Annotated in this window: 105 protein-coding genes, 2 tRNA genes, 10 pseudogenes and 1 riboswitch; of the genes and pseudogenes, 53 read left to right on the top strand and 64 right to left on the bottom strand. The window is 59.4% G+C overall.

Translation table 11 applies throughout. The annotated features are described in order from the left end of the window. Positions 1-142: 142 nt before the first annotated feature. Positions 143-832 (top strand): aquaporin Z, encoded by a 690-nt coding sequence (gene aqpZ, locus PSH91_RS07355; RefSeq protein WP_173407238.1) that lies wholly within the window; start codon positions 143-145, stop codon positions 830-832. A 16-nt stretch (positions 833-848) separates the two neighbouring features. On the opposite strand, the gene PSH91_RS07350 is transcribed toward aqpZ, so the two are convergent. From PSH91_RS07350 to aceK, 7 genes are all read right to left on the bottom strand, one after another. Next, positions 849-1973: a GNAT family N-acetyltransferase gene (locus tag PSH91_RS07350; protein ID WP_305467726.1), complete on the bottom strand. Its 1125-nt coding sequence runs from the start codon at positions 1971-1973 to the stop codon at positions 849-851. Positions 1974-2116: 143 nt separating this feature from the next. Then, complete coding sequence (locus tag PSH91_RS07345; RefSeq protein ID WP_047227923.1) at positions 2117-3427, bottom strand: OprO/OprP family phosphate-selective porin; 1311 nt, start codon at positions 3425-3427, stop codon at positions 2117-2119. Positions 3428-3711: 284 nt separating this feature from the next. Further along, the gene (locus PSH91_RS07340) at positions 3712-3948 is read right to left on the bottom strand and encodes an anti-sigma factor (protein WP_047227924.1); all 237 of its coding nucleotides are present in this window, start codon (positions 3946-3948) and stop codon (positions 3712-3714) included. After that, positions 3942-4553, bottom strand: coding sequence for an RNA polymerase sigma factor (locus tag PSH91_RS07335; RefSeq protein WP_305467724.1), 612 nt, complete (start codon positions 4551-4553; stop codon positions 3942-3944). The genes PSH91_RS07340 and PSH91_RS07335 overlap by 7 nt, the downstream gene beginning before the upstream one ends. Before the next feature lie 163 nt (positions 4554-4716). After that, entirely contained in the window at positions 4717-5838 is a 1122-nt protein-coding gene (locus PSH91_RS07330; protein ID WP_047227926.1) for a beta-ketoacyl-ACP synthase III, read from the bottom strand. Positions 5839-6162: 324 nt separating this feature from the next. Then, positions 6163-10074: an ATP-dependent RNA helicase HrpA gene (gene hrpA, locus PSH91_RS07325; protein ID WP_305467723.1), complete on the bottom strand. Its 3912-nt coding sequence runs from the start codon at positions 10072-10074 to the stop codon at positions 6163-6165. A 207-nt stretch (positions 10075-10281) separates the two neighbouring features. After that, positions 10282-12003 (bottom strand): bifunctional isocitrate dehydrogenase kinase/phosphatase, encoded by a 1722-nt coding sequence (aceK, locus tag PSH91_RS07320; RefSeq protein WP_047227927.1) that lies wholly within the window; start codon positions 12001-12003, stop codon positions 10282-10284. Positions 12004-12133: 130 nt separating this feature from the next. On the opposite strand from aceK, the gene PSH91_RS07315 reads away from it, so the two are divergent. Beyond that, positions 12134-13051: a DMT family transporter gene (locus tag PSH91_RS07315; RefSeq protein ID WP_047227928.1), complete on the top strand. Its 918-nt coding sequence runs from the start codon at positions 12134-12136 to the stop codon at positions 13049-13051. Positions 13052-13219: 168 nt separating this feature from the next. Here the strand turns inward: PSH91_RS07315 and cysK are convergent, their stop codons facing one another. After that, complete coding sequence (cysK, locus tag PSH91_RS07310; protein WP_107322095.1) at positions 13220-14194, bottom strand: cysteine synthase A; 975 nt, start codon at positions 14192-14194, stop codon at positions 13220-13222. 129 nt (positions 14195-14323) lie between these two features. Here cysK and PSH91_RS07305 point away from each other — a divergent pair, with 129 nt between their 5' ends. The 3 genes from PSH91_RS07305 (at position 14324) to PSH91_RS07295 (ending at position 17602) form a co-directional block, all read left to right on the top strand. Beyond that, on the top strand, positions 14324-15400 hold the full coding sequence (locus PSH91_RS07305; RefSeq protein ID WP_047227930.1) for a DUF748 domain-containing protein: 1077 nt from the start codon (positions 14324-14326) through the stop codon (positions 15398-15400). Between the two features lie 141 nt (positions 15401-15541). Further along, positions 15542-16387 (top strand): MoxR family ATPase, encoded by an 846-nt coding sequence (locus PSH91_RS07300; protein WP_003184225.1) that lies wholly within the window; start codon positions 15542-15544, stop codon positions 16385-16387. Positions 16388-16423: 36 nt separating this feature from the next. Continuing rightward, positions 16424-17602 carry a VWA domain-containing protein gene (locus PSH91_RS07295; RefSeq protein ID WP_305467722.1) on the top strand — a complete coding sequence of 393 codons (1179 nt, stop codon included), beginning with the start codon at positions 16424-16426 and terminating at the stop codon, positions 17600-17602. 109 nt (positions 17603-17711) lie between these two features. On the opposite strand, the gene PSH91_RS07290 is transcribed toward PSH91_RS07295, so the two are convergent. Genes PSH91_RS07290 through PSH91_RS07280 form a run of 3 tightly spaced genes read right to left on the bottom strand, consistent with a single transcriptional unit; the run spans position 17712 to position 19575 of the window. Further along, a complete protein-coding gene (locus PSH91_RS07290) occupies positions 17712-18254 on the bottom strand; it encodes a DUF2937 family protein (RefSeq protein ID WP_047227932.1) in 543 nt (180 codons plus the stop codon). 13 nt (positions 18255-18267) lie between these two features. Further along, positions 18268-19044, bottom strand: a complete 777-nt coding sequence (locus tag PSH91_RS07285; RefSeq protein WP_047227933.1) for a class II glutamine amidotransferase — start codon at positions 19042-19044, stop codon at positions 18268-18270. A gap of 33 nt (positions 19045-19077) precedes the next feature. Then, the gene (locus PSH91_RS07280; protein ID WP_305467721.1) at positions 19078-19575 is read right to left on the bottom strand and encodes an MFS transporter; all 498 of its coding nucleotides are present in this window, start codon (positions 19573-19575) and stop codon (positions 19078-19080) included. A gap of 179 nt (positions 19576-19754) precedes the next feature. Between PSH91_RS07280 and PSH91_RS07275 the strand changes: the two genes are divergently transcribed. Continuing rightward, on the top strand, positions 19755-21809 hold the full coding sequence (locus tag PSH91_RS07275) for a S9 family peptidase (protein WP_305467719.1): 2055 nt from the start codon (positions 19755-19757) through the stop codon (positions 21807-21809). Positions 21810-21959: 150 nt separating this feature from the next. Continuing rightward, complete coding sequence (locus PSH91_RS07270) at positions 21960-22433, top strand: cyclic nucleotide-binding domain-containing protein (RefSeq protein WP_047228036.1); 474 nt, start codon at positions 21960-21962, stop codon at positions 22431-22433. A gap of 160 nt (positions 22434-22593) precedes the next feature. Here the strand turns inward: PSH91_RS07270 and PSH91_RS07265 are convergent, their stop codons facing one another. Beyond that, complete coding sequence (locus tag PSH91_RS07265) at positions 22594-22878, bottom strand: hypothetical protein (RefSeq protein WP_076385928.1); 285 nt, start codon at positions 22876-22878, stop codon at positions 22594-22596. Positions 22879-22956: 78 nt separating this feature from the next. Here PSH91_RS07265 and PSH91_RS07260 point away from each other — a divergent pair, with 78 nt between their 5' ends. From PSH91_RS07260 to PSH91_RS07245, 4 genes are all read left to right on the top strand, one after another. Then, the gene (locus tag PSH91_RS07260; RefSeq protein ID WP_047227938.1) at positions 22957-23643 is read left to right on the top strand and encodes a spermidine synthase; all 687 of its coding nucleotides are present in this window, start codon (positions 22957-22959) and stop codon (positions 23641-23643) included. A 48-nt stretch (positions 23644-23691) separates the two neighbouring features. Then, a complete protein-coding gene (locus PSH91_RS07255) occupies positions 23692-24066 on the top strand; it encodes a YajD family HNH nuclease (protein ID WP_003184246.1) in 375 nt (124 codons plus the stop codon). A 253-nt stretch (positions 24067-24319) separates the two neighbouring features. After that, positions 24320-24790 carry an RNA methyltransferase gene (locus tag PSH91_RS07250; RefSeq protein WP_003198862.1) on the top strand — a complete coding sequence of 157 codons (471 nt, stop codon included), beginning with the start codon at positions 24320-24322 and terminating at the stop codon, positions 24788-24790. A gap of 76 nt (positions 24791-24866) precedes the next feature. Next, positions 24867-25244 carry a DUF2892 domain-containing protein gene (locus tag PSH91_RS07245; protein WP_047227940.1) on the top strand — a complete coding sequence of 126 codons (378 nt, stop codon included), beginning with the start codon at positions 24867-24869 and terminating at the stop codon, positions 25242-25244. A gap of 98 nt (positions 25245-25342) precedes the next feature. Here PSH91_RS07245 and PSH91_RS07240 read toward each other — a convergent pair whose 3' ends face one another. From PSH91_RS07240 to PSH91_RS07205, 8 genes are all read right to left on the bottom strand, one after another. Beyond that, positions 25343-26572: a hypothetical protein gene (locus PSH91_RS07240; protein ID WP_305467717.1), complete on the bottom strand. Its 1230-nt coding sequence runs from the start codon at positions 26570-26572 to the stop codon at positions 25343-25345. A 31-nt stretch (positions 26573-26603) separates the two neighbouring features. Beyond that, the gene (locus tag PSH91_RS07235; RefSeq protein WP_047227942.1) at positions 26604-27053 is read right to left on the bottom strand and encodes a YcgN family cysteine cluster protein; all 450 of its coding nucleotides are present in this window, start codon (positions 27051-27053) and stop codon (positions 26604-26606) included. Between the two features lie 262 nt (positions 27054-27315). Next, positions 27316-28248, bottom strand: coding sequence for a D-2-hydroxyacid dehydrogenase (locus PSH91_RS07230; protein WP_047227943.1), 933 nt, complete (start codon positions 28246-28248; stop codon positions 27316-27318). Between the two features lie 123 nt (positions 28249-28371). Next, a complete protein-coding gene (locus PSH91_RS07225; RefSeq protein ID WP_047227944.1) occupies positions 28372-28665 on the bottom strand; it encodes a YcgL domain-containing protein in 294 nt (97 codons plus the stop codon). After that, complete coding sequence (gene rnd, locus PSH91_RS07220) at positions 28662-29795, bottom strand: ribonuclease D (protein ID WP_076385932.1); 1134 nt, start codon at positions 29793-29795, stop codon at positions 28662-28664. Before rnd ends, PSH91_RS07225 begins: the two co-directional genes overlap by 4 nt. A gap of 121 nt (positions 29796-29916) precedes the next feature. Further along, the gene (locus PSH91_RS07215; protein WP_173407244.1) at positions 29917-30558 is read right to left on the bottom strand and encodes a class I SAM-dependent methyltransferase; all 642 of its coding nucleotides are present in this window, start codon (positions 30556-30558) and stop codon (positions 29917-29919) included. A gap of 70 nt (positions 30559-30628) precedes the next feature. Next, positions 30629-32278: a phosphoethanolamine transferase gene (locus PSH91_RS07210; RefSeq protein ID WP_305467714.1), complete on the bottom strand. Its 1650-nt coding sequence runs from the start codon at positions 32276-32278 to the stop codon at positions 30629-30631. Positions 32279-32468: 190 nt separating this feature from the next. Then, positions 32469-33851 (bottom strand): glutamine synthetase family protein, encoded by a 1383-nt coding sequence (locus tag PSH91_RS07205; RefSeq protein WP_305467712.1) that lies wholly within the window; start codon positions 33849-33851, stop codon positions 32469-32471. Positions 33852-34372: 521 nt separating this feature from the next. Between PSH91_RS07205 and PSH91_RS07200 the strand changes: the two are divergent. Beyond that, positions 34373-34675 (top strand): annotated as a pseudogene (locus tag PSH91_RS07200) (LysR family transcriptional regulator); the annotation flags it as partial. A gap of 106 nt (positions 34676-34781) precedes the next feature. On the opposite strand, the gene PSH91_RS07195 reads toward PSH91_RS07200, so the two are convergent. Then, on the bottom strand, positions 34782-35147 hold the full coding sequence (locus PSH91_RS07195) for a 5-carboxymethyl-2-hydroxymuconate Delta-isomerase (protein WP_047227950.1): 366 nt from the start codon (positions 35145-35147) through the stop codon (positions 34782-34784). On the opposite strand from PSH91_RS07195, the gene PSH91_RS07190 reads away from it, so the two are divergent. Beyond that, positions 35146-35352 (top strand): hypothetical protein, encoded by a 207-nt coding sequence (locus PSH91_RS07190; protein WP_188252105.1) that lies wholly within the window; start codon positions 35146-35148, stop codon positions 35350-35352. The two genes, PSH91_RS07195 and PSH91_RS07190, sit on opposite strands and share 2 nt — an antisense overlap. 21 nt (positions 35353-35373) lie before the next feature. Here the strand turns inward: PSH91_RS07190 and PSH91_RS07185 are convergent, their stop codons facing one another. From PSH91_RS07185 to PSH91_RS07170, 4 genes and pseudogenes are all read right to left on the bottom strand, one after another. Further along, the gene (locus PSH91_RS07185) at positions 35374-37458 is read right to left on the bottom strand and encodes a DUF6311 domain-containing protein (protein ID WP_305467709.1); all 2085 of its coding nucleotides are present in this window, start codon (positions 37456-37458) and stop codon (positions 35374-35376) included. Next, complete coding sequence (locus tag PSH91_RS07180) at positions 37455-37838, bottom strand: GtrA family protein (protein ID WP_076385942.1); 384 nt, start codon at positions 37836-37838, stop codon at positions 37455-37457. Before PSH91_RS07180 ends, PSH91_RS07185 begins: the two co-directional genes overlap by 4 nt. Then, complete coding sequence (locus PSH91_RS07175) at positions 37835-38542, bottom strand: bifunctional 2-polyprenyl-6-hydroxyphenol methylase/3-demethylubiquinol 3-O-methyltransferase UbiG (protein WP_305467708.1); 708 nt, start codon at positions 38540-38542, stop codon at positions 37835-37837. Before PSH91_RS07175 ends, PSH91_RS07180 begins: the two co-directional genes overlap by 4 nt. A gap of 2 nt (positions 38543-38544) precedes the next feature. Next, positions 38545-39514, bottom strand: a pseudogene (locus tag PSH91_RS07170) (glycosyltransferase family 2 protein). A 336-nt stretch (positions 39515-39850) separates the two neighbouring features. Between PSH91_RS07170 and PSH91_RS07165 the strand changes: the two are divergent. The 3 genes and pseudogenes from PSH91_RS07165 to PSH91_RS07155 all read left to right on the top strand — a co-directional run bounded on the left by PSH91_RS07165 (position 39851) and on the right by PSH91_RS07155 (position 41468). Beyond that, positions 39851-40042: a DUF1508 domain-containing protein gene (locus PSH91_RS07165; protein WP_047227955.1), complete on the top strand. Its 192-nt coding sequence runs from the start codon at positions 39851-39853 to the stop codon at positions 40040-40042. 144 nt (positions 40043-40186) lie between these two features. Further along, a pseudogene (locus PSH91_RS07160) lies at positions 40187-40994 on the top strand (AraC family ligand binding domain-containing protein). A gap of 102 nt (positions 40995-41096) precedes the next feature. Continuing rightward, positions 41097-41468: a cupin domain-containing protein gene (locus tag PSH91_RS07155; protein ID WP_076385948.1), complete on the top strand. Its 372-nt coding sequence runs from the start codon at positions 41097-41099 to the stop codon at positions 41466-41468. A gap of 32 nt (positions 41469-41500) precedes the next feature. Here the strand turns inward: PSH91_RS07155 and PSH91_RS07150 are convergent, their stop codons facing one another. From PSH91_RS07150 to dapA, 9 genes and pseudogenes are all read right to left on the bottom strand, one after another. Beyond that, positions 41501-42274 carry a phytanoyl-CoA dioxygenase family protein gene (locus tag PSH91_RS07150; protein ID WP_305467706.1) on the bottom strand — a complete coding sequence of 258 codons (774 nt, stop codon included), beginning with the start codon at positions 42272-42274 and terminating at the stop codon, positions 41501-41503. An 11-nt stretch (positions 42275-42285) separates the two neighbouring features. After that, positions 42286-42885: pseudogene (locus tag PSH91_RS26695) on the bottom strand (methyl-accepting chemotaxis protein); the annotation flags it as partial. A gap of 306 nt (positions 42886-43191) precedes the next feature. Next, a pseudogene (locus PSH91_RS26690) lies at positions 43192-43824 on the bottom strand (MCP four helix bundle domain-containing protein); the annotation flags it as partial. 301 nt (positions 43825-44125) lie between these two features. After that, the gene (locus PSH91_RS07140) at positions 44126-45718 is read right to left on the bottom strand and encodes an Ig-like domain-containing protein (RefSeq protein WP_305467703.1); all 1593 of its coding nucleotides are present in this window, start codon (positions 45716-45718) and stop codon (positions 44126-44128) included. 347 nt (positions 45719-46065) lie between these two features. Further along, a tRNA-Ser gene (locus PSH91_RS07135) sits at positions 46066-46155 on the bottom strand. 83 nt (positions 46156-46238) lie between these two features. Beyond that, positions 46239-46952: a phosphoribosylaminoimidazolesuccinocarboxamide synthase gene (purC, locus tag PSH91_RS07130; RefSeq protein ID WP_025212375.1), complete on the bottom strand. Its 714-nt coding sequence runs from the start codon at positions 46950-46952 to the stop codon at positions 46239-46241. Positions 46953-46980: 28 nt separating this feature from the next. Further along, positions 46981-47739 (bottom strand): MBL fold metallo-hydrolase, encoded by a 759-nt coding sequence (locus PSH91_RS07125; RefSeq protein WP_047227962.1) that lies wholly within the window; start codon positions 47737-47739, stop codon positions 46981-46983. Between the two features lie 4 nt (positions 47740-47743). After that, on the bottom strand, positions 47744-48859 hold the full coding sequence (gene bamC, locus PSH91_RS07120; protein WP_305467700.1) for an outer membrane protein assembly factor BamC: 1116 nt from the start codon (positions 48857-48859) through the stop codon (positions 47744-47746). A gap of 17 nt (positions 48860-48876) precedes the next feature. Continuing rightward, positions 48877-49755: a 4-hydroxy-tetrahydrodipicolinate synthase gene (gene dapA / locus PSH91_RS07115; RefSeq protein WP_047227964.1), complete on the bottom strand. Its 879-nt coding sequence runs from the start codon at positions 49753-49755 to the stop codon at positions 48877-48879. 316 nt (positions 49756-50071) lie between these two features. On the opposite strand from dapA, the gene PSH91_RS07110 reads away from it, so the two are divergent. Then, positions 50072-50632 (top strand): glycine cleavage system protein R, encoded by a 561-nt coding sequence (locus tag PSH91_RS07110; protein ID WP_305467698.1) that lies wholly within the window; start codon positions 50072-50074, stop codon positions 50630-50632. A 10-nt stretch (positions 50633-50642) separates the two neighbouring features. Continuing rightward, a complete protein-coding gene (locus PSH91_RS07105; RefSeq protein WP_305467697.1) occupies positions 50643-51116 on the top strand; it encodes a peroxiredoxin in 474 nt (157 codons plus the stop codon). Between the two features lie 128 nt (positions 51117-51244). Here the strand turns inward: PSH91_RS07105 and PSH91_RS07100 are convergent, their stop codons facing one another. After that, positions 51245-52315, bottom strand: a complete 1071-nt coding sequence (locus PSH91_RS07100) for an AI-2E family transporter (protein ID WP_274090342.1) — start codon at positions 52313-52315, stop codon at positions 51245-51247. A 29-nt stretch (positions 52316-52344) separates the two neighbouring features. Then, positions 52345-52584: a sulfurtransferase TusA family protein gene (locus PSH91_RS07095; RefSeq protein ID WP_047227968.1), complete on the bottom strand. Its 240-nt coding sequence runs from the start codon at positions 52582-52584 to the stop codon at positions 52345-52347. 98 nt (positions 52585-52682) lie between these two features. Here PSH91_RS07095 and PSH91_RS07090 point away from each other — a divergent pair, with 98 nt between their 5' ends. Beyond that, positions 52683-54116 (top strand): M48 family metalloprotease, encoded by a 1434-nt coding sequence (locus tag PSH91_RS07090; RefSeq protein ID WP_076385958.1) that lies wholly within the window; start codon positions 52683-52685, stop codon positions 54114-54116. Between the two features lie 63 nt (positions 54117-54179). Here the strand turns inward: PSH91_RS07090 and PSH91_RS07085 are convergent, their stop codons facing one another. The 4 genes from PSH91_RS07085 to rpoE form a co-directional block, all read right to left on the bottom strand. Next, a complete protein-coding gene (locus tag PSH91_RS07085; protein WP_047227970.1) occupies positions 54180-55607 on the bottom strand; it encodes a DegQ family serine endoprotease in 1428 nt (475 codons plus the stop codon). 226 nt (positions 55608-55833) lie between these two features. Continuing rightward, positions 55834-56781 (bottom strand): MucB/RseB C-terminal domain-containing protein, encoded by a 948-nt coding sequence (locus PSH91_RS07080; RefSeq protein ID WP_305467694.1) that lies wholly within the window; start codon positions 56779-56781, stop codon positions 55834-55836. 8 nt (positions 56782-56789) lie between these two features. Further along, entirely contained in the window at positions 56790-57377 is a 588-nt protein-coding gene (locus tag PSH91_RS07075; RefSeq protein WP_047227972.1) for a sigma-E factor negative regulatory protein, read from the bottom strand. 30 nt (positions 57378-57407) lie between these two features. Further along, on the bottom strand, positions 57408-57989 hold the full coding sequence (rpoE, locus tag PSH91_RS07070) for an RNA polymerase sigma factor RpoE (RefSeq protein ID WP_003172477.1): 582 nt from the start codon (positions 57987-57989) through the stop codon (positions 57408-57410). A gap of 555 nt (positions 57990-58544) precedes the next feature. Between rpoE and nadB the strand changes: the two genes are divergently transcribed. Then, positions 58545-60161 carry an L-aspartate oxidase gene (gene nadB / locus PSH91_RS07065; protein ID WP_160891830.1) on the top strand — a complete coding sequence of 539 codons (1617 nt, stop codon included), beginning with the start codon at positions 58545-58547 and terminating at the stop codon, positions 60159-60161. Here nadB and PSH91_RS07060 read toward each other — a convergent pair. Further along, positions 60130-60582, bottom strand: a complete 453-nt coding sequence (locus tag PSH91_RS07060) for a protein YgfX (RefSeq protein WP_305467692.1) — start codon at positions 60580-60582, stop codon at positions 60130-60132. The two genes, nadB and PSH91_RS07060, sit on opposite strands and share 32 nt — an antisense overlap. Continuing rightward, positions 60566-60820: a succinate dehydrogenase assembly factor 2 gene (locus tag PSH91_RS07055; protein ID WP_007930227.1), complete on the bottom strand. Its 255-nt coding sequence runs from the start codon at positions 60818-60820 to the stop codon at positions 60566-60568. Before PSH91_RS07055 ends, PSH91_RS07060 begins: the two co-directional genes overlap by 17 nt. A 149-nt stretch (positions 60821-60969) precedes the next feature. On the opposite strand from PSH91_RS07055, the gene PSH91_RS07050 reads away from it, so the two are divergent. Together PSH91_RS07050 and PSH91_RS07045 are read left to right on the top strand one after the other, a co-directional pair. Then, positions 60970-61911 (top strand): folate-binding protein YgfZ, encoded by a 942-nt coding sequence (locus PSH91_RS07050; RefSeq protein ID WP_160891826.1) that lies wholly within the window; start codon positions 60970-60972, stop codon positions 61909-61911. A gap of 36 nt (positions 61912-61947) precedes the next feature. Beyond that, positions 61948-62769 carry an HDOD domain-containing protein gene (locus tag PSH91_RS07045; RefSeq protein WP_047227976.1) on the top strand — a complete coding sequence of 274 codons (822 nt, stop codon included), beginning with the start codon at positions 61948-61950 and terminating at the stop codon, positions 62767-62769. Positions 62770-62952: 183 nt separating this feature from the next. Here PSH91_RS07045 and PSH91_RS07040 read toward each other — a convergent pair whose 3' ends face one another. Continuing rightward, complete coding sequence (locus PSH91_RS07040) at positions 62953-64344, bottom strand: sensor histidine kinase (RefSeq protein ID WP_047227977.1); 1392 nt, start codon at positions 64342-64344, stop codon at positions 62953-62955. Then, positions 64337-65008 carry a response regulator gene (locus PSH91_RS07035; protein WP_047227978.1) on the bottom strand — a complete coding sequence of 224 codons (672 nt, stop codon included), beginning with the start codon at positions 65006-65008 and terminating at the stop codon, positions 64337-64339. Before PSH91_RS07035 ends, PSH91_RS07040 begins: the two co-directional genes overlap by 8 nt. A gap of 235 nt (positions 65009-65243) precedes the next feature. On the opposite strand from PSH91_RS07035, the gene PSH91_RS07030 reads away from it, so the two are divergent. From PSH91_RS07030 to PSH91_RS07010, 5 genes are all read left to right on the top strand, one after another. After that, the gene (locus tag PSH91_RS07030) at positions 65244-65369 is read left to right on the top strand and encodes a hypothetical protein (protein WP_256676726.1); all 126 of its coding nucleotides are present in this window, start codon (positions 65244-65246) and stop codon (positions 65367-65369) included. A gap of 91 nt (positions 65370-65460) precedes the next feature. Continuing rightward, the gene (locus tag PSH91_RS07025; RefSeq protein ID WP_047227979.1) at positions 65461-66438 is read left to right on the top strand and encodes a tripartite tricarboxylate transporter substrate binding protein; all 978 of its coding nucleotides are present in this window, start codon (positions 65461-65463) and stop codon (positions 66436-66438) included. Between the two features lie 57 nt (positions 66439-66495). Next, entirely contained in the window at positions 66496-66954 is a 459-nt protein-coding gene (locus tag PSH91_RS07020) for a tripartite tricarboxylate transporter TctB family protein (RefSeq protein ID WP_092397315.1), read from the top strand. A gap of 1 nt (position 66955) precedes the next feature. Beyond that, positions 66956-68470: a tripartite tricarboxylate transporter permease gene (locus PSH91_RS07015; protein WP_047227981.1), complete on the top strand. Its 1515-nt coding sequence runs from the start codon at positions 66956-66958 to the stop codon at positions 68468-68470. Next, the gene (locus tag PSH91_RS07010) at positions 68463-69500 is read left to right on the top strand and encodes an AbrB family transcriptional regulator (RefSeq protein WP_107322083.1); all 1038 of its coding nucleotides are present in this window, start codon (positions 68463-68465) and stop codon (positions 69498-69500) included. The genes PSH91_RS07015 and PSH91_RS07010 overlap by 8 nt, the downstream gene beginning before the upstream one ends. Before the next feature lie 111 nt (positions 69501-69611). Here the strand turns inward: PSH91_RS07010 and ung are convergent, their stop codons facing one another. Continuing rightward, positions 69612-70304, bottom strand: a complete 693-nt coding sequence (gene ung / locus PSH91_RS07005) for a uracil-DNA glycosylase (protein WP_047227983.1) — start codon at positions 70302-70304, stop codon at positions 69612-69614. Positions 70305-70435: 131 nt separating this feature from the next. Between ung and PSH91_RS07000 the strand changes: the two genes are divergently transcribed. Then, positions 70436-71548 (top strand): enoyl-CoA hydratase/isomerase family protein, encoded by a 1113-nt coding sequence (locus PSH91_RS07000; RefSeq protein ID WP_047227984.1) that lies wholly within the window; start codon positions 70436-70438, stop codon positions 71546-71548. A gap of 197 nt (positions 71549-71745) precedes the next feature. Here the strand turns inward: PSH91_RS07000 and PSH91_RS06995 are convergent, their stop codons facing one another. Continuing rightward, complete coding sequence (locus PSH91_RS06995; protein WP_107322081.1) at positions 71746-72150, bottom strand: hypothetical protein; 405 nt, start codon at positions 72148-72150, stop codon at positions 71746-71748. 306 nt (positions 72151-72456) lie between these two features. Beyond that, positions 72457-72558: riboswitch (guanidine-I (ykkC/yxkD leader) on the top strand. 60 nt (positions 72559-72618) lie between these two features. Here PSH91_RS06995 and PSH91_RS06990 point away from each other — a divergent pair. The 13 genes and pseudogenes from PSH91_RS06990 (at position 72619) to PSH91_RS06930 (ending at position 87734) form a co-directional block, all read left to right on the top strand. Further along, positions 72619-73686: a putative urea ABC transporter substrate-binding protein gene (locus PSH91_RS06990; RefSeq protein WP_139050921.1), complete on the top strand. Its 1068-nt coding sequence runs from the start codon at positions 72619-72621 to the stop codon at positions 73684-73686. A 15-nt stretch (positions 73687-73701) separates the two neighbouring features. After that, complete coding sequence (locus tag PSH91_RS06985; RefSeq protein WP_047227986.1) at positions 73702-74517, top strand: ABC transporter permease; 816 nt, start codon at positions 73702-73704, stop codon at positions 74515-74517. Next, entirely contained in the window at positions 74514-75302 is a 789-nt protein-coding gene (locus tag PSH91_RS06980) for an ABC transporter ATP-binding protein (RefSeq protein WP_047227987.1), read from the top strand. The genes PSH91_RS06985 and PSH91_RS06980 overlap by 4 nt, the downstream gene beginning before the upstream one ends. A 12-nt stretch (positions 75303-75314) precedes the next feature. After that, the gene (locus tag PSH91_RS06975) at positions 75315-76040 is read left to right on the top strand and encodes an urea amidolyase associated protein UAAP1 (RefSeq protein WP_107322079.1); all 726 of its coding nucleotides are present in this window, start codon (positions 75315-75317) and stop codon (positions 76038-76040) included. An 11-nt stretch (positions 76041-76051) separates the two neighbouring features. Then, positions 76052-76693, top strand: coding sequence for an urea amidolyase associated protein UAAP2 (locus tag PSH91_RS06970; RefSeq protein WP_047227989.1), 642 nt, complete (start codon positions 76052-76054; stop codon positions 76691-76693). 302 nt (positions 76694-76995) lie between these two features. Then, complete coding sequence (gene uca / locus PSH91_RS06965) at positions 76996-80625, top strand: urea carboxylase (protein ID WP_305467686.1); 3630 nt, start codon at positions 76996-76998, stop codon at positions 80623-80625. A 22-nt stretch (positions 80626-80647) separates the two neighbouring features. Then, positions 80648-82432 carry an allophanate hydrolase gene (atzF, locus tag PSH91_RS06960; RefSeq protein WP_305467684.1) on the top strand — a complete coding sequence of 595 codons (1785 nt, stop codon included), beginning with the start codon at positions 80648-80650 and terminating at the stop codon, positions 82430-82432. A gap of 307 nt (positions 82433-82739) precedes the next feature. Next, positions 82740-83345 (top strand): annotated as a pseudogene (locus tag PSH91_RS06955) (GGDEF domain-containing protein); the annotation flags it as partial. Next, a complete protein-coding gene (locus PSH91_RS06950; protein WP_047227993.1) occupies positions 83338-83556 on the top strand; it encodes a cysteine-rich CWC family protein in 219 nt (72 codons plus the stop codon). The pseudogene PSH91_RS06955 and the gene PSH91_RS06950, both read left to right, overlap by 8 nt. Positions 83557-83592: 36 nt before the next feature. Further along, positions 83593-84285: a pseudouridine synthase gene (locus PSH91_RS06945; RefSeq protein WP_305467682.1), complete on the top strand. Its 693-nt coding sequence runs from the start codon at positions 83593-83595 to the stop codon at positions 84283-84285. A gap of 309 nt (positions 84286-84594) precedes the next feature. Then, positions 84595-85479 carry an alpha/beta fold hydrolase gene (locus PSH91_RS06940; protein ID WP_305467680.1) on the top strand — a complete coding sequence of 295 codons (885 nt, stop codon included), beginning with the start codon at positions 84595-84597 and terminating at the stop codon, positions 85477-85479. Positions 85480-85737: 258 nt separating this feature from the next. Further along, a tRNA-Gly gene (locus PSH91_RS06935) sits at positions 85738-85811 on the top strand. 432 nt (positions 85812-86243) lie between these two features. Then, positions 86244-87734: a Shedu immune nuclease family protein gene (locus PSH91_RS06930; RefSeq protein ID WP_305467679.1), complete on the top strand. Its 1491-nt coding sequence runs from the start codon at positions 86244-86246 to the stop codon at positions 87732-87734. A 35-nt stretch (positions 87735-87769) separates the two neighbouring features. Here PSH91_RS06930 and PSH91_RS06925 read toward each other — a convergent pair whose 3' ends face one another. Then, positions 87770-88267 carry a hypothetical protein gene (locus PSH91_RS06925; protein WP_160891812.1) on the bottom strand — a complete coding sequence of 166 codons (498 nt, stop codon included), beginning with the start codon at positions 88265-88267 and terminating at the stop codon, positions 87770-87772. A 112-nt stretch (positions 88268-88379) separates the two neighbouring features. Next, on the bottom strand, positions 88380-89414 hold the full coding sequence (locus tag PSH91_RS06920) for a DUF6685 family protein (protein WP_256676720.1): 1035 nt from the start codon (positions 89412-89414) through the stop codon (positions 88380-88382). A gap of 145 nt (positions 89415-89559) precedes the next feature. Here PSH91_RS06920 and PSH91_RS06915 point away from each other — a divergent pair, with 145 nt between their 5' ends. Both PSH91_RS06915 and PSH91_RS06910 read left to right on the top strand, forming a co-directional pair. Further along, the gene (locus PSH91_RS06915) at positions 89560-91857 is read left to right on the top strand and encodes an AAA family ATPase (RefSeq protein WP_160891810.1); all 2298 of its coding nucleotides are present in this window, start codon (positions 89560-89562) and stop codon (positions 91855-91857) included. Then, positions 91854-93725: a UvrD-helicase domain-containing protein gene (locus PSH91_RS06910; protein ID WP_160891808.1), complete on the top strand. Its 1872-nt coding sequence runs from the start codon at positions 91854-91856 to the stop codon at positions 93723-93725. Before PSH91_RS06915 ends, PSH91_RS06910 begins: the two co-directional genes overlap by 4 nt. Before the next feature lie 61 nt (positions 93726-93786). On the opposite strand, the pseudogene PSH91_RS06905 reads toward PSH91_RS06910, so the two are convergent. Continuing rightward, positions 93787-94002: pseudogene (locus PSH91_RS06905) on the bottom strand (IS3 family transposase); the annotation flags it as partial. 753 nt (positions 94003-94755) lie between these two features. Here PSH91_RS06905 and PSH91_RS06900 point away from each other — a divergent pair. Further along, positions 94756-95118, top strand: coding sequence for a DUF6124 family protein (locus tag PSH91_RS06900; RefSeq protein ID WP_173407270.1), 363 nt, complete (start codon positions 94756-94758; stop codon positions 95116-95118). Positions 95119-95163: 45 nt separating this feature from the next. Here the strand turns inward: PSH91_RS06900 and PSH91_RS06895 are convergent, their stop codons facing one another. Together PSH91_RS06895 and PSH91_RS06890 are read right to left on the bottom strand one after the other, a co-directional pair. Further along, the gene (locus PSH91_RS06895) at positions 95164-95610 is read right to left on the bottom strand and encodes an NUDIX hydrolase (RefSeq protein WP_160891804.1); all 447 of its coding nucleotides are present in this window, start codon (positions 95608-95610) and stop codon (positions 95164-95166) included. 503 nt (positions 95611-96113) lie between these two features. Next, the gene (locus PSH91_RS06890; protein ID WP_305467674.1) at positions 96114-96527 is read right to left on the bottom strand and encodes a hypothetical protein; all 414 of its coding nucleotides are present in this window, start codon (positions 96525-96527) and stop codon (positions 96114-96116) included. A 238-nt stretch (positions 96528-96765) separates the two neighbouring features. Here PSH91_RS06890 and PSH91_RS06885 point away from each other — a divergent pair, with 238 nt between their 5' ends. Continuing rightward, on the top strand, positions 96766-97179 hold the full coding sequence (locus PSH91_RS06885; RefSeq protein ID WP_370695176.1) for a GNAT family N-acetyltransferase: 414 nt from the start codon (positions 96766-96768) through the stop codon (positions 97177-97179). A gap of 105 nt (positions 97180-97284) precedes the next feature. Here the strand turns inward: PSH91_RS06885 and PSH91_RS06880 are convergent, their stop codons facing one another. Beyond that, positions 97285-97707 (bottom strand): hypothetical protein, encoded by a 423-nt coding sequence (locus PSH91_RS06880; protein ID WP_218575616.1) that lies wholly within the window; start codon positions 97705-97707, stop codon positions 97285-97287. 179 nt (positions 97708-97886) lie between these two features. Here PSH91_RS06880 and PSH91_RS06875 point away from each other — a divergent pair, with 179 nt between their 5' ends. Further along, positions 97887-98879, top strand: a complete 993-nt coding sequence (locus PSH91_RS06875) for a TerC family protein (protein ID WP_139050932.1) — start codon at positions 97887-97889, stop codon at positions 98877-98879. Positions 98880-98991: 112 nt separating this feature from the next. Here PSH91_RS06875 and PSH91_RS06870 read toward each other — a convergent pair whose 3' ends face one another. From PSH91_RS06870 to PSH91_RS06860, 3 genes and pseudogenes are all read right to left on the bottom strand, one after another. Continuing rightward, positions 98992-100203: a hypothetical protein gene (locus tag PSH91_RS06870; RefSeq protein ID WP_047228000.1), complete on the bottom strand. Its 1212-nt coding sequence runs from the start codon at positions 100201-100203 to the stop codon at positions 98992-98994. A 676-nt stretch (positions 100204-100879) separates the two neighbouring features. Beyond that, a pseudogene (locus tag PSH91_RS06865) lies at positions 100880-101101 on the bottom strand (hypothetical protein); the annotation flags it as partial. 6 nt (positions 101102-101107) lie between these two features. After that, positions 101108-101587 carry an Lrp/AsnC family transcriptional regulator gene (locus PSH91_RS06860; RefSeq protein WP_047228001.1) on the bottom strand — a complete coding sequence of 160 codons (480 nt, stop codon included), beginning with the start codon at positions 101585-101587 and terminating at the stop codon, positions 101108-101110. Between the two features lie 146 nt (positions 101588-101733). Between PSH91_RS06860 and PSH91_RS06855 the strand changes: the two genes are divergently transcribed. The 3 genes from PSH91_RS06855 (at position 101734) to PSH91_RS06845 (ending at position 103274) form a co-directional block, all read left to right on the top strand. After that, positions 101734-102363 carry a LysE family translocator gene (locus tag PSH91_RS06855; protein WP_305467670.1) on the top strand — a complete coding sequence of 210 codons (630 nt, stop codon included), beginning with the start codon at positions 101734-101736 and terminating at the stop codon, positions 102361-102363. Positions 102364-102646: 283 nt separating this feature from the next. Further along, on the top strand, positions 102647-102862 hold the full coding sequence (locus tag PSH91_RS06850; protein ID WP_305467669.1) for a type II toxin-antitoxin system HicA family toxin: 216 nt from the start codon (positions 102647-102649) through the stop codon (positions 102860-102862). Between the two features lies 1 nt (position 102863). Beyond that, positions 102864-103274, top strand: a complete 411-nt coding sequence (locus tag PSH91_RS06845) for a type II toxin-antitoxin system HicB family antitoxin (RefSeq protein WP_047228002.1) — start codon at positions 102864-102866, stop codon at positions 103272-103274. Positions 103275-103410: 136 nt separating this feature from the next. Here PSH91_RS06845 and PSH91_RS06840 read toward each other — a convergent pair whose 3' ends face one another. After that, entirely contained in the window at positions 103411-103557 is a 147-nt protein-coding gene (locus PSH91_RS06840; RefSeq protein WP_171061408.1) for a hypothetical protein, read from the bottom strand. A gap of 166 nt (positions 103558-103723) precedes the next feature. On the opposite strand from PSH91_RS06840, the gene PSH91_RS06835 reads away from it, so the two are divergent. Next, positions 103724-104137: a low affinity iron permease family protein gene (locus PSH91_RS06835; protein ID WP_047228003.1), complete on the top strand. Its 414-nt coding sequence runs from the start codon at positions 103724-103726 to the stop codon at positions 104135-104137. Positions 104138-104184: 47 nt separating this feature from the next. On the opposite strand, the gene PSH91_RS06830 is transcribed toward PSH91_RS06835, so the two are convergent. The 5 genes and pseudogenes from PSH91_RS06830 to PSH91_RS06810 form a co-directional block, all read right to left on the bottom strand. Then, positions 104185-105093, bottom strand: coding sequence for an SDR family oxidoreductase (locus PSH91_RS06830; RefSeq protein WP_160891798.1), 909 nt, complete (start codon positions 105091-105093; stop codon positions 104185-104187). 76 nt (positions 105094-105169) lie between these two features. Next, entirely contained in the window at positions 105170-105673 is a 504-nt protein-coding gene (locus tag PSH91_RS06825; protein WP_047228005.1) for a DUF4142 domain-containing protein, read from the bottom strand. Between the two features lie 289 nt (positions 105674-105962). Then, the gene (locus PSH91_RS06820) at positions 105963-107312 is read right to left on the bottom strand and encodes a diguanylate cyclase domain-containing protein (protein WP_139050936.1); all 1350 of its coding nucleotides are present in this window, start codon (positions 107310-107312) and stop codon (positions 105963-105965) included. Positions 107313-107397: 85 nt separating this feature from the next. Further along, positions 107398-107517, bottom strand: a pseudogene (locus PSH91_RS06815) (LysE family translocator); the annotation flags it as partial. A 13-nt stretch (positions 107518-107530) separates the two neighbouring features. Beyond that, on the bottom strand, positions 107531-107947 hold the full coding sequence (locus tag PSH91_RS06810; RefSeq protein WP_047228006.1) for a VOC family protein: 417 nt from the start codon (positions 107945-107947) through the stop codon (positions 107531-107533). A gap of 267 nt (positions 107948-108214) precedes the next feature. Here PSH91_RS06810 and PSH91_RS06805 point away from each other — a divergent pair. Beyond that, a pseudogene (locus tag PSH91_RS06805) lies at positions 108215-109448 on the top strand (aminotransferase class I/II-fold pyridoxal phosphate-dependent enzyme). Positions 109449-109460: 12 nt separating this feature from the next. Further along, positions 109461-110624: an MFS transporter gene (locus PSH91_RS06800; RefSeq protein WP_076386001.1), complete on the top strand. Its 1164-nt coding sequence runs from the start codon at positions 109461-109463 to the stop codon at positions 110622-110624. Here the strand turns inward: PSH91_RS06800 and yiaY are convergent. Then, positions 110621-111769: an L-threonine dehydrogenase gene (yiaY, locus tag PSH91_RS06795; RefSeq protein WP_047228009.1), complete on the bottom strand. Its 1149-nt coding sequence runs from the start codon at positions 111767-111769 to the stop codon at positions 110621-110623. The two genes, PSH91_RS06800 and yiaY, sit on opposite strands and share 4 nt — an antisense overlap. Before the next feature lie 140 nt (positions 111770-111909). On the opposite strand from yiaY, the gene PSH91_RS06790 reads away from it, so the two are divergent. After that, entirely contained in the window at positions 111910-112929 is a 1020-nt protein-coding gene (locus PSH91_RS06790) for a DUF4917 family protein (protein ID WP_047228010.1), read from the top strand. A gap of 96 nt (positions 112930-113025) precedes the next feature. Here the strand turns inward: PSH91_RS06790 and PSH91_RS06785 are convergent, their stop codons facing one another. Together PSH91_RS06785 and PSH91_RS06780 are read right to left on the bottom strand one after the other, a co-directional pair. After that, complete coding sequence (locus PSH91_RS06785; protein WP_047228011.1) at positions 113026-113370, bottom strand: YegP family protein; 345 nt, start codon at positions 113368-113370, stop codon at positions 113026-113028. A gap of 68 nt (positions 113371-113438) precedes the next feature. Further along, the gene (locus PSH91_RS06780) at positions 113439-114020 is read right to left on the bottom strand and encodes a DJ-1/PfpI family protein (protein WP_305467667.1); all 582 of its coding nucleotides are present in this window, start codon (positions 114018-114020) and stop codon (positions 113439-113441) included. Positions 114021-114090 lie beyond the last annotated feature (70 nt).

The following is a 114090-nucleotide window of genomic DNA, read 5'->3' as shown; positions in this document are numbered from 1 at the left end:
AGTCCATGACTCTGGCGGTTTTTTAATGCCGCTGGATTTGTCGCAAAAATTTGCTGTACTCAGCCCAGGTTCTGGAGATGAACCTGTCGTAATTCTGCTGGATGCATAACCGATTATCACGACTGTTTTATCAAGGATGCTTATGTCTTTACTCAAACGTTCAACGACTGAGTTGTTGGGTACGTTCTGGCTGGTGTTGGGCGGCTGTGGCAGCGCTGTATTGGCCGCTTCCGGGATTGGCGTGCTGGGTGTTGCCCTGGCATTCGGCCTGACGGTGTTGACCATGGCGTTCGCCATCGGCCATATCTCAGGTTGCCACCTGAACCCGGCCGTCTCGGTGGGCTTGTACGTGGGCGGGCGGTTTCCGGCCAAGGAACTGCCTGCCTACATCATTGCCCAGGTCATTGGTGGGGTGCTCGCCGCCGCATTGATCTACTTCATCGCCAGCGGCAAGGAAGGCTTCGACCTGGCCGCTTCCGGCCTGGCAGCGAACGGTTACGGCGAACATTCGCCCGGTCAGTACTCCATGGTGGCCGGCTTTGTGACTGAGCTGGTCATGACGGCAATGTTCATCCTGATCATCCTCGGCGCCACCGACAAACGTGCGCCAGCCGGCCTGGCACCGATTGCCATCGGCCTGGCCCTGACGCTCATCCACCTGATCTCGATTCCGGTCACCAACACCTCCGTCAACCCGGCCCGCAGTACCGGTCCGGCACTGATCGTCGGCGGTTGGGCCATCGAACAATTGTGGCTGTTCTGGGTGGCACCGCTGCTGGGCGCCATCGTCGGCGGTGTTGCTTACCGCTGGCTGGGCAAGGAAAACAGCTGAGTCACGCCGGCGAAGATCAGCATTGCCGATAAGGCAGTGCGGTCTTCGCCTCTTCGGCATACGCCAACACGCCCTCCTGCTCCCGGACCAGAAAGTCTGCAACCGCCGCCTTCAGGCCAGGATGGCGCAAGTAGTGCCAGGAACGGGTGATCACCGGCTCGAAACCACGAATCAGTTTGTGCTCGCCCTGGGCACCGGCATCGAAACGCTGCAAGCCGTGGGCAATGGCGTAATCCATGCCCTGATAAAAACAGGTCTCGAAGTGCAAACGGTCGAATTCCGCCAGGCAACCCCAGTAACGCCCATAAAAACTGTCACCGCCCACCAGGCTGAACGCCATCGCCACCGGCCGTGAACCTTGTTTGGCCAATACCACGCGAATGGCCTCGGGCATGCGCTCGGCCAGCAGACTGAAAAACGTCCGGGTCAGGTACGGCGCTTGCCGACGCACCGCGTAAGTATTGGCGTAACAGGCGTAGACAAAATCCCATTGGGCCTGGTCCAGTTGATGACCTTCCAGCCATTGGAACTCGATGCCCTGCCCCGCCACTTGCTCACGTTCCTTGCGCATCTGCTTGCGTTTGCGGGAACTGAGCGCGTCGAGAAAATCCTGGAAGTCCCGATACCCGCGATTGCGCCAGTGGTACTGGCAACCAATCCGCTGCAGCCAGCCCTCCTGCCCGGCCAACGCTGCGTCGGTGAAGGCATCGGTGAAGTTGATGTGGGCACTGGAGAGCGATTCGATTTCCAGATAACCCGGCAGGCTGGCAAGCAACTCCAACCCGTCTTCCCCACTTGCCGCCAGCAGCCGCGGGCCACTGACCGGGCTGAACGGCACCGCCGTCAACAGCTTGGGGTAATAGTCGATCCCGGCCCGGGCGCAGGCGTCGGCCCAGGCGTGATCGAACACGTATTCGCCGTAGGAATGCCACTTGCGATAACTGGGCAGAGCCGCCAGCAAACGACCGTCTTCAATATGCAGCAGATGCTCGGCCTGCCAGCCTGATTGCGGGCCCAGGCTGCCACTGTCTTGCAGGGCCGTGAGGAAAGCGTGGCGCAGGAAAAGTTGATTGACGGGCACCAGCGCGTCCCACTCTTGCGGCGCGATGGCGGACAGGCTGTCCAGAACGTGTAGCGGCATGCGGCTCCCCGATATCCAGAATGCGGATGGGGCGAGTATCGCCGATCCTGAGCGGACGGACGTAAAAAAAAACCCCGCCAGAGGCGGGGTTCAAAGGAGCTATAACGGATGAAACATGAAGCGTTGAATCAAATCAGCACGACTTAGAACACGTACTGGGCGCGCATGACAAAACCGTCACCATCGTCGTCGCCGTTGGCATTGGTCACGTTGTCGGCCTTGGCCTTGACGTAGGCAGCGGAGATTTTCACCGCTTCGTTGGCGTACCAGTTCACACCCAGGTTGTGCACCTTGGCTTCGGCATCGCCCACGTCACGGGTCGCGGAGGCAGTGGTGATGTTGTCGTCTTCGACGGTCATGCTGTCGTAGCGATAGAACACTTCCCAGGCGCCGATGGATTTGTTCTGGGGTTTGATCGCGTCAAACTTGCCGACTTTATAGCCACGGGACTCGCCAGTGATGGTATAGGCACCCTGGACGTAGAAGCCGTGGCCTTTGATGTCTTCGAAGGCATCGCTGTCAGCCTTGGTTTTACGCGAGATGTACTCACCCTGGATCGACGCAGGACCCATGGCGAAAGCGGCTTCCAGGCCGAACGCCGTGTCGGTGTCGTACGAACCGGCCGGCGAGTTGTTCGCGCCACCCAGCAACGGACGGTTGCCGTTAGGGCCGGCATCGTTGCCACCCAGCGTTTCGACGCCACGCATGCCCAGGCGGGAACGATAACGTGCATCGAATACGGTGTCGGAGACGTCACGGGAGGCGACGTTCACACCGAAGTGCAGAACGTTGCCGGAGTCGTGCATCGGCGCGAATACGAAGCGACCGTTGACCTGCTTGACGCTGTCGCCGTCGGTGTCGTTGTTGTCCTTGGCGAATACGCCAGCGGAGGCATAGAACGAATCGGCGAAGGTGCTGGACGCTTGCAGACCCAGACCGTTCTGGTGGCCGTTGGCCCAGTCGATCAGATCGTAAGCAGCGTTACGCTCCGGCGCGGTCACCCACTTGGAACTGGTGGCTTTTTCCAGGCCGAAATCCGGGTCGAAACGACCGAATTTGATCGAGACCGGCTTGAAGCCGTTGTAGGCCATGGACGCTTCGTCAAAGTAACCGTCGTCTGAACTGCCGGCGTTATGCGAGAAGTCGTAGCTGATGGTGTAGGCCCAGTCCGTGTACAGCACGCCGGACAGTTCCAGGAAAGCGCGACGAAAGTAAGCGGCGTCGGCCGAATTGCCATTATCGGTGTAGAGACCGTCGAACTGGCTGTAGTCAGCCTGCAAACGACCGCCAAGCTTGAAGCTGAACTCTTTGTCGGTGGTAGCGACCTCAAGGCCGCCCTTGGTTTTGACCACGATATCGGCGCCATCGGTGGTGACGGTGCCGGCGAAAGCCTGGGCGGTTACTGCCATTGCCAGTGCGCTGGCGGCAACACCTGCGAAGTGCTTACGGATCATCGAAGAATTCCCCTGTTGGTAGTCTATGCCGTTAGAAAACACGCGGAACTGAGCCCGCTGGTGTTGGAGGGGATCTTGGCGATGGGTTGTGTCAGCGCAGTTGCTGTCAGATAAAGATTTTATGACAGGGGAACTTTTTACTTCGAAAGGGAATAACTGCTGCACCAATACCAGTGGGAGCGAGCCTGCTCGAGATAGCGGTCAATCAGCCGGCATTGATGTCGAATGAAACAATGCCATCGCGAGCAGGCTCGCTCCCACAGGGGCGTAGGGGTGTCTGGGACTCAGCGAATATTTTTACGGCGCTCGGCCGCGAGTTTTTCAGCCAACTGATCCAGATTGGGAACCGGCGATTCAGGCAGCTTTCTGAGCGTGGCCTGCATCAGGCGCATCTGGCGAATGAAACGCCGGCACGTGGCACAGAACATCAGATGATGGCGCATCATCAGGCGCTCACGAAAACTCAGTTGGCCGTCGAGAAAATCGCTGGAGCGCGCCACTTGTTCCTTGCAGGTCAGCATTCGCCGGTTTCCTCGAAATGTTCTACGGTCGCAAAGACCTTCAGCCGTGCCCGATGCAACAGCACACGTACGTTGGAGAGCGAGATGTCCAGAAGATTACAGATGTCTTCCAGTTCCAGGCCCTGACGTTCGCGCAGGGTCAAGACACTGCTTTGCAGTTGCGACAGACTGAGCAGCGTGTGCTCGAGGCATTCGCGCAGCTCACTCATCGTGAGCAGCGCCTCCGGTGTGTCCTGATGCCAGGCGAACGGTGCTAGCAGCCAATGGCCATCCGCGGCGAAACGATCATCGCCCAGGGTGCCGTGGGGCGACGCCAGATCATCGAGCAACACCTCCCGACGGTTCTGCTTGTAGCGGCCCTTGGCGGCGTTGGCGGTGATGGTCAGCAGCCAGGTCTTGAGACTGGAGCGGCCCTGGAAGCCATTGAGGTTGCGCACCACTGACAACCAGGCGTCCTGCACCACTTCATCGGCATGCCGACTGCCCACGATGGCGTAGGCCACGGCGCGCATCGGGCTCTGGTAGGTGCTGACCAGCTCTTTGAAGGCCTGCTGCTCACCGGCCAGGAGGCGTTGGAGCAGTTGTGTGTCGTCGGTGACGGTCATTCAACGCCCATTGCTGAATAGATCGCGGCTGTGGCGAGGGGGCTGATGTGGGAGCAAGGCTTGCCCGCGATGCGGTCCTTCATAAACCGCGCTGCCTGTTTCGTGAGCAAGCTTTGCTCCCACATGACCTTGCTTCCACAAAAAATTCGTCGCCGCCAGAGGATCAATGCTTACGCAGAATCACGCTGCCAATCGAATAGCCGGCGCCGAACGAGCTGAGTACGGCGACCGAACCGCTGGGCAAATCATCCTGGTAGGAGTGGAACGCAATCACCGAACCCGCCGAGCTGGTGTTGGCGTAGCGGTCGAGGATCACCGGCGCTTCTTCTTCGGTGGCTTCGCGACCCAGCAGCTTGCGCACGATCAGGTGGTTCATGCTCAGGTTGGCCTGGTGCAGCCAGAAACGCTTCACTTCACCGACGCTCAGCTGATTTTCTTCCAGGTGCACGCCAATCAGTTCGGCCACCATCGGGCAGACATCGCGGAAGACTTTACGACCTTCCTGGACAAACAACTTGTCACGGCTGCCGATCCCCTCTTCCCCGGCGCGGTTGAGGAAGCCGAAGTTGTTGCGGATGTTGTTGGAGAATTTGGTGAGCAGCTTGGTGCTGACCACGTCGAACTGATACGGCGAGGTCGCCAGGTCCGCCCGTTCGATGATCACCGCGGTGGCCGCGTCGCCGAAGATGAAGTGGCTGTCGCGGTCGCGGAAATTCAGGTGGCCGGTGCACACCTCAGGGTTGACCATCAGGATCGCCCGGGCCTGGCCCAGTTGTACGCTGTTGGCCGCGGCCTGGATGCCGAACGTCGCCGAGGAACAGGCCACGTTGATGTCATAACCAAAGCCTTCGATGCCCAGCGCTTCCTGGACTTCAATGGCGATGGCCGGGTACGGACGCTGCAGGTTGGAACAGGCGACGATCACGCCATCGATGTCGGCGGCGGTGCGGCCGGCGCGTTCCAGGGCCTGTTTCGCGGCACCGACGGCCATTTCACACAGCACCGACCACTCGTCGTTGGAGCGCTCGGGCAGGCGCGGGGTCATGCGTTGCGGGTCGAGGATGCCATCCTTGTCCATGACAAAGCGGCTCTTGATGCCAGAAGCTTTTTCGATGAACGCCGCGCTGGATTCGGTCAACGCCTCGACTTCTCCCCGCTCGATGGCTTGGGCATTGTCGGCGTTGAATTGCGCGACGTAGGTATTGAAAGACTGCACCAGCTCTTCATTGGAGATGCTGTTGGCCGGGGTGTACAGGCCGGTGCCGCTGATGACGACGTTATGCATGGTCGTGTCTCTGATCTGTTCAGGCAGAAAGCGTTGGCACCGACGTACCAACACACAAGGGGTCTTTTCCCATCCAGGGGAAGCAGACCTGGCAGCGCTTTATTCCGATCCGCCCGTGATCATCGACGCTAAAAACCACGGGACCGGCATTTATAGGCGCGAAGTTTGCCATAAACGCTGGCGTTTGGCCCATTCTCAGTGAATTACAAAACCAAACCCTGTGGGAGCGAGCCTGCTCGCGATAGCGCTGGATCAGCCAGCATCAATGTTGACTGACCCACCGCTATCGCGAGCAGGCTCGCTCCCACAGGTCTTGCGCCGGGGTCAGGGCTCCACCTGCCCCCACTGCTTGCTCAAGCGCTTATCCGAAATCGGCACCTTGGTGCCCAGTTGCTGGGCGAACAGCGACACCCGGTACTCCTCCAGCCACCAGCGGTACAGCTCCAGTTGCGGGTCGCGCTTGCCTTCCTGGGCGTGTTTGCTGGCGCGGGTCTGGTACTGGACCCAGAGGTTCGACAGTTCACCGCTCCAGACCCGGTCCTTCTGCACCTGGCTGCCGAGTTTCTCCAAGCGCTGCTCGATGGCCTTGAGGTAGCGTGGCAGCTCCTTGAGCCACTGATGCGGGGTTTCGCGCACAAATCCCGGGTACACCAGATGGCTGAGTTGCTGTTTGATGTCGTTCAGGGCCACGGCCTGGGCCAGGTCGATCTTGCCCTTGAAGCGTTTTTGCAGGCCGTGCCAGAGTTTGAGGATCTCCAGGGTCAGCTTCGCCAGGCGTTCGGCATGTTCGGTCCAGCCGCCGCGTTTGCGCTCGGCCAGGGATGCCAGCGCGGCGCCATCACGGGGCAGGCTCGCCTCGCCTTCCAGCACGCAACTGTCGAGACTGACCAGCAGGATGTCTTCCACCAGGCTGTCGATGCGTCCCAGTTCGCGGTACAGCAGGCCAAGTTCCGTCAACCCGGGCAGTTTGCCGCGCAGGAACTTGGCCGATTCTGCCAATTGCTGCATCAGCAACCGCTGCAAGGCGCGACGGTGCTGGAACTCGGCTTCAGCCGGGGTCGGGAAGCGGCCTTCCTTGACCACACCGCCCTCTTCCACCAGCGCCGGGTACACCGTCATCGACAGCCCGGCGATCTTCTGTTGGGTTTTCTCGGCCACCGGGGCGAAGATTTTCGCTTCCACCGGCGCCTGGCTTTTCGCCGTCTGCGGCACGGCCAAGGCGGCCTGGCTGGCTTCGGCAAAGCGTGCCGTCAACTCGGCCAGGTCGCGGCCTTCACCGAGAAACTTGCCCTGGCCATCGACGATTTCCAGATTCATGCGCAGATGGCTTTCCACCTGCTGCGCAGCTTCCGCCCAGGCTTCGTCGCTGACCCGCGCGCCGGTCATGCGCAGCAGTTCGCGGCCCAGGGATTGCGGCAACGAACCCTCAGCAAAGGTGATGCGTTGCAGCGCGGCCTTGACGAAATCCGGCACGGGCACGAAGTTTTTGCGCAGGGCCTTGGGCAGGTTGCGCACCAGGGCGATGCACTTGGCTTCGATCATCCCGGGCACCAGCCATTCCAGACGCTCCGGCGGCAGCATCGGCAGCAGCGGTGCCGGCACGCGCAAGGTCACGCCGTCGCGGGGATGGTTGGGTTCAAAATGGTAGCTCAGCGGCAAGGTCAGCTCACCGACGCGCAACGTGTCGGGGTAATACGCGGCAGTGACTTCACTGGCCTCGCGGGCCAGCACGTCTTCTTCGCGCATGATCAGCAGTTGCGGGTCTTTCTGGCTGTTGATCCGGTACCAGCTGTCGAAGGTCGCGGTCTGGTGGATCTCGGCCGGCAAGCGCGCATCGTAGAAGGCGAACAGGGTTTCCTCGTCCGCCAGGATGTCGCGACGGCGGGCCTTGGCTTCCAGTTCGTCGAGTTGCTCCAGCAGTTGGGTATTGGCACTCAGGCACTTGGCCCGGGACTGGATCTCGCCGCGCACCAGCGCCTCGCGGATGAACAGTTCCCGCGACACCACCGGGTCCACCGGCCCGTAATGCACCGGCCGGCGACCGACCACGATCAGCCCGAACAGGGTGATCTGCTCATACGCCACCACCTGCCCGCGCTTTTTCTCCCAATGGGGTTCGAAGTGGTTTTTCTTGATCAGGTGGCCGGCCAGCGGTTCGATCCAATCCGGCTCGATCTTGGCCACCATGCGCGCGTAGAGCTTGGTGGTTTCCACCAGTTCGGCGGTCATCAGCCATTGCGGACGCTTCTTGCCCAAGCCTGACGAGGGGTGAACCCAGAACCGTCGTTGGCGGGCACCGAGGTAGTCGCCGTCTTCGGTTTTCTGACCGATCTGGCTCAGCAGGCCGGAAAGTACCGCCTTGTGCAGTTTCGGGAAATCAGCCGGCTCTTTATTGAGGCTCAACTGCATGTCGCGACAGATCAAGCTCAACTGGCGATGGGAATCGCGCCACTCGCGCAGGCGCAGGTAGTTGAGGAAATTCTTGCGGCACCAGTTGCGCAGCGGGCTGGCGGTCAGGGCCTGGCGCTGCTCTTCGAAACCGCGCCACAGATTGACCAGCCCGGCGAAGTCCGAGTCGGGGTCTTTCCACTGGGCGTGGGCCTGGTCAGCCGCCTGCTGACGCTCCGGTGGACGCTCGCGCGGGTCCTGGATCGACATGGCGCTGGCGACGATCAGCACTTCCTGCAAGCTGCCCAGTTTCGCCGCTTCCAGCAGCATACGGCCCATGCGCGGGTCCACCGGCAAGCGCGCCAACTGGCGGCCCAGCGGGGTCAACTGACTGTTGCGGTCCACCGCCGACAGCTCTTGCAGCAAGTTGAAGCCGTCGGTGATGGCCTTGCCGTCCGGCGGTTCGATGAACGGGAAATCGGTAATCTCCCCCAAGCGCAAGTGCAACATCTGCAGGATGACCGCCGCCAGGTTGGTGCGCAGGATCTCGGGGTCGGTGAATTCCGGCCGGCCGAGGAAATCCTCCTCGCTGTACAACCGCACGCAGATCCCCGGCTCGACCCGCCCGCAGCGGCCCTTGCGCTGATTGGCGCTGGCCTGGGAAATGGCTTCGATGGGCAGGCGCTGGACCTTGGCGCGATAGCTGTAGCGACTGATGCGCGCGGTGCCGCTGTCAATCACGTAGCGGATGCCCGGCACGGTCAGCGACGTTTCAGCGACGTTGGTCGCCAGCACCACGCGACGGCCAGGGTGGGACTGGAAGATCCGCTGCTGTTCGGCTGGCGACAGCCGCGCATACAACGGCAGGATTTCGGTGTGTTTGAGCTGGGCCTTGCGCAGCATTTCCGCCGCGTCGCGAATCTCCCGCTCGCCCGGCAGGAACACCAGCACATCACCGGGGCTGCGGCGTTCGCTACGCTCATAGGCGGCGATTTCATCGAGGGTGGCGAGGATCGCCTGGTCGACGGTCAAGTCATCCTCGACGCGGTTGCCCTCCTCGTCCTGCTCCAGGGTCAACGGGCGATACCAGGTGTCCACCGGGAAGGTGCGACCCGAGACTTCCACGATCGGCGCGTCATCGAAGTGCTTGGAAAAACGCTCCAGGTCGATGGTCGCCGAGGTGATGATGACTTTAAGGTCCGGGCGACGCGGCAGCAGGGTCTTGAGGTAGCCGAGCAAAAAATCGATGTTCAGGCTGCGCTCGTGGGCTTCGTCGACGATGATCGTGTCGTAGCGTTCCAGGTAACGGTCGTTCTGGGTCTCGGCCAGCAGGATGCCGTCGGTCATCAACTTGATCAGAGTGTTGGCGTCGCTCTGGTCTTCGAACCGCACCTGGTAACCGACCAGCGCCCCCAGCGGCGTGGCCAGCTCTTCGGCGACCCGGCTCGCCACGCTACGCGCGGCGATCCGCCGCGGCTGGGTATGGCCGATCAAACCGTGCTGGCCGCGACCGATTTCCAGGCAGATTTTCGGCAGTTGCGTGGTTTTGCCCGAGCCGGTTTCGCCAGCGATGATCAGCACCTGATGCTTGAGCAGCGCGTCCTTGATTTCGTCGCGCTTGGCGGCGATCGGCAAGCTGTCGTCGTAACGAATGACCGGCAGGCTGGCCTTGCGCGCCAACACCTGATCACACGACGCCTGCATGCGCGTCACCCACTGGGCCAGCTTGGCCTCGTCGGGTTTCTTGCGCAGCTCGAGCAACTGACGCCGCAACCGGTGACGGTCGGCGAGCATGGCGTGGTCGAGGTTTTTCAGCAGTTTGTCGATAGCGGGGGCTTGGTCAGTCATCAGGTACGCAAGGGTCGTCGGTTTGTGCAGGGGGCCGATTGTCGCAGATTTGCGCAGGCTGCGCCGACCCATGGCAGCCTGCCCGCTGTTCCCTTGTGGGAGCGAGCCTGCTCGCGATAGCGGTGTGTCAGTCGACATTAATGCTGGCTGATCCACCGCTATCGCGAGCAGGCTCGCTCCCACAGAGGTTTTGCGCTGACTTCGGGGTTATTCGCTGTCCAGATCTTTACGCCGATAGGGAAACACGTCGATCACCTTGCCCGCCCGAATCGCCTCTTGCAGGCCCTTCCAGTAATCGGCGTTGTACAACTCGCCGTGCAGTTGATCGAACAGTTTGCGTTGCCCCGCGTCGGCGAACAGGAAAGGGGGGAACTCTTCGGGAAAAACGTCCAGCGGCCCGATGGAATACCACGGCTCGGAGGCCATTTCGTCTTCCGGGGTCCGCGGCTGGGGAATGTGACGGAAGTTGGCTTCGGTGAGAAAGCAGATTTCGTCGTAGTCGTAGAACACCACGCGGCCGTGGCGGGTCACGCCGAAGTTCTTGAGCAGCATGTCGCCAGGGAAGATGTTGGCCGCCGCCAGTTGTTTGATCGCCAGGCCGTAGTCTTCCAGCGCCTCGCGCACCTGGTCCTGGTTGGCGTTTTCCAGGTAGAGGTTCAGTGGCGTCATGCGCCGTTCGGTCCAGCAGTGACGAATCAATACCGTGTCGCCTTCCACCGACACCGTGGACGGCGCCACGTCCAGCAGTTCCTCCAGGCACGCCGGTTCGAACTTGCTCAGGGGAAAGCGGAAATCGGCGAATTCCTGGGTATCGGCCATGCGCCCGACCCGGTCGACGCTTTTCACCAGCCGGTACTTTTCGATCACGGTCGCGCGGTCGACGTTCTTCGACGGCGAGAAACGATCCTTGATGATCTTGAATACGGTGTTGAAGCCCGGCAGGGTGAATACGCTCATGACCATGCCACGTACACCAGGGGCCATGATGAACTGGTCGTCGGTATTCGCCAGATGGTTGATCAGCGCCCGGTAGAACTCGGATTTGCCGTGTTTGTAGAAACCGATGGAGGTGTACAGCTCGGCGATGTGCTTGCCCGGCAGGATGCGCTTGAGAAAGCCGATGAATTCCGCCGGGACCGGCACGTCCACCATGAAGTAAGAACGGGTGAACGAGAAAATGATCGACACCTGCGCCTCGTCGGTAATCAGCGCATCGATCTGGATGCCCCGGCCTTCGCGGTGCAGCAGCGGGATCACCAACGGCCATTGGTCGTCCTGCGTATAGATCCGGCCCACCAGGTAGGCGCCCTTGTTGCGATAGAGCACCGACGAAAACAATTCCACCGTCAGTTGCGGGTCCTTGCAGACCCAGTCGGGCAGGTTCTCCCGCAATTGGGCTTCAAGGCGCTGCAAATCGCCCGGCAAGTCGGCGTAATCCTCGCTGAAACGGTAATCGGCGAAAATCGCCGCCAGCATCCGGTCCAACTGGCCCTCAGGTTTGTAGGTACGAGTCTGGGCGGCTCGGGCGCGGCGCAGGCTGGGCCGGGTGGTATGGATGAACATGGTGCCGTCGCTGATCAGGTCATGGCTGAACAGCCCGCAGAAGATCGAGTTGTACCAGGTCTCGGACAGCTCATCGTCGAAACGCAGGTCGATCAGGCTGATGTAGGCGCTTTTGACCAGCGGCCAGCAACTGACGTCCATCAGGGCCTCGGCTGCGAAAGCCTTGCGCAAGCGGGCGACGGTTTCGAAGACCTTTTCTTCATACAAGTTGATCCGCGCCGCAGACGCCTCTTGCGCCTCCTGCCAACGGGCCTGCTCGAACCGGGCGCGGGCGCCATCGGTGATCTGCCGGAAATGCTCACGGTAATCGTCAAAGCCTTCGAGGATCGAACGGGCGATATCGGCGGCGGGCCATGGCTGCGGCATAGGGTAAACCTCGGCGGGTCATGCTTGTTATTGGCGACTGAGCTTAGAGGCCAATCGCGCGGCAACGCAACCATTGCCATCGGTCTTGAGCGAGGCGACACTTGCGACCCGATCAAGGAAGGAATGCGCTGTGAACCCCGTTGATATCCTGCGTTTGCTGTCATTGGCCGCCATCTGGGGAGCCAGTTTCCTGTTCATGCGCATTATCGCCCCTGTCATTGGCACAATCCCCACTGCATTTTTTCGCGTGTCCATCGCTTTTGTCGGCTTGCTGGTGATCCTGGCGTTGATGCGTATCGACTGGAATTTTCGCGGCAAGCTGAAAATCGTGATGGTGCTGGGCCTGATCAACTCGGGCATTCCGGCGACGTTTTATTCGCTGGCGGCCCAGGTGCTGCCGGCCGGTTACTCGGCAATCTTCAACGCCACCACACCCTTGATGGGGGTGTTGATCGGCGCGCTGTTCTTCAGCGAAAAACTCACCATGACCAAGGTCAGCGGTGTGTTCCTGGGATTGTTCGGCGTCGGCATCCTGACCGGCGCGGGGCCGGTGGCCTTCGACCTGCAATTGCTGATGGGCGCCCTCTCCTGCCTGCTCGCCACCACCTGCTACGGTTTCGCCGGGTTCCTTGCCCGCCGCTGGCTTGATCATCAAGGCGGGCTGGACAGCCGTCTCGCGGCCCTGGGCAGCATGTTCGGCGCCACGGTGTTGCTGTTGCCATTGTTTGGCTACAGCGTCATCAGTCACCCTCCGGCCAGTTGGGGTGGCTGGAGCGTCTGGTTGTCGCTGCTGGGGTTGGGCCTGGTGTGTACAGCGCTGGCGTACATTCTTTATTTCCGCCTGCTCAGTTCCATTGGCCCGGTCAAATCCATGACCGTGACCTTCCTGATCCCGCCGTTTGGCGTGTTATGGGGGGCGTTGCTGCTGGATGAGCCGTTGGGGATGGCGCACCTGTATGGCGGGGTGCTGATTGCGGCGGCGCTGTGGCTGGTATTGAAACCAGCGGCGAGCGCGACCAAGGAGCCGCTCCCAGGCCAGCGCAACTGAACATCCCCCACCCTTGTGGCGAGGGGATTTATCCCCGCTGGGTTGCGAAGCGACCCCATAACTGACACCTCGAGGTGACTGAGCTGTTCTGGGGACTGCTGCGCAGTCCAACGGGGATAAATCCCCTCGCCACAATAACCTTCGCTCACCAGTCGCTGGGGGGCACGATTACTGCTGAGTCTCCTGCTCAGTGAACAGATCACTGAACAACATGCTCGACAGGTAGCGCTCACCCGAATCCGGCAGGATCACGACAATGGTCTTGCCTTGCATTTCCGGCTTTTCCGCCAGGCGCACGGCTACAGCCATCGCCGCGCCACAGGAAATGCCGCACAGGATTCCCTCCTCCTGCATCAGGCGCAGGGCCATGGTCTTGGACTCCTCATCCGTAACCCGCTCGACCTGATCGACGATCGACAGATCGAGGTTTTTCGGCACGAACCCGGCACCGATCCCCTGGATCTTGTGGGGGCTGGGCTTGATCTCGTCCCCCGCCATCGCCTGGGTGATCACCGGCGAAACCACAGGCTCCACCGCCACCGACAGAATCGGTTTGCCGCAGGTGTTCTTGATGTATCGCGAAACCCCGGTAATGGTCCCGCCGGTGCCGACGCCCGCCACCAGCACATCCACAGCGCCGTCGGTGTCGTTCCAGATCTCCGGGCCGGTGGTTTTTTCATGAATGGCCGGGTTGGCCGGGTTATCGAACTGCTGCGGCATGAAGTATTTGGCGGGGTCGCTGGCGAGGATTTCGGCCGCTTTCTCGATGGCACCCTTCATGCCCTTGGCCGGATCGGTGAGCACCAGCTCCGCGCCCAAGGCCTTGAGTACCTTGCGCCGCTCGATGCTCATGGAGGCCGGCATGGTCAACATCAGCTTATAGCCGCGGGCGGCGGCTACGAACGCCAGACCGATCCCGGTGTTGCCGGAAGTCGGCTCGACGATGGTCATGCCGGACTTGAGCTTGCCCGAGCTTTCGGCGTCCCAGATCATGCTGGCGCCGATCCGGCACTTGACCGAGTAACCTGGGTTGCGCCCTTCGATCTTGGCCAGGATGGTCACGCCACGCGGGGCAATGCGATTGATCTGCACCAGTGGCGTATTGCCGATGGAATGGGCGTTGTCAGCGAATATGCGGCTCATGACTGGGTCCTTAATGCAGCGGGGATTTAGCGCTTAAAGGTATGCCTGTTGCCCATGGGCGTCCAGTTGCACCGAACGTTCCAGTTGTTACAACAGTCAATGTTTTAACAACGCGGGAGACTGACTGAAATGAAGCGTCGATACAGCTGGCCACTGTGGACTTTCGCCGCCATCGTTGCGGTGCTGGTGGCCCTGCATTTCACCTTGCCGTTCCTGGTGCGCGACTACCTGAACGACAAACTGGCCGACATGGGTGACTACCGCGGCCAAGTGACCGATGTGGACCTGGCGCTCTGGCGCGGGGCCTACCGGATCAACGGCCTGGAGATCGTCAAGGTCGACGGCAAGGTTCCTGTGCCATTTGTCGAGGCGCCACTGATCGACCTGTCGGTCAGCTGGCATTCGCTGTGGTACGACCATGCGGTGGTGGCCGAGGCGGAGTTCGTCCGTCCCGAAGTGAATTTCGTCGACGGCGGAGCCGACCGGCAGAACTCCCAGACCGGTCGGGGCACCAACTGGCGCGAGCAACTGAGCAAGCTGCTGCCCATTACCTTCAACGAAGTGCGGATCCGGGATGGCAAGGTGACATTTCGCAACTTCAACTCCAAGCCGCCCGTTAACCTGCGGGCTACCGACGTCAATGCCAGCTTCTATAACCTGACCAACGTGGTCGACACCGAAGGCAAGCGCGACGCTCGTTTCGAGGGCAAGGCCCTGGTGGCCGAACATGCGCCGCTGGAGGTGCAGGCGACCTTCGACCCGTTGAGCGACTTCGAGGATTTCGACTTCCGCTTGCGCGCCAGGGACATCGAACTCAAGCGCCTCAACGATTTCGCCGCGGCCTATGGCAAATTCGATTTCAATGCCGGCCATGGCGATCTGGTGGTGGAGGCAGAAGCCGAGAACGCCCAGCTCAGCGGCTACATCAAACCGCTATTGCGCGACGTTGACGTGTTCGACTGGCAGCAGGATGTGGAAAACGAAAAAAAGAACATCTTCCGTTCGGTCTGGGAGGCCTTGGTGGGCGCGGGAGAAACGGCCCTGAAAAACCAGCGCAAGAACCAGTTTGCCACCCGGGTGGAGCTCAGCGGCAATGTCCATCAGCAGGACATCAGCGCCTTCGAAGCCTTCCTCCAGATCCTGCGCAACGGTTTCGTCCAGGCCTTCAATGCCCGGTATGAGCAGCCGCCGCCGTCGGCCGACTGAGTCAACATGTGACGCTCCATTCAGAGACTGAATACAGCGTCTGCGTTCACAGTCGGCGGGGCACCGCGTTATAGTCGGGCACGACATTTATTTCGCGCGCCCCGCCTCGTCAGGCCGGCGTCACGTTCGAGGAAATTACAGATGAAGTTCGAAGGCACCAGCGCCTACGTGGCCACCGATGACCTGAAGCTGGCCGTCAACGCCGCCATCACCCTGGAGCGTCCCTTGCTGGTCAAGGGCGAACCGGGCACCGGCAAGACCATGCTGGCCGAACAACTGGCTGAATCCTTCGGCGCGCGCCTGATCACCTGGCACATCAAGTCCACCACCAAGGCCCATCAAGGCCTCTACGAGTACGATGCGGTCAGCCGCCTGCGGGACTCGCAGTTGGGCGTGGACAAGGTGCACGACGTGCGCAACTACCTGAAGAAGGGCAAGCTCTGGGAAGCGTTCGAGTCCGAAGAGCGGGTGATTCTGCTGATCGACGAGATCGACAAGGCCGACATTGAATTCCCCAACGACCTGCTGCAAGAACTCGACAAGATGGAGTTCTACGTCTACGAGACCGATGAAACCATCAAGGCCAAACAGCGGCCGATCATCATCATTACCTCCAACAACGAAAAGGAACTGCCGGACGCCTTCCTGCGCCGCTGCTTCTTCCACTACATCGCCTTCCCCGACCGCGTCACCCTGCAGAAAATCGTCGACGTGCATTACCCGGATATCAAGAAAGACCTGGTCAGCGAAGCGCTGGACGTGTTCTTCGACGTGCGCAAGGTGCCGGGCCTGAAGAAAAAACCTTCCACCTCCGAACTGGTGGACTGGCTCAAGCTGCTGATGGCCGACAACATCGGCGAAGCGGTGCTGCGCGAGCGCGACCCAACCAAGGCCATTCCGCCTCTGGCCGGTGCCCTGGTCAAGAACGAACAGGACGTGCAACTGCTCGAGCGCCTGGCGTTCATGAGCCGCCGTGGCACCCGCTGAACCCTCTTCGTTTCAACAAGAGCGAGGGCGATTGCCATGCTGCTTAACCTGTTCAATGAAATGCGCGCCGCCAAGGTGCCGGTGTCGGTGCGTGAACTGCTGGACCTGATCAGCGCCCTGAAACAGCGGGTGATCTTCGCCGACATGGACGAGTTCTATTACCTGTCCCGGGCGATCCTGGTGAAGGATGAACGGCATTTCGATAAGTTCGACCGGGCGTTCGCCGCCTACTTCAATGGCCTGGAGAAACTCGATGATCATCTCCAGGCGCTGATTCCCGAAGACTGGCTGCGCAAGGAGTTCGAGCGCTCGCTGACCGACGAAGAGCGGGCGCAGATCCAGTCCCTGGGCGGCCTGGACAAGCTGATCGAGGAGTTCAAGAAACGCCTGGAAGAACAGAAGGAACGCCATGCCGGCGGCAACAAATGGATCGGCACCGGCGGCACCAGCCCGTTCGGCTCCGGCGGTTTCAACCCCGAAGGCATCCGCGTCGGTGACGCCGGCAAGCGCCAGGGCAAAGCCGTAAAGGTCTGGGACCAGCGCGAGTACAAGAATCTGGACGACCAGGTGGAACTGGGCACCCGTAATATCAAGGTCGCCCTGCGCCGCCTGCGCAAGTTTGCCCGCCAGGGGGCCGCCGAAGAACTGGACATCGATGGCACTATCGACCACACCGCCCGGGACGCCGGCCTTCTGAATATCCAGATGCGCCCGGAGCGACGCAACACCGTCAAGTTGCTGTTGTTGTTCGACATCGGCGGCTCGATGGATGCCCACGTAAAAATCTGCGAAGAACTGTTCTCGGCCTGCAAGACCGAGTTCAAGCACCTGGAGTATTTCTACTTCCACAACTTCGTCTATGAATCAGTGTGGAAAAACAACCTGCGCCGCACTTCCGAACGCACCTCGACCCAAGACTTGCTGCACAAGTATGGCGCCGATTACAAAGTGATCTTCATCGGCGACGCCGCCATGGCCCCGTATGAAATCACCCAGGCCGGCGGCAGCGTCGAGCACTGGAACGAAGAACCGGGGTATGTCTGGATGCAGCGCTTCATGGAGAAGTACAAGAAACTCATCTGGATCAATCCATACCCGAAGGACACCTGGGGCTACACCGCGTCGACCAACATCGTGCGCGAACTGGTGGAGGACCGCATGTTCCCGCTGACCTTGCGAGGGCTGGAAGAAGGGATGCGGTTTCTTTCCAAGTAAGATTTTTTCTGCCCTTTAGGGCCTCATCGCGAGCAGGCTCGCTCCCGCAGGGTCTCGAGTCCAATGTGGGAGCGAGCCTGCTCGCGATGCTTTCAGCCTCCGAGCGATGTTACAGCCCGCGCAAATCGCGCTCTTCAATCGGTCGGCTCTGGCGCAGACGCCTGCCGCCCAGCACCACCCAGTCGATCAGGCGGAACAGGCACTCCAGGCCAAACGACAGCAACATGGCGCCACTGAGGCCCCAGATCATCGCTTCGGGGGTCAGGAGAATCTGGTAGCTGTAGCCGTTCCAGGTTTCCTTGCGAATTTCCGGGTCAGCGGCCAGTGCCACTTGCAGCAAACGGATGTACCACGGCCCCTGCATCGCCTGGAATTGCTTGTCCAACGCCTGCTGACGGACGAGCAAGGTGTTCAGGCTGTCAGCATCACTGCGAAAGATCGGGTCTTCGCTGGCACGGTAGTGAGCCACCAGCGCTTGCATGTCGCCCTTGAAAAACTGGTTGGCGGTGCCCTGGAAGCCTTTCAGTCCTGTCTGCGCTTCGATCAGGTGCGCCTCGACCCGCTTGGCGTAATCGCTGATGAAACCGGGCACCTGCACCCCCACCAACAGGCCTACCGCGAACAACACCAGCCGTAGATAACTGAGCAACATAATCGTGAAGTCCTTATTCGGTCTGGCCATGGCTGACGCATTCGCCGCGCCGCCACAGGCTCCATTGGCCCGGTTCGTAGCGGGTCCAGGTTTCGTTTTCAGTCAAGGGTTCGGTGGCAATTACCGTGACCACGTCATTGGGCGTGGTTTCGGCGTGGAAATCCACGATCACGTCCACATCCTTGAGCCGCGCCGGGCCGAACGGCGCGCGACGGGTGATCTGGACCAGTTTGGTCGAGCAAAAGCAGAACAGCCAGTCACCATCGCTGAGCATGCAATTGAACACGCCCTTGCTGCGGTATTCGGTGCAGGCCTGGATCAACGACGGCAACAGTTGCTCCACCTCCACCGGTTCCGGGAACGCCTGGCGCACGCGATTGAGCAAATCGCAGAACGCCGCCTCGCTGTCGGTATCGCCCACCGGACGATAGAAGCTTGCGCCCGGCTGGAAATCGGCGAGTTGGCCATTGTGAGCGAAGCACCAGTTGCGGCCCCACAACTCACGTACGAACGGGTGGGTGTTGGACAGGCAGACCTTGCCGACATTGGCCTGGCGAATGTGCCCGATCACCACTTCGCTCTTGATGGGATAGCGCTGCACCAGGTTCGCCACTTCCGACTCGCTGCTGGCGGCCGGGTCCTGGAACAGGCGCAGGCCACGACCTTCATAGAAGGCAATGCCCCAGCCGTCCCGGTGCGGTCCGGTCTTGCCGCCACGCTGCATCAGCCCGGTGAAGCTGAACACGATATCGGTCGGCACGTTGGCGCTCATGCCCAGTAACTCACACATGCTCGGACCCTCGCTTCAATGGGACAAGCCTGGCTACAGCCGCGGTTCGATGCGCGAACGCTGAGGGTTGCTCGGTACTGGCGGGCGACCGTAACGGTCATCACCCGCCACACCGAACGGCTGCTCATCCTGTAGTTCATCGGCCGCGGCGGCGGCTTTGGCGGCATCGGCTTTTTCCTTGCGAGCGCTGGCTGCACGCTCGATGGGGAAGCGGATCAGCACGAAGATCAAATAAAGACCAAAGACGATCATGCCGTACATGAACAGATCGGACACCGCACGCCAGGCGTTGTTGCCGACCTTGAACAGCACGTCCAGGGCAACGATGGCCAGGGCCGGAGCAACCTGTTCCTTCACGGGGTCGACGATAGTGGGGCTGAACAGCAACACCGCCATCAACAGGCGCAGGGGCTCGCGCAACCAGCGCCAGATCCAGCGGGTCATGCGCATCCATACCAGCAGGCAGCCCAGGGCGGCGAAGGCATAGAGGCCCCAGGCGATCAGATAGTCGTTCTCGGTCATGGTGTCCATGGCAAGGCAGGCAAATAGGCGCTTATAGTAACGGCTTTTCGCTCGTCAGGCTGCCCCGGCGTCTGTCGAGTGGTCTGTGCCGCAGTATCTGTCGGTTAATTTCTGCCGCCGCAGGTGGCTGACCGAACTAACCACACCGGCCATCAGTCCCTATTTCGTACAACGTTCGAGAGCCTTTCATGCCCCTATCTGCCCACGTTTGCAACGCCCCGATTGCCCGCAGGGACCCCGGTGTTGATCCCTACGCCTGGCTGCAGGAGCGCGACACCGACGCCGTGCTCGACTACCTCAAGGCTGAAAACAGCTATCAGGACGCGCAACTGGCTGACCAGGCCGAACTGCGCGAAACCCTGTTCCAGGAAATCAAGGGCCGGATCCTGGAGACGGATCTGTCCCTGCCTTCGCCTTGGGGTCCGTACCTGTATTACACCCGCACCACGGCCGGGGACGAATACCCACGTCACTACCGCTGCCCGCGTCCGGTGGACGACAGCCTGACGGTGGATGAAAGCCGCGAGCAATTGTTGCTGGACCCTAACGTGCTGGCTGGCGGCGGTTTCTTTTCCCTGGGTGCCTTCAGCATCAGCCCCGACCACCAGCGTCTGGCTTACAGCCTGGACACCACTGGCGACGAGATTTACACCCTGTTCGTCAAAGAGCTGGCCAATGACAAAGTCAGTGAACTGTCCTTTGAGGATTGCGACGGCAGCATGACCTGGGCCAATGACAGCCTGACGCTGTTCTTTGGTGAGCTGGATGACACCCATCGCCCGCACAAACTTTGGCGCTATCGCCTGGACGGAACGGCGGCCGAAGAAGTGTTTCATGAGCCGGACGGACGTTTTTTCCTGCATTGCTACCGTTCGAGTTCGGAAAAACAGTTGATCCTGTCCCTGGGCAGCAAAACCACCAGTGAAGTCTGGGTCCTGGACGCCACACAGCCAAACCAGCCTTTCACCTGCCTGGCGCCACGGGTGGAAAACCATGAATACGACGTCGACCATGGTTTGCTCGACGGTCAGTGGAGCTGGTTGATCCGCAGTAACCGCGACGGGATCAACTTCGCGCTGTACCAGGCTGCCGACACGGGCCTGGCGCCGACCGAGGCCGACTGGCAGAACCTGATTCCCCACAGCGACACGGTGATGATCGACGGCCTGAGCCTGAACGCCGGCGCCATGACCCTGAGCCTGCGTGAAGGCGGCCTGCCCATCATCGAAGTTCACCCACAGGGTTTGCCGGCGTATCGGGTGCAACTGCCGGACGCGGCCTACAGCCTGCATGTGCAGAACAGCCTGGAGTTCGTCAGCCCCCGCATTCGCTTGCGCTACGAGGCGCTGAACCGTCCGGCACAGATTCGCCAGCTGGACCTGGCCAGCGGCGAACAGGTCGTACTCAAGCAAACCCCGGTCCTGGGTCCATTCGATGCCGATGACTACGTGAGCCAGCGGCTGTGGGCGACGGCACCAGACGGCACGCAGGTGCCCATCAGCCTGGTGGTCAAGCGCCAGGCCCTCGGCCAGCCGGTGCCGCTGTACCTGTATGGCTACGGCGCCTATGGCGAGAGCCTCGATCCGTGGTTTTCCCATGGGCGGCTGAGCCTGCTCGATCGCGGCGTGGCGTTTGCCATTGCCCATGTGCGTGGTGGCGGTGAGCTGGGGGAAGCCTGGTATCGCGCCGGCAAGCAGGAGCACAAACACAACACCTTCAGCGACTTCATCGCCTGCGCCGAGCATTTGATCGCCAATGGCGTCACCCGCGCCGATCAACTGGCGATCAGCGGCGGCAGTGCCGGTGGCTTGTTGATCGGTGCGGTGCTCAATCAACGCCCGGATCTGTTCAAGGTCGCGATTGCCGAAGTGCCGTTCGTCGATGTGCTTAACACCATGCTCGACCCGGACTTGCCGCTGACCGTCACCGAATACGACGAGTGGGGCAATCCCGAGGAGCCCGCCGTCTATGATCGGATCAGGGCCTATGCCCCGTACGAAAACGTCAGCGCCCAGGCGTATCCGGCGCTGCTGGTGATCGCCGGTTACAACGACAGCCGCGTGCAGTATTGGGAAGCAGCCAAATGGGTGGCGAAATTGCGCGCCACCAAGACCGATGACAACCCCTTGCTGCTCAAGACCGAACTGGGCGCCGGCCACGGCGGAATGAGCGGGCGCTACCAGGGGTTACGTGACGTAGCCCTCGAATATGCATTTGTTTTGAAGGTTTTGGGGTTGGTCTGAGGAACTCCGTCGGATGGCCGGGTCTTAGCTCCATGCGCAGGGCTCTGATACCACCACCCAATGTGGGAGCAAGCCTTGCTCCCACAAAGGAATCGCCTTACATCCAAACCCTTGCAACCGCCCCAGACACAAGAAAAAGACCGTGACGACATGTCAGAACCGACCTTACTGAACAACGAAATCCGCGACTGGCTGATGGACTGCGGCCTGTTCGACCAGTTGCAGCCTGTCGACTTCGCCGCGGCGTCGGGCTACTTCAGCATCAGCGCCATTGCCCAAGGGGAAGCGATTTTCCGCGAGGGCGATGCCGGCAGCTTCATGTGCATCATCCATTCAGGGCAAGTGGCCGTGCAGAAAACCGGCCCCGACGGTCAACCCGTCACCATCGCCACGCTGCGCAGCGGCCGGGCATTCGGGGAAATGGCGGTGCTGGACGGAGAACGGCGCTCGGCCAGTTGCATCGCCGCCAGTGATTGCCAATTGCTGAACCTGGGCAAGGATTCCCTGGAAAAAATGCTCAACGATGCACCGAAGATCGCCGCCAAGATCATCCGCGCCCTCGCCGTTTCCCTGTCCAAACGCCTGCGCATGGCCGATGGGCAGTTGTTGTCGCAGCAGGTTTAGCTCTCCTCTGTCAGTTGAAATGCAGAACCTGTGGGAGCGAGCCTGCTCGCGATAGCGTCGGATCAGCCAACATCAATGTTGACTGGTTTATCGCTATCGCGAGCAGGCTCGCTCCCACAAGTTTTTTGCCATTCAGTGATCTCATTAACAAGCATTGGGCCTACCCCCCCGGCGACTTGGCCTTCGGTGGTTTTGGCTCCATCCCTGGTATCGGCTGGTCCTTGGGCGGCTTGGGCATTTCGATTGGCGGCAGCAACGGCGGTCCGCTTCCGGGGCTGGGCGTGGGTACGCCGCTGGGCGTGACCGGCGGGTATGGCATCGGTGTGGGGGTGCCGGGCGAACCGGGAATGCTCGGTGGGCTCACCGGAATCGTGGGCTGCTGGGCCTGCACCCAACTTATCGAGAGCGCTGCCAGGGCAATGGCCGTTAGAATGGTGCGCTTCATCAATGGCTCCGTGGCGATTGTCTGTCTTCAGGCTAGTCCTTACCGCGCCGCTTTGCCCTTCCTTTGCATGAGACATCCATGAAACGTTTCGTTCTACTGGACACCACCCCCATCCCTGACAATGGCGGCGCCCTGTGCCTGTTCGAGTACGGCGACGACTTCGTCATCAAGATCCAGGGCGGTGACGGTGGGCAGTTGATGAATACGCGCATGCACGGCTCCGAAGACGCCCTGGCCGAGATTCCTTGCCGCAAGGTTGCCGGCCGTCCCGGCTCGCGCGTACTGATCGGTGGCCTCGGCATGGGGTTCACGCTGGCCTCGGCCCTCAAGCACCTGGGCAAAAATGCCGAAGTGGTGGTGGCCGAACTGGTGCCCGGCGTGGTGGAGTGGAACCGTGGCCCTTTGGGCGAAAAGGCCGGTCGCCCACTGTCGGACCCGCGTACCGTGATCCGCATGGAAGATGTGGCCAAGGTGCTGCAAGCCGAACCCCAGGGCTTCGACGCCATCATGCTGGACGTCGACAACGGCCCCGAAGGCCTGACGCAGAAAGCCAACAGCTGGCTGTATTCAGCTGGCGGCCTGGCCGCCTGCGCCAAGGCCCTGCGGTCCAAGGGTGTGCTGGCAGTATGGTCGGCCAGCGCCGACCGGCAGTTTTCCGACAAACTGAAAAAGGCCGGCTTCAAGGCCGAAGAGGTGCAAGTCTTCGCCCACGGCAACAAAGGCACCCGCCACACCATCTGGATTGCCGAGAAGCTCAAGGGCTGAGCTAAACTCTGTTCAACCGTCATCAGTCTTTTTTACAAAGGTGAACCCATGAGTTCGTCAACGCCACCGTCCAACACCGCCAAGCTGGATCGCATCCTCGCCGATGCCCAGCGTGACCGGGAAATGGGTTACCGCGACAAAGCCCTGAAAATGTACCCCCACGTCTGTGGCCGCTGCGCCCGTGAGTTTTCCGGCAAGCGCCTGAGTGAACTGACTGTTCACCACCGCGACCACAACCATGACAACAACCCGCAGGACGGTTCCAACTGGGAACTGCTGTGCCTGTACTGCCACGACAACGAACACTCGCGTTACACCGACCAGCAATATTTCGGCGACGGCTCCCTGAGCACCCCGAAAATCGCCAAGGCGACCCACAACCCGTTCGCCGCACTGGCCGGGTTGATGAAAAAGGACGAGTAGCCAGCCATTTGTGGCGAGAGGATTTATGTGGGAGCAAGGCTTGCCCGCGATGAAGCCGATGCGGTCTTTCAGAAACCGAGCCGGCTGTTTCGCGAGCAAGCTTTGCTCCCACAGGATTTTGCGAACAACACGAATCCACTGTGGGAGCGAGCCTGCTCGCGATGGCGATCTTCAGAGCAATACATCACCAGAACCGAGCCCAGCCCGGACATTCCCCGTATAATCGCGCCTTTTCCCCAAAGGCACCCCGCCCGTGGCCAACAAACGCTACAGCTGCATCGGTCTGTTCAACCCCAAGTCTCCGGAAAACGTCGGTTCGGTCATGCGCGCCGCCGGCTGCTACGGCGTGGCATCGGTGTTCTACACCGGCAAACGCTATGAGCGCGCCGCAGACTTCGTCACTGACACCAAGAAAGTCCACTACGACATCCCGTTGATCGGCATCGATGACCTGAAAAAAATCCTGCCCCTGGGCTGTGTGCCAGTGGCCGTGGAACTGGTCGAAGGTGCTCGTCCCTTGCCCGAATACACTCACCCGGACCGGGCGCTGTATATCTTCGGCCCGGAAGATGGCTCGCTGGATAAAGACATCCGTGACTGGTGCGAAGACGTGGTGTACATCCCCACCACCGGTTGCATGAACCTGGCGGCCACGGTCAACGTCGTGTTGTACGACCGCATGGCCAAAGGCAATAACACCCGTTCGGGGCCGCAATTCCGCTGATCGGTGCGCAATTGGATTGAACAAGGGAATCGCTCGGGCAGTCAGTTTTATACCAACCCCACACCGGAGACAGATCATGAGCGATAACAACCCGTTCGAGCCGATTGAGACCACCCCTTTCCAATCTCATCCGCCGCAAAACGTGCATGGCTGGGAACGCATTGGCTCATTGGCCGGCGGAGTCCTGATGATGGGCAAGGGCTTGCGCCGTGGCGGCGTGATCGGTTTGGCCCAACTGGCGATCGGCGGCATGGCCCTGGCGCGCGGCATCACCGGGCACTGCTCGGCCAAGACCTTGCTGGAAAAGAATCGTCAGAACCTGCACCACGCCCGTGCCCGCATCGAGCAGGCCGGTGATGAGCTGAGCCGCATGAAAGCCAGCGCCGAGGCCGCGACCAGCACGGCTACAGTGACGGGGAATGATTCGTTGAGTTCGCCGAAGGTTGGGCTTTGATTTTACTGGCTGATGGCCCCATCGCGGGCAAGCCTTGCTCCCACATTTTGAGTGCAACGCTGGTCAATGTGGGAGCGAGCCTGCTCGCGATAGCGGTATTACTGAAGTAACCGAGTATCCAGCACAGTAGAACTCTCCCCCAGAACGCTCTCGCTGAGCTGGACAAACTCCTGGGTATCAACCGTCTCCAGACGCATGGCGGCGTGCAGCACGTCATCGAGCGAGCGCTTGTTGCGGGTTTTCAAACGAATCTCGCGGTCCAGCTCCTGCAACAGCAACACCGCCTTGGCCACCGTCGCCGGGCGGACCTGCTCGCCACGCAAGGTGCTGACGCCTTTGCTGTCCCGAGCCAACCGGTCGTTCAGGCTCTGGTAGCGCTCATCACTCATGCCGCCAGCCCGACGCAGCAATTCGATGGCGTAATACTCGGCCAGCCCTTCGCTGATCCAGTCACTGCGCTCACGATCGTTGACCCGCGCCAGCATCTGCACCAACTCGCGCAACATCGGGCTATTGCCGCGTTCGCTGACCAGCGGCGGACGACTGTGCAGATAAATCGATTCATGCCCGGCCTGGGCGCCACGCCACATCGGGTCTGACGCGCCGATGATCAGCAGCTTGCCGGGATGACGCGGCACCAACGCCTGCACTTGCGGCCAGACGAACGTCAGCAGCGTCAGCACATCCATCCGGCGCATGCCCTGGCCTTGGGGTGAGGCCACCGTCACCTCGGTCTCTCCCAGGCGTGTGCGACGGCTGCCGAGTTTGCCGGCGAGCATCCAGCCGGTGGGACGATCGAACATCCGCGCGGGGTTGTCGATGCGAAAGCGTTGCTTGCCGATGCGCGGCCAGGCCGTTTCGATGCTTTTCCAGCCGTCGGGCAGTTCAAATTGCAAACGTGACACCAGCTCAGTGCCATCCTGCTGATCCAACTTGGCCGGCGGCACAAGATCGTCGCCACGCAGAAGCCCCCATCCCGGGGTCATACGGGTTTCAAACGTACCGTTCTTGCGAGTATTACTGATGCGCACGCGATAGCTCAGGCTCGCCTTGTCGGCACTGGGACGCCAAACGCCGCGTGTGTCCTTGCCCAGGATGAGCTGCCATTGACCGTCGGCCTTGAAGTGGCTGTAGCGGCTGCCATCGCCGAGGTCGAAGTCCAGGCTGCGCACTGCCGAACCCCGCGCCAGGGTCAGGCGCACTTCGGCCTGATCGCTTTGCGGCAACAGGTGCACGTGATAATCCAGATCGACTTTCTGCGCCGCCCACAGCGGCCCGCACACCGCCCACAGCCCGGCTGCGAGCATCCTTTTCAATCCTGCTGCCATGGGTTCTCCCTGATGGTGCGATGCCCGGCATTCAGCCGGCGCGAAAAATCAGATGATCTTCCCAATCGTCCTCGGGCACGCTGCCTTCGGCCAGCATGCGCCCGGATTGGGAAATGCGTTCGTGGTGCACGGCATCGCGATCGCCACAGACCAGGTGGTGCCATAACGGCAGATCCTTGCCCTCACTGACCAGACGATAACCGCAGGTCGGTGGCAACCATTTGAACTCATCGGCCTTGCCCGGTGTGAGCTGGATGCAATCGGGAACAAAGTCGCGGCGCCGGGAATAGTCGGTGCACTGGCAGGTTTTCAAGTCCAGCAATTTGCAAGCGATGCGCGTGTAGTAGACGCTGTTGTCGTCTTCGTCTTCGAGTTTTTGCAGGCAGCACAGGCCACAGCCGTCACACAGCGATTCCCATTCCTGCGCATCAAGCTGATCGAGGGTTTTACGTATCCAGAACGGTTCGACTTTGGCGGCCATGGCTCAAGCAATCAGCATCAGATGGTGAAAAGGCCGTCAGTCTAGTGCCGGGGCCTCTTCAGGCCAAGCATGGGCGACTGTCGGTAGGGCGTTGTGTTGGCGAAGTCCGTAAATGGATTGGCCGAGAACACCGATGGGGTGACCGCTGAAGATCACTGTGGGAGCGAGCCTGCTCGCGATAGCGCCGGATCAGCCAGCATTGATGCCGACTGGCAAACCGCTATCGCGAGCAGGCTCGCTCTCACAAGTTGATTGGCTCGGTCTAATATCCCCGATCGAAATCCACTTCCCCGCGCAAGGTTTCGCCGGCCTGGTAGGCCCGCAGGTTTTCCAGGAACAACTGCACCATCATCGCCGGCGACGTCGGTGCCGAGCTATGGCCGGTCAGCAGCAGGCCCCAGGCCGTCCAGAAAGGATGCCGCTGTGGCAACGGCTCCTGGCGGCAAACGTCAATGACCGCGCCGGCCAGGTGCCCTTCCTTCAAGGCTTGCACCAGATCGGCATCGACCACGGCCACGCCGCGCCCGACATTGATGAACAGCCCGGTGGGCTTGAATTGCCTGAACAGCGTCGCGTCGTATATATCGTGGGTGTCCGGCGTGTTGGGCAGCAGGTTGATCACATAATCCACCTCCCCCACCATGCGCGGCAGATCCTTCAGCGCCCCGACCTCAATGAACGGCGCCAGCTCCCGGGCTTCGCTGGCAATGCCATACAGCTGCACACCAAACGGCAGCAGGAACTGCGCTACCCGCTGGCCGATATCGCCGGTCCCGACGATCAGTGCCTTGCGCCCGGCCAGACTCTGGCCCTGACGGTTGTCCCACTTGCGCTCGACCTGGCTGACCAGCCGCGCCAGCACCTCGCGCTCATGACCGAGCATATAGGTAAGGACGTACTCGGCCATCACCTGGCCGAAAATGCCCACCGCACGGGTCAGGCGATAATCACGCGTCAAGCCCTCGGCCAGCAGCGGCGTGATGCCCGCCCAGGTCGATTGCAGCCACTGGGGCTGATGGCCTTGACGCAACAGGGTGGCCAGCAGATCGGGCTGGCCCAGCCAGACCGGGCAGTCGGCGGCCAGTCGCGACAGTTCGGCGGAGTCGCCACTGGTCAGGACTTGGATATCGGGTGCAGCCTGTCGCAGAAGCTGGGCGTACACCGCGTGATCGTGTTCGGCAATCAGAACGCGCATGGATCAAACCTTTCAAAAACTATGCAGACGACCGCCGACAGAGTGTCGCTCCATCCTTGCGGCCATCGCCAATAAACCATTCCAGTGTTTCAAGAGGCCCGGGAAAGGTGCCTCGGGGTACCGTCAGACCGGGTCGTTGCGTCGCAGCAACTCTTCCGGCAGATGCTCGATGTATTCGTCTTCAGCCGGTGGCATCTGCAAGTGATAACCCTGGGTATCGAGGTTTTCCAGCACCAGGTTGATGTCCTCCCGGGACAGCTTGCGCTCGGGGCTCAGCACCAGGTCAAAGGCATGGATCGCCTTCCCAAAGGCAGCCATCAGGGGCTCGGGCACACGCTCCAGGGCATCGCTTTTGAGCACATACAGGTACATCTCGTTTTTCTTCGAGCTTCGGTAGATCGAGCAGATACGTTTCAAGGCTGTTCTCCGGCGGTGGCCAGGCTGTCGAGCAGCGCCTGGCCCATCAATTCGCGGCGCCAGCCACGCAGCGAATCGGGCAATTGGTAAGGGCCCTCGGGAAAGCCGCTCTTGATCAGCGCCTCGAGGGTTTTCTTGCGCAGCATCAGTTCAGGGGCGATTCCCAGGCGCTCGGCCTCAGCCTGCCCCAGTGCCCGCAGACGCTTGACCAGCGCCGAAGCCTCGATGGGCAAGGGCTCGGCCACGGCTGGCGGCCATTGTTCGGGCGGCACGCTGGCGGCGCGTTTGATCAGCTCCAGCAGGAACTCGCCGTCCTGGCGCACGGTACGCGGGTGCATGTCTTCGATTTTCGCCAACGCACCGAGGTTATCCGGCTGAGTGCGGGCCAGGGGCCACAGCGAATGCTCGCGAATGACCCGGTTACGCGGCAGGTCACGAGCCCGCGCTTCCCGCTCGCGCCAGGCGCATAGCTCGCGCAGCACGGCCAGTTGGGCACGGGAAAGTTTCCAGGCCAGCTTGGCCTCGCGATAAACCTCATAGGGGTCGACTTCGCGACGCAGGTTGGCCACCAGCTCGGCGCCATCCTCCAGGACCCAGGCGTATTTTTCGTCAGAAAGCTTCGGGCGTAGCTGTACGAAAACTTCCGCCAGATGCACTGCATCTTCAGCGGCGTAGCTGATCTGCGTTTCCGACAGGGGTCTTTGCAACCAATCAGAGCGGGTTTCGCCCTTGGGCAAGTCGATGCCCAACACGTCCTGTACCAGCCGGGAATAACCCATGGAAAAACCCAGGTTCAGGTAGGCGGCGGCCAATTGAGTGTCGAACAGCGGCGCAGGCAGGCTGCCGGTCAAGCGCAGCAGCACTTCAAGGTCTTCGCTGCAGGCGTGCAGCACCTTGAGCACTGCCGGGTTTTCCAGCAACGCGGCCAGGGGCTTCCAGTTGTCGATGGTCAAGGGGTCGATCAGATAGGCACGCTCGCCGTCGCCGATCTGCAACAAACCGGCAATGGGATAAAACGTGTCGACCCGCATGAATTCAGTGTCGAGGGCGACGAATGGCAACTGCTGCCATTGGGCGCAAAACTGACCGAGGCTATCGTTGTCGCGAATCCAGTGAATATCGATGGCCACACGGCTCTCCCTTGAAGAATGGCGCGCAGTATATATCGCCGTCAGCGATTGCGAGCATCCATAGAGCGGGAGCCTGAGAGAAATCGCCTGCGCGAAGGCAAGAATAGTCCTACATCGGGAATTAACCGGCCTTGCACAACGCATAAATCCGCGTCAGCGCAAACCCGGGCAGAAAATCCTGGTACCACAGCTGGGTGAAACCGGCCTGGCGGAACTCGGCTTCAACTTCAGCCTTGTCCGCCAGGCCGCGGTGCGGCGCAGGTCCGATGTTGAGGCGACCTTCAATTTGCACCGACACAATCACCGTGTCACGGCTGACCCGATGAAATTCGCGCAACAGCGCCAGCCGATGCTCACTGGCCTTGACGTGCCGAAACAGTTGCAGACACAAAATACAGTCCACAGCGTTAGCCGACAGGCCGAGGGTGAATGCCGAACTGGGAAAGGTCGTGACCCGCTCCAGCAACGCGCCGCCATGGTGGGTGCGGGCGTGATCGAGCATGTCTGGCGAGGGGTCCGCCGCCAGGATCACCCGGTTGGCATGTTCGGCCAGCACCGGCCAGAACCGGCCCGCGCCACAGGTCACATCCAGCACCAGCCCCGGTTCACCGGCGGCTTTCAAGGCATTGCGGACCAATTGCTCGTCACGCCAGAACGCCAGGCGCAGTCGCCTGGGCGCCGCTTGACGGCAAATGCGCGCGTGTTCCCGGTCATGATGCCTGGCGAACTCGATCTCTACGGGGGATGGGGGTTGCCCAGACATACCAACCGCTCTTGGGAAAGATGAATAGGAACAGGCTAACCACCCGTACGTGAAAAAAAAGTCGAGGCGCTCACTGCCGGGCCAATACCCCGTCAATGACCGCGCCACGGCAACCGGCAAACAGGTCCAGGTCCCGGTTGTAGACCCTGCTGTTGACTTCCAGCAGCCCGAGCATCGAATGAAACAGATTGTCCTGGCTCAAGGGCTTGTCCCGGCTCAGTTGCAGGCAATGGGTGTCGACGGAGAAGGACTTCTGATAGCTGTCGGAAAACCAGGCCAGCATCGCCACGTGTTTCTGTTGTTCCGGGGCGAGCATGTAGGGCGTGCCATGGAGAAACAGGTTGTACTCGCCCAGGGACTCGCCGTGGTCGGACAGGTACAGCATCGCGGTGTCGACCTTGTCCTGATTGGCCCGCAGCAGGTCGATCAGGGTCGATAACACATGGTCGGTGTACACCAGCGTGTTGTCGTAGCCGTTGACGATGCTCTGGCGGCTGCAATTGTTCAGCGCATTGCTTTGGCACACTGGGGTGAAATGTTCGTATTGCTTGGGATAGCGCTTGAAATACTCCGGCCCGTGACTGCCCATTTGGTGGAGCACCAGTACGGTGTCCTTGTCGAGGGTGTCGATGAAATGCTGCAGGCCCTGGAGCAGAATTTCGTCGCGACACTCACTGTTGGCGCACAGGGCCGGGTCCTTGAGATTGCTGACATCCTGCACAGTGACCCGGTCGCAAGTGCCTTTGCAGCCCGACTGATTGTCACGCCAGATCACCTCCAGCCCGGCGCGCTTGAGCACATCGAGCAGGCCTTCTTCGTTCCTGGCCTTGCTGGCGTCGTAGTTCTTGCGGCCCATGTTGGAAAACATACACGGCACCGATACCGCGGTTTCCGTACCGCAGGAGTGCACATCAGTGAAGGCGATCAGGCCAGCTTCTTGATTGAGTTGCGGCGTGGTATCGCGGTTATAGCCCAGAATGCCGAAGTTCTCGGCACGGGCGCTCTCCCCCACCACCAGTACGGTCAGGGACTTGCGGGCATGGGTTTGCCAGACCGGATTACGACTCGCATCCTCACCCAAGGTGATAAAGGGCTGTTTGGCCGACGCGACCTGTTCACGCAAGTACCCGATCGACGCACCGATGTAGTTGCTCGGTACCACCATCAAATGCAATTCATGATGATTGCGAAACAATGAAGACAACCCTTGGTAATTGGCCAGGGCGACCATGCCGATCACCCCCGCCGACACCCCGCTCACCACTAACTTGCTTAACAATTCTTTGGGCCAGCGGCGATAGCTGATCGGCGTTTTAAATAACAACCAGGACGGCAACACGCCTAACAAACCGAGGTAGGCAAACAACTTTAACGACAGTAAATCACGCACCTCTGTGGCATTGGTTTCAGCAAAGTTACGAAACATGCCGGCATCGATCAGCACGCCATACTGAGCCATGAAATACGCCACACCGGCGCTGATCAGAAAAAGCAATATCAGCACAGGCTTGAGCAGCCCACGGAACGCTACCATTGTCAGCATCAGGTTGAAGGCGAACAACACCAGCACCGCAAACGCCACGCCGATCAGCACGCCCCCGCCGTCACCTGCCGTAATGGTATGCAGGTGCTGCCAGAGCACAACGTTGAAGCCCACTAATAAAAAGACACTGGCGACCAGCGTCACCCACTCGGGGCGCACGGGTTTAATGGTCAGCATGAGGTTTTAAAGTTTCCTGGAAGTTGCGCTATGGAAAGCAAATACCGCAGGAAAGTTTGAAAAACTACTGTGCTACGGCAACACAAACTTTAGGCAGGTCACTATCAATTTTTCGTGAAAAAGTTGCCATTAAATAATTTTTCAAGTAGCAAGCCGCACGTCCGATCCGACGTGCAGCTTGTCGCTCAGTTCAAGCCTGATGGATGTACCAACGCCAGTCCTGCTCTCCGACCTCGCCCATGAACTGACGGTATTCGGCGCGTTTGACCGCCAGGTACACCCTGAGGAACTCATCGCCGAAGGCTTGCCTGGCCCAGGTCGAGGCTTCAAGCGTGCGCAAGGTGGTGAGCCAGTCGGTGGGCAGCAATTCGCTCGCCTGGGCATAGCCGTTGCCCGCCACTGGCGCACCGGGATCGCACTGTTCACGAATGCCGCGATGGATGCCGGCCAGTATCGCTGCGGCGGCCAGGTACGGGTTGGCGTCGGCACCACAAATACGATGTTCGATATGCCGCGAAAACGCCGGCCCGCCCGGTACCCTCAGGCTCACGGTGCGATTGTCCACGCCCCAGGTTGCTGCCAGCGGCGCGTAGCTGTTGCTCTGGAAGCGCCGGTAGGAATTGGCATTCGGACAGAACATCAGCAGTGAGTCGAGCAACGTGTCGAGCATCCCGCCCACCGCATGACGCAGCAGCGGCGTGCCATCGGCGGCTTCGCTGGCAAACAGGTTATGGCCCTCGCTATCCGCCAGGCTGACGTGCATGTGCATGCCCGAACCCGCCAGTTCCGCGAACGGCTTGGCCATGAAACACGCCTGCATGCCGTGTTTATGCGCCACGCCTTTAACCAGACGCTTGTAGCGCACCGCTTCATCCATGGCTTGCAAGGCATCGGTGCGGTGTTGGAGGGTGATTTCCACCTGGCCCGGCGCGTATTCGGAAATGGCCGTTCGGGCCGGGATCCCCTGCGACTTGCAGGCGGAATAGAGGTCCGCCAGGAACGGTTCGATCTGTTCCAGCTCGCGCAAGCCATAGACCTGCGTGGCACCGGGTCGGCCGCCATCAGCGTCCCGCGCCGGTTGCGGCCGGCCCTGGCTGTCGCGCTGCGCGTCCAACAGATAGAACTCCAGCTCCGCCGCCATCACCGGGTAATAGCCATCGGCCTGCAAAGCGTCGATCACTTGACTGAGCAAATAACGCGGATCGGCGATGGTCGCGGGCATGCCTTCCTGAGGATGCATGCTGACCTGCACTGCCGCAGTGGGGATCAGCCGCCAGGGCATTCGCTGCAAGCTGCCGCTGATGGGATAAGCCCGGCAATCGATGTCGCCAACATCCCACACCAGCCCGGAGTTTTCCACGTCGTCGCCATTGATGGTCAACCCGAGAATGGTACTGGGCAAGGGCCGCCCACTTTCGTAAAGCGCCAGCAACTCATCCCGGTGCAGCAGTTTGCCCCGAGGCACACCGTTGCTGTCGAGAATAAACAGCTCGAACAGCTCAATATCCGGATTTTGCTCCAGGAACGCCTGGGCTTGATGCAGGGGGGCAAAAGAGAGGTGGGCAGAACTCATGAGAACGCTCGTATTTTCATGTCGGACGGGCGACAAAGCACCGTCAGCCTGTGCTCGCGATCAACGAACACTGTTTAGGATCAACAGGAAATACAAGTATCTGGAGGACGGGCGTGGCGACAATGCCAGAGTGCCCAAAAAGCCAGTTCAGAGGGCAGCGCACACAGCGTGGGAGAGACCCCGGACATAAACCTGCCCACCGGCCCCATTGCGGCGAATGAAGGGTATTGGATTGCTGCGGGCCAACCGTCCATAAAAGACATCACAGGAAACACACTTTGGCAGAGTCCCACGTCACCAAAGCCGGTTAAACCTTGATTTGATGGAGCTTGGATCGCAACGAGCTAAACAATCGGCCAGAGAATCGAATGCTGAAGATCCGTCGTGTTCATTACATTATCTGTCCCACTCGCGACCGTGAAACCGCTCGCCTGGCATTCTCCTGGGACGATCGTTCCGTTAGGATCAAAGGTCTGGTTTGCGCAAGATCCGCGCAAGGAGCGCAGAGAGAGACAGAACGGATGCTGAACAGTAACTCCCTCAGAAAACTCGATATGCAAGACCTCATGGTGTTTAACGCTGTGTACGAGCAAAGCAGCGTCACCGGTGTATCCGAGGCGTTGTGTGTCAGCCAGTCAACGGTCAGCTACTGCCTCAAGAAACTGCGGACCTGTTTCGACGACGAGTTGTTCATCAACACCCGCACTGGCATGCGCCCCACTTATAAAGCCGAGGGCATGTACAAGCATGTGCGCGCCATCTTGCAGAGTATCAACCTGTGCCATGCCGGTGCGGCCACGGTTGATCCCACCCGGCAAACCATCAAGCGCCTGAAGGCTTGTCGGGATTCACCTTGAAACGCCGTGCAGCCAGGCCGCTGATAGCACCTGGCTGCGCGAGCGGATCGTCAAGACGCGAAGCACCTGACCCTCAGGCGCCGACGACAGCCTTGGCATAGGGGCCTCGGTCGATGTCGAGGATTTCCACGCACAGTTGCACGGAAACGTCAGCCGGCCATTCGCCCACCTCCTGGATCACCTCCAACAGTTTTTCGGCCAGCTGCTTCTTGACCTCTGGCGAACGGCCGCTCAACAAGGCCAGCTTCACGTGCACGAAACCGCGCTTTTCGAAAAGGGTGCCCACCAGGAAATTCTCGATTTTCACAGCCCGGCTTTTGATGTCCGACTCGGCAGCGAACTGACCGGAGGCCACCAGCGTATTATTCAGACGCAACAGTACGACACCCTCGTCAAACTTGGGCAGGTTGGCGGTGTACTCCATGTGCAGGTGAGGCATGTGTTCGACTCCTGTTCGAAAATATGACGATGTGGTTTCAGCCGTCGCAACCATACCTCGACTTTACTTGGCTGACGCAGGTTTTTGTTTCGCGCAGCAGAATTTGCACCGCGCCGGCGCGCTCACGCATGAACGCTTCCAGCCGTATCAGCGTTTCGAAAAACAGCCTCAAATTGTGCATTCGGCGCTGCGCAAAAAACCTTGAAGCACGATAAAGACGTCCGGCTTAATTCACCGTCAGAGACTTCAGCCCCAACGCCATGACTCGCTCGTCGCTCCCCAACCCCAGCGCCTTGGGACTGACCGCGTCGGGTAGATGAAACTGCACACGCACCTGCCCATCTGCGGCAATCGCTTCGCGAATGGCCGGGCTCAATGACAGCTCCAGGGTGTTCTCCTGCATGCGGGTCAGTTGCGTCGACAGGGCCGCAACGCCATTGATCGAGACCTCGATTCTCTGCCTGGTATGCAGGGGCTGTACGAACGCCGCAGCTTCGATCGAGAGGGCGCGGGCCTCAGGGGGCACACGCAATACAAGCTCTGCCTGAGCACCTTCCGACCAGGTGCCCCAATCTTCGACGCGCCCCCAGCCGCTGACCAACATCGCGTTTATTCGGTTGAACACCTGGCGCTCACCTGGCTTGACCTGCACGTCCAGCGTCTCCTGCGCTATCGGTGGGCATTGGGTACAGGTCTTCCATCCCGGTGCCAGCACCACGAGGCCATCAAGACGGGTCAGCAGATCGGTCTGACGATTAACGGTTTTGATCGCTTCGAGCGCGGTGCGGCTGTCGAGAATGTAGAGGGAATCCGCTTCATACTGACCGGTGGCGAGCATTTGGCCTGCGTGCCGTTGAGCGTGTTCGATCTCCCGAGTGCCCATCCGCCCCAAGTACACGCTATCGGTTTCCAGACCATGGTTCTGGGCGTATTGGCTGATCAACAGCCAGTTGTCCGGCTGATTCTGCGGCAACAACGACCGGACCTTGGCGTAGTGATTTGCCGCGCTGGCCCAAAACGGATCGGCCAGGGGCGTCGGCCAGCTCGAGGCGGTCGGCATCATCCGGCTCTTGCGCAGGCCTGCCCACCCGCTGCGGGTATCCAGAACCTGCACCACCAGGGCGACAGCCAGCAGACACACCGCAGCTCGTGGCTTATTGCCTCGGACCACCAAAAAGATCAGCGTAAACACGAGAATGTAGAACACCGGCCAGAACATCCTACCGGCTGCGCGAAAGACGTTCGCCAACTGCTCGATGGTTTTCGGCAACCAGTAATGCACATCCAGCATGCCAATACCAAGCGTGTTGGTCAGTGAAAAAAGCGTCAGCCCGATCAGCGCCAACAGCAATAGAGGTCTGCGACGCACGGCCTCCGCCAGGCCGGTGTTGCCTTGCAGCAGTGCCACGCCGGCGCAGATGGCCAGCATCAGCACCCCCAACCCCAGGTAATTGAAACCCTCGTAGTCCCCGGGTCCTTGGGGCATGTCGCGCAATACGTATGACCAGCCACTGGGGTTCACCACCGACAAAAGATTCAGACGATACAAGCCAAAACCACCCGCCACGGTCCCGCCGCCCACACTGAAATAACCCGCTTGCCAGCAGCAGAATGCGACCAGCAGAAACAGACCGGCCAGCTCAATCAAGGCATTGCGCCGGGGTAACCGACCCTTGATGGCGTTGCTGGCCAGATCAGCCAGCCAGATCAATGCCACCATCGCCAACAGATAGGCATGCACCAGCGCCGTCGCGCCCAATAGCACGCCCCAGGCCAGGCGTCGCTTTTGCAGACCGGGCCGCAACGCCAGGTACAGCGCCGCCAGGATCAGGAAATGCCCGGACAAGGAAAGATGCCCTCCCATGCGCAGAAACATCGGGGGAGAAAACACGAACAACCCGGCCCCCAACAACCTGATCCAGACCGAAGGCGTCAGCAGCCCCACCAGCTTCCAGGCAAACCAGGCCTGCAGGACAAAACACGCCAGCAGCCACAGCCCGAAATACTGGAACGTCTCGGGAAGCCAAGCATTGAAGGGCTTGAATATGAACGCCAGCAGCGGGTTGGAATCGGAAAAAATGATCCCGTTGGCCAACTCCAAGCCATAGGAAGGGTTCATGCCCAACGGAAAGGTCCAGGGCGAATCACGGAAAAACGCCCATCCCAGATAATGAGTCGCCGCATCGCCCTCCCCCAGCCAGGCGATATTCGTCGGGTTCAACACCCGAGGGCCGATGACCATCAGAAACGCCAGCACGCCCAGCAATACGGGCAACAGGGAAACCAAATAACGCTCGCCACGAACGGTCATCGATACGTCCAGAAATTATGCAAGATGAAGGTAAACACCGGGATGATCAGCGCCACGGCAGCAATGCCTGCCAGGTAATTCAGGCCCGCGCTCTGCGCCACCCAGGCCACCAGCATCGCCAGCCAGAATCCGCCGATCGACACCACCACGAAACGGCCGAGCGTGCGGCCATGCAATCGGCTGGAGAAACTCCAGAGCGTGTTGATCAGGTAAGACACCACGGTTGCCACCACAAACGCAAAACCGTTGGCCAACGGCGGGCTGGCCAGGATCAGGTGCACAAACAACACGGCAGCCAACACATGCACAGCGGTCACGAACAAGCCCGTCATGGCGAACCGCAGCCCACGTCGCAGCAACGGCGACCGCGTCCAGATCATGGTTTTTGTGCCAGACAGAACACCGTCAGGCCGGCCACGCGATTGGCGCCCATAAACGCAAGCTCCAGGCTGCACAGCGACTTCAACACGCCATTGACCAGCGGATGATGCCGAGTGAGCGAGCTGGCCGGCGCGCCGGACGTGTTGCGTTGCAACAGGCGCACGGCAGCGGCGATCGGAAACACCAGGCCGAAATAGTAAGCGCTTCTGTGCACCTGCAAACCCGCCTGGGCCACGACCCCCTCCAGTTGCCCGAGGGTGTAACGGCGTTTGTGTTCCAGAAACACATCATGCCCGCTCCAGAGAAACTGGAACGCCGGCACGGTGATCAGGAAGCGGGTGCCAGAGGGCACCTTGTCGACATAAGCCTTGAGCAGGCCCATGTCATCGTCCACGTGTTCCAACACATCCATCAACAACACCAGATCCGCGTCCAGCGCGTCGATGGCGCGCCGGTAGTGGACGGGTTTGCCGGCGGTGCTGGCATCAGAGTCGGCCGGGTAACTGATGTCCACGCACCAGGCCCGGGCCGTCTCGGTATGGGACAACAAGTGATGGGAAAAAAAGCCCGATCCGGCCCCCACATCCAGCAGTGTTTTGGCCGATGTGCCTTTGAGCATGTGGAGCATGGCGCGCGCCTTGGAACGATAGTACCAATGCTGCCCGATATCGGGCCCCAGGATGTCGGTTTCCTTGAGATCCATTGTCAGTCCTTGGCGTCATAGATGCGCCGTACCAGAAAAACCGGTCGGCGTTTGGATTCGATATAGGTCCGGCCCAGGTATTCACCCAGTACGCCGATGCCGATCAGTTGCAACCCGCCCAGGAACGTGACGGCCACCATCAGGGAGGCATAGCCTGGCAGATCGACCCCGGAAATCAGCGTCCGTAACACGATGAACACGGCAAACGAAAAGGACACCAGCGAGACGCTAAGCCCCAGGTAGGTCCAGATACGCAGCGGTTCGGTGCTGAAACTGGTGATGCCCTCCAGGGCAAAGTTCCACAGGCGCCAGCCGTTGAATTTGCTTTCACCGGCCGCACGCTCGGGCCTGACGTAATCCACGACGGTGGTTCGAAATCCTACCCAGGCAAACAAGCCCTTCATGAAGCGTCGGGACTCTGGCAGGCTCTGCAGCGCATCGACCACACAACGATCCATCAGCCGAAAATCACCGACATTTTCCGGTAGCTTGTGGTCGGCGATTTTATTTGTGCAGCCGATAGAACCCGTTGGCGGAAACCTGTTTGGCCCAAGAGTCGGAGTCACGGTTTATGCGATGGCCCAGTACCACCTCGGCACCGTTGCGCCAGTGGGCGATCATTTGCAGGATCACCTCGGGCGGGTCCTGCAGGTCGACGTCGATCGGCACCACCGCCTGGCCACGAGCCGCTTGCAGACCGGCACTCAGCGCCGCTTCCTTGCCGAAATTGCGGCTCAGGTCGACGATCCGGATGCGCGGGTCGGCTCGCTGTTTTTCCAGCAACAGCATCAATGTTTCGTCGACACTGCCGTCATTGACGAACACCAGTTCCAGGGTCACCAGCGGCTCGTTCGCAAAAACCCGATCGACTCTGGCGATAAACAAATCTATGGACTGGACTTCGTTGAAAACTGGAATGACAAGCGAAAGCGCTAGACATCCTTGCAGATCCGCTCCTGGATATTCAGTCACTTGATGGCTCTTTTTCTTATAGGTTTTTCCAGTCCCATCGGGCTCCCAGCCCCCGGGTTCCCCGGACCGGACGTCAATGACAAACGTCTGAATCGGAATGTATTAAGCAGGACCGGACAAGGCAACGCAAGAACGAAACCGGAACTTTATCCAGCCCCGCGCCCCCAAGATGACCTGTTTCCTGAAAAGGGTCGCCGGAGCAAATCCGAATCCACATCGGCAATATTTGATAACGAATGGAAACGAATTTCCCATAGCCAAAACTATCAGCTTGGCTAGGCTTGGAGCGACATGTGCAAAGCATGTCTTGAATGATTAATCGCAGGGAGCGAACCGATGTATTTTGAGATCTACAGGCAGACCCGAGGCACCCAGAGCACTGGAAAAGGCCAATGGCGGTGGCGCTTGAGAGCCGGCAACCACGAAACGATCGCCAGCGGCGAATCCTATGTGAACAAGGCTGACTGCCTTCACGTCATCGGGCTGATCAAGAGTGCCCAGGGTGAGACACCCGTGAAAGAAATCTGAAACAGCGACGCACTGTACGACCAGTAAGCCGCCCTGCGTAACGAGCAGCTTTCTGCGTTCCGAAGAATCCGGATCTCGCTTTTTCCTGCGCCAAGGCATATCAGACAGGTATCGTGTGCAGACAAAAGCGAGAGGCCGGTCTAAATGACTCAATCAAATCGTGATCGCGACTGGCTGGTGCGGGCTCCTGAATCGCGGAAAATGGAACGCATCGAAGCCTATTTCAGTGGCCATGGCTACACCACCCACCGGCATGACACCTACGCCATCGGCGTCACGCTTTGCGGTGTTCAGAGCTTCAACTACCGCCATAGCAAACGCCATAGCCAGCCCGGCGGAACCATCGTCCTGCACCCGGACGAAGTTCACGATGGCGAAGCAGGCACGAGCGACGGCTTTCGCTACCGGATGTTCTATGTAGAGCCCTCCGTGATCCAGCAAGTGCTGGGCGGCAAACCCTTGCCCTTCATCGAAGGGGGGGCTGTCGAACGATCCTCACCTCAATGTGGCTACGCGCAGATTGTTGCGCTGCATGGATCATCCACTCGATCCGCTGGAAGAGGAGGACGGCATCTACGATGTGGCCCAGGCACTGGACAGCGCAGCGGGTAACCGGCGTGGGCGGCGATTGATCGACTACTCGGCGGCAGAGCGCGCACGACTGTTCATTCATGATGCCCTTGACCAGCCCATCAGTCTGGATGATCTGGTCCAAGCCAGTGGCCGGGATCGATGGAGCCTGTCCCGGGACTTTCGAGCGCTGTACGGCACCAGCCCCTATCGGTATATCAACCAGCGACGTCTGAATAAAGCCCGTCGCCTGGTTATCCACGGCATGCCATTGAGTGAAGCGGCCCTGGCGTGCGGTTTTTTCGATCAGAGCCACATGACCCGGTTACATAGCCAGGCTTTCGGCATTTCACCAGCACGCTGGCTGAAGATGCTGCGCTGACTTCGGGTGCCGGGCCCCACAAAAGCTGCACAATCATCCAATACCTGCTCAGGCTCAGGCAGTAAGGTCGCGCTCACCCCCTTCACAAGACGAGCATTCCTCATGAGCACTCACTACTCCCCCATCAACTTCGCTCAGAAATACACACTCTTCCAGGAACAGTGGGCCCCGAAAGTCGTGGCCGAAATGAACGACTACCAGTTCAAGATCGTCCGGCTCGAAGGTGACTTCGTCTGGCATACCCACGCCGATACCGATGAAACCTTCATCGTGCTGGAAGGCGAGCTTCGCATTGATTTTCGCGACGGCGCGGTGACGATTGGCCCAGGCGAGATGTACGTGGTGAAAAAAGGTGTCGAGCACAAGCCAAGCGCCGCACTGGAAGTGAAATTGCTGTTGATCGAACCTCGCGGTGTCATTAACACGGGCGACGAAACCAATGAGCGAACAGCGGTGAATGATGTCTGGATCTGACGTAGCGCCGTGACGTAACCGATGCCAGGAGGTCAATCGTACTCAGCCTCCTGATGATCGCCCAACAGGCGCCGCTGGCGAGGTGTCGCGGCAGCCAGTACAGCGGGGTTGAATTGCCAGTACAGATAAGGCGAGAACTTCTGCGCGATCATCCGCCGGCCATAGTGAACCTGCAGCATATAACGTGAACGGTCGACGCTGCGGTTCTCGCTGCCGGCATGCCACAACTCGCTGCGCAGCACCAGCACGTCGCCCGCCCGGCACAATACCGGTTGCGCGACGCGCCCTTGCCATTGCGTTTCGCCCGCCACGGGCGCCCGCCCCGCCCGATGACTGCCGGGAATGACGCGGGTCGGGCTCAGGTCGGCATTGATGTCATCAAGGTAAAACTGTGCGGTGAAAATCTGCATCGGCAACTCGAAAGCTGGATCGGCCAGAAGCTGTGGTGGCAATGCCATCGCCAGGTAATCCAGGTGCAACGGGGCGCCGACAAAACCGGGGTGGCAACGCCAGGCTGTCTGCCCAATGATGTGGCAATCATCCCCCAGAGCCGCCTCGGCCAGCTCGATCACCCCTTCCATATCGAGAAACGGCAACCAGAACGGATCGCGATTGAACACGCATTTGTAGTGATCGATCACGCCGCTGTAGTCCCAGTGCTGAGGCTTGAGGCAATCGATTGCATGGCGCAGGTCGGTGATTTGCGCGACGCTCAACACCGCAGGTATCAGGACGAAACCGTCCTGATGCAGGGCTCGCAAGCGCTCGCCGGTGAGCGCCGCCAAGGATGGGAGGGTGGCCACCATCGCGCCTGGACTCAGGTGCGAAAACGGCCGGTCAACTCCGCCAATGTCCTCGATAGCCCGGAAAGCTGCTGGCTGGCATGCATGCTCTGGGCAGAGTTCTGCGCCGCTTCGTTGGACAGGTCGCGGATGTCGGAGATGTTGCGGGCGATTTCCTCAGTGACACTGCTCTGCTCTTCGCAAGCGTTGGCGATCTGCGCGGCCATATCGTTGATCCGCTGTATGGAACCGCCCGTGCCGCTGAGCACCTGATCGACACTCGCTGCCCGCTCGACGCTGTCACGGGCCTTGGTGCTACCGACGTGCATCGCTTGAACGGCCTTGGCGACACCCGACTGCAAGCGCTCGATACGGACCTGGATATCCTTGGTCGAATCCTGGGTCCGCGCCGCCAGCGCCCTGACTTCGTCAGCCACGACCGCAAAACCGCGGCCTTGCTCACCGGCCCGTGCAGCCTCAATGGCGGCGTTCAGTGCAAGCAGGTTGGTCTGTTCAGCGATGCCACGGATCACCTCGAGGACCGCGCCGATACTGGAGGTTTCCTGGGCCAAGGCTTCGATGGTTCCCGACGCGCTTTCCACTTCCTGGGCCAGTTGGCGGATCGATTCGATGGTGCTGCTGACAACGTCGGCACCATCACGGGACTGACTGGTAGCCTGTTGTGCAGCATCCGAGGCATTCAGCGCGTTGTGGGCGACTTCATGCACGGCGGCGCTCATCTGGGTCGCGGCGGTGCTGACCTGATCGAGTGCCGCATGCTCGCTGCTGATCAGTTGGTCATTGGTCGCGGCCATACTGGCCATGGCGCGTGCCGCAGCATCGACCTCCCCGGTCACCCGGCCCACCTCGGCAATCAGCGGCTGCAGTTTGTCGAGGAAGCGGTTGAATGCGTTGCCGAGCTGGCCCAGCTCGTCAGCCGAACGGACCTCAAGACGCGCCTTCAAATCGCCGCCACCCTCTGCAATCTGCTCGACGCGGCTGAGCAAGCGACGCATAGGACGCAGCACGACCAGTGGCAGGGCAACAACGACCAGAATGCAGCCAAGCAGACCGATCAACAGAATGCCGCCCTGATGCACCCCCACTTCCTCGCCATTTTCTATCGCCGCGTCTCCCTCGCGGTGGGACGCCTGGTCTTCCAGCTCGCCAAGTTTGTCGATGGGATCACGCATGGCCTCGAACAGGCGTTCGCCGTCACCAAAACTCAGTTTGCTGGCCGCCTCCATATCCCCCACGGACAGCTCCATTACGCGCCTCGAAACCTGCTTCCACTTTACAAAAGCGTCATTGAACTGACTGACCAACGCCAGCGCCTCGGCACCGGGCTGCATCGCGGCATATTGCTGCACGCGATCATAAGCCTGCTTCGCATTCTCCTCATGACTGGCGCTCAGCGCTGTCAGATGCTCGTCCGCATGACCATCGAGCAGACTACGCTCGGCAACAAAAGCCTGGTAAAGATCGCGATCGGCATTGAGCAGCAAACTGATGGCCGGCAAGTAACGCTTGGTCAGCTGTGTGCTGGACGCCGTCACCTGGTCGATGCCTCGCATGCCCGACCACCCCATCAACACCAACAACAGCGCCAGAAAAGCAATCGGCAGGGTAATTTTCCAGCGAAAGCCCAGGTCGGCAAAGAACCGCATCATGGGGGGCACTCCTTCTATGGGGGTTAGCTTTCTTATCGGCAGGCATGCCTTGAGCTATAGACCATTAGTCTGATTGACACAAAGGAGGGGATTGTTTTAAAGGGCAGGCGAAGACGTTTTTGATCGTCTTGACCGAGGCCAGGGTTTCGGTTGAGGTTAGTGAAAACACCGTCGCCCTGTCCTGCAACGTCCGACACCGGAACGGTTAGAGTTTTTTAATTGCCGGAAAAATGTCCCCGCCGTGCCGGGTTACTTCGGCAGGATTCGGATCATTCAGCGAGAAGGCCAAGGCGTAGGGGCCGGGCGCTCCATCCGATGTCCAGTACAAAGACTCGGGCCAGCTCAATGCCCGCGCCACAAGCCCTTCGGATGGGAAATAGATTCCCCAGAATCTCTTCATTTGGGCCAGGTCAAGGTGCAGCTCAGGGTTGGGCCGCACAGCTGAGAAGTTTGGGTCCCACCACATGTTGTCGATACGCTCCACCAGTCGGACTCCCGAAAATGTAAGCACGTAGAAGGCCGTCCGACCACCTGCATCGGTAGCGATTATCCGTGCCGACCCATTTCCCGCAGCCCGCACAAGACCCGACTCCGAGTCTACGAGGGCAACCTCCTCGTTCGAGGATGCGTATTGATAAGGAGGTACGCCCCCCGTAGCCGTACGCGTATAAGTTGCAGTTGCGTCATCCGGAGGCATCCTGGGTGGTCGTCCACGCACGATAAAATAATTCGATGCCGTTTGACTGTGGTCCTGTCCGAAACTCAGCGGCTCCAGCACTGTGAAGGTGTAGGCGAGTGACTCCGGGTTGCTGCCGTAGACCGCCTTGGCGGTGAAGCTGTGCTCACCGACGGCCAGGCCGATGACGGCGAAACTCCAGATACCATTGCCCTCGACGTGGGCAGAGCCTTTGAAATCCGCACCGTCAAAAATATCCACTCGTTGATCGCCACTGGCGGTGCCGCTGAGCACGACCGAGGTCGCCACAGTGCTTGTGCCATGCGGAATTTCAACCTCTTTGTCGTCTTTCACTGAGGTGATTTCTGGCGGAGCAAGTCGGTTCAGATGAATATCCAGAAAGTACACTGACGACTGACTGGAGTTGCCCAACTGGTCAAAAACCCTAAACTCGACCTGCGCCCTGCGGTTGTCACCCGCTTCCTGGAATTTGTCGGTAAACAGTGTCCTCACCTCCGGGACCGGGGCGTCGTCGGCTATCTCCCATTCATCGGTCGCATCGCCCAGCAGAAATCGAATACGGTCGTAGCGCCGCCGGTAGCTGTAGTCGAAACCGAACGTCACGCCTTGCGCTGCTCGCTCGGCGCTGACACCCGCAGTGACAACATCGGAAGGGATCATCAGGTCCAGGCTATCGGGTGCGGGTTCGCCTGGAGCCCGTCGGTGGTACAAAACATTCATATCATTCGATGTTCCGCCACCACCACTGGGACGGGTCACTTTGTAGTACAACCGATTGACGCCTTGAACCAACCGTCCATGAGGCAAGTAAAGGCGCAGACGTTTGTTTTCTTCCCTGATGATATCGCCAGCCGAAGGAGTCGCGTCGTCATTTACATACAGGTCGACCTGGTCGTCAATCTCCAATGTCCCGCCGCGACGCGGGATCTCGAACCATGGGTCGACCAGACATTCAAGCCCCAGTGCCTGATCGTCGTAAATCCTTTTGGGGATACCTCCGTTCGCAAGATTGGCAGGCTTCACTGGGGTCACCCAGCCAGGGATGATCACGGGGATCAATTTGAAAAGCTCATTTAACTCAGAGGACTGAATATCCATCATGTTCTCCTGGCAGGTGGCGGGGCGTGGATCTCTGGGCGACGCCGTTATCACACTCCAGGCAGGAGAACCTGGCTACTGTCAGAACTAACAGGTGCGGGGAGATTTACGACAAATGGCGGGTTGAGGGGAGAGCCCTTGCGCGCCACAAATTCTCATTGCGAAGGGACCTTTTCCTGAAGAGCCCCAGTGCCGGAAAATCTTTACCAGGGAAGAATGTTTCGCGTGGACCGACGATGGCCGGCGCCGGTTCGCCAGCAGTTTGTCCAACGATGCCCTGAATAAAAACCTGAAAACGAAAAAGCCCCTGAAATGTTCAACCATTTCAGGGGCTTAGTCGTATTCAATAATGGCGGAGAGATAGGGATTTGAACCCTAGGTACTGTCGCCAGTACAACGGATTTCGAATCCGTCCCGTTCGGCCACTCCGGCATCTCTCCAGTGGCGCGCATCATACCAGCACATTCGCCGGAAGCGAACCCCCGGGCGAAATTTTTTCCGTGCTATCAGATGCTTGCGTCGATTACAGCGGTACGCCCAGACGCTGGGCAACTTCTTCGTAGGCTTCGATGACATCACCCAGACCCTGACGGAAGCGGTCCTTGTCCATCTTTTTCTTGGTGTCCTTGTCCCAGAGGCGGCAGCCGTCCGGGCTGAATTCGTCACCCAGGACGATGGAGCCATCGCTGAATACGCCGAATTCAAGCTTGAAGTCCACCAGCAGCAGGCCGGCGTCGTCGAACAGCTTGGTCAAAACCTCGTTGACCTTGAGGGACAACTCCTTCATGCGCGCCAGTTGCTCGGCGGTGCCCCAACCGAACGCCACAACGTGGGATTCGTTGATGAACGGGTCGCCCTTGGCGTCGTCCTTCAGGAACAGCTCGAAGGTGTATGGGTTGAGCTTCATGCCCTCTTCCACGCCCAGGCGCTTGACCAGGCTACCGGCGGCGTAGTTACGCACGACGCATTCGACCGGGATCATGTCCAGCTTCTTGACCAGGCATTCGTTGTCGCCCAGCAACTTGTCGAACTGAGTCGGCACGCCAGCGGCTTCGAGCTTCTGCATGATGAAGGCGTTGAACTTGTTGTTCACCATGCCCTTGCGGTCCAGTTGTTCGATGCGCTTGCCGTCGAACGCCGAGGTGTCGTTGCGAAACAGCAGGATCAAGCGGTCTGCGTCGTCGGTCTTGTAAACCGATTTGGCTTTGCCGCGGTAGAGTTCTTCACGTTTTTCCATGATGGGCTCCGCTTGCTAAGTAGATGGGCTAGGCGATATGTCGCCAGTCGAGCCCTGAATCTTGATCGGCCAGTTGCAGCCAGTCCGGGTCGCACCCTAGGGTGTCGACGAAACATTGCCGGGCCAGCTGCGGCAGGTTGTTCTTGCTGCTCAGATGGGCCAGGACCAGGTGTTGCAGGCCTTGCCAGCCCAACTCGGCCACCAGGAACGCTGCCTGGTGGTTGTTCAAATGTCCGTGTTCCCCGCCCACCCGCTGCTTGAGAAAGTATGGGTAGTAACCACGGGCCAGCATGTCACGGCAGTGGTTGGACTCGATCATCAATGCATCGAGATCCCGGTAGCTGTCCATCACCCTGTCGCAATACGAGCCCAGGTCGGTCAGCAACCCAAAGCGCCGCTCACCGTCGCTGAACACATACTGCGTTGGCTCCCGGGCGTCGTGCGCCACGCTGACCACACTGACTTCCAGAGCACCAATGCGCAGTTGCTCGCCACCGGCGACGAAGCCAGCAGGTTCGATAGGCTTACGCAGCCCCTCCAGTGTTCCACGGCTCAGGTACACCGGCAGATTGTAGCGCCGAGACAGCAAACCCACGCCATGCACGTGGTCGGCATGTTCGTGGGTTACGAGTATCGCGCTCAATTGCGCCGGGTGCACACCCAGGCGCAACAGGCGTTTCTCGGTTTCTCGCAAAGAGAAACCACAATCGACCAGCACATACGTGCCGGCGCTGGCTATCAGCGTGCCGTTCCCTTGGCTACCGCTGCCGAGAACGGCAAAACGCATCGGATCAGCCCAGGTTGTCCTGAATCACGCTCAATACCTTGCGGGCCACATCGGCCGGCGCCACGGTGTTGATGTTTTTCTCGACGGTCACCTGAACGTTGTCACCCACCTTGCTCAGGCGAACCTGATAACGCTCGGCACGGGCTTCAATTTCTTCCTTGTCCGGCGCGCTGCCGAACAGACCGCTGAAGAAGCCAGGCTTCTCATCTTTCTTCTCGGCCTTTTCGGCGAGGTTGATGTAGTACAGGCCCAGGCTGCGGTTGATGTCTTCAACCCGCCACTCACCTTGTTCCAGCGCACGACCTACGCTCGACCAGGCGCGATCCAGGTCGGAGCCGACGTTGAGCACCGGGTTGCCGCTGCCGTCTTCGCTCAGGCTGACGCGGCTCGGGACGTCGAAGTCCCGGGATGCAAGCATCGAAACCGAACCGCCCTGTTCTGCGGTACGGCTCATGCTGGCGAGCATGTCGTCCACCAGCGCAGCGTCCAGGCCGGTGTTGACCGAACGGTTGGTGAAGGCCACATCAGCGGTGCTACCGGCAGGGCGTTCAGCGCTGACCACGTAGATTTCACTGGTGTTGCGCTGCACGCCCGGCTCGATGCGAACCCGCACGCGGCTTTCGCTGTCGGCACCGACACCGGCGGCGCTCAGGCGCTTGGCCATGGAGGCGGACAGCTCATCGGCACGTTGCCAGGTCGTGGTGAATTCGCCCGTTTGCGGGCGCTGCTCATCCAGGCGAAAACCGTTGTCCTGGAAGAACTGGATCGCCACGGGCCAGACTTCGGCCGGTGGATGCTGGGCCATGACCCAGCTTGAATCGCCACTCTTCTGCAGGGTGTAGTCGCTGGCATCGGCCATGGCCGAGAGCGGCTGTGGACGGGGGACGATGTATTCACCCTTGACGCTGTCGTCGGCCACATTACGCGGGATCGGCAACAGCGGATCCAGACGTTTGGCGACATTGACATCGGGAGGCAGTTGCATCGGTGCAGTCTGTTGCGCTTCCAGGTAATCGCTACCACGGTCGCGGAAGTAACCTTCCGGGCCCCAGACCCATCCGCAGCCACTGGTGCTGGAGATAATCAAGGCAAGTGCGGAAAGTCCGGCCATTCGCTTCATGCGTTGTACTTCCTCAATTAAACCAGGACGCCCGACTGGCGCATGGCCTGCCGAAGCGGTTCGTGACAGGCTTCGCTCAGCCAGGTGAGCGGCAGGCGGATGCCTTGATGCATCAGGCCCATTTCAACCAAAGCCCACTTCACCGGAATCGGGTTGGCTTCGATGAACAGATCCTTGTGCAACGGCATCAGTTTTTCGTTGATTGCCCGCGCGGTCTCGGCGTCGCCCTTGAGCGCAGCCTCGCACAGGTCGGCCATTTCGCGCGGAGCGACGTTGGCGGTGACGGAGATATTGCCCTTGCCACCCAGCAGGATCAGCTCGACCGCGGTCGGATCATCGCCGGACAGCACGATGAAGTCATCACTCACGCCAGCGAGGATGGCCTTGGCGCGGTCCAGGTCGCCGGTGGCTTCCTTGATACCGATGATGTTCGGCACGGTGGAGAGGCGAATCACGGTCTCGGCCTGCATGTCGCAGGAGGTGCGGCCGGGAACGTTGTAGAGGATCTGCGGGATGTCGACCGCTTCGGCAATGTGCTTGAAGTGCTGGTACAAGCCTTCCTGGGTTGGCTTGTTGTAGTACGGCACGACCAGCAGGCACGCGTCGGCACCGGCTTCCTTGGCGTTGCGGGTCAGCTCGACGGCTTCGCGGGTCGAATTGGCGCCGGTACCGGCGATCACCGGAATCTTCCCGGCTACCTGCTTGACCACGGCACGGATGACTTCGATGTGCTCGTTGACATCGAGGGTTGCCGATTCGCCAGTGGTACCGACGGCGACAATGGCATGGGTGCCGTTTTCAAGGTGGAAGTCCACGAGTTTGCTGAGGCTGGCCCAGTCAAGACGCCCTTGTGCATCCATGGGTGTGACCAGTGCCACCATACTGCCCGCAATCATGAAACCGCTCCTGCCGGAAAAAGAGAGCGGTAATGGTACTGGCGCCAAGATGCTTGTACAAGCGAACTACCATTCCCCTTGGCGATGGTTTTCGCTACCCTTCAGGCTTTGATCGGTACCGATAAGCTCATACGCCGGTTCCCAGCCTCCGTTATTCGTCGCCACAAGCCCCATTCCTGCGTTTGTCCTGCCGCATTCCCGCCGTCCCGGAATGCAGCGCAACCCCAGGCACAGGGCTTGAGTCGTTCGTTTATCCCGGTCTGTCGCCGTGCCGAGCTGCAAAAGTGCCGACCGCTCATCGCTTTAGGAATGCTGCATGTCCACCCCCACAGTCCGCGAACAATTCCTTGTTATCAGTGCCCTTGGCGCCAACCCCATGGAGCTGACTAACGTCCTGTGCCGCGCCAGCCATGAAAATCGCTGCGCCGTCGTAACTTCACGCCTGACCCGTCATGGCGAATTCAGTGCGCTCGTGCTTGAGATTTCCGGCAGCTGGGACGCCCTGGCCCGCCTGGAAGCGAGCCTGCCGGTGCTGGCCAAGAAACACGCCTTCACCGTCAATGTGGTGCGCAGCGCCGCCCTGGAGAACCGCCCCCAGGCCCTGCCCTACGTGGCGTATGTGAGTTCGGCCTATCGCCCGGACATCATCAACGAGCTGTGCCAGTTCTTCATGGACCACCATGTCGAGCTGGAAAACCTGACCTGCGACACCTACCAGGCCCCGCAGACAGGCGGCACCATGCTCAATGCCACGTTCACCGTGACACTGCCGGCCGGCACCCAGATCAGTTGGCTGCGCGATCAGTTCCTGGATTTCGCCGACGCGATGAACCTCGATGCCCTGATCGAACCGTGGCGCCCCCAAAACCCAATGTAAGGAAGCGTTCATGGCCGTTGCCATCGACCAACCGGTTACCGATTTCCAGGCGCCCGCCACCAGCGGGCACACCGTCAGCCTCGCGGCCTTTAAAGGCAAGCAGGTGGTGATTTACTTCTATCCCAAGGACAGCACCCCGGGGTGTACCACCGAAGGCCAGGGTTTTCGTGACCAGTACGCCCAGTTCCAGGCTGCCAACACCGAAGTGTTCGGCGTATCGCGCGATAGCCTCAAGTCCCACGAGAACTTCAAGTGCAAGCAGGAGTTTCCGTTCGAGCTGATCAGCGACAAGGACGAAGCCGTCTGCCAGCTGTTCGACGTGATCAAGTTGAAAAAACTCTACGGCAAGGAATACCTGGGCGTTGATCGCAGCACGTTCCTGATCGACAAAGATGGCGTGCTACGCCAGGAATGGCGCGGCGTGAAGGTGCCGGGGCATGTGGATGCGGTGTTGGCGGCGGCGCAGGCTCTGAACAAGGCCTGAAGTTTTTTCTGTCTGTCCTGACGCTATCGCGAGCAAGCTCGCTCCCACAGGGGATTTATGGTGTTCATCAATCCTGTGGGAGCGAGCTTGCTCGCGATGGGGCCATCAGCATCACCTGATTAATCAAGCTACAGCAACGGCGCCACCACCGGCTCACGGCTCGGCCACGCATCCAGCACAGCCTTGAACAGTGTTGCCAGGGGAATGGCAAAGAACACGCCCCAAAACCCCCACAGCCCGCCAAACAGCAATACCGCGCAGATGATCACCACCGGATGCAGGTTCACCGCCTCGGAGAACAGCAGCGGCACCAGCACGTTGCCATCAAGCGCCTGGATGATCCCGTAGACGGCCATCAGATAAATGAACTGATCGCTCCATCCCCATTGGAACAGCGCGATCAACGCCACGGGCACGGTCACCACCACGGTCCCGACATACGGCACCACCACCGAAATGCCCACCAGCAGCGCCAGCAATGCAGCGTAATTGAGCCCCAGGGCCACGAAGCCGATGTAGGTCACGCCGCCGCAGATGAAAATCTCGATGACTTTTCCGCGAATGTAGTTGGCGATCTGGCGATTCATTTCCTGGGCCACCCGGGTGATCAGCGCCCGCTCGCGAGGCAGATAGCCACGGACCCAGCGCCCGATCATTTCCCGATCCTTGAGAAAGAAAAACACCAGGATCGGCACCAGCACCAGGTAGATCATGATGTTCACCAGAAGCGGCAGGCTGGACAAAGAAAACGTCAGCGCCCACTGGCCGAACTTGCCGATCTGGCCGCGCACCACCTCTATGGCCTGCAGTACCTGTTCATCGGACACCAGATGCGGATAGCGCTCCGGCAACAGCAACAACAGCGACTGCCATTTGACGAGCATCCCGGGCAATTCATTGAACAAGGTCACCAACTGATGCCAGAGCAGCGGCATGATCACGACGACGAACACCACCAACACCCCCATGAACAGGGCGAACACCAGCCCTACCGCCATGGCGCCAGGCAGCCGCATCCGTTCCAGTGTCATGACCAGCCCCTGCATCAGGTACGCCAGCACCATCCCTGCCAGCACCGGCGCGAGCATGCCGCCCAGCGTGAGGACTGCCGTGAAGGCCAGGAACAGCAACACTGCCAGCACCACCGCCTCTTCGTCGGAGAAGTAGCGCTGGATCCAGTCGCGTAACACTTTGAACATTAAAAATCCTTAAGGGCCGCTGTTAATTTTCAGGCTTTCTTCAGCCAATAACGGTAGACGCCGTTGTCGTCTTCTTCACGCAGCAGCGTATGACCGGCCAGTCGGGCAAAGGTGCGGAAATCGCGCTGGGAGCCCGCATCCGTTGCGGTCACCTTGAGCACGGCGCCGCTGGCCAGGCGATTGAGTTCCAGCTTGGCCTTGAGCAGTGGTAACGGACAATTCAGGCCGCTGGCGTCCAGTTCGGCATCGGGGGCTACAGCATCGGTCATCGGTTCACTCCGCAACAGGTCGTTGAGCGACTTAGAATATCTGGTCCCGGGCCTGGTGTCCGGCTACAGTAGGGTCTTTGTCGACTAAGGCTTCGTGCATGACATTTCTGCGCCCCACCCTGCTGACGCTCGCTTGCCTGCTTGCCTCACCGGGCTTCGCCGACGACCTGCCGTCACTTGGCGACGCCAGTTCTGCCATCGTCTCGCCGCAACAGGAGCACCAGTTGGGTCGCGCCTGGCTGGCCTTGCTGCGCAGTCAGGTCTCACAGCTCAACGATCCACAGCTCAAGGACTACGTCGAGTCCAGCGTTTACAAACTGGTGGAGACCAGCCAGGTCAACGACCGACGCCTGGAGTTCATCCTGATCAACAGCCCGCAGCTCAACGCTTTCGCCGCACCCGGCGGAATCGTCGGGGTCAACGGTGGACTGTTCCTCAATGCGCAGACCGAAGGTGAATACGCCTCGGTCATGGCCCACGAACTGGCGCACTTGTCACAACGCCACTTTGCCCGGGGCGTCGAAGCTCAACAACGCATGCAGGTGCCGATGATGGCAGCGCTGCTGGCCGGCATTGTGATCGCCGCCGCCGGTGGGGGTGACGCCGGGATCGCGGCCATTGCCGGCACCCAGGCAGCAGCCATCCAGGAACAACGACGTTTCTCTCGCCAGAACGAACAGGAAGCCGACCGCATCGGCATCCAGAACCTGGAAAAGGCCGGCTATGATCCGCGGTCCATGCCGACCATGTTCGAACGGCTGATGCGCCAGTACCGTTTCGACGCCAGGCCCCCTGAATTCCTGCTGACTCACCCAGTGACCGAGTCCCGAATCGCCGACACCCGCAACCGTGCCGAACAGGCAAGGCCAGGTGGCATCGAAGACAGCATGCGTTATCAATTGATTCGCGCACGGGTCAAGTTGATCTACGAAGAAACTCCGGGGCTGGGCGCCAAGCGCTTCCGGGCGCAGCTGGATGAAAATCCGAAGAACGATGTGGCCCGCTATGGCTTGGCGATCGCGCAGATCAAGGGCGGCCAGTTGAATGAGGCCCGGGAAAACCTCAAGCAGCTCCTGGCCAAATCGCCCAACGAGATCATCTATAACCTGGCCCAGGTCGATCTGGATATCACCAGCAACAAGCTGCCAGACGCTCAGGCTCGCGTCGACCGGATGCTGACCCAGTACCCGGGCAACTATCCGCTGAATCAGGTGCGCGTCGACTTGCTGCTCAAGCAGAACCGCCCCGCCGACGCCGAGAAGGCTCTGGAGAACCTGCTCAAGACTCGTCCGGACGATCCGGATGTCTGGTACATGGTGGCAGAGACCCGCGGACTGTCGGGCAACATCATCGGCCTGCACCAGGCCCGCGCCGAATACTTCGCCCTGGTGGGCGACTACCGGCAGGCCATCCAGCAACTGGACTTCGCCAAACGGCGCGCCGGCAGCAATTTCCCGCTGTCGTCACGCATCGACGCCAGGCAGCGCGAGCTCATGGAGCAGGAGCGCATGGTCAAGGACATGATGGGCTGAGTCTTTTCGGACACAAAAAAACCGCCTCTTTCGAGGCGGTTTTTTTTGGGGACAGCTAAGCGATCACTCGGCCAGCTTGAAGGTAATGAAACTCGCACGGCCCTGACGCAGAACCCGCATCGAGACTGAACGATTCTTCGGCAACGCCTTGGCGATGTCGGTGAACTCCTTGGCCGAACCGATTGCCTGGTTGTTCAGGTGAGTGATGATGTCGCCTGGTTGCAGGCCGATCATGGCCGCAGGACCCTCCTGCACCTCCTTGATCACTACACCACCTTGCAGCTCCAGGGTCCGTTTTTGCTCTGGCGTAAGCTCCGCCACAGCCACGCCCAGACGATTGCTGCTACGTTCCACGCCTGACTTGGCCAGCGAGTCCAGCTCCTTGCCTTCCTCAGGGATGGCGCCGACGGTCAATTCGACGTTTGTGCGCTTGCCTTCGCGAATCACTTCCAGATTAGCCTTGGAACCGGCCTTGAGGGCGCCCACCAGATGTGGCAAGTCAGCGGACATGACGATCGGCTGGCCATTCATGCTCAGGATCACGTCGCCCACTTGCAGGCCACCCTTGGCAGCCGGACCACCCTCCTGGATCTGCGCCACCAGCGCACCGGCAGGTTTCTCCAGGCCGAACGACTCGGCCAGGTCCTTGTTCACTTCCTGAATGACCACGCCCAACCAGCCGCGGCTGACCTTGCCTTCGGTTTTCAGCTGATTGGACACGTCCATGGCAACGTCGATCGGAATCGCGAAGGACACGCCCATGAAGCCGCCCGAACGGGTATATATCTGGGAGTTGATCCCCACGACTTCACCGTCGAGGTTGAACAGCGGCCCACCGGAGTTGCCTGGGTTGATCGGCACGTCGGTCTGGATGAACGGCACGTAGTTTTCGTTTGGCAGGCTGCGACCGATGGCGCTGACGATGCCCTGGGTTACGGTATGATCGAAGCCAAACGGCGAACCGATGGCCACGACCCACTGGCCGGCTTTCAGGTTCTGGGATTTGCCCAGCTTGAGCACGGGCAGATCTTTCCCTTCGATCTTCAGCAACGCCACGTCAGAACGCGGGTCAGTGCCGATCAGCTTGGCCTTGAGCTCACTGCGGTCTGCCAGGCGCACCAGGATCTCGTCGGCATCGGCAATCACGTGGTTATTGGTCAGGATGTAACCGTCGGGCGAAATAATGAAACCCGAGCCCAGGGACTGCGCTTCACGCTGACGGCCACCGCCAGGCGAACGCGGTTGCGGCATCCCGCGCTCGAAGAACTCGCGCAACATCGGCGGCAAACCTTCCAGGTCCGGCATCTGCTGATCCATCACCCTGCGTTCCGGCAGTTTCTGGGTGGTACTGATGTTCACCACCGCAGGCGAGGCTTGCTCGACCAGCTCAGTGAAGTCAGGCAATTCGACCGCCATAGCGGGAACGGCCTGACCGAGCACAAGCACAGTGGCAAAGATGGAAAGATAGGTTTTCAAGCGTGGTATCGACATACGGCTCCCGTTACGACGAGCGTGGTTAAGCGATATGGAGCAAGAAATACCAGGGGAAGATACGCCGGTATTTTTGTTCCGCAAACAGGCAAGGCCAGAGCCGAGCGGCTCTGACCTATAGAAAAAAAATTGAAGTTTTGCAAATGAAAATGCTGACAGAAAGTTTCGGCATTTCGATCAAGTCCCGGCGCTGTAAGCCTCTTGCCCAATCGAACCACCCTGGCAGCTATTGAGTCGCCGTGGCATCGGAACGCATGGAGAGCGCGATCCGTTCCGCTGTGCCGATGGGAATTTCGCCGACCACCGTGACCATCATTTCGCCCTGGGGCGTCGTGAGTCGACGCGAAACAGCTGCTGTCGGGCCGAGCTGCGTACGCGTGTCGGTGACAGTCGCGCCGTTCAACGGTTCCAGAAACACCGAGAAACGAGCCAAGCCATCATCGTACATCAGGCTATTGACCTGAACGTTGGTTTCCGGATCCTTTCTCATCGCACTGCTGGTCAGTTCGAAGCCCGGTGGAAGCCAGTCCGAACGCCATGCAGTTTTCGCCATGGCACTTTTAGCTGGGGTCTGCGCTACTACCTTGCATTCGGCAGTGGTTTGCAGATCAGCGTCGGACGGTGCCGTGATATTCAAGCGTGTGAACTGAAAACGCTCCAGCAACTGGCCCTTGTCATTGAGCAACAGAGACTTGAGCGGCAGGCCGGTCTCTCGGTCCAGATGCAGTTCGAAACCATAACGATGCTGGTCCTTGGGTGTCAGCGCCACAATCACTGCCGGGCGCCCGGCCACGCGCGACTTGCCAATGACGGCAAGATCATACCAATTCTTGAGTTTTTGCGGATCGAGCGCACGTGCCGTGCCTTCAGGCGTATTCCCCACCCCAGCAATCAAGGAGCCGCTTACGCATTGAGTACGTCCATCAATGCGCAGGACTTCCTGTGCCGACCCATCGAGCTGGAGTAGCCGCTCGCGGACTTTGCCATCCTGGACACGATGCCAGATGCTATGGGTAGAAAAACTACCATTACGCTCGTAAACGAAAGTGCCCTGGAAGCTTTGCTGTTGCTCGGCTTGACTCAAACGATTAAGCCAGTCCTGAGCCTCACCGGCATAAGCTGGGATAACGCACCAGCCACCCAGCAGAAGCGAAAAAAGAGGTATGGCGCGCATGGTCCTCCTTAGCGGTTTTCCAGACTGGCTGCACGGGCGTAAGGCAGTGCGCTTTCAGTACCTTTCAGGGCTGCTTCCTGGGCATGCTGACGCAGGTAGTTGGGCAGACGCTGATCATGCCAGCCTGGCTGGCCTTGCAGCACACCATTGGCCATTGGACCGGCGACTTCCGAGCTTTCGCTATAACCGGCCAACACTGCCGGGCCCTTGACCTGTGGAGCGGCCAAGCCAGGCTGATTGGACTGCTGGGCCATTTGCACACCGGCGATCTCATCCTGGTTGTAGAGGCGAACCCCGGCCAGCACGGCCACCGTAACCGAAGCGGCAACCGCAAGACGACCCAGGCTACGCCAAGGGCTGCGGGAGGCTTTGGCCGGAACAGCTTCATCAGCCAGAGCAGCAGACACAGCCGCAGCGATGTCCAGACGCGGAAGCAGCAGGTCCTTGTGCATGACAGCCCGGGCGATCTGGTAACGAGCCCAGGTCTCACGGGTTTCAACATCGTCGAAGGCATTGAGTACCCGACGCAATTCCAATTCGTCCGCTTCGTTATCCATCACTGCGGACAGCGATTCCTGCAGGGCTTCACGACTCATGGCGTTCCTCTCTTGGCTGTCGCCGCTGTCTCAGTTTTCCTGCAACAAAGGTTGCAGGGCTTTATCGATGGCCTCCCGAGCGCGGAAAATCCGGGAGCGCACGGTACCCACCGGACACTGCATGACGCTGGCAATGTCCTCGTAACTCAGACCGTCGAATTCACGTAAAGTTAGAGCCGTACGCAAATCTTCGGGCAGTTGCTGGATGGTCCGATGGACAGTGCCTTCGATCTCATCCCGCAGCAACGCTCGTTCCGGTGATTCAAGATCCTTGAGGCCGTGATCGCCATCATAGAACTCTGCATCTTCAGAACTCACATCGCTATCCGGCGGCCGGCGGCCGCGTGAAACCAGATAGTTTTTCGCCGTGTTAATGGCGATGCGGTAAAGCCACGTGTAAAACGCGCTGTCTCCGCGAAAATTACCAAGCGCACGGTAAGCCTTGATGAAGGCTTCCTGAGCAACATCCTGGGCTTCATGGGTGTCGTGCACAAAACGCACGATCAACCCGAGAATTTTGTGCTGGTATTTCAGCACTAGCAGATCGAAAGCTCGCTTGTCGCCGCGTTGAACGCGCTCGACCAGTTGCTGATCCTCTTCCTGGGTTAGCATGAACACTCCTCGATAAGCTCGAAGGAGGCTTGCATTACTAATCGACCGGGCTTGCAACCATAGACTCGGGCTTTTCGCAAAAGTTCTCCCCTCCAAGCAAGTTTCCGGCGCGCTCTGATCCGGCACGCACGAAAAACGCAGCACGAGATTCCCCGGCTGCGCGAATAATCTGTCGCCGGGCCTGTCGGCAAAGATTCAAATCCTAATCTTGCACCAACCCGACGCTGTTCCCTTTTGCAGACAACCGTCTATTGAACCCAGTCGCTCGGCAAAAGTTCCAACTATTTATAGCCTTGTGTGTGGAACATCGAGCAACCCTGACGAGATAAACAGCCTTTCATCCTCGAAATGGTCGCCTTGTCGCCCATCCACCAAAATCGTGATCCGACGAAGCGTCACGGTTGTGTCATTCTGGTTTCACATTGCCATGAATACGCCGCTATTGTGCCGATCCCCCTCTCTATATACTAGTGGGCTGCATGGCTGCCTGACCCCATTGAAACGGATGTCTTGCGCCAACCCCGACCCGGGTCGTTTTGAGCGGAAACCTTTCGAATGAGCCAACAGTTCCAACACGATGTTCTGGTAATCGGCAGCGGCGCCGCCGGATTGAGCCTGGCGTTGACACTGCCTGAGCATCTGCGCATCGCAGTCCTGAGCAAAGGCGACCTGGCCAACGGTTCGACATTCTGGGCCCAGGGTGGCGTCGCGGCCGTGCTGGATGACACCGACACTATTGAATCGCATGTCGATGACACCCTCAATGCCGGGGGTGGCCTGTGCAATCCAGAAGCCGTGCGTTTCACCGTCGAACACAGCAGGGAAGCCATACAGTGGCTGATCGACCAGGGCGTCCCCTTCACGCGTGACGAGCAATCCGGTACCGAAGACGGTAGTTTCGAGTTTCACCTGACCCGCGAGGGCGGTCACAGCCATCGGCGCATCATTCACGCTGCCGACGCCACCGGTGCGGCGATTTTCAAGACGTTGCTGGCCCAAGCCCGCCAGCGGCCCAATATCGAGCTTCTGGAGCAACGCGTCGCGGTCGATCTGATTACCGAAAAACGCTTGGGCCTAGACGGTGATCGGTGCCTGGGTGCCTACGTGCTCAACCGTGGCACCGGGGAGGTCGACACCTACGGCGCCCGCTTCGTGATCCTGGCCTCCGGCGGTGCCGCGAAAGTCTACCTTTACACCAGCAACCCCGACGGCGCATGCGGGGACGGCATTGCCATGGCCTGGCGTTCAGGCTGCCGGGTGGCGAACCTGGAGTTCAATCAGTTCCACCCCACATGCCTCTACCATCCGTTGGCCAAGAGCTTCCTGATCACCGAGGCCCTGCGCGGCGAAGGTGCTCACCTGAAACTTCCTAACGGCGAGCGTTTCATGCAGCGCTTCGATTCCCGTGCCGAACTGGCGCCCCGGGATATCGTCGCCCGGGCCATCGACCACGAAATGAAGCGCCTGGGCATCGACTGCGTCTACCTGGACATCAGCCACAAGCCCGAAGCATTCATCAAGAGCCATTTCCCCACGGTGTACGAGCGTTGCCTGGAGTTTTCCATCGACATCACCAAGCAACCGATTCCGGTGGTGCCAGCGGCGCATTACACCTGCGGCGGGGTGATGGTCGACCAACAAGGGCGCACTGACGTACCGGGCCTGTATGCCATTGGCGAAACCAGCTTCACCGGCCTGCATGGCGCCAACCGCATGGCCAGCAACTCGTTGCTGGAATGTTTCGTCTACGCCCGCTCGGCGGCAGCGGACATTCTTGAGCAATTGCCGCAGATCGCCGCCCCATCCGCCCTGCCCTCATGGGACGCCAGCCAGGTCACCGACTCGGACGAAGATGTGATCATCGCTCACAACTGGGACGAACTGCGGCGCTTCATGTGGGACTACGTCGGCATCGTGCGCACCAACAAACGCCTGCAACGGGCGCAGCATCGGGTGCGGCTGTTGCTGGATGAAATCGATGAGTTCTACAGCAACTACAAGGTCAGCCGCGACCTGATCGAGTTGCGCAACCTGGCCCAGGTCGCTGAACTGATGATCCGCTCAGCCATGGAACGCAAGGAAAGCCGCGGGCTGCACTACACGCTCGACTACCCGGGCCTGCTGCCCGAAGCGTTGGACACTATCCTGGTGCCGCCCACCTACGCCGGCTGAACTTGAGCCGAACCCGCAGGCGCCGATGCAGATCCGGCGCCAGCGCATCGCGAGGCACACACAGCGAGCGGACCCACCATTCCCCCCGCAGGCGAAAACGCAGCACGATAATCATCGGCAATGCCAGGCTGTCAGGGCGCAATTGCACCGCCTGCCAGCCAGATGCCCTGTTCCACAGCTGCCAGCCATCGGCGTCACGACGCAACCGGCAAAAAGCCTGACGGTGGGTCAACAATAGATGCCGCGGTAGCGTCCAGGCACCATGGGCCAGGCACAGCAGCACGCCGAGGCTGATTAACCAGAACGGGACGGACAACAGCAACAACGAACCCAAGGCAAAGGCCTGGGCCAGGAGATAGGCCGCCAGCAGTTGCCCGGAAGCCTGCCAGCGGCATTCAAAGCGATTACTTGGGCTGGACACGGTCCAGAATCATCCGAACCATGCGCTGCAGCTCCGGGTCTTCGGATTCGCTGCGTTCCATGAACCAGCCGAACATGTCCTGATCCTCGCACTCGAGCAGACGCACGTAGCACGCACGGTCGACGTCGTTAAGGTGGGGATAAACTTCTTTCACGAACGGCACCAGCAACACGTCAAGCTCAAGCATGCCGCGGCGGCTGTGCCAGTAAAGGCGATTCAGTTCAACATCTTCGACCATGGAGCGCTCCTCAAATAGAGCGCAAGTATACAGGCCCCGCCGCGATGGAACAGACGGCTCGGGTCGGGCACCACCGATCCTTTGTGAACTACCCATTTCAAGGGCGCCCCCTTATGATGTCCACCAGACTTTTTACCCTGCGATGACCCATGGCTGATTCCGCTTTTTTCTGCACCCTGTCCCACGAAGGCGTTCTCGCGGTCCGCGGCGTGGACGCTGGCAAATTCCTGCAAGGCCAATTGACCTGCAACCTCAACTACCTGAGCGACAGCCGGGCCAGCCTCGGTGCCCGCTGCACCCAGAAGGGCCGGATGCAATCGAGTTTCCGCATCCTGCTCGAAGGCGATGGTGTACTGATGGCAATGGCCAGCGAATTGCTCGAACCGCAACTGGCGGACCTGAAAAAGTATGCCGTGTTCTCCAAATCCAGACTGACCGATGAAAGCACCGCCTGGGCTCGCTTCGGCCTGGAGAACGCCGACACGGCGCTCGCAGCCTTGGGCCTTGAGCTGCCGGCCGAGACCGACAGCGTCGTTCGTCATGATTGCCTGATTGCCATTCGCGTCTCTCCGAACCGCGCCGAACTTTGGGCGCCCGCCGAACAGGCCGACCCGCTGTCAGCCCGGCTGCGCGAACAGTTGACCGAGGGCGAGCTGAACCAGTGGCTGCTGGGTCAGATCCGCGCCGGGATCGGCCAGGTCATGCCGGCTACCCGCGAACTGTTCATTCCGCAGATGCTCAATCTGCAAGCCGTTGGCGGCGTGAGCTTCAAGAAAGGTTGCTACACCGGCCAGGAAATCGTCGCCCGCATGCAGTACCTGGGCAAACTCAAGCGGCGCCTGTATCGGCTGCAAATGGATGCCGGTGAACTGCCCGAGCCTGGCACCCCCTTATTTTCACCCACGCACGGCAGTTCTATCGGTGAAGTGGTGATGGCCGCTCACGCCGAACGAAACATTGAACTGCTGGCGGTGGTACAGGCCGAAGCTGCAGAAGATGACAATTTGCACCTCGGCGCGCTGGAAGGCCCGGGCCTGCAATTGCTCGACCTGCCTTACGAACTGGACCGCGACCGCGAAATCCAGCGCTGATCGCAGCATTTTGTCGTAATACCCTAGAGAAACGAAATGAGCGATTTGGCGGATAAGGTCCAACGGGATTTGGTGGAGGCCATCGATAACGATGACCTGGTTCTGCCAACATTACCGGAAGTGGCCCTGCAGATTCGCCGGGCCGCCGAAGACCCGGAAATCAGCGTCAGCAACCTGAGCAAGGTGATTGGTCGTGACACGGCGCTTTCGGCGCGCCTGATAAAAGTGGTCAACAGCCCACTGCTGCGTGCGACCCAGGAAGTCACTGATCTGCACACAGCCATCACCCGGCTGGGGGTCAACTACAGCAGCAACCTGGCCATCGGCCTGGTCATGGAGCAGATTTTCCATGCCCGTTCCGAAGTGGTGGAACAGAAGATGCGCGAAGTCTGGCGTAAAAGCCTGGAAATCGCCGGTGTCTGCTATGCGTTGTGCCGGATCTATACGCAACTCAAACCCGATCAAGCCGCGCTGGGTGGGCTGGTGCATCAGATCGGCGTACTGCCGATTCTCACCTACGCCGAAGACAACAATGAATTGCTGTCTGACCCGGTCAGTCTCAATCACGTCATCGAGACGATTCACCCGGTGCTGGGAGACAAGTTGCTCAGTGTTTGGGAGTTTCCAGAAAGACTGGTGAAGCTGCCGGGGCTGTATCTGGACTTCACCCGAGATTCGAAACAACTCGATTACGTCGACCTGGTGCAGGTAGCTGCGTTGTATTGCTACAAGGACTCCGACCACCCCCTGGGCAGGATCGATGCCTTCGGGGTACCGGCCTTCAATAAGCTGGGCATCGACCCGGAAAACAAAGCCCGGTGCGCGGAGATCGAAGAAGCGCGGTCGATGTTTTATTAAGCAACCAGGCTCAAGCCCCCGAACTTGAGCTCAGGCACTGAACCTGTGGCGAGGGGATTTATCCCCGCTGGGGCGCGAAGCGGCCCCTGGCGTTCTGTCTGATACACCTAAATCGCCAGTTTGGGGCTGCTTCGCAGCCCAGCGGGGATAAATCCCCTCGCCACAATAGGGCTTGGCTCGGGTTCAATCGGAACCGGGGATAAAGCTCACCCTAACTTTCAAACCACCCTCCTGCCCATCATGCAGCGTGATTTGCGCCAGGTGCGCACGGCAGATTTCACCGACGATAGCCAACCCCAGACCCGAACCGGCCACTTGCTGATTGCGTCGATAGAAGCGCTCGAACACGCGGTCTCGCTCATGCGGCGGGATGCCCGGCCCGTCGTCCTCGACCTCAAGCACCGCAGGCGCTGTGACCCGCAGGATCACATTGCCGCCCGATGGGGTATGGGCCAGGGCGTTGTCCACCAGGTTGCTCAACAACTCGTTCAACAAGGTCGGCTCACCTCGCAGCCATACCGGTTCGTCGGCTTCCAAAGCCAAAGCCACGCCACGGGCATGGGCCAACGGGGCCATGGCCATACCCAGCTCCCGTGCCAATTGGCTGAGATCAAGCAACTGCGCGCCGCCCTCGGCGATGGCCCGGGCACCATTTTCGACACGCGCCAGGGACAGCAACTGATTCGCCAGATGGGTCAACCGATCCGTGCCTTGGGCCGCGGTTTCCAGGGTTTCACGCCAGATTGCCGGCTCGCTGGCGCGCAGCCCCAGCTCAAGCCGGGCCTTCAGCGCAGCCAAAGGCGTGCGCAGTTCATGGGCGGCGTCGGCGATGAATTGCGCCTGACGTTCGAATTGCCCACGAAGACGCTCGGTGAAATGGTTGAGGGCCCGCACCAGTGGCCAGAGTTCATGCTGGACCTCCACCAGGGGCAATGGCCGCAAATCATCCGGCTGACGCTCCTCCACCGCCGTGCGCAAGCGCTCCAGGGGGCGCAAGGCGGCACTGACGGCGAACCACACCATCAGCAGCGCGCCCACCGCCAGCATACCCAGGCGCAACAGTGTGTCGGCCATCAAGCCGCGGGCCATGCTGATCCGCGCCTCTTCGGTTTCCGCCACGCGAATCTCCGCCATGCCGTTCATGTTCGGTTCACTCACCGCCTTGAGCAGGCTCACCACCCGCACATCCTGCCCCTGATAGCTGGCGTTATAAAAGCGCGCCAGGGCCGGGTAATCGTCGGTACGCGGCGTACCGGGCGGTGGACCTGGGAGGTTTTCGTAGCCGGAAATCAGCTTCTGGTGGATGTCATTGACCTGGTAGTAAATACGCCCGGCGCTGTCGTAGGCAAAGGTATCCAGGGCCACGTAAGGCACATCCGCGCTGAGGCTGCCGTCGCGTTGCGACAGGCCGGCGGCGATGGTCCGGGCGGAGGCCAGCAGCGTGCGGTCGTAGGCCGTGTCCGCGGCTTCGCGACCGTTCCAGTAAGCACTCAGGCCGCTGGCGAGCATCAGTACCACCAACAGCAGTGCCAGGTTCCAGAGCAGTCGCCAACGCAAACTGTCGGGCTTATGCATCGCGGGTTTCCAGCAGGTAGCCCAGGCCACGGAATGTCACGATCGCCACGGCATGGCCGTCGAGTTTCTTGCGCAGGCGGTGGACGTAGATTTCGATGGCATCGGGGCTGGCCTCTTCGTCCAGGCCGAACACCTGGGCCGCAAGCTGCTCCTTGCTCATCACCCGCCCTGGCCGGGCGATCAACGCCTCCAGCACGGCCTGCTCGCGGGAAGTCAGGGTCAGCAATTCGTCGTCGAGGGTGAAGCGGCGGGTGTCCAGGTCATAAATCAACCCACCACAGCGCTGCTGGCGTTCGCCCCCCAATACGCTACGGCGCAACAGTGCCTTGACCCGAGCCTCCAGCTCCGTGAGCTCGAACGGCTTGGCCAGGTAATCGTCAGCGCCCAGGTTCAGACCATGGACCCGGTCCTTGACGTCGCTACGGGCAGTCAGCATCAACACCGGCAAGGTCTTGCCGCGGGCCCGCAGCCGGGCCAGCACCTCGAAACCGTCCATGCGTGGCAGCCCTACATCAAGAATCGCGACCGCGTACTCCTCGCTGCTCAAAGCCAGGTCGGCCGCCACCCCGTCGTGCAGCACATCCACGGTCAAACCGGTGCTCTTGAGCGCCTGGGCTACACTTTCGGCCAGCTGGAGATGGTCTTCGACGAGCAGGACACGCATTGGATTTCACCTCGATTCAGGGATGGTCGGCACCATTCTGTGGCGCGGAGTTTACAGCCGCATCCACCTCTGTGAAGCCAAAAACATCGTGAAAGCTTTTGAAAGGTTAGCGAAAGGTTGGCCGGTTACAGTCCTCCAACGGCCAGTTTCGACTGCCGGTCGCGAGGCACCTCGCGAACGAAAAACGCCCCGAAGCGTTTTCGCCAAATAAGAACAATAGAGCGGAGTATTCACCATGCTGTCCATACAGCCCCAGGCCCCGACGCCTGCTCGCCCTTCCCGCCTCAACCAGATCGCCTTCACTTGCGCCGCCGCTTTCGCCGGTCTTGCACCGTCGTCGCTGTGCGTCTACGCCACGTGACCTATCGCTCCTGATGGCCCGCTGTCGATTCCCGAAGGGTCCGACAACGGTAAATGTGCAACACACAACAACAACTCCTGTGGAGACAAAAATGAACCTATCACTGCGTAAAGTAGCCCTGGCCGCTGGTTGCCTGATGTTCGCCGGGCAGTTGCTCGCCGAACCCAAGCGTCCGGAATGCATCGCCCCGGCCGCGCCTGGCGGCGGTTTTGACCTGACGTGCAAATTGGCCCAAAGCGCCCTGGTGAACGAAAAACTGCTGACCAAACCGATGCGTGTGACCTACATGCCCGGCGGCGTCGGTGCAGTGGCCTACAACGCAGTGGTCGCTCAGCGCCCGGCCGACGCCGGCACGCTGGTGGCCTGGTCCAGTGGCTCGCTGCTGAACCTGGCCCAAGGCAAATTCGGGCGTTTCGACGAAAACGCCGTTCGCTGGTTGGCAGCCGTTGGCACCAGCTATGGCGCCATCGCGGTCAAGAGCGATTCGCCCTACAAGAACCTCGATGATCTGGTACAGGCGCTGAAGAAAGATCCAGGCTCCGTGGTCATCGGTTCCGGCGGCACCGTGGGCAGCCAGGACTGGATGCAAACCGCGCTGATCGCCAAGGCCGCCGGTATCGACCCGCGCAAACTGCGCTACGTGGCGCTCGAAGGCGGTGGCGAGATCGCAACGGCCCTGCTGGGCGGCCATATTCAGGTAGGCAGTACGGACATCTCCGACTCCATGCCACACATCCAGAGCGGCGACATGCGCCTGCTGGCGGTGTTCGCCGAGAAGCGCCTGGATGAGCCGGAAATGAAAGACATCCCGACCGCCCGTGAACAAGGCTACGAGATCGTCTGGCCAGTGGTTCGTGGCTTCTACCTCGGGCCGAAGGTCAGTGATGAAGACTACGCCTGGTGGAAAAACGCATTCGACAAGCTGCTGGCGTCCGAAGACTTCGCCAAGCTGCGTGACCAGCGCGAACTGTTTCCGTTCGCCATGACCGGTCCGGAACTGGACACCTACGTGAAGAAGCAAGTGGCCGACTACAAGATGCTGGCCAAAGAGTTTGGCCTGGTCCAGTAATCGCCTCTGTTCTCGCGGCGGCGCCTGCATCACTGCGGCGCCGCCCAGGAGTTAGTCATGCTCATCCAACGTATTTTCGCTTCAGTGCTGCTGCTGGTTTGCGTCGGCCTCGCGCTGATGGCCTGGCCCTACCAGGCAGCCTTTTCCTACGAACCGGTCGGGCCGCGCGCCTTCCCCTTGCTGATGATCGGGCTGCTGAGCCTGGCCCTGCTTTATATGGTGTTTCGTCCGACGCCCATCGTGCACAGCGACGAAGATCCGCAACTGGATCGCGAGACCCTGCAGAAAATCGGCATCTGCGTAGTGCTGCTGCTGATATTCGCCGGGACCTTCGAACCCCTGGGTTTCATCCTCGCCAGCATTGTGGTCGGGGTTCCGATGGCGCGCCTGTATGGCGGTCGTTGGGTGCCGAGCGTGGTGATCATCAGCCTGATGGCCATCGGTCTCTATCTGTTGTTCGACAAGCTGATGGACGTGCCGCTGCCCCTGGGCCTGCTCGACGTCCTGGAGAATTGATATGGATACCCTGAATTATCTCGGCCAGGGTTTTGGCGTTGCACTGACCCCCTACAACCTCGTTACCGCCCTGAGCGGCACCCTGATCGGCACCGTGGTCGGCCTGCTGCCGGGCCTGGGCCCGATCAATGGCGTGGCGTTGCTGATCCCGATTGCATTCGCCCTCGGTCTGCCACCGGAGTCGGCCCTGATCCTGCTGGCGGCCGTATACCTGGGTTGCGAATACGGCGGACGAATCAGCTCGATCCTGCTCAACATCCCGGGTGAAGCCTCCACCGTCATGACCACCCTGGACGGTTACCCGATGGCCCGCAAAGGCATGGCCGGCGTCGCCCTTTCGCTGTCGGCGTGGAGTTCGTTCCTCGGTGCATTCATTGCCACTTGCGGGATGGTGCTGTTCGCCCCGCTGCTGGCCAAATGGGCGATTGCCTTCGGACCGGCGGAATATTTCGTGCTGATGGTGTTCGCCATTGTCTGTCTCGGCGGCATGGCCGGAGACCGCCCGCTCAAGACCTTCATCGCGGCGCTGATCGGGCTGTTCCTGTCCTGCGTCGGGATTGACGCCAACAGCGGCGTCTACCGTTTCACCGGGGACAATATCCATTTGACCGACGGCATCCAGTTCGTCGTGCTGGTGCTGGGCCTGTTCTCCATCAGTGAAATTCTGTTACTGCTGGAAAAGACCCATCGCGGCCAGGAAGCGGTGAAAGCCACCGGGCGGATGATGTTCAACGTCAAGGAAGCGGCGTCGGTGTTCTGGGTGAACATGCGATGCGGCGTGCTTGGCTTCATCATGGGCGTGTTGCCAGGTGCCGGTGCGACGCTGGCCAGTGCCGTGGCGTACATGACGGAAAAACGCATCGCCGGTGCAAGCGGTACGTTCGGCCAAGGTGACAAGCGTGGCCTCGCCGCCCCGGAAACCGCCATCGGCGGCGCCGCCTGCGGTGCGTTGGTGCCGATGCTGACCCTGGGTGTTCCGGGTTCCGGCACCACGGCGGTGATGATCGGCGCGCTGTCGCTGTACAACATCACTCCAGGTCCACTGCTGTTCCAGCAACAACCTGACATCGTCTGGGGCCTGATCGCTTCGTTGTTCGTCGCCAACATCATGCTGGTGATCCTCAACATCCCGATGATCCGCGTCTTCACCCGTATCCTGGCCGTGCCGAACTGGGCATTGGTACCGGTCATCGCGATCATCACCGGGATCGGCGTCTACGCGGTGCACGCCACCACGTTCGACCTGTTCCTGATGATCGGTATCGGCATCTTCGGTTACATCCTGCGCAAGCTGGACTTCCCGTTGTCGCCGGTCCTGTTGGGCTTCATCCTCGGTGGCCTGATGGAACAGAACCTGCGTCGTGCGCTGTCGATTTCCAACGGGGCGCTGGAAATCCTCTGGTCGAGCCCGATCACCCTGGGTTGCTGGGTATTGACCGTCATCATGCTGCTGATGCCATTGCTGCGGATCTGGCGCCGTCGCTCGGCTCAACGTCGCGCCCTGGCCAATGTCTAAAGCAACACTCAGACAATGGTGGGGAACACCGCTGGTCGGTCTGGCCGGCGGTTATCTGGCCAGCCTGATCGGCTGGCCTTTGCCCTGGATGGTTGGCTCGTTACTGGCGATCATCCTGGTGCGCTGCCTCACACCGTGGCAACTGATGGAAATCCCTGGCGGCCGTAAATGCGGCCAGTGGGTGGTCGGCATCGGTATCGGCCTGCACTTCACCCCGGTGGTGATGGAGCAGGTGCTGAGCCATTTTGTCCTGATCTTCTTCGGCGCGCTGATCACCAGCGTGTCCAGCGTGGTGAGTGTGTGGCTGATGCGCCGCACTGGCGAAGACCGCGCCACCGCTTTCTTCTCCAGCATGCCGGGCGGTTCCGGCGAGATGGTCAACCTCGGTGCCCGCAATGGCGCCGACCTGAGCCGCGTCGCTGCCGGCCAGAGCCTGCGGGTACTGGTGGTGGTGCTGTGCGTACCGGCCGCTTTCAAATACTTGCTCGGCGAAGGCGCCCCGGTGCAGCACGCTGCCACGGTGGATTGGCTGTGGCTGGCGCTGCTGTTCCCGGCAGGCGCCCTGCTCGCCTGGGGCTGGGAGCGTTTGCGCCAACCCAACCCATGGCTGTTCGGACCGTTGCTGGTGAGTGCGGCGGTGAGCATCGGCTGGGATCTGCACATCGGCCTGCCCGACGGCGGCAGCCAGATCGGCCAGTGGCTGATCGGCAGCGGATTGGGTTGTCATTTCAACCGGCAGTTCTTCCGCCGCGCGCCGTCGTTCATGGGACGTACGCTGATCGGCACGGTGTTGACGATGCTGATCGCAACCCTCGCGGCCCTGGGCCTGAGCACGCTGACCCACCTGGACTTGCGGTCACTGACCTTGGGCATGATGCCCGGCGGTATTGCGGAAATGAGCCTGACGGCGGAGACGCTGCAACTGTCGGTACCGCTGGTGACGGCGTTGCAGGTGATGCGGCTGCTGTTTGTGCTGTTTCTGGCGGAGCCGTTGTTCAGGTATTGGATTCGCAAGCCGGGTTCGGTCTGATCGTCCGCGGCGCCTTCATCGCGAGCAGGCTCGCTCCCACAGAATATTGCGGCGTACACAAATCAGTGTGGGAGCGAGCCTGCTCGCGATGGGGCACGTCAGCTGGGCGCATTAAACCGGCGGCAACCGCCAATCAATCGGCGCTTCGCCCTGTTGCTCAAGAAACTTGTTGGCCCGACTGAAATGCCCGCACCCCAGGAAACCGCGGTAAGCCGACAACGGCGACGGGTGGACGGACGTCAGCACCAAGTGTTTGGTGGCATCGATCAGCTTCTGCTTGCCTTGGGCATGAGCGCCCCACAGTAGAAAGACCAAATGCGGCTGGTGCTCACTGACCACTTCAATGACCCGATCAGTAAAGTGCTGCCATCCCTTGCCTGCGTGGGAGTTGGCATTGGCACGCTCCACGGTCATGGTGGTGTTGAGCAGCAACACCCCCTGGTCGGCCCAACTTTGCAGGTAGCCGTGATTCGGGATGTCGATATTCAGATCGCGTTTCAATTCCTTGTAGATGTTCACCAGCGAGGGCGGCGCCGGCACGCCCGGCTGCACTGAAAAGCACAAACCATGAGCCTGGCCTGGGCCGTGATAAGGGTCCTGGCCGAGGATCACGACCTTGACCTTGTCCAGCGGCGTGGAGTTGAGGGCATTGAAAATCAACGATGCCGGTGGGTAAATTTCCTTGCCGGCGGCGTACTCCCGACGCAGAAATTCACGCAACTCTGCCATATAGGGCTGGTCGAACTCGGCACGCAGGGCTTGCTTCCAGCTCGGTTCGAGTTTGATACGGTCGTCAGCAGTCATGGTTGCACCCGGTAAAAACAATGGGCGCACCCTAGGAAAGCCTACATGGCTTGTCAATTGATCTGACGCAGAACCGGCACTTTCCTACGCAGCGGTCATACTGATCATTCAAATTTCTGATCGAGGTCACGATGAATCTGCACTTCGAAGAACTCACTGGCATCAATGGCGCCCGTATCGGCATCGCCACCCTGGATGCTGAAAAATCCTTGAATGCCCTCTCCTTGCCGATGATCAACGCCCTGCGCGATCGTCTCGACGCCTGGGCCAGAGAACCGCAAATCGTCTGTGTATTGTTGCGCGGCAACGGCGCCAAGGCGTTTTGCGCCGGCGGCGAAGTGCGCAGCCTGGTAGAGGCCTGCCGCGCTCAACCAGGTGAAGTACCGCCCTTGGCGGCGCAATTTTTTGCCGCGGAGTACCGACTGGACTTCAACCTGCACACTTTTCCCAAACCCTTGGTGTGCTGGGGCCATGGCTACGTGCTTGGCGGCGGCATGGGGCTGTTGCAAGGCGCGAATATTCGGATCGTCACACCGAGCACGCGCCTGGCGATGCCGGAAATCAGCATCGGCCTGTACCCGGATGTCGGCGCCAGTTGGTTCCTGTCGCGGCTGCCCGGCAAGCTTGGCCTGTTCCTGGGCCTGACGGGCGCCCATATGAATGCCCGGGACGCCATTGACCTGGGTCTGGCCGACCGTTTCCTGTTGGATGAACAACAGGACGATCTGATCGAAGGCCTGCTGCAACTCAATTGGCAGGAACAGACGCCCATGCAGCTCAACAGCTTGCTCAAGGCCTTGCAACAGGAAGCCGTCGCCCAATTACCCGAGGCGCAATGGCTACCGCGCCGGCAGAAAATCGACGAATGGCTGGATGTCAGCGATGTACGTTGCGCCTGGAAAACCCTCAGCCTGCTGGTGGACCATTCAGACCCATTGATCGCGCGGGCGGCCAAGACCATGACCGAAGGCTGCCCGCTGACTGCTCATCTGGTCTGGGAACAGATCGCCCGAGCCCGGCATTTGTCATTGGCAAGTGTGTTGCGCATGGAATACACCTTGAGCCTCAACTGCTGCCGACACCCTGAATTCAGCGAGGGCGTGCGGGCGCGGCTGATCGACAAAGACCACAAGCCCCGCTGGCACTGGCCGGACATCAACCATGTCCCCGCAGCAGCGGTCGAGGCGCATTTTCACAAGGCCTGGGAAGGGCGGCATCCGCTGGCGGATTTGTCTAACGAGTAAAGAACCTGGGTGACATTCTGTGAGAGCGACATCTGTGGGAGCAAAGCTTGCTCGCGATAGCGGTATGCCAGTCACCGGGAAGCTGACTGATCCCCTGTCATCGCGAGCAAGCTTTGCTCCCACAAGTGTTATCCCATCGGGTTTGTTACAGGCACAAAAAAGCGGCGCTCAATGCGCCGCTTTTTGCTGCCGATGAATCAGCGGTGGTTACGCCGTCCATCATGATCACCGCGTCCCCGATGATCACGTCCGCCTCGGCCACGACGGTCGTCATTCCAGCCGCCCCGGTTATGGCCGTCCCAGCCGCCCCGGTGTGGATGAGACCGGTATGCCGTGCGCGGTGGCGAGTAATAGCGTGGACCGTGTTGGTAGTAGCGCGGCGCCGAGTAATAGCGTGGTGCCGGTTGGTAATAACGCGGTGCCGAGTAATACCGCGGTGCGTAATAGCCGCGCGGTGCCGAGTAGTAGCTCCCGCCACCGTAATAGACCGGCGCCGGTGAGGTGTAGACCTCGGAACGGTAGTAGCTTGAGCCTCCGTCGTAAGGAACACATGCCGAAAGTGTCAAACCCAGAAACGCAATGAGCAGAAGTCGTCGATACATGGCGGCCTCCTGGACCGCTAATGAGCCACATCAGCGACGCTGGCGGGCGGCAGTCATCTATTGGGTGACTGACGATTAATCTGACAGCGAAATCCGAATCTGGTGCGCCCCGGCAATAAGTTGAAACATGTGCTCCGTGCCTCATCCCGGTGCGATAAAGCACCACAACCATGCACAAACCCACTGGCGACGCCGCGCTGTTCTCCCCCCCACCCGCTTTGGACCGGGCCTTTACGCTACTTGGCACGGCTCTCGCTTTAACAAACTCCGTGCAGGAGTCATCACAGGTTCGCGGCACCACAATTTGCAATGGCTGACTAGGGTTCCGGCTCGCCTCTGGCGAGTGGCTGGTCCGAGAGTTGGCGACCTCCAGTTGAGGTTACACGGCGGGACAAAAGCCCGGGAGACAAGCCACCGTTCGCGGTGCCGCGTTGCTCCTGTCCGCCCTTGATCAACTGGAGAACCACCATGCTCAAGCTTCGTCTTTGCGCCCTGCTCCTCGCTACGTTCTCGGCCCTCGTAAGCCCCTCGTCCCCTGCCGCGCAAAAAGACCATTTCAGCGTCTGCTGGACCATTTACGCCGGATGGATGCCCTGGGAGTACGCCGGCAGCCAAGGCATTGTCGATAAATGGGCGAAAAAATACGGCATCACCATCGATGTCGTGCAGCTCAACGACTACGTCGAATCCATCAACCAATACACCGCCGGTCAGTTCGATGGCTGCACCATGACCAACATGGACGCCTTGACCATTCCCGCCGCCGGCGGCGTGGACAGCACCGCGCTGATCGTCAGCGATTTTTCCAATGGCAATGACGGCATTGTGCTCAAGGGTGACGGCAAGAAAGTCGCCGACCTCAAGGGCATGGACGTCAATCTGGTGGAGTTGTCGGTCTCCCATTACCTGCTGGCCCGCGCCCTGGACTCGGTCGGTCTCACCGAGAAAGACCTCAAAGTCGTCAACACCTCCGATGCCGATATCTCCGCGGCCTTCAATACCGACCAGGTCAAGGCCGTCACCACCTGGAACCCGATGCTCTCGGACATCAAGGCCCAGCCCGGCGTGAGCGAGGTGTTCAATTCCAGCCAGATCCCTGGGGAGATCATGGACATGATGGTGGTCAACACCCAGACCCTGCAGGACAACCCGGCCCTGGGCAAAGCGTTGACCGGTGCCTGGTTTGAAGTGGTGGCGCTGATGGATGCAAAAAACGCCGCCAGCAAGACCGCACTCGAACACATGGCCAAAGCCTCGGGCACCGATCTGGCCGGATTCCAGTCGCAACTGGACACCACCAAGCTGTTCGCCACGCCCAAGGAGGCCCTGAGCTTCGCCACCAGCGAGCAACTGCCCGCCACCATGCGCAAGGTCGCCGAGTTTTCGTTCCAGCACGGTTTGCTCGGCGAAGGCGCCAAGGACACCGACGCGGTCGGCATGACGTTTGCCAATGGCGTGACCAGCGGCGACAAGGCCAACCTCAAGCTGCGCTTTGACCCGACCTACGTGCAGCTGGCCGCCGACGCCAAGCTGTAAACCGGAGGAGCTGGCATGCGCCTGATCAACCGCTATCCGGATCGTCCCAGCCGCCTGTTGTTGGTGATCCTGCCCTTCGCGCTGGTGCTGTTCGCCTACTTTATGGGCTCGGCCGAACGGTTGACGGACAACCCCAACGACAAGCTGCTGCCCAGCGCGGTGCAGATGGCCGATGCGGTCAAACGCCTGGCCTTCACCGCTGACGTGCGCAGTGGCGATTACCTGCTCTGGCAAGACACCGCATCGAGCCTGCGCAGACTGGCAATCGGCCTGGGCATCAGCGCCTTGGCCGGCCTGTGCCTGGGCATCGCCGCCGGCACGCTGCCGCTGTTCGGCGCGCCGCTGTCGCCGTTGCTCACCGTGCTGTCGATGGTGCCTCCCTTGGCGATCCTGCCCATTCTGTTCATCGTCTTCGGTCTGGGAGAATTGTCGAAAGTGATGCTGATCGTCATTGGCATCACCCCGTGTCTGGCCCGGGACCTGGAACAGCGCGCCCGGGAAATTCCGCCCGAGCTGCTGATCAAGGCCCAGACCCTCGGCGCTTCGACCTGGACCCTGATGCTGCGGGTGGTGCTGCCGCAATTGCTGCCACGCCTGTTGATTTCCCTGCGGCTGATGCTCGGTTCGGCCTGGCTGTTTCTGATCGCCGCCGAAGCCATCGCCTCCACCGATGGGCTGGGCTATCGGATTTTCCTGGTACGCCGGTACCTGGCGATGGATGTGATCTTGCCGTACGTGGTGTGGATCACCTTGCTCGCCTGGCTGATGGACTGGGGTCTCAAGCACCTGACCCGGCGAGCGTTCCCCTGGTATGAGGGGGCGAAGGCATGAGCTTCATCAAGGTCAATAACGTCTGGCAGCAGTACGCCGATCAGGTGGTGCTCGAACGCTTGAACCTGAGCGTCGCCGAAGGCGAGTTCTGCACGCTGGTGGGGGCGTCGGGTTGTGGCAAATCGACCTTTCTGCGGCTGCTCTTGGGCCAGGAGCGCGCCAGTCGCGGGCAGATTCTGCTGGACGGTGAGCCTCTGGCTGGTGAGCCGGATGCCAGCCGTGGTGTGGTGTTCCAGCGTTACTCAGTGTTCCCGCACCTGACGGTGCTGAACAACGTTGCCCTGGGCCTGGAACTGCCACGCTCGCCGCTGCTGGGGCGCCTGTTCGGCAGCGCCAAACGCCAGGCCCGTGAAGAGGCCGCGCATCTGCTGAACAAGGTTGGCCTCGGCCATGCACTGGACAAATACCCGGCGCAGTTGTCCGGGGGCATGCAGCAGCGGCTGGCCATCGCCCAGGCGCTGATCATGAAACCCCGTGTCTTGCTGCTGGACGAACCCTTCGGCGCACTCGATCCCGGCATTCGCAAAGACATGCACGCCCTGTTGCTGGAGCTGTGGCGCGAGACCCGCTTGACGGTGTTCATGGTCACCCATGACCTGTCCGAAGGATTCAGCCTCGGCACACGCCTGCTGGTGTTCGACAAGGTTCGCGTCGATCCCCATGCCCCCGGCGCCTATGGCGCGCGCATCACCTACGACATTCCACTGAACAGCGACCGCCGCACCGCCCGTGCCGCCGTCGACGCCCTGCCCGCCGAACTGGCCGGCGCATTGCGTATCGCTTGAAAGGAGTTTCCCATGACCGATTCGACCCAATTGTTTCCTCCCTTCGCCGAAGAACTGCTGCCTGGTGGCGGCCACCGTTCCTTCGTGCTCAAGCGCGGTCAACTGCTGCGCCTGACCGATCTGCGCGGCGGAGCCAACGTGAGCCTGACGCTGCTCAATGCCAATGAGAAAACCGAGCGCCTGAACCTGCCCGACAGCCTCAAATGCCAACACACCGCCAAACTCACCACCGGCCATTGCCTGTACTCGGACATGGGCCGGGTGCTGGCGGCGATCACCGCCGACACGTGCGGCTGGAGCGATAGCCTAGGCGGTGTGCTCTGCGCCGAGGAAGTGGCTGAAAAATACGGCCAGGGCCGCTATCAGGAACTGCGTAACGGGTTCTTCCGCAACGGCACCGACAACCTGTTGGTGGAGCTGGGCAAATGGGGGTTGGGCCTGTCCGACCTGCTGATGACCCTCAACCTGTTCAGCCGGGTCGATGTCGACGAGGCCGGCAACTTTCATTTCGTTGAAGGCCATTCCAAGGCCGGCGATTACATCGAGCTCTACGCACCGATGGACACCCTGGTGGTACTGACTGCGCTGCAACACCCGATGGACCCGAACCCCCAATACGCCCCGCAACCGCTCAAGCTCAGCTGGATGAACGCCGAGCCCAGCGTGGCCGAGCACTGCCGCAACTCGCGCCCGGAAAACCAGCGCGGCTTCATCAACACCGACCGCCTGTTCGCCTGAGGATCGCTGCCATGTCACTTGCCATCGCCACCCTGCAAAAGCAGCCCGACGCCGCTATCTACCGCGCCACCATTCCCGCCGGGGAACCCTGGCTGGTGGAGGTCAAGGCCGGCCAGACCCTGCGCATCCTCGACCTGGAAGGCAACCAGGCGGTCGATACGCTGTTCTACAGCCTGGCCAATCCCAAGGAACGCTACGACGTGCAGCGCACCCTGCGTCGGCAGAACAGCGTGTACCTGAGCACGGGCAGCGTGCTGTATTCCAACCTCGGCCAGCCCATGCTGACCATCGTTGAAGACACCTGCGGGCGCCACGACACCCTCGGCGGCGCCTGCGCCCAGGAAAGCAACACCGTGCGCTACGCCCTGGAAAAACGCTACATGCACAGTTGCCGCGACAACTACCTGCGGGCCTGCGCCCACGACGGTCGTCTGGGCAAGGGCGACATCGGACCGAACATCAACTTCTTCATGAACGTGCCGGTCACCGCCGACGGCGGCCTGACGTTCGAGGATGGGATTTCGGCGCCCGGCAAATACGTCGACCTGCGGGCCGAGATGGACGTGATCGTCCTGATCTCCAACTGCCCGCAACTGAACAACCCGTGCAACGCCTACAACCCCACGCCAGCGGAGCTTTTGATATGGAACTGAAACTCACCCGCCTGCGCCGCTGGCTGTTTGCGTTGTGCCAGAGCCGGTCGGGGCAGTGCATCAAATAAACACTGATTTCATGAACACCCTCAAACCCTTGTGGGAGCGAGCCTGCTCGCGATGGCAGCAGCACATCCAACACTGATGTAACTGACAGACCGCTATCGCGAGCAGGCTCGCTCCCACAGGGGAGTCGGGTGTTTGGAGGTTTCGCTCACGGGGACGACCCCGTCGGCCATCGAAAACTGCGGGACGGCCCGCATCCCAGTTCAGGCAGCACGCATGCCTGAGGGGGCAATGCCATGTTCGAAAAAATCCTCATCGCCAACCGTGGCGCCATCGCCTGCCGGATCCTGCGCACCCTGCGTGAGCTGAAGGTCGAAGGCGTCGCGGTGTATTCCCAGGCCGATGCGGCCAGCTTGCATATCCTGCAGGCCGACGAAGCCCACTGCCTGGGCGAAGGTGCGGCGGCCGGTACGTATCTGGCGGTGGACAAGCTGCTGGCAATCGCCAAAAGCAGCGGCGCGACGGCGATCCATCCCGGCTACGGCTTTCTCTCGGAAAACGCCGCCTTCGCGCAGGCCTGCGAGGCCGCCGGCATCGCTTTCATCGGCCCGACGCCAGAGCAACTGCGTGTATTCGGCCTCAAGCACACCGCCCGCGACCTGGCTCGCCGGCACGGCGTGCCACTGCTCGAAGGCAGCGAACTGCTCGACAGCCTCGACGCCGCGCTACTGGCCGCCAACCAGGTCGGCTATCCGGTCATGCTCAAAAGCACCGCCGGGGGCGGTGGCATCGGCATGCGTGTCTGTCGCGATGCCGCCGAGTTGAGCGAGTCATTCGAAGCGGTCAAGCGCTTGGGCCAGAACAACTTCAGCGATGCCGGCGTGTTCATCGAGAAGTACATCGAGCGGGCTCGACATCTTGAGGTTCAGGTATTCGGCGATGGCCAGGGCCAGGTGATCGCACTGGGCGTGCGCGACTGCTCGGTGCAGCGGCGCAACCAGAAAGTCATCGAAGAAACCCCTGCGCCTAACTTGCCCGAAGGTATGGCCGAGGAGCTCTGCGCAGCAGCGATTCAACTGGCCCAGGCGGTCAACTACCGCAGCGCCGGCACCGTGGAGTTCGTGTTCGACAGTGACGCCGGGCGCTTTTACTTTCTGGAAGTGAACACCCGCCTGCAAGTGGAGCACGGCGTCACCGAACAAGTGTGGAACGTCGACCTGGTGCGCTGGATGGTGCAACTGGCCGCCGGGGACCTCCCGCCCCTGAGCGAGTTGAGCCAGGGGTTGCGAGCCCAGGGTCATGCGATTCAGGCGCGCGTGTATGCCGAGGATCCAGGCCGGGACTTCCAGCCGAGCCCGGGGCTGCTGACCGCTGTGCAATGGCCGCCAGCCGACGGCAAACAACTGCGCATCGACACCTGGGTCGAGGCCGGCTGCCAGATTCCACCCTACTTCGACCCGATGATCGCCAAAGTCATTCGTTGGGCGCCGACCCGTGAGCAGGCACGCCTGGGCTTGCATCAAGCGCTGAATGAAAGCCTGTTGTACGGCGTGGAAACCAACCGCGACTACCTGCAACAGATTCTCCTCGATTCACCCTTTGCCAGCGGCCAGCCCTGGACTCGCTGCCTTGAGGCGCTGGTCTATCGCGCCCACACTTTTGAAGTGCTCAGCCCCGGCACCCAGACCAGCATTCAGGACTACCCCGGCCGACTCGGCTATTGGGCGGTGGGTGTTCCGCCATCGGGACCGATGGACAGCCGCTCGCTGCGCCTGGGCAATCGCCTGCTGGGCAACGAAGAAGGCGCCGCGGCGCTGGAAATCACCATGAGCGGGCCGTTGCTGCGTTTCAACTGCGCTGCCAGGGTGGCCGTGACCGGCGCGGTCATTGCACTGACCCTCGATGACGAAGCTGTGCCGATGAACACTGCCCTGTCGATTCCTGCCGGTTCCACGTTGGCGATCGGCACCATCGCCGGCGCCGGGGCGCGCAGTTACTTGTGCCTGCAAGGCGGCGTGCAAGTGCCGGATTACCTGGGCAGTAAAAGCACCTTCACCCTCGGCCAGTTCGGCGGCCATGGGGGGCGGGCCTTGTGTACCGGCGACGTGTTGCACCTGGCGCCCCTGGATGAGCGCGCGACCGTGGCGCACACGAGCGAGCCCACTCTGGAGCTGCCCGACGTGCGGCAGATCCGCGTGATTTACGGCCCCCATGGCGCGCCGGAATACTTCACCGAGCGCTACATCCATACCTTCTTCGACACGGCCTGGGAAGTGCATTTCAACTCCAGCCGAACCGGCGTGCGCCTGATCGGGCCGAAACCCGAATGGGTACGCGCCGACGGCGGCGAGGCCGGACTGCACCCTTCCAACATCCATGACAACCCGTATGCCATCGGCGCCGTGGACTTCACCGGCGACATGCCCGTCATCCTCGGTCCCGACGGCCCGAGCCTGGGTGGTTTCGTCTGCCCGGTGACGGTGATCGAGGCGGATCTTTGGCAACTGGGGCAACTGAAGGCCGGGGACAGGGTGCGGTTTGTGCCGGTAGACCTGAAGACCGCCCGCTCTCTGACCTTGGAATGGAATCAATGTGGGAGCGAGCCTGCTCGCGATGAAGTGGATGCGGTGTCTGATCTGGCCCCATCGCGAGCAGGCTCGCTCCCACAGGGGTTTGGGTCGCCAGTGGTGTTGGATATCGGTCAGGACGATACCCGCCTGGTGGCGAGATTGGCCGGCGACACGCACCTGCTGCTGGAGATAGGCGCTCCCGAACTGGATCTGGTGCTGCGTTTTCGCGCCCATGCCTTGATGCAGGCGCTGGAGCACAAACAGTTGCCCGGCGTAATCGACCTCACGCCGGGCATTCGTTCGTTGCAAGTGCATTACCAACCCGAACAACTGCCGCTGGCCGAACTACTGCAAATCCTCAGCGGTGAATGGGACGCGGTGTGCGCCGCGCAGGATCTGCAGGTGCCGTCACGCATCGTGCACCTGCCGCTGTCCTGGGACGATCCGGCTTGCCAGCTGGCCATCGAAAAATACATGACCACGGTGCGCAAGGACGCGCCCTGGTGCCCGAGCAATCTGGAGTTCATCCGCCGTATCAACGACCTGCCCAACCTCGACGCAGTGCAACGCACGGTGTTCGACGCCAGCTACCTGGTGATGGGCCTTGGGGATGTCTACCTCGGCGCGCCGGTCGCCACGCCACTGGACCCTCGGCATCGGCTGGTGACCACTAAATACAATCCGGCCCGCACCTGGACTGCGGAAAACTCGGTGGGCATCGGCGGCGCGTACATGTGTGTGTATGGCATGGAAGGCCCAGGTGGATATCAATTCGTCGGGCGCACGTTGCAGATGTGGAATCGTTATCGCGAGGTCGCCGCATTCGACGGCAAACCCTGGCTGTTGCGGTTCTTCGACCAGATCCGCTTCTACCCGGTCAGCGCCGATGAACTGCTGCGCATCCGCCGGGACTTCCCGCTGGGCCGCTTCGACCTGAACATCGAACACGGTCAACTCAACCTTGCTGATTACCAGCGCTTCCTGGCGCAGGAGGCGGACAGCATCGCCGCGTTCCGAGCGCAGCAACAAGGCGCCTTCAATGCCGAGCGCGAGCGCTGGATCGCCAGTGGCCAGGCACACTTCGACAGCGAAGAACCGGCACCCGCGCCCAGCGAAGATTCGCTGCTGAGCGAAGATCAACTCAGTGTCGATAGCCACATCGCTGGCAATCTCTGGCAGGTCCAGGTGCAGGTGGATGCTCGGGTCAGCGCGGGTGACGTACTGGTGATTCTGGAGTCGATGAAGATGGAGATCCCGCTCCTCGCCCCCGTGTCCGGAGTGGTGCGCCAGATTCGTGTACAGCCCGGCTCGGCGGTGCGCGCCGGACAACGTGTGGTGGTGCTGGAACGTGACTGAACTCAATCAAAGGATTAATGCCATGACCCCGTCTTTACGCCTGGACGATTTGCGCGACGCCTACCGCAGCGGCGAACTTATACCTCGGAATTTACTGTTGAGCCTGCGGGAAAAAGCCGCGGCGCTGAACCCTGACTACCACCTGTTCATCCACCTGCTGACGCCCGAGGAGCTTGAACCTTACCTCGTCGCGCTGGAGGGCCAGGATCTGGAAAACCTGCCGCTGTATGGCGTGCCGTTCGCGATCAAGGACAACATCGACCTGGCAGGTATTCCCACCACGGCCGCCTGCCCGGCGTTCAGCTACGTGCCGCAACGTTCGGCCACCCTTGTCGAGCAGCTACTGGCCTTGGGCGCGATTCCTCTGGGCAAGACCAATCTCGACCAGTTCGCCACCGGGCTCAACGGCACCCGCTCGCCTTACGGTGCCTGTCGCAATAGCGTGCTGCCCGACTATCCGGCCGGCGGTTCAAGCGCCGGCTCATCACTGGCGGTGGCCCTGGGTGTGACAAGCTTTGCCCTGGGCACCGACACCGCAGGCTCGGGTCGGGTGCCGGCGGCGCTGAACAATCTGCTGGGGCTGAAGGCCACCAAGGGATTGATTTCCACGGCGGGTGTGGTGCCGGCCTGTCGCACGCTGGACTGCGTCACGACCTTCACCGCTACAGCCCGGGAAGCCAGCCAGTTACTCGCGCTGACAGCCCGTCTCGACCCACGCGATGAGTACAGCCGCCGCAACCCGCAGTGGAACGACGGCACAGCGTTCGGCGCGCCACGCAGCTTTCGCTTCGGCGTGCCTCGTCGGCAAGACCTGGCTTTTTTCGGCTGCCATGAAGGTCCACAACTGTTTCAAGCGGCCATCGAGCGCCTCAAGGGCCTGGGCGGCGAAGCGGTGGAACTGGACCTGTCCCCGTTTCTGGAAGCCGCCCGGCTCCTTTATGAAGGGCCTTGGGTGGCTGAGCGCTACAGCGTTGCCGGGGAATTGATGGAGCGCGAGCCCGACGCCGTACTGCCAGTTATCCGCGCCGTATTGGCGAAAGCGCCTACCGTGGATGGCGTACAAACCTTCCGTGCCCAGTACCGTTTGCAAGCGCTCAAAGCCCAATGCGATCGCGTCATGGAAACGCTCGATTGCGTCCTCACCCCGACCATCGGTCGCCCGGTGACCCTCGCCGAACTGGCCGCCGAACCGGTGCTGCGCAACTCGGAGCTGGGTTACTACACCAACTTCATGAACCTGCTGGACTACGCTGCCGTCGCTGTTCCCAGCGCATTCATGGCTAACGGCTTGCCTTGGGGCGTGACGCTGTTCGGTCGGGCCTTCACCGATCAATACCTGTTAAGCGTCGCCGATGCCTTGCAACGCCAGCAAGAGCCAGCCGTGCCAGCGCCGGCCAACCCGGCTCGCCATGACCGGGCGCGGCTGGTGGTATGCGGGGCGCATCTGGACGGTTTGGCGCTGAACTGGCAGCTCCAGCAACGCGGAGCCCGTCTGATCGAGGCCACCCACAGCTCAGCCGATTACCGTCTCTACGCACTGGCCGGCGGCCCGCCTCTGCGCCCCGGCATGCTGCGGGTCAGTGAAGGCGGCGTGGCTATCGAGGTGGAGGTTTGGGAATTGCCGAGCAGCGAACTCGGTTCGTTCCTGACCGCCATCCCCGCGCCGCTTGGGCTGGGCAAGGTACAACTGGCCGACGGCCGCTGGAAAAGCGGATTCATTTGTGAGCCGTATGGTTTGACGGGCGCGCAGGACATCAGTCATTTGGGGGGGTGGCGGGCTTATTTAGATAGTCTGAAACAGTTGTGATTGTGTGGCGAGGGAGCTTGCTCCCGCTCGGCTGCGAAGCAGACGCTTTTGCGGCCGCTGCACTTCGGTAAATCCCTCGCCACCCTTTACAAACCTGCAAATCCGAGCACCTTTTCCTACAAGGCCACTAAACTGATTTCATTGGGTCTGCGCCAAGGAAATCGCCATGTCGCTCCGTTCGCCGTTGTATTCCCAGCGCAAGCCGCTCCTGCTCGTGGCGGGGCTGCTAGGTGCAGGCTTTCTGATCATTTCATTGTTGGGCTACCACGCTGCCAACACTTCGGTACGGGACCACACGCTCAGGATGCTGTACCTGAACCTGCTGATCGGCCTGCTCGTGACGCTGGCGGTGTTGGCAATCCTTTATCAATTGATCAGCAGCTACCAACGCCGCATCGACGCCCAGGCGACCCTCGACAGCCTGACTGAACTTCCCAACCGCCGAGGCTTCGACCTGTTGGCGGTACAAGCCCTGCACGAAGCCCAACGTGAACCCCAACCCCTGGCGGCGCTGCTGCTGGAGCTGGACGAGTTCAAGCGACTGGACACCACCCATGGTCATATCGCCAGCGACCAACTGTTGACCGGGTTCGCTCGCGACTTGACCGACAGCCTGCGGCATTCGGACATCGTGTGTCGCTGGAGTGGCGAGACGTTTATCGTGCTGCTCAAGGACACCGACGGGCAGAACGGTCTGAAGATCGCCGAGAAAATTCGTCAACGGATCGAACAACAACGTTATTTCTGCAGTGGCAAAGAGCTGCGGGTCACCGTCAGCATCGGCCTCACCACCTTGCAGGGTGAAGACACCTTGCACAGCCTGCTGTCGCGGACCGATCATGCGCTGCAACGCGCCCGGCAAACCGGGAACAACCGAACCTGTGTACAGATGCCTCACTCCAGCTATGAATAAACCTGACCTGTGCCCGGCCTGTGGCGCCAGCAATGACTGCACCCTGGCCGACCCGCGAACCGCCGACCGCGCCTGCTGGTGTTACGGCGTGAGCATCGACCCGGCCGTGCTGGAAGCATTGCCGGCCGAGCTGCGCGATCAATCCTGCCTGTGCCCGCGTTGCGCCCAGGTCGAAACCCAGTTGCGGGCCAAGCCGCAGCCGATCGCGTAAGATGCCCGCCCTTCGCTCTCTTGCCTGACCTGCCCCATGCGCCTTGACCGCTTCCTCAGTAATCTGCCGCGTTTCAATCGCCAACAAGTCCGGTTGTTGTTGGTGGAACGCCGAGTGCGGATCGACGGGCAGATCATCAGCGATCCTCATGCACAGGTGCGCGAATTCAGCCGGGTCGAAGTCGATGAACAGGTGCTGCAAGCCGGTCGCCCACCCCGGTATTTCATGCTGCACAAACCGCCCGGTTACGTCAGCGCCACCCGCGACCCGCAGCACCCCACCGTGCTGGACCTGCTGGATGAGCCAGACAAGGACGACCTGCACATCGCCGGGCGGCTGGACTTCAACACCACCGGGCTGATGCTGATCACCAATGACGGCAGTTGGTCACGGCGCCTGACCCAACCGCAGACCAAACTGCCCAAGGTCTATTACGTCGAGACCGAGCAACTCATCACCGCCGAATACGCCGTCACCTTCGCACGCGGGCTGTACTTCGCTTTCGAAAACCTCACCACCCAGCCTGCGGAACTGCTACTGCTGGGGCCAAGATCGGCGCGACTGAGCATCGTTGAAGGCCGCTATCACCAGGTCAAACGCATGTTCGGCCACTTCGACAACAAGGTGTTGCGCCTGCACCGTGAACGCATGGGACCGCTGCTGCTGGACGCCGAGCTTGAGCCAGGCCAATACCGTGCCCTGAGCCCTGAAGAGATCCAGCTGATCTGATCGTATGACCGCTCGGCAGAAGTGTCGGACAATTGTCAAACAACACTTGCGCGACGGCCGGTCCACTGCTTGAATCAAACCGTCGGCCGAAATGTGACCGATGAGTCACCACATACTTCCAAGAAACTTTTTGCCGGCCGGAGCCTCCTCGGGTTCCTTCTTAACTCCGGCAAACTGCCCGCCATAACAATACCCGTCGACCGGCTTTCGTGGATCGACATGGGCCTTATCTTTCAGGCGTATGCCTACCTGTCACATTGCTCGTGCAATCTCATTGCGCGCATACCCGCTTGCCAGGAGTCTTATGACATGAGGCCAGAAATCGCTGTGCTGGATATACAGAGTCAGTATCGGGTTTACACGGAGTTCTATCGCGCAGACGCCGCGCAAAAGACCATCATCCTGGTCAACGGCTCGATGGCCACCACCGCGTCGTTTGCACAGACCGCCAAAAACCTCTACCCGCAATTCAACGTCGTGCTGTACGACCAACCCTATGCGGGCAAGTCCAAGCCCCACAACCGCCATGAAAAAATGCTGACCAAAGAGATCGAAGGCCAGATCCTCCTGGAGTTGATCGATCACTTCGCCGCAGAGCATGTGCTGTCTTTTTCCTGGGGCGGCGCCGCCACCCTCACCGCCCTGGCCCAGCGTCCACGGCGCATCGAAAAAGCGGTGATCAGCTCGTTCTCCCCAGTGCTCAATGCACCAATGCGCGACTACCTGGAACGCGGCGTGGATTACCTGGGCAGCCTGGACGGCGACCGCGTGGGACATCTGGTCAACAGCACCATCGGCAAACACTTGCCGCCGCTGTTCAAGCGCTTCAACTACCGCCACGTCAGCAGCCTGGCCGAGCACGAATATGGACAGATGCATTTCCACATCAACGACGTGCTCCACAGCGATCGGTTGTGCTACGTCAACGCGGCGAAAAAAATCAACGTGCCGGTGCTGTTCCTGAACGGCGAATGGGACGAATACACCTCGGCCAGCGATGCCAAGGTTTTCGCCGACCACGTGCAGCACAGCACCTTCAGCACGCTGCAAGCCACGGGGCATTTCCTGGACATGGAACACAAAGCCGCCTGCCGCGACAGCCGTGATGCCCTGCTGGGTTTCCTCAAGCAGCCCCATCAAGAAAGCCGACCACGCTACAACTACGTGCAGGACTACCATGCCCTGGCTATGTGAAACCGAGTCCTCGCGAGCAAGCCCCGCCCTGCCCCAACAGACACGGGGCTTGCCCGCGAACGACCGCTCTGGTTTGAGGTTTGCGTAGACGCGTCACCGCTGCGCCCGTAAAGAAAAACTTCAAATCCGCGCCCACATCTGGTACAAAGTCAGCCGCTCTGAGCGGGTGTCGTATAATGGCATTACTCCAGCTTCCCAAGCTGATAACGAGGGTTCTTATAGGATTACCCGTTTTGTGAACAAAGAAACACGCTTAAAGCGGGTATAGTTTAGTGGCAAAACGAAAGCTTCCCAAGCTTTAGTTGAGGGTTCGATTCCCTCTACCCGCTCCACTCCAAGCCCCGTATCTCGCGGGCTCCAGCATTCCCCCACCACCAAATTTGCCCCCAGTCACAACCGATCCCGACTTGTGAACAAGAAGCCCTTTTTCCTCTTTCCTAGCCGTAAAACCACGCAGGTTTGTGATTAAGAGTGCCCCCCCGTAAATCCATAGCCACAACTCATTTCCGCTCACCAATCCCTCAATCAGCCCCTCCTAAGGGATGCCACTACACTTGCGCCTCCCGTGCTCCGACGCCTCATTCAGTGCATAGCTCAAGACTATGAGTTGCTTTCGAGCTTCTTGGGCTCAATCGTGAGATTGCAGCAGCTAATGGATCGTCTCAGGAATCCTGCGCCGCTTTCCGCAGCCCACGCAGATCGATAAACTGGCGTGATGCATCGTACAAACCTGGTTCGCCCAGGCCTCTTAAGGATGACAGCAGATGCCTTCTTTGCGCCCCTCACAATACGCCATGCAACAGCGCACCGACGGTGGCCCATTTCTTCGTTTCGACTTAGAAGACGCCATGATTCTGACCGAGGAGGAGCTTGAGGCCATTGAATCAGACAGCGAGTATGAATCGATAAGTGAAGAGGTCTATGGGATCTCTCGGGTCTATTACAGCGACGTAGCCTTACCTGACGATGCGCCTGGATGGCACCTAATCCTAAAGATCGCTGCAGATTACCTAACTCTTTATCCCATCATCACTCGGTCGGGACATCCTGAGTACGCTCAGCCCAAATACGACACCATCACGTCAATCATAATCACTAGGCCCGTTTACCAGCCTTATGTTCATCCGTCCGACCAATACGCTGTCGACGAACTACTTAACGGCCTGCCTGCTGGCCTGTCGAAGGATTGGCGCTACGGTCTCGGGTTTCACTACGAATACCGGTACATACTTCAAGCACTGGGCGGATTGGAAGGTGTAGACACCCTTATCCTTCACGGCGGAAGTGGTCACAACGACGCAAAGATCAAAGGCAACGAGTTTTACCTGGGAATTAATCGGCTTGAGCAGTTGAAGAAAAGCTTGGATCGTCTGACCCAACGTCACCAACGGGAGACTGCAGCAGACAAAAAGCTCGTTTGCTACACAAGCTTGCTTCACCAATCGGCACCAGAGTTGTACCTACCCCGCGCCCGGAAATTAGCGCCGGATATGCTGGCCGACCTCGTTTCACTTGGTTCGGCGTCCCCTAAGCTTTCTCCGAAAGATCAGCAACAAATAACAAAGCTTGCGCAACAGAGTGTCCCATCTTTGGCGAAATCCGAGCCTCGCACCCTGTACAGCCTCAAGGCAGAAATCGAGCTCGTCACACTTGGCGAGCTCATCGAGGTTTATCGGAAGATGATGGATAACAATGCCAGTGAATCCAAATGGCAGACCTTCCTCAGCGAAAATCCATTTGTGCTAGACATGGCGTTTGGGTATCCCGTAAAGAAAATCGCAGATCAGCCCTATGTAGGTGGAAAGAGCTTCCATGGTCAAGGCGGCCAATATTCTGACTTCCTCATGGCAGCGAAGGCCACTGGGAATCTCGCCCTGATAGAAATCAAGCATCCCCAGCATGACCTGCTCGGAAAACCCTACCGAAAGACCTTTCCCCCGTCCTACGAGCTTAGCGGTTCAGTCGCCCAGATCATCAGCCAGCGCAGCCATGTGCAGCGAGAGATTTACGGCTTGGCGTATGACCTCGAAGAGCGCGTTCACGCCCATGCGGTTGCAGCCATCGTGATTATTGGGCGCACCCCAAACGAAGAAAATAAACAGCGCGCCTTTGAGCAATATCGGAACGGTCTGAAGGACGTTTTGGTGGTGACGTTCGATGAACTGCAGGTTCGACTCGAAAGCATTCATCAAGCCCTGATGCCGAAACCCCAAGATGCCCCTGAGCCAACTGAGGACGAAGACTTACCCTTCTGAATTTGCTCGATATTGGCCTTACATCGAATCGCCTATCATCCGTAACGCCGAAAATGATCGTGAATATCTGGACGAACCTTCAGAGCCAAGGTCATCACAGCCATTGATTGACTAAGAAGTGCATCGTCCCTTTCAGAGCCTTCGACGAAATTGGCATGGCCGGCACCGCCATCTTGATACTTAGCGCCATGAACGAGATTGTTCCTCACTCGGCGGATAGCGAGAAATAAATCCAACGTGCGTTCCACAGCATTTGTATCTTTCCACCCAAGCATCCCATCATCGAGCTTCACTTGTTTTTTGGGAGGATTGGCAACTAGGACAGGAGCAATTTCTAGGGCGATGACATCAACCAGAAATCCCTGGCCAAGATCTCGGGCAAATTTATCCCAATCAGGGCTCACTCCATTATCGTCGCCAATTGCATAGGTACCAGATCGCTTAAGTGCGCATTCGAATCTTGAGAAAACGACGAAAAAGTCTACTGCCAGCTTCGGCAGCTCTGCCCTGAGAGCCTCTTCAACCAAGTCCATATTTACTCCAGAAAATCCGTTAATCCTGCGCAGGCATCGAGTGTTGCATCAATCTGCACCCACATTGGCCGCAGGTAGGAAAACGTGATGTGTAATACCTGCAAATTCAGACTCAGCACGCTCCTAGCCTAGAGGAAGCTCTCCCCGCCAGCGGGCTACCAAGCGCTTTTAGGTACTTGCCCAAATCCTGGAAGCCCGCCTCGTGCAATACTCGAGCGACCTTCGCCGAGCGCTTCTCAGATTTAGGCAAGAAGATCGCACATTGCTCGGTGTAAGGGCGTGGTAGAGCTTTCCAATAGTAGGTGGCCTCAAAGTTTTGCATGGCCTTGTGGAAACCTAATTGGTGGTCGGTTTTCCAGGACATCACAAAAATCTCGAAGTCGCGGCGAAGGCTTGCCACGGCTACTTGGTTGATACCGTACGTTACGTATCTGCCGGACAAAGGCACTTTGATCTCAAGGCTCTTCGCTATGTACTTGGCTGCTGCGAAGTGATGAGAGCCACCACTGTTGATGAGGAAAACCCTCCCATCCCATTCCCACGTAGCGAAATGGTCAGTGGTCTTCTCTCGAGAAATGATGCGGATCTCATCCCAGCGGAGGTTTTCTTCGAGCTTCTCCTTCGTGACAGGGTTGATCATTTCCTGAGAATTTCGCTCAACCATGGCGTCCGTACTCTTGAACTTGTGCAATTCGGACTTCGACCCCGAGAAACCATCAATCTCCTGGATCTCGCATCTCAATTGCTCCTGCTCAATGACAGTGCCGAGATTCAGCAGATCCTCGCGCACGATGCTTATGCTGCCATAGTTGTGATACGCGCCTGGGCAACGCGTCCAGCCACTGAGACGCCGACGGTGAAAATGATCTTCACTCAGTAGGTTTCCAAAATCATTCCAACGAACGATCTCGAATGCACCGATACCCTTTTCATGCTCAACGAGGTGTCTGTTCAACCCGCTGTCTTCGCGCACGAGGTTGATCAGTGAGGCCGGATAACCTAAGTCCTCAAGCAGAGAATTTCGAAGAAATTTTACAGCCTTCCTTAGCATTACAAGCTCCTGTGTCGTTGCGAGTGAAGCGGCGATGGAGTCAAGAGTGCAGAAAAAGGCATCACAAAACCAGCGGATAACAATCAGCGTTCCCATCACCCTACGAGCTTTACAAATCAAAAAATACGCCAATGATGGCTAAACTCCATCATAGTGGTTGGAGCACTGAGATGGCTCAGCTAGAGTTCCGTCATCTATCAGCCTGGCGCGTAGTCGCTGAGCAGTCATCAGGGAAGAGACCATGCAAATTCAGCATCTGGAAATCGCGAACTTCCGCAAGCTCCTGTCTGTACGAATCGACCTCGCGTCTGAGACTACCCTCCTCGTTGGAGCCAACAACAGTGGCAAATCCTCTGCCATGTTGGCCTTACGCAAGTTCCTATTGTCGAAAGCATCGGTTTTCAGACTGCAGGATCTGACTCTGAGCCATCTCGCCACAATCGATTCGATTGGAGAAGCTTGGGAGGGTGCAGATAGTAGCTTTCCAATCCCCGTGGCAAACGACTGGGCTGACTGGTTGCCAACGCTGGATGTATGGCTCGAAGCATCTCAGGGTGAGCTTCACCACATCCGCGACCTCATTCCTAACTTCACGTGGAAAGGCGGCCATGTAGGCATGCGGTTCCGCTTGGAACCGGATGAAATGACAACGCTGTTTGTTGATTACCGCAAAGAGCGGGAGCGTGTGAAGCTGCTTCAGCAAGAAATTCAGAAACAGGCCGCTCAAGGTACGGAACCACCGTCGCTTCCGCTCTGGCCGCAGAGCTTGCATGACTACCTGAATCGACGAATTGGTAGAACTTTCAAGATTCGATGGTACCGCCTTGATCCAGGCCAGCTCCAAGCCCCCGATCCGGTAACTCGTAAAGCGAACCAGCAAGCGCTCGCGGCCACTGCAACGCCACTTGAGCGCAACCCCCTTACTGACCTGATTCGAATCCATGAGATCAATGCTCAACGCGGCTTCGGTGATAGCGCTGACGAGGGCGTCTTGGAAGGAGGACATGGCTCGGGCAGGAAACTCTCGGAGCAACTACGAGCGTACTACAGCAGACACCTTGATCCAGGTGATAGCCCAGATGTTTCAGATTTGGAGGCACTCAGAGCAATCGAGGCCGCTCAAACTGCCTTTGACACACGCTTGAGCACGAGCTTCGCGCCAGCGCTACAGGAAGTGGCTGGCTTGGGATATCCGAATAACTCCGATCCGTCCATCCGAGTAGCCACTCGCCTCGCCCCTACGGACGGGATGAACCATGAAGCCGCTGTGCTGTTTGAACTGGACTCCGTCGGAGGAGCTCCTGGAGCGCCGCCTCTCAGGCTTCCCGAGACGTCCAACGGACTGGGATATCAAAATCTCATCTCGATGATATTCCGATTGATGGCGTTTCGAGATGAATGGCTGAAGAAGTACAGGAGTCCTGAAGAGCAAAGCGCAACAGGTGTTGAGCCTATCCACTTAGTTCTCATCGAGGAACCGGAGGCTCACCTGCACGTCCAGGTTCAGCAAGCATTCATAAAACACGCCTACCATGTACTGTGCAGCGACCCACTGTTAGAAAAGTACTCAAATCTCAGAACACAGCTAGTAGTCAGTTCACACTCCAGCCATGTGGCTCATGAGATTGACTACGAAAACCTAAGGTACTTCCGCAGACTCCCCTCTGGCATGGCCGGGGTACCAATTCCGGTCTCTACTGTGTCGAACCTTAGTACCGTCTTCGGCAAGCCAAATCAAACAAAGGAATTTGTTACCCGTTACCTTCGCGCCCAACATGCCGACCTATTTTTTGCGGATGCGGTGATTCTGGTCGAGGGAGCTGCTGAACGCATGATGCTTCCTCATTTTTTGAGGCAGCACTTCCGCTTTCTTGACCAGTGCTACATCACCATCCTGGACATCGGGGGAAGCCACGCGCATCGTCTCCGGCCACTGATTGATGCATTAGGCATTGTCACTCTGGTGATAACCGACTTGGACGCAGGAATCCTTCAGGTAGGCAAACCTGTCGAGCGGAAAAAAGGCCAATCCACTAACAACCCAACAGTGCGTCATTGGATGCGAGCAGCAGGCCTTGGTCATGATGTGGATTCACTACTGGATCTGCCCTTCGACAGTAAAGCTCAACAAATTGACGATCTGTTTTCGATCAGGATCGCTTATCAAACGCCCATTACCATCCGCCTACCCAAAACCGGGATGGACGTCGAAGCATTACCAAACACGTTTGAAGATAGCCTCGTGCTGAGCAACACCGAGCATTTTGCAGGCAAAGCGGGACGCGGGCTGACGCGATCCTTTGCGAAGGCGCTACGCGAAGCCGAGACATCCCTCGACCTTGGCACAGGGCTGTTCACCAAACTTAAGGATGGTGATAAGGCTGAGTTTGCCCTGCACGTTCTCGGCGACTCAAATTTTACCCAACTGACCGTCCCGACCTATATCCATGAAGGCCTGACGTGGCTGCAGTCCAAGCTCGAAAGAAAAAGCAAAGAGCTCTTGGTCATTCCATCAGCGATTGTCGAGGTGACGCCATGAGCACCCAGCCAGAAGTTTCGATGGATGATGTTCCTGATGCCGACCAGGTTATTCAGGACTGTCTGAATCTCGACCATCCGAAGAGTTTTTTCCTATACGCCGGTGCTGGCTCTGGAAAAACCCATTCGTTAGTCGAGGCCGTGAAAAATCTAAAGAACAGGGAGCGGCAACGACTGACATTTGAAGGACGTCAAATCGCGATCATCACCTATACCAATGCGGCGTCCGAAGAAATTTCCCGCCGTCTTGAACACGATCCTCTAGTGATTGTGTCAACCATCCACGCTTTCTCTTGGAGGATGATTCAGGGCTTCAATGACGACATTCGCGAGTGGCTTCGAGTAAAGCTGACCAAAGACATTGGAGAACTGGATGAACGGCTTGGGAAGGCCCAACGGCAGAACAAGACATTTCTAGCAAACCAAGCCTCGAGAGATAGCAAAGCTCGACGGCTCGATTCGCTGGGTGAGATAACGACATTCACTTACAGCCCTACTGGTGAAAACCGAGGTAGGCAGGCTCTGAATCACAGTGAAGTCATCCAAATGGCGGCTGAGTTTATTCAACAGACGCCACTGCTGAACGTTATGGCAGATCTGCACCCGGTACTTTTGATCGATGAGAGCCAAGATACCTACGGGCCACTCATGGACGCTTTTCTGCGAGCACAATCCCTCATCCCTGACCGGTTCTGTCTCGGGCTTCTCGGCGATACCATGCAGCGCATCTACACCGATGGGAAGGTGCGCTTGGAAGACGCGATCCCTCGAGACTGGGCCGTGCCCGAAAAACGTGTGAACCGTCGCTGCCCCACACGAGTCGTTGATCTTATCAACGTAATACGTGCGGGCGGAGACAGACACCAGCAAACGCCAAAGCCGGGCGCTATAGAGGGCACGGTTCGAATGTTTTGCACCCAGCAGGCACCAGGTCAAGGTTTCGAATTAGAGGAAGACATAGCCCAGCGCATGGCAGCCATCACCGGCGATGCTCAGTGGGCAGCTGGTAAGGATGGAAGGAAGACCCTCATCCTTGAACACAAGATGGCTGGACGTCGAATGGGGTTCGAGGGTGTGTTTACACCGCTGTCTAGGGTGGAGCACCTACGAACGGGGCTACTGGACGGAACACTGCCGATCTTGAAACTGTTTTTCGAAAGACTGGCCCCAATTCTTCAAGCTGCCAAGACGAACGACTTCAGTCTTATGGAAGCTGTGCGGCTACAGTCTCCACTTCTCGACCCTAAATCCATGAAGGAGGCACCTGACCAGTTAGCCTTGCTTAAGAAAGCGGGAGACGCTAGTGAATCGCTTTGTGAGCTGTTCAATGACAACGATCCCCTGATAGGAGACGTCGCTCACGTGCTGCATCAAACAGGCCTTCTAGATCTCCCTGACCGACTTGTAGCCGCTCTACGGCTGGGCGCTACGACTGATGACCCTCCCGAGACATCGGATCGTGATGCATTAGAAACCCATGCGTACCAGGTTCTACTTGGGCGTCCCTTCTCGGAAATGGCTGCGTTCGCTGGCTATACCGAGGGGCTATCTCCCTTCGACACGCACCAAGGTGTGAAGGGGCTGGAGTTCCCCAGAGTCATGGTCATCCTCAATGACGAAGAAGCAGGTGGCTTCCTTTTCAGTTACGACAAGCTCTTGGGCATCAAGCCAGCTTCTGACAGCGACATAAAAAATCAACGTGAGGGCAAAGATGATTCCTTGGCTCGCACTCGTCGCCTGCTGTATGTCACTTGCAGTCGGGCCGAAGAAAGTCTCGCAATTGTGGTTTACACCGCTCAACCTGAGATAGCTAAACAACGAGTGACCGAGGCTGGTTGGCTCAAGCCTGAAGAGATCGATCTTCTGTGAGCTGCCATAGTAGTGACTTCTCGAGGCAGATTGTTAAAGAGCCAGGTGCGCCCCGGATTCTCTAGACACCTTGCAAGCTCATTGCGTAACGCTTTTCAAACTCTACCGGTGACAGTTGATTGTTGAAACCATGCCGGCGTTTTGCGTTGTAGAACATCTCGATGTAATCAAACACATCACTGCGAGCATCTTCCCGCGTGGTGTAGATTTTCCGCTTGATCCGTTCCCGCTTTAGAAGCTGGAAAAAGCTCTCGGCCACGGCGTTGTCATGACAGTTGCAATGGATCACTCACATGAATCCTACGGACGATGCACATATTGCTCACCTGTGAACATAGAGAATTTCGTATAGGCGAGACCTGCAAGGCACGTAAATCAATGGCTTGCCTGCATAAGCCACCTACACACCTACACACCTACACACCTACACACCTACACACCTACACAGATTGGTGTCGGATCTGTCCTATAAGAGTTCGATTCCCTTCACCCGCTCCAATCGAATTCTGGTCTCACGTCGCGTGGTTTTGGCGGGGGATATGAAAAAACCGGCTCTTGGTGGCCGGTTTTTTTTCGTCCGCAGTTTGTTGGGCTCCGCCCTTAAAGCACAGTGCTTGCAGTAATACCGACCCAGGATGAGCGAAGAAAACTCGACCTGTTTAATTTTCGTAAACACATCCGGCGAAGACACGTTTAAATACATTCCACGTTACGCCCTAGAGGCTACGAGACCTTGCGTCCTTACTTACGCGTGCGTCAGAATCCGCCGGCTTGTGCGCTTTACCCCCGGCCTCTATCGTTTACCTGCCACTGCCCATCAGTGGTCGGGTTTAGTAGCCCGGATGGTGTTAGTAAGGTGCATGAGCACCATTCAGTCAGGTATTTCTATTCCTGCACTTGATGGTGGTTGTGCGCAGGGCGCCCCTGGGCGCGCCGGCATTGCTAATTCCACCGGTCTACTAACCTGCGCACAGCCGCCACCCTTCTTTTAGTAGAGAACGGTTGCGGCCCCAACTCTGGAATTAGACATATGTTCAAGGTTACCCCCAACCCCCCGGATATCGATTCGGTACTCTACGGCGACTCTCTCGACCCTGAAAAGTTGAAAGAGGCGGCAGACCGCGCACTCAAGCACTACCTGAACCCGGGGGCGCCGAAAACGCAGATACGGCCCCGCAAGCCCAGTACGATCTTCACCATCGACGCAGCGGTGGATGACGAAACGTTGCTCGTTGAGGCGTGCGAATCCTTGGCATCCGCCAGCGTGATGGTCAGCGACCTCACCGACTTGACGGACGGCCCACGACGCCAAACGATGCTGGTGTTGCAACGGGTCATCATGTTGGGTGAGTTAGCGGTCAATCGAGTACTGGATAACCACAAGCCTGGCTAATCGCCAGGGATTGTTGTGGGGGCACTTGCGCCCCCCAACAGTCATTCAGTCCAACAACGAAGCCTGTTTGAGCAATTCGAAAAGCCCTTCAGGAACTAGCGCAGACGTAGCGGTGAAGCTGGAACCCAGGCACCACGTGGCTTTGAACGAATCACCATTGGTTTCATGACCGTCTAACCAAGATCGCTCATAGACGTCTACATCATCAAACCTTGCATCGTAGACCTGGACTATTTCGTGTCCTGGCTTGCCTGCGTAGGTGAAAATGCTTTCCAAAGTGCCAATCAATCGAACATCACTGATCGAAAGAGCCAGTTCTTCTTGCACTTCACGGACGATGGCATCGATACCTCGTTCGCCGAACTCAATGCCGCCGCCAATAGGGCGAAAAAGGGTTCGCTGTTCAACGGAGTCATAGAATTGGTTAACCAGTATTTTTCCGTGATGATGAAAGATACAGAGCGCGAGGGCACGAATGCGTGGTTCTGACATGAGTAAAATTCCCTTTTGACTTGATGAGCTGACGGCACTGGATTCCCCCAACATGACGCATGAAATCCAGTAGCAGTGAGATCGCGACCCACAATACTCAATGTGCGAATAGACATTCTAAGCGGAGCCTGGCTGCCAATTATGAGGAAGCAGCTCGCCCATTTCACTTGTCCCCGTGTGTGAGCGCGAAATCAATCGCTGGCTCGAACTGGCCGACAAAGCCAGTGGCTGATCAGCGTCACAACACCCACCACCAGCCCCGCCAGCAACGCGCCACCCGCCGCAGGTTGCGCGCAGCAGGCACCTCAAAGCGTCGATAGGCTGGTGAGCGGTAGTATGACGGGCGGACGGTTTGCCGATTTCCCTCTGCTATATAGTTTGTCCTACGATGGCTGTCCGGCGCGAAAGGCCGTAATCGGCCATAGCGGACAGTCAGCAACATCAGTGTGATCAGTTCCCGACTTCTACGAGTGCTGCCAGCATGTGGACAGCCAGCTCGTTAGTCAGGACCGATTGCAATCTGGATATCTTCCCCACGTGCACACATACTCCCAGAGCAGCTTTCGCTCTAAGTGCTTGATGTAGGCGGTGGTGTAAGGTTGGCCCATGTCGACAGGACAGGCCAAAACCCAAAGGTGCTCAAGTGGCGTGGTTTCGAGAAGTGTCAACCTAAAAGTATTGCCTCCAGAATGTCCGGGGCGTTCGCTGAACGCTGACGTGTTGAATTGACGCAACCTGTCAGCCAGTGTCTGGCCTGTCGTCTCGCCAATGTAGATGATGAAATCGTTGTTTACCCGGTAGTTGTCAGGTTTCTTTTTACTGCGGGCGATGAAGTACACACCCGGCAGATTCTTTCCTTCGAGTTCTGTCCGCTCAGACCAAGGACGCCAATCACAAAACCCTACCTCGCCCACCATAATCTGGCCCTCCCCGAAAAACTGTCTTTTTTAACATCATCGGCACATCAAAGGGAGATTTGCTTTTCCGCGTAAATGGCCGCTTTTGGCCGTTTTCCGCCTTTCGCCACCGGCAGCAATGGGTCGATATCTGCCGCTTGCGTGCGCACAGTCCGCACATCAAGATCCCTAGCAACTCAGAAGCTTCGTACCCAATCAGGGAGGACTGACCGCAATGGAGATTCAACGAGTTACGCACATGCCGTCACAAATTTCTGCCCTTGAGAAAGAGGCTGTGGCAGAAGGTTTCAGGTTTATCACCCGGCTGACTTCGGAATGGCATTCAGGCACCAATTGCTTCGATGCGCCAGGCGAATGCCTAATGGCAGCGTATCTAGACCGGCAACTGGTGGGCGTTGGAGGTCTGTCTGTTGATCCGTTCACGCATACCCGCACAGGAAGGCTGCGGCGTGTTTATGTGACTCCTGCGTCACGGGGGCAACAGATTGGCAGGCGACTGGTTAGCGCCTTGCTTGCCCACGCCGCTTTGCACTTTGAAAGTGTGCGTCTTTACACCGACACTTCTGAGGGAAGCACTTTTTACCTGCGCTGCGGCTTCACACGAACTCAAGACGCTCATGCGACTCACATCGTGCAGCTAAGAAGCCTCTGACTCTGGCAGCTATCGGCCTTTTGCGGCCTGTTGCAAAAGTGGGCTACCGATCTATAGCTGCATCCTTTCGTTATCAGAACCAGGTCGAAGGCTCACACCGACAAGCTAAAGTTTTTCGTATATCACCTCGAATTCTTCACCCAATTCCTGTTGGATGGATTTCAGTAATTTAGCGGCAGCCTCGTCAAATCTTGCGTAATCGTCTGCACTCCAAGGGCCGGGATCAGGTGGATAATCCCAGTTCAGCGAGGTGTCATGCCACTGTGAAAGCTCGTTAAGCATTGCCTGGACTTCGTTACTGAGTGGTAGCCTCTCTTCAATAGGCCCTACAGAAAATTTATCCCGGGCAATATTGTTTCCACACCAAAGGCAACCGCCGCCCCATTCGAACATTAAGCGAACACGATAGCGTTCTGCCCCCATCATTGGGCTCCATTTTTTTGTGGGTACATGGTGCGCACAATAGGCTGGCAAAGATATCCACGCTAGGCCAGCAACTGGACGCAGGGTTTCTTCAATTTCCGTCAATCGACATTCCGACTTCTGCAACGCCCTCCCACACTGAAATACCTTGCAACCCTTGCCTGATTGAGAAATCCCACGCGCTTTTCTAAATTTTTTCCCACAACGCCGGGCCCCTCTGACAGCGAATCGCTGCCATGTCGGAGTTGCAGTTTGTACAACTTCGACACTGAGAGGAGGGGCTTATGACTGCCCTGGAACCGTTCTTTTTTGCCGAGTTTCTCGGCACCGCCACTTGGTTGTGGCTCGTTTTTATCAGCATCGTTATCAGCCTGTTGGTCTTCGACCTCGGGGTGCTACACCGCGAGCATCGAGAAATCGGCGTGCGTGAAAGCCTGCTGCTGTCTGCTGGCTATATCACGGCCAGCTTGCTGTTTGGGCTCTGGGTCTGGCAGGTCAAGGGCGGTGATGCCGGGATGGATTTCTACACAGGCTTTCTGATCGAGAAATCGTTGTCGATGGACAACGTATTTCTTATGGCGATGATCTTCAGCTTTCTCTCAATCCCGCGTAAGTATCAGCACGAGGTGCTGTTCTGGGGCATTCTCGGTGTGATAGTGCTGCGCGCGATCATGATTGGCCTAGGTGCGGCGCTGATCGCCGAGTTCAGCTGGATTCTCTATGTGTTCGGCATCTTCCTGCTGTTGACCGGGGCCAAGATGCTGTTCAGCAAGATCGATGACCATCCGGACCTTAGTGAAAACCTGCTGGTGAAGTTCCTGCGCAAGCACATGCGGGTGACTGATCGCTTGCATGAAGGGCGCTTCTTCGTCCGCCAGGCGGATGCCAGTGGGAAGTCCGTGCTCTGGGCGACGCCGTTGTTCCTGGCCCTGGTGCTGATTGAATGTGCCGACTTGGTGTTCGCTGTGGACAGCGTGCCGGCGATCTTTGCCATTACCCAGGATCCCTTCATCGTCTACACCTCTAACATCTTCGCCATCCTTGGCCTGCGTGCGTTGTATTTCGCTCTGGCGGCGATGATTCACCGCTTCGCCTATCTCAAGTACGCCCTGGCGCTTGTGCTGGTGTTTATCGGCGGCAAGATCTTCCTGGTCGGCATCATCGGCAAGATTGCGCCGGTGATTTCCCTGAGCGTGACCCTGGCTTTGCTGCTGGGCGGTGTGCTGCTATCGCTTTGGAAAACCCGCGACCAGGCCTCTGCTCGCTCGCAGGTTTAGATCCAAACAGGCGGCGGCCGCTACACGAAAACAATATTTTCGCCTGCCATCGGGGGCCATAGGCCGATGTCGTTGAATGGGTGAGGGGCAGCCGAAAGTGAGCCGCCCCTCGTCACTTAAACGCGATGTACTGTTGTGTAGGCGCGTTGGTGAATAGTCCGCCCCCCTTCGATGCGTTCTCGAATGCAGACGCGAATTGGTAGAGTCCGATATCGTTCATCTGCACCACCTTGCTTTCATTCGCCGATCCGTGGAGCGAGTGAAAGACAATGCCTCGAACGGGAATCCCCCCTGGGTTGATTAATGCGTTGAGGATTTTTACAGGTAAATCCGTCTTCGTTTCAGGCCCTATGTACGATGCGTTTTTGCTTGCCATATTGATAAGGCACCAGAACAACCATTTGGGTGACATTTGCTGGCCGGTGCTGGGATGACCCAGTGTCGCGTTGACGCTTCCTTTCGCTTCAACAATCAGGTACTCAATTACGTTGCCTGTGCGCATGTCGCGTTTGACCCAAATCTGGTCTATTCCATTGGGGCGCATCCCGTTTGCGGACTTCCCCATTTTCATCTGGTAGTCCGTGCCATACGCGGTGATCAGGAGTTTGCTTGCTGCATATTCCCCGCGGGCCGACGTTATAGACTGCGGGGTCTTCAGATCTCCACGAAGGTTCGTGTAGTGGGTGCTCAAGCGATTTCCAGATTTGACATCGTTTCTTTTGAACCGGTCCCAGCCGAGGCTGTGATCCTCCCCCCGAAGCCAGGTGTTCACCGCTTCCCTGGTCGTGGCGTCGAGCCTGGAAACGGCGTCGTAGTGATCCCACGCTTCTTTTGCCTGCCGACGCACGATCCCTTGCTGCCGTATATCCTCGAATGCCAGCAACATCTGCGCACGATGCGTCCGAATCCACTGCACATGCTGATTAGTTGAGTCGAACAGCGGATGACTATGGGCGCTACCTTGGGTATGACGCGCATCCCGCCTCAGTGCCTGTGAGATTTCAAGTTGGCCCTGCATGTCGAGTAGAACGAGTTGGTCGGCGCTGGAATTGCTCGGAAGGACGGTGTGACGGTTCACAATCTGGCTGATCAGGCTACTCTCGGGTGGATCCAGCAACTTTCGTATGCCTATCGTTCCGAGGGCTGTGTAAGGGTATTGCTGGCTCGATAAAAGCGTCAGGTTATTCGTGGTCAGATCCAGCGTAGGTTGGTCGCCCAGATAAAGATCTACTTTCAGACCGCCAGGCCGCCCCGCTTCCAGGTTGTTCAAGATGCGTTGATTCAGCTGGTCGTTGGTGTCGGTATAACTTGTCAGCTGGTTCATATCAGGCGCCGTCCGTTGGCAAGGGTAAAGGCCGGATACAGGGCCGCAGTGAACGGTCGTTTACGGTCACTATCACTACGCGGGGCTTGATAGCAGCATAGAACACTGTGTCTGGAGTGTGAGTCTGAATTCAAAACCGGTGTAACGGGCGCTCAGGGGCATTCAGTGGGAATACGCGGATGCCTGCAAGAAGCCGCCTGCGCAAGCGGCATGACGCGAAATGGGCCGGCTGCACATCGCCAACATGCGCAGGGGGCTGGATCCTATTGTTTACAAGGTTCCGGTCAGTCGAAAAACCATCACCGTGCTCAATCAGAACCTTCAGTACCGTAGCGCCAGACTGAAGGCTATCCGCTCGGCCCTTAAAGGCCGTGAGTCACTACGCCAAAAGGTACTGTGATGGATGATAATCAGAGTCAAGGCTCACCAGTCCAGATGGTGAAGGTGAGATGCAATGCCCCACTCGCGTCAGCCCTCCGCTAACAAGCAGAAAATGGGTTGACGCACGTGGCAATTCTCACTAGATTCATCCCCATCGAAGCGACTGACCAGATGAGATTGAGCGCTTCCCAGCGACGAAAGTCGTAACCGCGCAAGGCGGTTCGTAAGTGGTGTCTGGATCTGCTTTACCGAATCCGAAAAAAGACGCCTGCGGCGTCTTTTTTCGTTTCTGTCTCTAACGCTTGGTCGATGTCGGCTGCCGCATGTGGATCTTACCGCACAGCAATATAAAGCCCATCCTGCCCAGTAATCGAGGCGGTTTGTCGGTTTGATGATAAGCGCTTTCAACGACAAGGTTCAGGTCCTGAGGCTTATTCTTGGCAGCCCGACGTATCTCAAAAAACACGTGATAAGGTCCGTTCGGGTCTACGATCGTCATTGAGTACGCCCAATTGCGAAAATATCAACCGCCCCCCGGCAAATGCCCCAACGGCAGGGCCCCGGGAGTCTTCACCGTATGAATCGCAAAATTACTCCGGATGTCACTCACCCCCGGCAACTTCAGTAGCCGCCCAGTGAGAAAACGGTCGTAGGCCCGCAAGTCCGGCACCACCACTTGCAACAGAAAGTCCGATTCGCCTGAGACCAGAAACGCTGAAATCACCTCCGGCAACGCCGTGACCGCTTGGCGAAACGCTTCGGCCTGTTCGTCGTTGTGCCGTTCAACCTTGACGCCGACAAAGATCGTCAACCCAAGTCCTACTTCATCACGGTCGAGGATGGCTTGGTAACCGCGAATGACGCCGGCTTCTTCCAGCATCCGCACGCGGCGCAGGCATGGCGACGCGGACAGGCCGATTTCCTCCGCCAGTTGCACGTTGCTCAAGCGGCCGTCGCGTTGCAGCGCGGCGAGGATTTTGCGATCGAAGGCGTCCAGTTTCATGAATTGGTAGTTCCCGATTGAACTTCACGATTACTTGGCAGGTTATGCCAATTCCATAAGCTTTAGAAGCTGACTTCGCAACCACCTGCCCTGCCCGTCAGCCCTAGACTGGCCCTACCGAAATCGTCGATATGCAGGGGGATGGTGTGGCAGAGCTCTGGTTGTTTTTGATGGCGTTGATGGTGGTGTATCTGTTGCCCGGCCCGGACATGATCCTGCTGCTGCAAACCGGCGCTCGTCAGGGTAAAGGTGCGGCGCTGGCGACTGCGGTAGGCCTGGGGATCGCTCGGGGGTGTCATGTCGCGCTGGCAGCGTTGGGGCTTTCGGCGTTGTTCAAGACCGCGCCCTGGACCTTTGACGTGGTGCGCCTGGCCGGTGCCGCTTATTTGTTATGGATTGGTTTTCAATGCCTGCGAACTTCGCTGTTGCCAAGCTTTGAAGGGGCCGGCGTTGAGGCAGGAAGACGGCAGTGGCACCCGGCGATTCGGCGCGGGTTGTTGACCAACCTGCTCAATCCCAAGGCGCTGCTGTTTTGCTCGGTGCTTTTGCCACAGTTCATCGACCCACAGGGCGGGCCAGTGCTTGGGCAATTTGCAACCCTCGGCGTGGTGTTGGTCAGCGTCGGCTTATTGTTTGATAGCGCCTATGCGCTGGTGGGCGTGGCGCTCGGTCGCTGGCTCCAGCGTTCTCCTTCGGCCCAGCGCCTGCAGCAGTGGCTATTTGGGAGTCTTTTGATTGGGTTTGCTGTGCGACTGAGCTTTGTGCAGCAGTCGTAGTGCTTTTGGACAGGCTGATTGGAGGAGAACGAAGCAATTGGAGTCGAAAATCCGGGGCGGCTTCACACCCAGCGGGAGTAAGCACTCTCGCCATGGTCGCACTTCGTTGTCCTTCACATTCTGAAATAACACCAACTCGCCTCCCCGCCGCCCTTCTCCACGCGACTTCTAGACTGGGTTGCAATGACTGCGCTGGCTTACCGACCCACTTTTGGTAGTTATAGTGTTGATCATCAAAACCAAGTAGGTATAGTAACCACCAAGCACACCACACGGAGGTGATGTGAATAGCCGATTTTTGATAAGCCAAATTGTTGCGGACGGTTGGTATCTGGTGCGGGTTCGGGGCAGTCATCATCACTTCAAACACCCGACCAAACCGGGGCTGGTCACGGTCCCTCATCCGAAGAAGGACCTGCTCAAAAAAACCGCCATCAGCATTTTGCAACAGGCCCTGCTACAAACGGCCAGTTGCCCTGCCCTCCCGGAGAACGATTGACATGCTTTACCCGATTGCAATTTCCATGGGCGATGAGAAGCACGCCTGGGGTGTTGAAGTACCGGATATTCCGGGTTGTTTTTCTGCTGGCGATGACCTGGACGATGCCATGGCGATGGCCCGCGAGGCGATTGAAGGGCACTTCGAGATTCTGGCTGAGGACGGCTCGCCGATTCCATCGGCCAATACAGTCACCTTGCATGCGGCCAATGCGAAATACGCAGGTTGCACCTGGGCGCTGGTGGATATTGATGTGACCAAATATCTGGGCAAGGCGCAGAAGCTCAACATCACCTTGCCTGGCTATCTGCTGAACCGTATTGACGAATACGTGCTGCACCATCCTGAAGAAAAAAGCCGTTCCGGGTTTCTGGCCTCGGCGGCGCTGAAGGTGTTGCAGCAAGGACGTTGAAAACCAACCTGCCCCAGACCCTAACCCCTTGTGGGAGCGAGCCTGCTCGCGATGGCGCCATGTCAGCCAAGAACAATCCTGCTGATCTGCCCATCGCGAGCAGGCTCGCTCCCACAGGTTCTTTGCAATAAGCCGGTTATTTTTTCTCCGAACCGGACTCCTGCATCTGCACCGACGACTTGGTGCCATCGGTGTTGTCCTTGGTCTCGTTGTCAGAGTTGTCGAAGCAGCCCTGCAGGGCGAACAGGCAACAGGTGAGGAAAAAGGTGCGCGTGAGATTCATGGTGTACTCCGATTGAGGGCTTTAAGCAGTGACCTCTGAATACGGTGAATGGTTGCGATGACCTTGCAGCTCGCTGAACTTCAGGCTGCGCGGCAAATGTAAGTAGAATTTTCATCGCTTCATTGCTGTCACACCAGACAGGTAAGTCCCAGAAGGAAACGCAGCAATGAACTTCGCAAAAATCGCACAAAAACTGGCCCTGTGGGCAGGCAGTCCCAAGACGTTTTTGGGGGCGCTGGTGTTGTTGGTGCTCTGGGCAGTCAGCGGGCCGTTTTTCCAGTTCAACGATACCTGGCAACTGATCATCAACACCTCGACCACGATCATCACATTCCTGATGGTGTTCCTGATTCAGAACACACAGAACCGCGATACCGACATCTTGCATCTGAAGGTCGACGAACTGATCAGGGCGAACAAAAATGCGCACGATGCAATGCTCGGGCTGGAGTCGCTGGACCTCAAGCAGTTGGAAGCGATGAGAAGACACTACCAAGCCATGGGCGAGAAGGAGGCCAAGAACCTCGGCGCCGAGCAAGGCCTGGAGCCAAAAAACAAGATCGATCTGAATCAGTGCTGAGACTGGCGCGCGAGCAGCCTTCGCCACTCGCGCGGCCAAGCGTGAAGTCAGGGCAGCGGATTACCGCCCGTCACGCCAAACACTTCCCCGGTGATGTAGCTCGACTCCTGTGACGCCAGCAGCACATAGAGCGGTGCACACTCGGCCGGTTGGCCTGGGCGCTTCATCGGAACTTGAGAACCAAAGGTGGGGATTTTCTCCTGGGGTTGTCCGCCGCTGGGTTGCAGCACGGTCCAGATCGGCCCCGGCGCCACGGCATTGACCCGTATACCCTTGCTGATCACCTGCCCCGCCAGCGCCTTGGTGAATGCGACGATGGCCGCTTTGGTGGTGGCGTAGTCCAGTAGGGTGGCAGACGGATCATAGGATTGGATCGACGCGGTATTGATAACCGTCGCCCCCGCCGGCATCAACGGCACCGCGGCCTTGCAGATCCAGAACATCGCATAGATGTTGGTTTTCATGGTGTCATCGAATTGCGCGGTGGTGATATCGGCAATGTCTTTCTGTGCTTCCTGTTTACCCGCAACATTCACCAGGATATCCAGGCCACCCAGTTGCTCATGGGCGCTTTTCACCAGTTGGACGCAGAATTGCTCATCCTTCAGATCGCCCGGGATTGCAATCGCCTTGCGACCCTCGGCCTCGATCAGCTCGATGACTTGCCGTGCATCCCGCTCTTCGCTGGGCAGATAGTTGATCGCTACATCAGCGCCTTCCCGGGCGTAGGCAATGGCGGCGGCGCGACCGATGCCCGAGTCGCCACCGGTCACCAAGGCCTTACGCCCTTCGAGGCGCCCGAAACCCTGGTAACTTTTTTCACCGTGATCGGGCTTGGGCACCATGTCCTGATCGATACCCGGTGCCGACTGCGGCTGGTCGGGGAAAGGGGGACGGGGATATTGGGTCAAAGGGTTCTGCATCGCGTATTGGTTGGGTTCTCGGCGTGTGGACATCGAGCTTCTCCTTTTCGGCGGGCAAGGTGAGCCGGGACGCAAGCGCCCTGGCCCTGAATGTTAAACGTGCGGCGAATCAGCGACTGGCCTGGAGCGCCCGGGCCATTTCGAGGTGGGTCTGCAACTTAGGCAGGGTTTCGTCGGCGAACGCCTTGATTTCCGGCACTTCCGTGGTCTTGGCCTGTTCCTGGATCTGCGCAATGGCTTCCTCGGTAGCCTTGACCTGGCTGGCGGCATAGGCAGCCTCGAACGACTCGCCTTCCGGCACTTGCGGCATTAGCGTCTTGGCCTTGTCTGCCACTTCTTCCCGTGGCGCGACAGGCAGGTCGAGTTTCTTCGCAATCTTGGCCAGATGCTGGTTGGCGGTGGTGCGGTCGTTGATCACCATGATGGTGTAATCCTTGACTTCCCTGGACTCGGCCTTGCCGTGGGCCATGCGGCTGGCCTCGATGTCGGCCATGCCTTTGGCCGAAGCATCGTTGATAAACTCGGCAGGCGATTGTGCCCAGGCACTGTTAACCCCCAGGCCCATCAGCACGACGAGACTGGTGCTGCGTAAAAAGGTGGCCATCCGGCTCATGGTCACGCCCTCCTCTAAAAAGTTGCGGCAGATTTCTCGCCGCTGAATCAGAACCACCTGTAACGATGTGGACAAACGTCTGTTCCGAATACGGCCGATACCGGCTTCAACGGGTAACTCTCGACGACGATGAAGTGGGTGGTTCTCCCACATGTGCGACCCGATCCAGACGCCTTCGTTCGATCCAGGGCAATGTTTCCGGCGAGCGGGCCCCACCTGATATTCGAAAGGGCCGCGAACTGAAAGGTTTGAAAAATCGTTGGGCGCCACGACGAACGGTGGCCCGTGGTCAAATATCGAACGCCTTGTGATTCTGGCGTTTAGCGGCGTACATCGCCTCATCGGCGTGGCGGAACAGTGCGACATCTTCCAGGCCATGCTCGGGGAAACAGGCCACCCCGATGCTCGGCTCGATACTCAGGCAATGCCCGTCCAGGCGCAGCGGCTGGGTCAGTGCATGACGGATCTTTTCCTGCACATGGTGGGCATCTTCCAAGGCCTGGACACTATGGAGCAGCACAACGAACTCATCGCCGCCAATACGCGCCACGGTATCGGTGTCGCGCACACAGCCCTGGAGCCGGCTGGCCACTGCCTGCAACAACATGTCGCCCACCGCGTGGCCGTAGGTATCGTTGATCTGCTTGAAGCGATCCAGGTCGATATACAGCAGCGCCATGCGCCCAGACGCCGTCCGGGCGGTGGCCAGTGCGGCCTTGAAGCGTTCGCGCAGCAATTCGCGGTTTGGCACCTGGGTCAACTGATCGTACTGAGCCATGCGCTGCAACCGGGCGTGCAATTGCTGGCGCTCGATGGCGATGGTGAGCTGCGCACAGACGTATTGCAGCAACTCCTTGTCTTGCTCGGTGTAGCGCTGATTGTCTTGCGTGCTCTTGACGATCAACGCACCGATCGTGCCGTTTTGCGAGATCAGCGGTACACCCAGCCAGCAGGGAGCGTTCGGTTGCGCCACAAGGTCGCAGAACCCCGATGGCAACTGACTGCAACCGGGGGTCAGCAAGATCGGTTGGCCGCTGCGAATCACTTCGGCGCACAGGCGCTTGGTGACCGAGCTCGGCCCATCGGGCTGTCGTTCCAGGTCATCGACGTGATAGGCAAAGTTCAACTGCTCGCACTGCTCGTCATACAGCGCCACCGAAAAATTCAGCGCCGGCAGCCACTCGCCAATGATCAGGTGGATGCGCTTGAACAACGCCAGCAGGTCCGCAGCCGCATGGGCGGCCTCGGAAATCGCATACAACGCCGCCTGCCGAGACTCGGCCTGCTTGCGTTCGGTGATATCCCGGGCCACGGCGATCCGCAACTGGTCCGCCGGCGACCAGCGCGCCGACCACAGGATATGCACCACCCGACCGTCCTTGTGCAGGTAGCGGTTCTCGAAATTGAGCTTGGGTTCGCCGTCCATGATCTCCCGCGCCGCATCAAGAGTCCGCTGGCGGTCGGCAGGATGCACCAGGTCGATCATCGGCTGGCCGATCAGCTCCTGCGGGGTGTAACCGAAAATGCGTTCACAAGCGGCGCTGACAAACACGAAACGCCCCTGGCCGTCGACGGCACACACGGCGTCCAGCAAAAGATCCATGTAACTGGCCAGCGGCGCACGATTGCGAGTGTCCATGGGGCTGGTGGTCTTCCGATAATGCATCGTTGAAAAAAGCCTTGCCTGCGCAGCCGGCACGTCAGCCCTGCGCCTTGCTGGCCAACAACCGATTCGCGCCAACAATACCCATGAGGATAGCGTAGGCCAACGGGCCGCCCAAAAAACTGATTGTTATCAGCAATGGCAATATCGACCCATGCAGCAGCTCGGCACGGCTGCACAGGCGAGGCGAAGAATCAGGGAGCCGTAAAAAACTCCATGGAGGCGTAAGGCGCCTGTCGACAGGCCTGCAGGCGGGACGTCAGATCTCCCACATGGATTTCGAGTTTGTGCCCGTCCGGGTCGAGAAAGTAAAACGAGTCCCCTTCGCTGCGGTTGTCGCGCCACGTCACCACCTGGGCCGCATTGAGCCGCGCCACCAGCACCGGGAAGTCCTCGGCACGGATACTGAATGCGTAATGGGTGTAGTCCGCCGCAGCCCCCTTTTTGCGCAACGGGTCAACAGACAGGCACAGCCATAGTCCGGGCAGCGACAAATAGGCCCCTTTGTCCCATCTGGCCTCAAGACGAAGCTGCAATAGCTCGCTATAAAAAACCACACTGGGGTCCAGCTCGGTGACGGCAAGTGTCAGATGATTGAAGCCTGAGAGCATCGACAAGCAACCTTTGGAAAAGAAACGGATGGGTCAAGTGCAGCAGGCTCAAGGGTGAAAGCATCGCGTTGCCCAGCTCCGACAGCGTAAATGGATTCCCCGCCCAGCCCCTTAGGCAAGATCCTACACAGAAGTCTCCGGTAACACTCAAACACGCCGGAAACGGCCGATTCAAAGCCCTGCATAACGATCTGTAAAGTCTGGAAACACACAGATATCGAAACCACCCACGGACAGCACCACTCAACCAAGGAATGTAAGCGCACCATGAACCAGACTGCACAGCCAACCCATCGCTACACCAACTACCGTAAGGTCATTTCCCTGGCGGACCAGGACTGGCAGAGCGCCGAAGTAGGAAAAATCTCAGGGCTGAATGTCGAGGTCAAGACACCCAATGTCCTGGTCGACCAGTACGGCAGAACCTTTCACCACTTCTGTACCACGTCCTATCTGGGCCTGGATCACCATCCGGCGTTGCTGGACGGGGCCATGACGGCCCTATGGGAAACCGGGACCTTGCGCGTAGCCAACTCGAAAAACCGCTGCAAACTGGCGATCCTGGACCGATACGAAACCCAATTGTCGGAGTTGTTTGGCGCCAGTTGTCTCAGCGCCCTGTCATGCAGCGCAGCGAGCGCCGGGATCCTGCCGTTGCTGGCCAGCGTGCTCACCGACAATCGGCCGCCGGTCATGGTGTTTGACAAACATGCCCATTACTCGATGAACCACGTCAAGGCTGCCTGCGCCGATGAAACCCAAGTCATCACCGGGCCCCACAACGACATGGACTTTCTCGAGGACGTGTGCAAACGACAGCGCAACGTGGCGTATGTGGCCGATGGGGCCTACAGCATGGGCCGGGGTGACGGATATGGACAGCCTGTTGTACCTCAAACAGCGCTATGGCCTGTTTCTCTATCTGGATGACTCCCACGCGCTGTCCGCCGTAGGGCAATGCGGAGCGGGCCTGGTCCGGTCACGCTTGCACGCCGTGGACGAGCGCACGCTGATTGTCGCCTCGCTGGCCAAATCATTCGGGGCCAGTGGCGGCCTGGCGATGTTTGGCAGTGAACGGCAAAAAACACTGGTGCAGCGCTACGGCGGGCCGAGCAATTGGTCCCAGAGCCTGAACGCGGCGGCCATTGGCGCCGGCATTGCCTCGATCCGCCTGCATCGCAGTCGAGAATTCAGCGCCTTGCAGGAGCGTTTGCAGGCTAATATCCGCCTCTTCGACAGCCTCATCCGCACCGAGCAGCTCGGCAATGCCATGGCGATCCGCCTGGTGACATGCGGTGAAGCAACCCTGGCCAACAGCCTGGCGGTCGAACTGGCCGACCTGGGGTATTTCACTTCAGCGGTCTTTTTCCCCGTAGTGCCGCAAAACAAGGCCGCAATCCGCATCACCCTGCGCGCCGACATGGAGACGAACGTGATTCGCTCGTTCTGCGAACGGATCACCGATCTGCTGCTGGCACACGGGCGTGACATCCGTCCTTGAACGAGCGCCTTGATGAAGAACCGTACGACCCTGATCATCACCTGCACCACTGTCTTCCTGGCACAACTGGGCATGAGCATCTACTTGCCGGCCCTGCCCGACATTGCTCGGGATCTGGGGGCCGATGCGTCCCGGGTTTCCTGGGGCTTGTCGGTTTACCTGATCGGCATGGCGCTGCCAATGTTGCTGTGGGGCAGCGTGAGCCAGCGTCTGGGACGCAAACCGGTGTTGCTGGCGGCATTGGGGTTGTACGGCCTGAGTAACCTGGCGTTACCGCTGGGTACGACAGTCGAGGCGTTCCTGACGCTCAGGTTGATTCAGGGCATCGGCGCCAGCGGTATCTCGGTGATGGCCAGGGTATTGATCCGTGACAGTTTCAGCGGCGATCTGCTGGCCAAGGCCCTGTCATGGATCTCGATAGCCTTCGTGATTGCCCTTGGCATTGGCCAGTATCTGGGCTCCTTGATCCAGGTTGCCTTCGGCTGGGAAGCGATCTTCTACGGGTTGGGTGCGGTCAGCCTGGCCATGGCGGTGGCAGTGTCCCGGGTCGGTTTCCCAGTGCTGACAGAAAGCAGCCACGGGCAATCAGCGTGGCGCGTCTACGGCAGAATTCTCCGATACCGAGGTTTTTTACTGCCGGCATTGGCTGGTGGCCTGGGTTACGGCGTGATCGTCGCGTTCAACACCGCCGCGCCACTGATCCTGCAGGAAAGCTTTCATTGGTCAGCGATTGAGTACGGCCTGCTGGGCTGGCCGATCAGTGCGGCGTACCTGTTCGGCGCGCTGGCGGTAAACGCCTTTGTGCTGCGCACCGGTCAGCGACGGCTGATGAGCTGGGGCATTGCGCTGGTGCTGGGTGGCAGCGCAACCATGCTGCTGGGGAGCGTCGCGCTGAGCAGTGTTGCGCTGCTGTTCTGGTTGCCGTACTGCTTCGCGGTGTTCGGCCAATCGTTGAATTACCCCATCAGCCTGTCCCTGGCCAACGAGGGTTCACCGGTGGCCGGTGCTTATGCCATGGCGTTAAGCGGTTTCCTGCATCAACTGATGGCATCGGCGATCGGCGCCATGGCCAGCCTGTTGTTGAGTCAACAGGCCTGGCCGCTAGCGGCATTGTGCACGCTGCTGGCAGTGGCAGCGATGCTGTGCGTGCGGTTCATGCCGCCACGGGTCGCCTAAAAGGCGCTGCGGAAAATCTCCTCGATCTGCCGTTGATCCCCTGCCCGTGGATTGGTCAGGCCACAAGCATCTTTCAATGCGTTGGTGGCCAGTACCGGCACGTCGTTGAGACGTACGCCCAACTCACGCAGGCCGGCCGGAATATCCACATCCCGGGCCAGGCTGCGGATCGCCTCAATGGCCACCCGCGCGCCCTCCTCCGGGCTGAGTCCGCGCGTATCGGCGCCCATGGCATGGGCCACGTCGGTCAGCCGAGCGGCACATACCGAGGCGTTGAAACTCTGCACATGGGGCAACAGCACGGCATTACACACGCCATGGGGCAAGTCATAAAAACCGCCCAGTTGATGGGCCATCGCATGCACAAAACCCAGCGAAGCATTATTGAACGCCATCCCCGCGAGAAACTGCGCGTAGGCCATGTTCTCCCGCGCCGTCAGATCGTTGCCGTCGCGCACGGCCTGACGCAGATTGTTGCTGATCAACGTGACTGCTTTCAGCGCGCAGGCATCGGTGATCGGATTGGCGGCAGTGGATACGTAAGCTTCGATCGCATGGGTCAACGCATCCATGCCGGTGGCGGCCGTCAGCCCCTTGGGCATCGCCACCATCAACGCCGGATCGTTGACCGACATGAGCGGCGTCACGTTGCGGTCGACAATCGCCATTTTCACGTGGCGGGTCTCGTCGGTGATGATGCAAAAACGGGTCATCTCGCTGGCAGTACCTGCCGTGGTGTTGATGGCGATCAGCGGCAACTGCGGTTTACTCGAGCGATCAACGCCCTCGTAGTCACGAATTTCCCCGCCGTTGGTGGCACACAAGGCGATGCCCTTGGCGCAATCGTGGGGCGAGCCACCACCCAGCGACACCACGAAATCGCATTGGCTCTCCTTCAGCAACCCCAGCCCGCGCTCGACATTGGCGATGCTGGGATTGGGCTTGGCACCGTCGAAAATCACCGAATCGATGTCCTGCTGCGCCAGCAGGTCGGCCACCTTGCTGGCGACGCCGGCCTTGGCCAACCCTGTGTCAGTGACGATCAGGGCCTTGCGAAAGCCGTAGTTACGGATGGCGGTCATGGCCTCGTCGAGGCAACCCAGCCCCATGACGTTCACGGCGGGAATGAAAAAGGTGCTGCTCATGGGAGATGCTCCTGGAAGAGGCCGGAATTGGCAGGGCTACCAGAATGACCGACTGGTCACAGCGCATCTTGATCTGGCTCAAGACTGGGTCGTGATAAAGTCGCGCCCTGCCTTAACCACGTTTTGAGATAACTTTCGCAATGACCGACTTCCAGCAATACGACGCCCAGCTCGAAGACTGGGATGCCTTGCGCGCCAGCACCGCTTTCAGCGGCTTGCTGCTGGGTAACGGCGCCAGCCGCGCCGTTTGGGACGATTTCGGCTACGACTCGCTGTTCGAAAACGCTCGCACAGTCGAAGAAAAACCCTTGAGCCCGTCGGAAATGAGTGTGTTCGACGCGATGCAGACACGCAGTTTCGAACAGGTACTCGGCGCGCTGAAAACCACCAGCCGGGTCAACAAGGCTCTGGCCGTCAGTTCCGCTGCACCGCGCAACCGCTACTACGCAATAAAGGAAGCACTGATCAACACCGTGCACGCGGTGCATATCCCGTGGCGACTGGTCGAACCCTCGACCCTGGCGACGCTTAATCAGGAGCTGGGCCGCTATCGCACGGTGTTCACCACCAACTACGATCTGCTCAACTACTGGGCGATCCAGCATGCGCCCGAGACTGTCACCGACCTGTTCCTGGGCAACGATCACAGCTTTGATCTGAGCCAGGCAGACACGGACAAACCACGTCTGCTGTACCTGCACGGTGGCCTGCACCTGGTACGCAACCAGGACGGCACGGCACGCAAGCTGACCGCCACCGAAGGCACGCTGTTGGGCAGTTTCGCCATCAACAATACGATCAAGACCCTTGACGACGTGCCGCTGTTCGTCAATGAAGGCCCGAGCCAGGACAAGCTCAAGACCATTCGCAGCTCTGATTACCTATCGTTCTGCTACGACCAGTTGCTGCACCACGGCGACAACCTGTGCCTGTTCGGCCATGCCTTGGGCGAACAGGACAGTCACATCGTCCATGCCCTGCGCCAGGCCGCGCCGAAAACCGTGGCAATCTCGATCTACCCCCGCAGCCAGGCGTTCATTCAGCACCAGAAGCGCCATTACGCCAAGGTGTTCCAGGGGTTGGCGGTTGAACTACGGTTCTTCGATGCCAAGACGCATCCGCTGGGCAACCCGAAACTGTCGGTGCCGGTGGAGGTTTAGAGCCAGGGCAGGCATGGCCCCGTAGCTTGTGGGGAAGGGATTTATCGGTGGGAGCAAAGCTTGCTCCCACATTGGCCCTCGGCTTTTGGCGTCCTGTCAAAGCGCCGCCAGCGTCTTGTCCTTGATCACCGTCGTCGGTCCGTTGGCCATGACGCTGGCAATGCCCTTGTCCCGGGCGGCGTCAGAGGAATAGCTTTCGCTGCTGCCGATCACTTCGTGATTGCCAGCCTTGAGGTTGAAGTAAGGATGGCCGTCCTTGGTGCTCTTGAGTTCATAACGTTCAGCCAGTGGGCTGTTCTTCTGCACCGAAGCGATGCCACCGTCGGCACCGCTGCGGGTCGTGTACAGCTCGCTGGTCAAAATCGTTTCGGCGTTCGCCGCCTTGAGCACAAACTTAAACTGGCCGTTGCTGCTTTTGCTGACTTCGTACCATCCGGACATGTTCTTTCTCCTGGGCGGTTGAGGCATCCCCAAGAGTAAAGACCCGCTGCGCTTGTTCTGCCAGTGCCTTACAAGGTGATGGCCGTGCCCAGCAGCGTCAGGAACCCCGCCAGCCAGTTCGGATGTGCCGGCCAGGCGGGCGCGGTCGCCAGATTGCCTTGAACGTGGCCTTCGGTGACCGCGCACTCGATAAAGGTCCCTCCCGCCAGACGCACCTCCGGGGCACAGGCGGGATAGGCGCTGCATTCGCGCCCTTCCAGGATACCCGCCGCTGCCAGCAATTGCGCACCGTGGCATACCGCTGCAATCGGCTTGCCCGCCTGGTCAAATTCACGCACCAGTTGCAGGACTTTCTCATTCAGGCGCAGATATTCCGGCGCACGTCCGCCCGGCACCAGCAACGCATCGTAATCAGCGGCCTCGACACCGAGGAAATCATGATTCAGTGCGAACAGATGCCCCGGTTTTTCGCTGTAGGTCTGGTCGCCCTCGAAGTCGTGGATCGCCGTGCGCACGGTCTGCCCGGCGCTTTTGTCCGGGCACACGGCATGAACGGTGTGGCCGATCATCTGCAAGGCCTGGAATGGCACCATGACTTCATAGTCTTCGACGTAATCGCCGACCAGCATGAGGATTTTCTTTGCGGCCATGGGGTGGACTCCTTGAAAAATGCGTAGGGGGTGAACGCATTAAAGGTAGACCGGTACGTCGGTAGATGAG

The organism is Pseudomonas sp. FP1154 (assembly GCF_030687245.1).
GTDB lineage: Bacteria > Pseudomonadota > Gammaproteobacteria > Pseudomonadales > Pseudomonadaceae > Aquipseudomonas > Aquipseudomonas rhizophila.
Note: the sequence above shows the minus strand (reverse complement) of the source record. Positions and strands in the feature narration are given on the sequence as shown.

Coding starts and splice junctions, on each gene's coding strand:
- bamC (WP_305467700.1), bottom strand. CDS start 48,859: ATGAAGCGAATGGCCGGACTTTCCGCACTTGCCTTGATTATCTCCAGC.
- PSH91_RS06860 (WP_047228001.1), bottom strand. CDS start 101,587: ATGAAACTGGACGCCTTCGATCGCAAAATCCTCGCCGCGCTGCAACGC.
- PSH91_RS07185 (WP_305467709.1), bottom strand. CDS start 37,458: ATGACCGTTCGTGGCGAGCGTTATTTGGTTTCCCTGTTGCCCGTATTG.
- PSH91_RS06875 (WP_139050932.1), top strand. CDS start 97,887: ATGACTGCCCTGGAACCGTTCTTTTTTGCCGAGTTTCTCGGCACCGCC.
- PSH91_RS07210 (WP_305467714.1), bottom strand. CDS start 32,278: ATGCTGACCATTAAACCCGTGCGCCCCGAGTGGGTGACGCTGGTCGCC.
- PSH91_RS07040 (WP_047227977.1), bottom strand. CDS start 64,344: ATGCATAAGCCCGACAGTTTGCGTTGGCGACTGCTCTGGAACCTGGCA.
- PSH91_RS06920 (WP_256676720.1), bottom strand. CDS start 89,414: ATGGGAACGCTGATTGTTATCCGCTGGTTTTGTGATGCCTTTTTCTGC.
- PSH91_RS07095 (WP_047227968.1), bottom strand. CDS start 52,584: ATGACCGATGCTGTAGCCCCCGATGCCGAACTGGACGCCAGCGGCCTG.
- PSH91_RS06975 (WP_107322079.1), top strand. CDS start 75,315: ATGACCGATTCGACCCAATTGTTTCCTCCCTTCGCCGAAGAACTGCTG.
- PSH91_RS07045 (WP_047227976.1), top strand. CDS start 61,948: ATGAGCGATTTGGCGGATAAGGTCCAACGGGATTTGGTGGAGGCCATC.
- PSH91_RS06995 (WP_107322081.1), bottom strand. CDS start 72,150: ATGTATCGACGACTTCTGCTCATTGCGTTTCTGGGTTTGACACTTTCG.
- rpoE (WP_003172477.1), bottom strand. CDS start 57,989: ATGCTAACCCAGGAAGAGGATCAGCAACTGGTCGAGCGCGTTCAACGC.
- PSH91_RS07165 (WP_047227955.1), top strand. CDS start 39,851: ATGTATTTTGAGATCTACAGGCAGACCCGAGGCACCCAGAGCACTGGA.
- PSH91_RS07025 (WP_047227979.1), top strand. CDS start 65,461: ATGAACCTATCACTGCGTAAAGTAGCCCTGGCCGCTGGTTGCCTGATG.
- PSH91_RS06930 (WP_305467679.1), top strand. CDS start 86,244: ATGCCTTCTTTGCGCCCCTCACAATACGCCATGCAACAGCGCACCGAC.
- PSH91_RS07280 (WP_305467721.1), bottom strand. CDS start 19,575: ATGGACACCATGACCGAGAACGACTATCTGATCGCCTGGGGCCTCTAT.
- dapA (WP_047227964.1), bottom strand. CDS start 49,755: ATGATTGCGGGCAGTATGGTGGCACTGGTCACACCCATGGATGCACAA.
- PSH91_RS06810 (WP_047228006.1), bottom strand. CDS start 107,947: ATGCTCTCAGGCTTCAATCATCTGACACTTGCCGTCACCGAGCTGGAC.
- PSH91_RS06820 (WP_139050936.1), bottom strand. CDS start 107,312: ATGGACACTCGCAATCGTGCGCCGCTGGCCAGTTACATGGATCTTTTG.
- PSH91_RS07290 (WP_047227932.1), bottom strand. CDS start 18,254: ATGTTGCTCAGTTATCTACGGCTGGTGTTGTTCGCGGTAGGCCTGTTG.
- PSH91_RS06980 (WP_047227987.1), top strand. CDS start 74,514: ATGAGCTTCATCAAGGTCAATAACGTCTGGCAGCAGTACGCCGATCAG.
- PSH91_RS07020 (WP_092397315.1), top strand. CDS start 66,496: ATGCTCATCCAACGTATTTTCGCTTCAGTGCTGCTGCTGGTTTGCGTC.
- PSH91_RS06890 (WP_305467674.1), bottom strand. CDS start 96,527: ATGGTGGGCGAGGTAGGGTTTTGTGATTGGCGTCCTTGGTCTGAGCGG.
- aceK (WP_047227927.1), bottom strand. CDS start 12,003: ATGCCGCAGCCATGGCCCGCCGCCGATATCGCCCGTTCGATCCTCGAA.
- PSH91_RS07030 (WP_256676726.1), top strand. CDS start 65,244: ATGCTGTCCATACAGCCCCAGGCCCCGACGCCTGCTCGCCCTTCCCGC.
- PSH91_RS07340 (WP_047227924.1), bottom strand. CDS start 3,948: ATGCTGACCTGCAAGGAACAAGTGGCGCGCTCCAGCGATTTTCTCGAC.
- PSH91_RS07140 (WP_305467703.1), bottom strand. CDS start 45,718: ATGATGGATATTCAGTCCTCTGAGTTAAATGAGCTTTTCAAATTGATC.
- PSH91_RS07345 (WP_047227923.1), bottom strand. CDS start 3,427: ATGATCCGTAAGCACTTCGCAGGTGTTGCCGCCAGCGCACTGGCAATG.
- PSH91_RS07295 (WP_305467722.1), top strand. CDS start 16,424: ATGCTGCTTAACCTGTTCAATGAAATGCGCGCCGCCAAGGTGCCGGTG.
- nadB (WP_160891830.1), top strand. CDS start 58,545: ATGAGCCAACAGTTCCAACACGATGTTCTGGTAATCGGCAGCGGCGCC.
- PSH91_RS07235 (WP_047227942.1), bottom strand. CDS start 27,053: ATGGCCGCCAAAGTCGAACCGTTCTGGATACGTAAAACCCTCGATCAG.
- PSH91_RS07230 (WP_047227943.1), bottom strand. CDS start 28,248: ATGCGCGTTCTGATTGCCGAACACGATCACGCGGTGTACGCCCAGCTT.
- PSH91_RS07275 (WP_305467719.1), top strand. CDS start 19,755: ATGCCCCTATCTGCCCACGTTTGCAACGCCCCGATTGCCCGCAGGGAC.
- PSH91_RS07180 (WP_076385942.1), bottom strand. CDS start 37,838: ATGATCTGGACGCGGTCGCCGTTGCTGCGACGTGGGCTGCGGTTCGCC.
- ung (WP_047227983.1), bottom strand. CDS start 70,304: ATGACTGCTGACGACCGTATCAAACTCGAACCGAGCTGGAAGCAAGCC.
- PSH91_RS07015 (WP_047227981.1), top strand. CDS start 66,956: ATGGATACCCTGAATTATCTCGGCCAGGGTTTTGGCGTTGCACTGACC.
- PSH91_RS06840 (WP_171061408.1), bottom strand. CDS start 103,557: ATGAATCTCACGCGCACCTTTTTCCTCACCTGTTGCCTGTTCGCCCTG.
- PSH91_RS07260 (WP_047227938.1), top strand. CDS start 22,957: ATGAAACGTTTCGTTCTACTGGACACCACCCCCATCCCTGACAATGGC.
- hrpA (WP_305467723.1), bottom strand. CDS start 10,074: ATGACTGACCAAGCCCCCGCTATCGACAAACTGCTGAAAAACCTCGAC.
- PSH91_RS07110 (WP_305467698.1), top strand. CDS start 50,072: ATGTCCACCCCCACAGTCCGCGAACAATTCCTTGTTATCAGTGCCCTT.
- PSH91_RS07090 (WP_076385958.1), top strand. CDS start 52,683: ATGACATTTCTGCGCCCCACCCTGCTGACGCTCGCTTGCCTGCTTGCC.
- PSH91_RS06970 (WP_047227989.1), top strand. CDS start 76,052: ATGTCACTTGCCATCGCCACCCTGCAAAAGCAGCCCGACGCCGCTATC.
- PSH91_RS06940 (WP_305467680.1), top strand. CDS start 84,595: ATGAGGCCAGAAATCGCTGTGCTGGATATACAGAGTCAGTATCGGGTT.
- PSH91_RS06845 (WP_047228002.1), top strand. CDS start 102,864: ATGCTTTACCCGATTGCAATTTCCATGGGCGATGAGAAGCACGCCTGG.
- PSH91_RS06830 (WP_160891798.1), bottom strand. CDS start 105,093: ATGTCCACACGCCGAGAACCCAACCAATACGCGATGCAGAACCCTTTG.
- atzF (WP_305467684.1), top strand. CDS start 80,648: ATGACCCCGTCTTTACGCCTGGACGATTTGCGCGACGCCTACCGCAGC.
- PSH91_RS07190 (WP_188252105.1), top strand. CDS start 35,146: ATGTGTTCGACTCCTGTTCGAAAATATGACGATGTGGTTTCAGCCGTC.
- PSH91_RS07035 (WP_047227978.1), bottom strand. CDS start 65,008: ATGCGTGTCCTGCTCGTCGAAGACCATCTCCAGCTGGCCGAAAGTGTA.
- PSH91_RS07350 (WP_305467726.1), bottom strand. CDS start 1,973: ATGCCGCTACACGTTCTGGACAGCCTGTCCGCCATCGCGCCGCAAGAG.
- PSH91_RS07000 (WP_047227984.1), top strand. CDS start 70,436: ATGAATCTGCACTTCGAAGAACTCACTGGCATCAATGGCGCCCGTATC.
- PSH91_RS07255 (WP_003184246.1), top strand. CDS start 23,692: ATGAGTTCGTCAACGCCACCGTCCAACACCGCCAAGCTGGATCGCATC.
- PSH91_RS06950 (WP_047227993.1), top strand. CDS start 83,338: ATGAATAAACCTGACCTGTGCCCGGCCTGTGGCGCCAGCAATGACTGC.
- PSH91_RS06800 (WP_076386001.1), top strand. CDS start 109,461: ATGAAGAACCGTACGACCCTGATCATCACCTGCACCACTGTCTTCCTG.
- PSH91_RS07240 (WP_305467717.1), bottom strand. CDS start 26,572: ATGGCAGCAGGATTGAAAAGGATGCTCGCAGCCGGGCTGTGGGCGGTG.
- PSH91_RS06825 (WP_047228005.1), bottom strand. CDS start 105,673: ATGAGCCGGATGGCCACCTTTTTACGCAGCACCAGTCTCGTCGTGCTG.
- PSH91_RS07010 (WP_107322083.1), top strand. CDS start 68,463: ATGTCTAAAGCAACACTCAGACAATGGTGGGGAACACCGCTGGTCGGT.
- PSH91_RS07080 (WP_305467694.1), bottom strand. CDS start 56,781: ATGCGCGCCATACCTCTTTTTTCGCTTCTGCTGGGTGGCTGGTGCGTT.
- PSH91_RS07205 (WP_305467712.1), bottom strand. CDS start 33,851: ATGAGTTCTGCCCACCTCTCTTTTGCCCCCCTGCATCAAGCCCAGGCG.
- PSH91_RS06910 (WP_160891808.1), top strand. CDS start 91,854: ATGAGCACCCAGCCAGAAGTTTCGATGGATGATGTTCCTGATGCCGAC.
- PSH91_RS06985 (WP_047227986.1), top strand. CDS start 73,702: ATGCGCCTGATCAACCGCTATCCGGATCGTCCCAGCCGCCTGTTGTTG.
- PSH91_RS06835 (WP_047228003.1), top strand. CDS start 103,724: ATGAACTTCGCAAAAATCGCACAAAAACTGGCCCTGTGGGCAGGCAGT.
- PSH91_RS06895 (WP_160891804.1), bottom strand. CDS start 95,610: ATGTCAGAACCACGCATTCGTGCCCTCGCGCTCTGTATCTTTCATCAT.
- PSH91_RS06780 (WP_305467667.1), bottom strand. CDS start 114,020: ATGGCCGCAAAGAAAATCCTCATGCTGGTCGGCGATTACGTCGAAGAC.
- cysK (WP_107322095.1), bottom strand. CDS start 14,194: ATGAGCCGCATATTCGCTGACAACGCCCATTCCATCGGCAATACGCCA.
- PSH91_RS06925 (WP_160891812.1), bottom strand. CDS start 88,267: ATGGACTTGGTTGAAGAGGCTCTCAGGGCAGAGCTGCCGAAGCTGGCA.
- PSH91_RS07285 (WP_047227933.1), bottom strand. CDS start 19,044: ATGTGTGAGTTACTGGGCATGAGCGCCAACGTGCCGACCGATATCGTG.
- PSH91_RS07300 (WP_003184225.1), top strand. CDS start 15,542: ATGAAGTTCGAAGGCACCAGCGCCTACGTGGCCACCGATGACCTGAAG.
- PSH91_RS06790 (WP_047228010.1), top strand. CDS start 111,910: ATGACCGACTTCCAGCAATACGACGCCCAGCTCGAAGACTGGGATGCC.
- PSH91_RS07335 (WP_305467724.1), bottom strand. CDS start 4,553: ATGACCGTCACCGACGACACACAACTGCTCCAACGCCTCCTGGCCGGT.
- PSH91_RS07265 (WP_076385928.1), bottom strand. CDS start 22,878: ATGAAGCGCACCATTCTAACGGCCATTGCCCTGGCAGCGCTCTCGATA.
- PSH91_RS07050 (WP_160891826.1), top strand. CDS start 60,970: ATGGCTGATTCCGCTTTTTTCTGCACCCTGTCCCACGAAGGCGTTCTC.
- PSH91_RS07330 (WP_047227926.1), bottom strand. CDS start 5,838: ATGCATAACGTCGTCATCAGCGGCACCGGCCTGTACACCCCGGCCAAC.
- PSH91_RS07305 (WP_047227930.1), top strand. CDS start 14,324: ATGAAGCGTCGATACAGCTGGCCACTGTGGACTTTCGCCGCCATCGTT.
- PSH91_RS07075 (WP_047227972.1), bottom strand. CDS start 57,377: ATGAGTCGTGAAGCCCTGCAGGAATCGCTGTCCGCAGTGATGGATAAC.
- PSH91_RS07245 (WP_047227940.1), top strand. CDS start 24,867: ATGAGCGATAACAACCCGTTCGAGCCGATTGAGACCACCCCTTTCCAA.
- PSH91_RS07100 (WP_274090342.1), bottom strand. CDS start 52,315: ATGTTCAAAGTGTTACGCGACTGGATCCAGCGCTACTTCTCCGACGAA.
- purC (WP_025212375.1), bottom strand. CDS start 46,952: ATGGAAAAACGTGAAGAACTCTACCGCGGCAAAGCCAAATCGGTTTAC.
- PSH91_RS06870 (WP_047228000.1), bottom strand. CDS start 100,203: ATGAACCAGCTGACAAGTTATACCGACACCAACGACCAGCTGAATCAA.
- PSH91_RS07195 (WP_047227950.1), bottom strand. CDS start 35,147: ATGCCTCACCTGCACATGGAGTACACCGCCAACCTGCCCAAGTTTGAC.
- PSH91_RS06915 (WP_160891810.1), top strand. CDS start 89,560: ATGCAAATTCAGCATCTGGAAATCGCGAACTTCCGCAAGCTCCTGTCT.
- PSH91_RS07270 (WP_047228036.1), top strand. CDS start 21,960: ATGTCAGAACCGACCTTACTGAACAACGAAATCCGCGACTGGCTGATG.
- PSH91_RS07105 (WP_305467697.1), top strand. CDS start 50,643: ATGGCCGTTGCCATCGACCAACCGGTTACCGATTTCCAGGCGCCCGCC.
- PSH91_RS06945 (WP_305467682.1), top strand. CDS start 83,593: ATGCGCCTTGACCGCTTCCTCAGTAATCTGCCGCGTTTCAATCGCCAA.
- PSH91_RS06900 (WP_173407270.1), top strand. CDS start 94,756: ATGTTCAAGGTTACCCCCAACCCCCCGGATATCGATTCGGTACTCTAC.
- PSH91_RS06785 (WP_047228011.1), bottom strand. CDS start 113,370: ATGTCCGGATGGTACGAAGTCAGCAAAAGCAGCAACGGCCAGTTTAAG.
- PSH91_RS06885 (WP_370695176.1), top strand. CDS start 96,766: ATGCCGTCACAAATTTCTGCCCTTGAGAAAGAGGCTGTGGCAGAAGGT.
- PSH91_RS07215 (WP_173407244.1), bottom strand. CDS start 30,558: ATGTCTGGGCAACCCCCATCCCCCGTAGAGATCGAGTTCGCCAGGCAT.
- PSH91_RS07150 (WP_305467706.1), bottom strand. CDS start 42,274: ATGGTGGCCACCCTCCCATCCTTGGCGGCGCTCACCGGCGAGCGCTTG.
- aqpZ (WP_173407238.1), top strand. CDS start 143: ATGTCTTTACTCAAACGTTCAACGACTGAGTTGTTGGGTACGTTCTGG.
- PSH91_RS07055 (WP_007930227.1), bottom strand. CDS start 60,820: ATGGTCGAAGATGTTGAACTGAATCGCCTTTACTGGCACAGCCGCCGC.
- PSH91_RS07125 (WP_047227962.1), bottom strand. CDS start 47,739: ATGCGTTTTGCCGTTCTCGGCAGCGGTAGCCAAGGGAACGGCACGCTG.
- PSH91_RS07085 (WP_047227970.1), bottom strand. CDS start 55,607: ATGTCGATACCACGCTTGAAAACCTATCTTTCCATCTTTGCCACTGTG.
- yiaY (WP_047228009.1), bottom strand. CDS start 111,769: ATGAGCAGCACCTTTTTCATTCCCGCCGTGAACGTCATGGGGCTGGGT.
- PSH91_RS06990 (WP_139050921.1), top strand. CDS start 72,619: ATGCTCAAGCTTCGTCTTTGCGCCCTGCTCCTCGCTACGTTCTCGGCC.
- PSH91_RS07155 (WP_076385948.1), top strand. CDS start 41,097: ATGAGCACTCACTACTCCCCCATCAACTTCGCTCAGAAATACACACTC.
- uca (WP_305467686.1), top strand. CDS start 76,996: ATGTTCGAAAAAATCCTCATCGCCAACCGTGGCGCCATCGCCTGCCGG.
- PSH91_RS07175 (WP_305467708.1), bottom strand. CDS start 38,542: ATGGATCTCAAGGAAACCGACATCCTGGGGCCCGATATCGGGCAGCAT.